This is a genomic window from Burkholderia sp. BCC1640, from assembly GCF_902833125.1.
In the GTDB taxonomy this organism is placed as follows: domain Bacteria; phylum Pseudomonadota; class Gammaproteobacteria; order Burkholderiales; family Burkholderiaceae; genus Burkholderia; species Burkholderia diffusa.
Window position 1 is genome coordinate 113,876 of record NZ_CADFEF010000008.1, and the last position, 113,758, is coordinate 227,633.

Below are 113,758 nucleotides of genomic sequence, written 5' to 3' on the forward strand. Positions count from 1 at the left end.
GTCGGCGATGTCGCGCGCGTGCATCCGCAGGTCGACGCCTTCCCAGCGCGGAATCACGTGGAAATGCACGTGCGGGACCGTCTGGCCCGCCGCCGCGCCGTTGAACTGACCGATGAACACGCCGTCCGGCCCGAGCGCCGCGCGCACGGCCGCCGCGACGCGCTGCGTCATGCGGATGCCGGCCGCGGCCGCGTCGCCGGACAGCTCGAAGATCTGCGCGGCCGGCTCCTTCGGGATCACGAGTACGTGACCGTCGGCCTGCGGCATGAGATCCATGATCGCGAGCGTGGCGTCGTCTTCGGCGACCTTCACGCACGGCAGTTCGCCGCGCAGGATCCGGGCGAACGGGTTGTTGTTGTCGTAGGACATGGCGTTTTCCGATTTGGCGATTGCGGTTTGACTGGGAACGATGCCGGACGATTATCGGCCGACGGCGGGTCGGATTTCAACTTGTCAGGCCGTGTGGCGATCGCGGTGAACAATGCGCGCCGGCTCGCGTGTCATGTCGTTCGCCGGATGGAATATCCGGCCGTCGCCATCCGTTTATTCCGAGTGCGGGTTCGCACGGCAAGACCGCGGATCCGCACCGGACACCCGCCAGCTGCGCAGGCCGGCAGCCGCGATGACTGCTCGCGATCACCAACCGGAGTCATGCCATGGACCCTCTCCCCTCCTGTCGTTCGCCCGCCCTTGCCATTCACCCGCCGCTCCTCGCCCACGCCCGTCGCACGATGGCGCGCACGCTGTGCCGCGCGGCTTGCGGCGCCGGGCTGGTCGCATTGTCGTCGGCTTTCGCGTGGGCCGGCGGCAACGACTCGATCCTGCCGGTCTCGTCGGTCACTGCGTCGACGGTGCCCGCCAACGGCGACGTCAATCCGTACGGCATCGCCTTCGTGCCGCGCGGCGTGCCGAGCTGGAGCACGCTCAAACCGGGCGACGTCGTCGTGTCCAACTTCAACGCGGCGTCGAACGCGCAAGGCACCGGCACGACGGTCGTGAAACTGTCGCCCGGCAATACGCCGACGACGTTCTTCCAGGGCAGCAATCTCGGCCTGACGACCGCGCTCGCGGTGCTGCGCAGCGGCTTCGTGCTGGTCGGCAACCTTCCCGCGCCGGACGGCAAGACCGTCGTGCCCCCGGGTTCGCTGCTCGTCATCGGTCCGCAAGGCAATCTGGTCACGCAACTGTCCAGCAGCACGCTGCTCGACGGGCCGTGGGACATGACCGTGATCGACCGTGGCCAGCGCGTGACCGCGTTCGTGTCGAACGTGCTGAACGGGACGGTCGCGCGGATCGAACTGGCGATCGACAACAACGGCGTCAGGATGCTGCCGAGTTCGCGGATCATCGCGTCGGGCTACGTGAACCGGACCGATCCCAACGCGCTGGTCGTCGGCCCGACCGGCCTCGCGTACGACCCGAACATCGACGTGCTGTACGTCGCGTCCACCGGCGACAACGCGGTGTTCGCGATCCAGAACGCCGCGTCGACGAATCGCAACGCCGGCGTCGGACGGATGATCTACTTCGACGCGGCGCACCTGCACGGCCCGCTCGCACTGGCGCTCGCGCCGAACGGCCATCTCGTGACCGCCAACGGCGACGCGGTCAACCCCGACCCGCTGCAACCGAGCGAGATCGTCGAATTCACGGTGACCGGACACTTCGTCGCGCAGATGCAGGTCGATACCGTGCCGGGAGCGGCCTTCGGCCTCGCGTTCGGGCACGGCAGCAAGGGCCAGCCGGAATTCGCGGCCGTCGACGACAACACGAATACCGCGACGATCTGGACGCTGCGTTCGGACAACGACAACGCGCAATGACGCACCGCGTGAACGGGCCGACTGCGGCCCGTTCGCCCCTGCGCGATCGACACATGCGATTCGCACACGCCGGGCACCATGCCGCCTGATCGATGCCGCCCGGCGTCGCCGCCCCCGCGATTGCCACCGCTTGCCCGAACCTGCGACACTGCCGGATCGTTGCCGGCCGGCACGCCACCGAGGACGCTCGCGCATGACGATCCCCTTCAAATCGCTGATCCTGCGCGGCATCGCCGTCGCGCTCGTCGCCGCGGCCGGCTACACCGGCTACATGCTGTCGCGGCTTGCACCGATCGCGACGGGTTATGCCGCGAAGGCGCTGTGTTCCGGCGTGTTCGTGTCGGGCCGTCCGGCCGCGTCGGTGATCGACGTCGACATCATGGCTGGCGTGCACCCGCTGCTGAAACTGGTGCGCCCGTCGATCGATCCCGAGCATCATCGGGCCGTCGCAACGTTCGCCGGGTTCGCGCAACGCGAGGCGGACTTCCGGCCCGGGCTCGGCTGCACGCTCGCGCTCGGGCCGTCGCCCGGCGTGCTGCCGGCCGCGCTGCCGCCCGTCCCCGATCCGCCGCCCGCGCAGGCGGCGGCGCCGGCCGCACCGCCCGCCGGCATCGACGCTCGCAAGCTGCAGACCGCGCTCGACCGCGCGTTCGATGAACCCGATCCGGCGCGACCGCGGCGCACCCGCGCGGTCGTCGTGATGTGGCGCGGCCAGATCATCGCCGAACGCTATGCGCCCGGCTTCACCGCCGATACGCCGCTACCCGGCTGGTCGATGACGAAGACCGTGACGGCCGCGCTGGCCGGCATGCTCGTCGCGCAGCACAAGCTGTCGCCGGACGCGTCGGCGCTGCTGCCCGAATGGCGCGACGTCGGCGACCCGCGCGCGGCGATCACGTTCGACGAGCTGCTGCGGATGACGAGCGGCCTGCAATTCAACGAGGACTACGACGACCCGCTGTCCGACGTCGCCGTGATGCTGTTCACGCAACCGGACACCGCGCGCTTCGCGTCGGCCAAGCCGCTCGCCGCGCAGCCCGGCACGCAGTGGTACTACTCGAGCGGCACGAGCGCGATCGTCGCGCGCGTGATGCGCGAGGCGATGGGCGGCACCGAGAGCGACTACCTCGCGTTTCCGCGCCGCGCGCTGTTCGCGCCGCTCGGGATGCGCAGCGCGGTGTTCGAGCCCGATGCGGCCGGCACGCTCGGCAGCGCGTCGTTCATGTATGCGAGCGCGCGCGACTGGGCGCGCTTCGGGCAACTTCTGCTGCAGGACGGGGTGTGGGACGGGCAGCGGCGGCTGCCGGAAGGCTGGGTGCGCTACCTGACGCGCGCGACGCCGCTGTCGACGCGCGGAGAATTCGGCGCGCATCTGTGGGTCAAGGTGCCGGAGCCGTTCAACGATCGCGATCCGCACGCGCGCCCGCTGCCCGCCGATGCGTTTCATGCGGTCGGCCATGAAGGCCAGTTCGTGAGCGTGGTGCCGAGCTGCGAGCTGGTGGTCGTGCGGCTCGGATTGTCGCGGCCGGAATCCGCGTGGAATCACGAGGCGTTTCTCGCGCGCGTGCTGGAGGCCGTACCGGCGTCCGGCACGTGACGTGCCGCGGAAAGGCAGCGATGAGGCGGCGGTCAAGCCGCCGCATCGCGCGCGACATGCAATGCGTTACGGGTTCGCGCTGCCCGCATACTGCTTGAAGCCCTCGCGCGTCGCCAGACGCTCGATGTAACGCTTCACCGCCGGGAAATCCGGGTGCTCGAACGGCGTGCCGAACCAGCGGTTCACCGACAGGCCGATCGGAATGTCGGCGAGCGTGAAATGGTCGCCGGCCACGAATGCGCCGGTCGCTTCGAGCTGCGCGTTCAGGATCTGCATGTGCTTCGTCCAGCCCGCGATCGACTGCGCGATCGCCGCCGGGTCCTGGTGATCGGGCGACTTGCGTACGAGGCCGAGGAACGCGCCGACCCACGAACGATTCAGGTCCGTGCCCTGCCAGTCGATCCACTGGTCGACCCGCGCGCGCGCCCGCGGCTCGGCCGGATAGAGCGCGTCGCCGCCATAGCGGTTCGCGAGATAGCGGATGATCGTGTTCGACTCCCACAGCACGAAGTCGTCGTCCTTGATCACCGGCACGAGGCCGTTCGGATTCAGCGCAAGGTAGGTCGGATCGTTGGTCGTGCGAAAGCCCGCGCCCCAGTCTTCCTGTTCGAACGGCAGGTTGAGTTCGGTGCACAGCCACAGCACCTTGCGGACGTTGATGGACGGGATCTTGCCGAGGATGTGCAGCATGCAGGCTCCTTGTGAGGTCGAATGCGAAGCGTTCGGAACGCGCGAAACGGCCCGAACGCGCTCCCGTCGAGTTTATACACGACCACCCGGCAAACGACATGCCGTGCGCGGAAAATCCGCGTGCGGCCGATTCGTCAGGTCACGCAGCGCATGCTCGGCCGTCGGGAACCGAAACACGAATCCGTCCTGATGCAGCCGCGCCGACATCACCCGCTGCCCGTCCAGCAGCAGCTCGGCCATCTCTCCCATCGCGATGCGCAGCGGCGCGGCCGGCACGTGCAGCCACGCCGGGCGGTGCAGCACCTTCGACACGACCTGCACGAACTCGCGCTGGGTCAACGGCGCGGGTGCGACCGCGTTGTAGACGCCGCGCATGCCCGAATTCCCCATCGCGCGCGCGATGATTCGCAGCACGTCGTCCCGGTGGATCCAGCTCATCACCTGCGTGCCGTCGCCGAATCGCCCGCCCACCCCGAAGTAATGCGGCAGCAGCATCGGGCGCAACGCGCCACCGGGGCCGAACACGAGGCCCAGCCGCAGCACCACCGAGCGAACGCCGTGATGCTCGAGCGCCTGCGCGGACTGCTCCCACTGCCGGCACAGCTCGGACATGAAGCCGGTGCCGGCGCTGCTGCTCTCGTCGAGCGGCTCGTCGGAAGGACGCACGCCGTAGTAGCCGATCGCCGACGCCTGGATCCACGTGCGCGGCTTGACCTCGGCGGTCTCGACCCAGCGCATCAGCGATTCCGTGACACCAACCCGGCTGGCGAGCAGCAATGCCTGCCGGCGTTTGCTCCAGCGCGCGCCGAGCACCGGCGCCCCCGCGAGATTGATGATCGTGTCGAAACGCTCATGCGGCTGCAACTGCTCGACGGACGTCACGCTGCGCACACGGCCGTGGAACTGGTAGGCCGCGCGCAGCGGATCACGTGCCAGCAACGTGACCGTATGCCCTGCATCGAGCAGCCCGTTCACGAGGGTTTCGCCGATGAAGCCGGTCCCGCCGGTGACGAGCACGTTCCCCGGCGGGTGCCCCGCGAACGGATTGGCGGCCGGCGCGCGTCGCGCGATCCGGCAGGCCGCGATCCCGTCGCGGATTCCCGATACCGTCACGCCGACGGCAAACAAGCTCAGCAACCCGCCGCGCCAGCCGAGATCGAGCGCCTGCAGCGCGGTCGGTTCGTGCGCCCAGGCGGCCAGCTGTATCGCGACCATCCCGAACAGCGCACCGCCGTTGACGGCCAGCAGCGTGTGCAGCACGCGCTCGGTCGCCGGCAGCTTGCGGCTCCGATCCTCGACGACGAAATCCCACAACGTCAGCACCACCTCGACCACCACCACCGCCGCGATGGCCGCGACCCAGGCACCGTGAAAGGCCACGTTCGCGATCGACGCGAACACGAGACCGTAAAGTACGGAGCGCACCGCGTGAATCGCCAGCTCGAGCCGCGCGCGCGGGCGGTGCGGCAGATCCTGAGTGAGCTCGTGGTGATAGAGCGTATCGAATGCGCCCATCGCGCCCTGCACGATCAACAGGATGAGCGCCCAATCGAAAGCGGGCAAGGTGTTCATACGCTATCCCTCCTCCAGAGCCAGACGAGTGGCGGCACCATCGCGACGAGTGCCGCCGCGTCGATCGCGACGTGGCCCCATACATGTGCCTGCAATGAAAACAGCATGTCCTGCGGCGCCCAGATCAACAGGCCGGCCAGCAACCACCCCCACACTTCCCGCCGGCGCAGCCGGTTGCCGAGGTGGACGAGCGCCAGCATCCAGACCGACGCGCATTGCACCGTCGCACCGATCAGCGCCATCCACCAGATCTGCTGCGCTCTCGCCGGTTCGGGCGCCATTCCCGCCCAGAAATGCCGCTCGATGACGCTGTGATACGCGTCGAACCATGGCGTGCCGGCTACCCACGGAACGGCAATGCCGACGAGCAGATGTGCGATCGCCGCGCCGTACATCCAGGCCAACACGATGCGGCGCACGTCATCACGTGCGGGACGATCCACTGCGGATTCGGCGGCTCGGTCGATACCGCACGCCACCCCGTCGCACGGTGCTTCGGCGCGATAGCCGAGCCAGCGCGAGACGGCAAGCCGGTTGCGCGCGACGCGGCGATACAGCAGCGACAGCGCACTGCGCACGACCGGCACGCGAAGCAGCCGGACGAGCCGGCTTCGCCCGGTCAGCGCATGGGCGGCCAGGATGCCGTCCACACCGGTCAGCATGCGTCCGTCCGGCAGGCGCACGTGCAGCTCCCGATTCAGCGCGGGCAGGTCGACGCCCAGCGGAGCGGGATCGAAGCCCGGCCCGGCGATATCGACGAAAGCCAGCTGTTGTCGCGCGTCGCGGGCCCGAAGACGCTGTATCGCCGCGACACATAACGGACATCGCCCGTCGAAGTACAGCACCAGTTCACTTGAGTCCATGATTCGCACTCCTTTTGTTTTAGCGTGCATCATGAATCGATCGACTGCTTTCCCGTACGCCATGCCGCCGCTCCCGTGCGCCGGCGGCGCGCTTACATCGGCTTGACCACCATCAGGAAATACACGCTCAACATCGCGAAGAACGCCGGATAGCCGAGCAACTCCCAGCGCTTCGCATAACGCCAGTAGCGTGCCGGCAGATCGGCATCGCCATTCGCATGCGCGAGCTTCGCCATCGCGGCCAGCTCGATCTGCAGCCACACGACCGGCAGCCAGCACGCGCCCGCGACCGCATACAGCACGATCGACGCCATGAGCCACGGCGTCGTCAACGGCCAGCCGGCCGTGTGCGCGAGCCACAGCCCGGACGCGGGCTGGAACAGTACGGCCGGCGTCGTGAACCACCAGTCGGCGCGCACCACGAGGCGCGACACGGCGGCGATCGCCGGCACCGAGCGCGTGCGGTTCGCGAAGAACAGGTAGAACGCGGTGCCGAAGCCCGTGCCGACCATCAGCACCGAGGACAGGATATGCAGCGTCTTGATCACGAGATAGATGTTCATGCGTGTTCTTCTTCTGAAAAAAGGATCAACAGGATCGCGAGAATCGGCACGTTCTTCAGCACGGGGCCGAACGGCTCGGCGAGCAGCCCGGGCATCGTGACCGCGATGACGGCCGAATACGCGACGATCAGCGCGCCTTGCGCGGCCCACAGACGGCGCGACGGCACGGCGACGGTCGCCACGCCGAACGCGAAGTCCAGCGCGCATGCGCCGTAGAGCGCGATCAGCGCGGGCAGTCCGCTCAGGTGGACGCGGGCGAGCATCGCGAGGCTGTCGTGCCGCGGATGAATGAACGCGCTGACGATGGCCGTCCAGATCCAGACGATCGCGAGCGCGCCGAGCAGCAGCGGCCGCCGCCACATCGCGAGCGCATCGCCGCGCAGCGCGGCCGCGTTCGCGTTCGCGCCGATGAAATCCCGCAGGCCGCGCGGCGGCCGGCCAAGCACGGCCGCGAGCGCGGCGGGATCGCCGGTGTTGCCGCCGCGCAGCATCGTCCACGTATCGCGGGTCAGCATCGCGCCCGGCATCGTGCCGAGCAGCGCGGCCGCCGCGCCGACCAGCGGGCCCGGCAGCGTCACGCGCGCCGCCGGCGGGAAGCCCAGCGCGGCGCGATAGACGCTCAGCATCTCGCGATACTCGACTTCGTCGCCGCCGACCGCGTCGATGACGGCGCGGTCGGCCGCCGGCGCATCGACGAGCCGCGCGACGAGTTCGGCGAGATCGTCGATGTGCACGGGGCGCAGCCGCTGATGGCCGCCCGCAGGTAACACGTGCACGGGCAGGCTCGCGAGCATCCGGAAGAACCGGGCGGACGTGCCGGCGGTGCCGTAGACGAGCGCCGGACGCACGATCCGGTAATCGAGCGGCAGCGTCTGCAGGAAGGTGTCGGCCGCGTACTTGCTGGCGAAATACGGCGTGTCGCCGCGCTCGACGCCCAGCGCCGAGATCTGGATCACGCGTCGCACGCGGGCACGGCAGCATGCGGTGAAGAGCGCGCAGGGCGCCGCGCGATGCACGGTGTCGAACGTCTCGTCACGCCGGTCGGCGAGGATCCCGACTGCATTGATCACCACGTCGACGCCATCCAGCCGGGCAAGCCACGCGTCGGCATCGACATCCTTCGCGAAGTCGATCGCGACGTCGTGCGGGCCGACCGCATGCCGCACGCCGCGCAGCACGCGATGACCGCCGGCCTCGAGCCGCGCGCCCAGCGCCCGCCCGATGAAGCCGTTCGCGCCGCAGACGAGGATGTTCATGTCGCGCTCCGCGATACGCAATGCCGGCGGATCGACAGCACGATTTCGTTCATTTTTTCATCCTCTATATACAGTTATTTCTGTAATGACAGAAATGAAGATTCCAAAAAAAGCGGGCTGCGTGCCCGCATGTCCGGTGCCGCCTACTTCGAAGACTTGCGCCTGACCGTCTGGCTGATCTTCGCGCCGATCCCCAGCGCCTTCATCAGCGTGTCGGGCTTGAGCCGCAGCATCTCGTCCGACCAGGTCGTGAGCGTCTCGACGAACTGCAGCGTGTCGCGAATGCGCTGTTCGGTTTCGCGGCTCTCGTTGGCGATCTCGGGGCTCGTCAGGCAATCGCGCAGCACCGTGAGCGTCGGTTCGATCTCGCGCTGCCGCCGCCCTTCGACGATCAGCTTGAACAGTTCCCAGATGTCGGTCGACGTCTCGAAGTGGTCGCGGCGATCGCCCAGCACGTGCACGACCTTCGCGAGCCGCCACGCCTGCAGCTCCTTCAGGCTCGTGCTGACGTTGGAGCGCGCGACGTTGAGCGTCTCGGCGATCTCGTCGGCCGCGACCGGCCTTCCGGCCAGGTACAGCAGCGCATGAATCTGCGAGACGGTGCGGTTGACGCCCCACCGCGAGCCCATTTCGCCCCAGTGGAGAATGAATCGTTCGGCAATCGGTGTGAGTTCCATGTCCGGAAATTTAGTTTTTTCAGTTATTTCTGTCAAGAGAGAAATAACTGGCGGCGACGTCAATCGCCGCCCTCGATGGTCCGACCCCGGGCAACCGCGAATGCCGCCGCCGCCCGCCTTTCCCGCCCTGACCGCCCGCTTCCATTACAATGCGCGGGATTTTTCCGATTTCAGGCCGTCCGCGCCTTTCTGACTAGAGGTTTTCATGATCATCAAACCGCGCGTGCGTGGCTTCATCTGCGTGACGACACATCCGGTCGGCTGCGAAGCCAACGTCAAGGAACAGATCGACTACGTGACTTCGCACGGCCCGATCGCCAACGGCCCGAAGAAGGTGCTCGTGATCGGCGCGTCGACGGGCTATGGCCTCGCCGCCCGGATCTCGGCCGCGTTCGGCTCGGGCGCGGACACGCTGGGCGTGTTCTTCGAGCGCGCCGGCAGCGAAACGAAGCCGGGCACCGCCGGCTGGTACAACAGCGCCGCGTTCGAGAAATTCGCCGCGGAAAAGGGGCTCTATGCGCGCAGCATCAACGGCGACGCATTCTCCGACAAGGTCAAGCAGATCACGATCGACACCATCAAGCAGGATCTCGGCAAGGTCGATCTGGTCGTCTACAGCCTCGCGGCACCGCGCCGCACGCATCCGAAGACGGGCGAAACGATCAGCTCGACGCTGAAGCCGGTCGGCAAGTCGGTCACGTTCCGCGGCCTCGACACCGACAAGGAAGTGATCCGCGAAGTCTCGCTCGAGCCGGCGACGCAGGAAGAGATCGACGGCACCGTCGCCGTGATGGGCGGCGAGGACTGGCAGATGTGGATCGACGCGCTCGCTGAAGCCGGCGTGCTGGCCGACGGCGCGAAGACGACCGCGTTCACGTATCTCGGCGAGCAGATCACGCACGACATCTACTGGAACGGCTCGATCGGCGAAGCGAAGAAGGATCTCGACAAGAAGGTGCTGTCGATCCGCGACAAGCTCGCCGCGCACGGCGGCGATGCCCGCGTGTCGGTGCTGAAGGCCGTCGTCACGCAGGCGAGCTCGGCGATCCCGATGATGCCGCTCTACCTGTCGCTGCTGTTCAAGGTGATGAAGGAAAAGGGCACGCACGAAGGCTGCATCGAGCAGGTGTACGGGCTCCTGAAGGACAGCATGTACGGCGCGACGCCGCACATCGACGACGAAGGCCGCCTGCGCGCGGACTACAAGGAGCTGGATCCGCAAGTGCAGGCCAAGGTCGTCGCCATGTGGGACAAGGTGACGAACGAGAATCTCTACGAGATGACCGACTTCGCCGGCTACAAGACCGAGTTCCTGCGCCTGTTCGGCTTCGAGATCGCCGGCGTCGACTACGACGCGGACGTGAACCCGGACGTGAAGATCCCGGGCATCATCGACACCACGGTCTGACGACCGGGCCCGCCGCGCACGACGCGTGGCGGCGGGCTGACTCTCCAGGGGCGAAGCACGAACGGCGTCGCCCCGTCTGCACACATCCGCCGACAACGCGGTTCGCGCTCGCCCGCCGTGCGAGCGCGTCCCGCGCTATTCCACCGCCCTTGCGGCATCCCACATCGGCTGTCCGCCCAGCGCCGCATGCCACGCGCCGAAACGCGCGCGCCACGACTCGAACGGCTCCGTCAGCGGATGACGCGGATCGTCGCTGAGCGCATACGCCATCCCCTCGATCAGCCAGCGCGGCTTGGTCGCGACCGCGAGGTTGCCGAGCACTTCGGCCTGACGGTGATGAATCAGTTCGTGCGCGAGAAAGTAGGTCTGCCAGCCGCGCGGCGCGATGACCACGCCGAAATCCCCCAGCGTCAGTGCCGCGCGTTCGCCGAGACCGAACTTGTCGGCACACTCGCGCGTCGAGCAGAACACGACGCGCGGGGCCTCGCGAAACGGGCCCACGGCCGCCGCCGCGCGCGCATAACCGTCGCGATAGAGCTGCTGCGCGGCGCCGAACGTCGCGGCATCGTCCGTGCAGATGTCCGCGCTGGGGCACGACACGCCGGGAAGCAGCGCGGGCGCGACGACGCGCAGCGGCTTGACGAGCGCGTAGGCGGCAATCGGCACCGCGACCAGCAGGCCCGTGAGGGCGAAGGCGACATGGGAGCGTTTCATCGAGGCAGTGATTCCTTCCGTTGGCATGGTCGTGGCGTGTTCGAGCACGAATATATCGGAGCGGCGCCGTCGCCGGCCGGCTTTTCGTGTCCGCCCGGCTTCCTGCCCGCGGCCCCGCTCCGCCGCAAGGCGGGCCGATCGCGAGCCGGCTTGCGCACGCATCCAGCCCGGTTACGCGAGCTGCTTGTGAAAATACGTCGTCGCGCACAATGCGCCGTCGGGCATCAGCGCGAAGTTCGGCACGACGCCGACGCGCTGCCAGCCGGCCCGCTCGTACAGACGCTCGGCATCGCCGCCCGTCACCGTGTCGAGCACGAGCACGGTCTTGCCGGCATCGCGCGCGGCTTCGTCGGCAGCCGTCATCAGCCGCGCCGCGATCCCCTGCCTCCGTGCATGACGGGACACGAGCATCTTCGCGATGTCCGCGCGATGCGGCTGGTTCTCCGGCTGCGCGGTCACGACCTGGACGGTGCCGACGATCCGGCCGGCGGCGTCCTCGGCCACCAGCAGGATGCGCTCGCCGCTCGCGACGCCGTCGGCGACGCGCGTCCAGAACGCCACGGCGGTCGAGCGCTCGATCGGCAACATGAAGCTGACGGACGCGCCCCCCTCGACGCAATCGATCAGCACATCGGCCAGCGCGTCGATGCGCGCATGCGCTTCGCTCGCATCGAGGCGGCGCACGGTCACGGGTTCGGTCATACCCTCTCCGGTATGTCAGGTGGGGCACGCGTTCGGCCGGCGTGCGCCCGGATCGAATGGAATGCCGGCGTGCGGTGGATGCATGCGCAACGGCGGCCGGTGTCGGGCAACACGGCGCCCAGCCCGATCGGCGCGTGTTCCCGCCCCATCATGCTACGCGACGAAAAATCCCGCTGCATCGCCTATGCTTAGCCACATGGCTAACTTTCAACCCGGTATCAGCGACGTATTCCACGCCCTCGCCGATCCGACACGCTGCGCGATCGTCGGCGCGCTCGGCAATGGCGGGCGAACCGTTTCGGAACTGGCCGCGCCGTTCGGCATGGCGCTGCCGTCGTTCATGAAGCATCTCGCGGTGCTCGAGCGCAGCGGCCTCGTCACGACCCGGAAAACCGGCCGCTCGCGCACCTGCGAGCTGGTCGGCAGCCGGCTGGCGGAAGCCGAGCAGTGGCTCGCCGCGCAGCGCGCGCAGTGGGAAGCGCGCTCCGATCGCCTCGTGGCATTCGTCGAACGCCGTCACCAGGAGGAGCAAGCGCATGTCAACCAGCCATGTCGACCCCGCCGAAACCCATGACCTCGTCATCACGCGCACGCTGCGCGCGCCGCGCCAGGCACTCTGGCGCGCATGGACCGACCCGGAATTGCTGAAGGAATGGTGGTGCCCGAAACCGTGGACCACCGAAGTGCGCGCGTTCGACCTGCGCCCGGGCGGCGCCTTCCACACGTTCATGCGCGGCCCCGACGGCGGCACGAGCGACAACCCCGGCTGCTTCCTCGAAATCGTGCCGGAAGCGCGAATCGCATTCACGTCGATGCTCACGGGCGGCTGGCGGCCGCAGGTGCCGTGGCTGGGCTTCACGGCCGTCATCACGATGGCCGACGACCCCGCCGGCTGCCGCTACGAGGCGCGCGTGATGCATCCTGATGCCGCGACGCGCGAGCGCCACGAGGCCCTCGGCTTTTTCGAGGGCTGGAACATCTGCATCACGCAGCTCGACGAATTCGCGGCCGCGTTGCGCTGAATGCGGCTGCATGCGCGGGCCATTGCATGCGGCCGCGCGCGCGCCTAGGATTCCTGAAGGAAGCATGACGACACGCCGGCATCCGGCGTGCACCGTCGTGCGCGTTCCGCGGGAGGCAACATGCTGCACATGCACACGCATTCGACCCGGGTCAGCCGGCACCTGAACGCGCCGCGCGGGCGCGTCTACCGCGCGCTGCTCGATCCGCACGCCGTCGAACAATGGAAGGTGCCCGACGGCATGACGTGCCGCGTGCACGCATACGACACGCGCGAAGGCGGCGCGCTGCGCGTGTCGCTGAGCTACGACGAACCGTCGGACGGCACCGGCAAGACCACCGCGCACACCGACACCTATCACGGCCGCTTCGTGACGCTCGTGCCGGACCAGCAGATCGTGGAAATCGACGTGTTCGAAACCGACGATCCGATGCTGCGCGGCGCGATGACGGTCACGATCACGCTGTCCGACGAAGCAGGCGGCACACGCGTCGATGCGGTGCACGACGGTGTGCCGCCCGGCGTGCCGGCCGCCGACAACGAGGCCGGCTGGCAAATGGCGCTCGCCCGGCTCGCCGCGTTGGTCGAGAAGGGCTAGCGCGAGGCAACGGACGCAGTACGCGTCAGCCGAGCCGGTACGCGCGCGTGACGGTTCCGCGGAACAGCGCGTCGCGCTCGCTCGGGCTCGCGTGCGCGGTCAGCCGCTTGAACGCGTTCCAGCCGTTCACGTACGAATACGAGCCCTTGTCGACCGGGAAATTGCTCTCGAACATGCAGCGCTCGGCGCCGAACGCCTCGATGCACGTGAGCATCCACGGCTTCCATGCGTCGGCCAGCTGTTCGGACGACGGCGGCCGCGCGCCCTTCTCGAACTCGAAGCCGTTGATCCGCATGCCGAGGCCGCCGACCTTCACGTATACGTTCGGCAGCCGCGCCAGTTCGCGCATCGACGCCGACCATTGCTTGAACACTTCCGGCCGCTTGTCCGCATAGCTCGCGATCCGCACGACGCCGCCGCAGTGATTGACGACGATCCGCGTGTCGGGGTTCGCCTTCGCCAGATCGAACAGCTCGGGCAATTGAGGAAAGAACAGCCACGCGTCGTACGACAGTCCGAGCGGCGCGAGCTGCGCGACGCCGGCGCGGTACGCGGGATCGAGCAACAGCCCGCGCGGCACCGCCGATAACGGATTGGCGAGCGACGGATCGGCATCCCAGGTGGTCAGGTGTCGAATGCCGCGAAAGCGTCCGCGACCGGCGTCGACATGCGCTTCGAGCACGTCGCGCACGCGCTCGCCGAGCCGCAGGTCGGCATGCCCGACGATGCCTTTCGCGACGGCCGGACGGCTCCGTTGCAGCGGCGCCGTCACGCCGGCGACGTAGGCCGTCTCGCCGACCGGCTTCAGTTCGGCCGGCCCCGCGTCGCGATAGCGCGTCAGCGCCTGCATGTAGACGGATGCCTGGACGTTGTGGCCGGATCGCGCATCCTGCAGATAGTCGTCGAGCATGTAGATCCAGCCCGGCCGCTCGTAGAAGTGATGGTGCGCATCGACGATCGGCAGATCCGGGTCGAGTGCGGGTTCGAGCGCGGATGCGAGCCAGTCGTTGCGCACCGCGAGATAGTTGCCTTGGGTCGTCATGCGGGAAGGTCCGTGTTGGGCCGGCGCGCGCGTATTGACGCACCCGGGCAGCGTGAGCGAGGCGGCGGCCGCACCGAGCAACCGGCGTCGTTTGATCGAAATGGTCATGTCATTCGCTCCGGTCGAATGCATACAGCGACAGCGTGAGCAGCGTCGTGATCGCCAGAACGATCGCAAGGCCGAGCATCCCGGCCGTGAAGGTGCCGAAGCTGTCCTTCAGGTAGCCGACGAGATACGGGCCCGCGAATCCGCCGAGCGCGCCGATCGAATTGATCAGCGCCAGCCCGCCGGCCGCGGCCTGGCCGGACAGGAAGCGGGAAGGCAGCGTATAGAAGATCGTGCGTCCGGCGATCGTGCCGATCAGCGCGAGCGTGATGCCGACGAGCGCGGGCCCGAGCGTCAGGAAATGGGTCGACACGCCGAGCGCCACCGCGCCGATGAACAGTCCGATCGCCAGGTTCGCGACCGGGCCGCCGCGCCGGTCCACCCGCTTCGCCCACCACAGCAACGCGATCGTCGCGAAGAAGTACGGCACCGCGGACAGCCAGCCGGTCTGCATCGTGGACATCCCGTGCGCCTTCAGCATTTGCGGCAGCCAGATGCCGATGCCGTACGAGCCCATCGTGAAGCCGAACGAGATCAGCGCGAGCACGTAGACGCGCACGTCACGCAGCGCGACGCCGAAGCGCTTCTTGCGGCCGGCGGCGGCGCCGTCGCGCTCGAACGCGCGCTGCAGCGCGGCACGCTCGTCGTCCGACAGCCAGGCGGCCGTGGCCGGGGAATCCGACAGCAGCTTCAGGACGAGAAAGCCGAGCGCGCACGCGGGCAGCCCTTCGACGATGAACATCCACTTCCAGCCCGCGAGGCCCAGCGCACCGTCGAGCTGCAGCAGCCAGGTCGAAAGCGGGCCGCCGATCAGCGACGAAAGCGGCGTCGACACGGTGAACCAGGCAAGCACGCGCGTGCGGTAACTCGCCGGAAACCACACCGCGAGGAAGAAGATCACGCCCGGAAAGAACCCGGCCTCGCCGATGCCGAGCAGCAGCCGGATCGCATAGAAACTCGTCGGCCCCGTCGCGAGCGCGGTCGCCGCCGCCATCAGCCCCCACGTGATCATGATGCGCGCGAGCCAGCGCCGCGCACCGAAGCGGTACAGCGCGAGATTGCTCGGCACTTCGAACGCGCAATAGCCCGCGAACATGATCCCCGCGCCCCAGCCGAACTGCGTCGCGGTCAGGCCGAGATCGCGGTTCATCGTCAGCGCGGCGAACCCGACGCTCGTGCGGTCCAGGTAGTTGAAGAAGTACGCGAGCGCGAGCAGCGGAATGAAGCGCCATGCGGCCTTGCGCACGGCCCGTTGCTCGATCGACGCGTCGGTTTCGCGATCGGCGGCCAGCGCCGGGGAAGCGGATGTCATGGTTGTCTCCGTGGATGCGGCACTCCGCGCCCGCGCGATCGCGGGCGGGATGCGTTGTTCGTTCGATGGGTCGCGGCGGCGCTACGCGCTCGCCACTTCGTTCGGCGAAGGCGTGTCGACCGGCACGCCCGGCGGTTGGCCGTCCGCGCCTTGCGCGTGCCGCCCGGCGACGACGCCGGCTTCGATCAGCGCTCGCGCCTCGTCCGGCGTATAGCCAAGTTCGCCGAGCAGCACGCAGGTGTCCTGACCAAGCGCGGGCGGCGCCGAGCGCAGCCGCAAGCGCTCGCCCGCGAGCGTGAGCGGCAGCAGCGCGGTATGCGTGTCGACCGGCCGGCCGGCGCTGCTCGCGTCGGCCGGCAGCGTCACGGCTTCGAGCCCGCCCGTCGCGAGCAGGTGAGGATCGTCGAACAGGTCCTGCGGCTTCGTGATCGGCGCATACGGCAGGCCGATCGACTCGAAGATCGTGCCGATCTCCTCAGCCGAATGCATGGCGAGCCGCGCACGCAGTTCGGGCAACAGCCACTCGCGCGCCTGCACGCGCAGGTTGTTGGTCGCGAGGCGCGCGTCGTCCTTCAGTGCGGCAAAACCGAACGCGTCGCAGAACAGCGCCCACTGCGTGTCGGACACCACCGCGAGAAAAATCTGTTCGCCATCCTTGACGGCAAACACGTCGTAGACGGCCCACGCGGAAATGCGGCTCGGCATCGGCGACGCGGCCTGCCCCGTCACCGCGAACTGCATCATGTGCTGCGCGACGAGAAACACGTTGTTCTCGAACAGCGCGCTCTGCACCTGCTGGCCGCGGCCGGTGCGTTCGCGCTGCGCGAGCGCGGCCATCGCGCCGATCGCGCCGAACATCCCGCCCATGATGTCGTTCACGCTCGAGCCCGCGCGCAACGGCCGGCCTTCGGGGCCCGTCATGTAGGCGAGACCGCCCATCATCTGCACCACTTCATCGAGCGCGGTGCGATGTTCGTACGGCCCCGGCAGGAAACCCTTGTGCGACACGTACACCAAGCTTGGATTCAGCGAGGACAGCGCCGGGTAACCGAGACCGAGCCGATCCATCGTGCCGCTCTTGAAGTTCTCGCTGAAGACGTCCGCCGTCGCGACGAGCCGCCGCACAATCTCCAGACCGCGCGGGTCCTTGACGTCGACCGCGAGACTCTTCTTGTTGCGGTTGAACATCCCGAAGAAGCCCGCGCCGGAACCGCGCAGCGCACGCGTGCTGTCGCCCGCGATCGGCTCGATCTTGATGACTTCCGCGCCGAGATCCGCGAGCAGCATGCCGCAGGTCGGGCCCATCACCATGTGCGTCATCTCGATCACGCGCACGCCTTCGTACGGCAGCGGCGAAGCCGGTTGGCGATCGTTCATTGCGCAACTCCCGTCACGCAGCCTTCCGGCTGGGCCGCCGCCGGCGCACGGCCGTCCGCGTATCGGAACCCCTTCGGCAGCCCCGCGTCCGGCACGTGGCCATACAGCGGCTCCCCGGGCAGCGCCGCGTGCAGGATCGCGCGCGCGGCGAGCAGCGCGTCGGCGTCGACGCCCGTGTCGACGCCCATCGACTCCAGCAGGAACACGAGATCCTCGGTGACGATGTTGCCGGTCGCGCCCGGCGCATACGGGCAGCCGCCAAGACCGCCCTGGCTCGCGTCGATCGTCGTCACGCCGGCGTCGAGCGCCGCGACGACGTTGGCGAGCCCCTGCCCGCGCGTGTTGTGGAAGTGCGCGCCGCCGGCCTTGTCGCCGACTTCGCGCTGCAAGCGCACGAACAGCCGGCGCACCTGCGCCGGATTCGCGTAGCCGCTCGTATCGGACAGACCGATCTCGTCGACCCCGCATTCGGCCATCGCGGCCGCCATCGCGATCGTCTCGTCGTCGGAGACCGCGCCGGCGATCGTGCAACCGAACGCGACCGACACGCCGGCCTCGATCTGCACCGACGGAAACCGCGCATCGCGCAGCGCGACGATCGCGCGCACCTCGTCGATCATCTGCGCCGGCGTCTTGCGGATGTTCGCCAGCGAGTGCGCCTCCGTCACCGATACCGGCAGCGTCAACTTGTGGATCCCCGCCTCGAACGCGCTTTCGGCGCCGCGCAGGTTCGGCGCGAGCGCGGCGACGTGCAGCCCGGGAATCGTCAGCGCATGCGCGACGACTTCGCCGACGTCGGCCATCTGCGGCAACAGCCGCGCGGGCACGAACGACCCGACCTCGATCTCGCGCAGACCGGCCGCGGCGAGCGCGGTGATCCAGCGCAACTTGTCGGCCGTCTGCATCACGGACTTGATGCTCTGCAGGCCGTCTCGCGGCCCGACCTCGCTGACCAGCACCTTCGAATACCCGGCAACGCTCATTCGACACCTCATAGTTCTATCTGAAAGAACATCGTTCTGTTTGACGGAACTTTAGAGGCGTGTCGAATCGGCTGTAAGCGGGGTATACCCGTGAAATCTCGATTTTTCGGAACTTGAGTTCTGTCAGGCAGAACGATATAGTCGATCGACCGTCACCCAAAGGAACCACGCGCCGTGCCCCCGACCTCGACTCCCGCAGATCACACCGACGAAATGCCCGACGCGTCGGCCGAAGCCTCCAGCGGCGTCGCCGTCCTGGATCGCGCGTTCGCGATCCTCCACGCTTTCGGGCAAACCGACGACCGGCTGTCGCTCGCGGAACTGTCGCGCCGCACCGGGCTGTACAAGAGCACGATCCTGCGCCTGCTCGCCGCGCTGGAGCACGGCGGCTTCGTGCGCAAGCTCGACGACGGCCAGTACGCGGTCGGACACGAGCCGTTGCGGCTTGCCGCGCTGTATCAGCGCTCGTTCCGGGTCGGCCCGGTCGTCGAACCGTTGCTCGAGACGCTGAGCCGCGAACTCGGCGAGACGGCATCGTTCTACGTGCGCCATGGCGACATGCGCTCGGTGCTCTATCGCGTCGAACCCACGCGCACGGTGCGCGTGTCGATCCGGGTCGGCGAGGAGTTTCCGGTTCAGCAAGGGGCGTCGGGGAAGGTGCTGCTCGCGTTCACCGAGCCGCACGATGCGCGCTGGAACGACGTGCGCGAACAGTTGTGGGCTGCGTCGTACGGCGAGCGCGACCCGGAAACCGCGTCGGCCTCCGTGCCGGTGTTCGGCGCGGCCGGCGACTGCGTCGGCGCGCTGACGGTGTCCGGTCCGATATCGCGGCTGGCCGCCGCGCCGGCGATGGCCGCGGCGCTCGCGATGTTGTTGCCGCTCGCGCAAAAGGCCACCGTCGCGCTCGGCGGCGCGGGCGCGCGCTACGATGCGCAAGCCGTGCGCGACAGTCTCGCCCGATTCGCGATACCGGACAGCCCCGCCCAGCCATAGCCGGCCGCGCGCATGCGGCGACGAGGCAGCGCAAAAGGCGGCCGCATGCGACACTGGCCGTCGACGCATGCGGCACGCCGCCTGTCGGCACCGCACATGCAACCGCCGTCCGGACACGCAAGGGAACCCCACAATGAACACCGCGCGCACCGCCACCTGGTATTTCGATTTCGTTTCGCCGTTCGCGTATCTGCAGCAGGAACGGTTCGACCAATTGCCGCCTGCCGTCGCATACGAGCCGAAACCGATCGTGCTCGGCGCGCTGCTCACGCACTGGGGCCAGAAAGCGCCGGCCGAGATCGCCGCGAAGCGCATCTTCACCTATCGCCACGCGCAATACCGCGCCAACAAGCTCGGCATCCCGTTCCGGATGCCGCCCGCGCATCCGTTCAACCCGATCCGGCCGCTGCGTCTCGCGATCGCGATGGGCAACACGCCCGATGCGATCCGGCGAATCTTCCGGCATATCTGGCGCGACGGCCAGGACGTGTCGACGCCGGACGGCTTCGCCGCGCTGTGCGAGGCGGTCGGCTTTCCGGAAGGCGTGACGGCCGTCGAGGCCCAACCGGTGAAGGACGCGTTGCGCGCGAACACCGATCAGGCGATCGCGCACGGCGTGTTCGGCGTGCCGACCTTCGAGCTCGACGGCGACCTGTTCTGGGGCGACGATGCGACCGACATGTTCGTCGACTGCGCGACGTCCCGCGCGTGGCTCGACTCGCCCGAAGTGCGCCGCATCAGCGCGCTGCCGGAAGGCATCCGGCGCGGCTGACGGCACGCACGACGACGCTTGCGTGCCGCGCCCTTCGACGCGCAGCGGCACGGCTTCGCGTCATCGCGACGAAGTCCGCGAGCAGCGCCCGGCGCAAGCGCTGTTGGCAAATGCGGAGCGGGCAGGCCCACACGGTCTGCACATCTTTTCTTTTTATTTTTTATTTTCGTTCGGTGCTGCGCGGCACGGCAGATCCGCGCGAGACGCGACGCGCATTCGATCATCCGATGCAAGATCCTCGGTGGCCCGCCGAATTGTCCAGTTCAACAGATTATTTTCGGCGATGCGCAGCGAACGCGCGCGCAACCGTCAGATGATTCGACATGACCGCGCCGCACGGTCACTTCCAATCCGGCCCCATCGGAAAATCGCGTTTTCTCAGGGGAATCCCGGTATTTTTTCCCATTTTCTTCGAAATTACCGGTGACATACTTGCCCCCCATTGCGCTCCGGTGCGAGCGCGCTTCCTGATCCCCGTCGGTCGCATGTCATGTGCTGCGTGTCCGCCGGGGTCGCAGAACATGAATAATTTCGACACCACGATCCAGGTCTTCCTCACCCACATCTCGTTCGGACCGCTGATGAACCACGCGATCCGCGTGATCGCCGGCCTCTATACGTTCAAGGGCTTCATCCTCATCCCCGTGCTGTGCTGGCTGTGGTTCCAGCCGGGACCGGAACGCGAACGGCAACGCGAACTGGTCATCGCGACCGTCGCGAGCGGGCTCGTCGCGCTCGCGTTCGGCCGGCTGCTCGCGAAAGTCCTGCCGTTCCGCGTGCGGCCGATCTACAACCCCGATCTGCATCTGCACTTCCCGTCCGAGGAACTGCGTGCGGCCACGCTGCAGGCCTGGAGTTCGTTTCCGAGCGATCACGCGATGCTGTGGATGGCGATCGCGACCGGCATCTTCATCATCGCGCGCCGCGCCGGCGTGCTCGCGCTGCTGTACGCGGTCGTGTTCATCTGCGTGCCGCGCGCGTATCTCGGCTATCACTATCCGACCGACCTGATCGCCGGCGCCGCGATCGGCATCGCGATCGCGTGGCTGCTGACGCGCGATGCGATCCGATCGCGCTTCGCGCCGCAGGTGCTGGAGGCGATCCGGCGCTTTCCCGCGCCAGCCTATACGCTCGCGTTCCTGCTGTGCTTCGAGCTGATCACGCAGTTCGACGAACTGCTGACGCTCGCGCAGTCGGTCAAGCACACGACGATGTAACGGGACGGCGCCGCGATGCATCCGCTGCTGTCGTCACGACGCCCCGGCACGCGCTGCCGGCCCTGCGCGGCGGCATCGCGCCCCGCGCGCGCCGCCGGTCAGGTCGTCGCCGCGCCGGCAACCGCGGCCGCGCTCGTCAGTCGCGATCGGGCGCGCCGAGCGGAAAGAACGCACGATACGGCCGCGCCTCGTCGACCGCACGCGCAAACGACGGCCGCGCAAGCAGCCGCTTGCGATACGCGATCACGTTCGCGAACGACGGGTCGATCCGGTGCGTCCAGTCCGCATAGAACAGGAACGGCGCCGCGCCGCAGTCGGCGAGGCTGAAGCGGTCGCCGGCCGCCCATTCGCGATCGGCCATCGTTCGATCCAGCCATGCGTACGACGTTTCGAGCATCGCGCGCGCATCGGCGACGCCCCGCGCATCGCGCTCGTGCGCCGGCCGCAGCGCATCGAACACGACCTTCTGCTGCGGCGTCGACACATAGTTGTCGAAGAAACGATCCATCGTCCGCACTTCCAGCGCCGCGCGCCGGTCCTCGGGCACCAGCCGCACGGGGCCCGGATGATAGAGATCGAGATACTCGACGATGATCGTCGCCTCGATCACGGTGCGGCCCGCGTCGACGAGCACCGGAAAGCGCTTCAGCGGCCACAGCGCGGCCAGTTCCTGCATCGGCTTCGGATCGTCGTGCGCGAGCACGCGATACGCGAACGGCGTGCCGTTCTCGTACAGCGCGGTCAGCGCCTTCTGGCAATAGGAGGAAAAAGGATGGGCGTATAGCGTCGGCATCATCGCGAGGTCTCTCAGGGTTTCGGCGCCGCGTCATGCGGCGCCACGTGATCGGATACCTTGACGACGAACGGCGCCAGGCCGATTCGACATCGGACCGATCGATTTTTTTTGCTCCGCGCGCACCGCGCCGCTACGACCGGCCGTCCATCACGACGCGGCCTTCGCCGCGCCAGCGCAGCATCCCGCCGCCGAGGTTCGCGACGGCGTCGAAACCGGCTTTCAGCAGAATCACGGTCGCCTGCGCGGAGCGGCCGCCCGCGCGGCATACGGTCACGATCGGCCGGTCATGCGCAAGCTCGCCGGTGCGCGCGGCCAGTTCGCCGAGCGGAATCGGCGTCGCGCCGGGCAGATGGCCGAGCGGGCCGGTGAATTCGTCCGGCTCGCGCACGTCGACCACCTGTACCGCCGACAGGTGATCCTCGAGCCACTGCGGATCGATTTCCCAGAACCCCGCGAACGTATAGACGAGCGGCGCCCAGTCGGGCGCCACCTGCACGTCGGGCGCGTTCGCGGCGACGCCGCATTGCAGGTTCGCGGGCACCGCGACGTCGATCTGGCGCGGATGCGCGAGCCCGAGGTTGCGCATGTAGCCTGCAAAATCGTCCTCGCTGAGATCGCCGCCGAGGCGCGGATTGAAGCGCCGCTCCTCGCCGACGCTCGTCACCGTCAACCCGCGATAGTCGTGCGCGGGGTACAGCAGGCATGCGGCCGGCAGCGTGAAGAGCCGACCGTGGACCGCGCGATACAGCGCGCGCGGGTCGCCCTGCTGGAAATCGGTGCGGCCGGTGCCGCGAATCAGCAGGCAGTCGCCGGTGAACGCCATCGATTCGTCGTCGAGCACGAGGCTGATGCAGCCGCTCGTATGGCCCGGCGTCGCGCGCACGGTCAGGTAGCGCGTGCCGAATGCGCAGCGATCGCCGTCGTTCAGGTAGCGGTCGGCGCCCTGCGCGCCGCTCGCGGCCGAAATCGCGATCGCGCTGCCGGTGCGCTGCTTCAGCAGCCACGCACCCGTCACGTGATCGGCGTGCACGTGCGTATCGATGGTGGCGACGAGCCGCAGCCCGAGCTCGTCGAGCAGCGCCACATCGCGGCGCACCTGCTCGAACACGGGATCGATCAGCAGCGCCTCGCCCGATGCGCGGTCGGCGAGCAGGTACGTGTAGGTCGACGATTGCGGGTCGAAGAGTTGCCGGAAGATCATGGCGAAGTCGCTCCGTCGGCTGGGCGTGTCGGTTGGATGGAGGGTGCGGGTCGGACAACCCGCCCCGCGTATATCGCCGGCGCGCGGGGCGCACGTTCATACAGCGTAGTTCAAAACACGCGCGCCGCCGGCGGCGAGACGTCATGCCGCGCCCGGAGCGTCGCGCGCGCTGCCTTACACTACCGCCTGTTCTCGTCTTACGTTCACAGGAATTGCGCCGACATGTCGATGACGATCGATCCGAAGCAGGCCGCCGCGCTGCTGGCCGTCGCCGACACCGGCAGCTTCGAGCAGGCCGCCGTGCGCCTGCACGTGACCGCGTCCGCCGTCACGCAGCGCGTGCGCGCACTGGAGGCGAGCCTCGGCACGCCGCTCGTGCTGCGCACGCGGCCGTGCCGGCCGACGGTGGCCGGACAGCGCGTGCTGCAGCACCTGCGCCGCGTCGCGCTGCTGCAGGCCGACCTGCAGAGCACGCTCGCGGCCGAGCGCGAATCGCCGATCTCGGTCACGATCGCGCTGAACTCCGACAGCCTCGGCACCTGGTTCCTGCCCGCCCTGACGTCGGTGCTCGCGGGCGAGCGCATCCTGTTCGAGCTGATCGTCGAAGACCAGGATCACACGTTCGCGTTGCTCGAAAGCGGGATGGCCGTCGGTTGCGTGACGACCGAGCCGAAACCGATGCGCGGCTGCGTCGCGACGCCGCTCGGCACGATGCGCTACCGCCTGCTCGCGGCCGCCGCGTTCGCGGTGCGCTGGTTTCCGCGCGGGCTGAACCGCACGAGCGCGCGCCATGCGCCCGTCGTCGCGTATTCGCGGCGCGACACGCTGCAGTCCACGTTCCTGAAGGAGAAATTCGGGTTGCCCGAAGGCGCGTATCCGTGCCATTACGTGCCGGGCACGCACGCGCATTTCGCGGCGGTGCGGCACGGGCTCGGCTACGCGATGGTGCCGGAGCCGCTGATCGGGGGCGCGCCGCTCGACGCGCAGGGGCTCGTCGATCTCGCGCCCATGCATCCGACCGATATCGCGCTGTACTGGCACGCATGGACCGTGCAGTCGCCGACGATGGCGTCGCTGTCCGCGCGGGTGGTCGAAGCGGCGCGCCGGCTGCTCGCGCCGCTGCCGTGACCAGCGGGTGACCGACGTCGCCAGCGCGGCACGCGGTGCGGCACACGTGGCAACGAACAACCCCGCCGCGCCGCCTATACTTTTTTCATCGGCCTCGCGAACGCGCCGCGCGGCCGATCAAGCATATTCGGCCGTTCCCTTTCCCGTGAGGAGAACATCATGTCCCGCCGCTATATCGATTGCCGCGAGTTCCCCAGCGCGATGCATTGCTCGATCGCGATTTCCGCCGACTCCGACAACGAACTACTGGAGGCCGCCGTGCAGCATGCGGTCTCGGTGCACCAGCACACCGACAGCGCCGAGCTTCGCACGCAATTGAAAGCACTGTTCCGCGACGGCACGCCGCCCGCCGACATGCCCCGGCAAGCCTAATCCGCCGGCACGCCAGATATCGACAGACGGGCTGCAGCACCGCCCCGTCGCCTCCCCACTCCTGCTTCGCGCCATGAGCGCCGGCGCCTCCGCCGGCCGGCGCATTCCGCCTCACGCGCGCCGCTGCGCGAAATACGCGCCGACCGCATCGATGAAGGTATCGATATCCGCCCGCGACACGTCGCAATGCGTGACGAAGCGCGACGCGTACAGCATCTGCGTGAGGATTCCGCGTTCCTTGAGCCACGCTTCGAGCGGCGCGCAATCGGCTTCGGGGAATTGCGCGAACACCATGTTCGTCGCATGCGACAGCACCTTCACCGGCTCGATGCGCGCGAGGCCCGCGGCGAGATGCGCGGCGTTCGCGTGATCGTCGGCCAGCCGTTCGACGTTGTGGTCGAGCGCATACAGACAGGCCGCCGCGAGAATGCCCGACTGGCGCATCCCGCCGCCCAGCACCTTGCGCCAGCGCTGCGCGCGCTCGACCAGCGCGCGATTGCCGACCAGCACCGAACCGACCGGCGCGCCGAGCCCTTTCGAGAAGCAGATCGACACGGTATCGAACGGCGCACACAGTTCCGCGATCGGACGGCCGGACGCGACGGCCGCATTGCACGCGCGCGCTCCGTCGAGGTGCGTGGACAGCCCACGGCTGCGGGCGAGCGCGACGGCTTCCTGCACATAGCCTTCCGGCAACACCTGGCCGCCGATCGTGTTTTCGAGCGCGAGCAGGCGCGTGCGGGCGAAGTGATTGTCGAGCGGCTTGATCGCCGCGGCGATCTTCGCGAGCGGCAGCGTGCCGTCGGGCGCGTTCTCGATCGGCTGCGGCTGGATGCTGCCAAGCACGGCCGCACCGCCGCCTTCGTACTTGTACGTGTGCGCGAGCTGACCGACGATGTATTCGTCGCCGCGTTCGCAATGGGCCATCAGCGCGGCCAGATTGCTCTGCGTGCCGCTCGGGAAAAACAGGCCGGCTTCCTTGCCGGCCCGCTCGGCCGTCACCGCCTGCAGGCGCAGCACGGTCGGGTCGTCGCCCCATACGTCGTCGCCGACTTCGGCGGCAGTCATCGCGGCCAGCATCGCCTGGCTCGGACGTGTCACGGTATCGCTGCGCAAATCGATCATCTTCGTGCCCTGAGTGAATGCGGACCGGAACCGATGCACCCGGCCCTGCCGAAACGAGACTCAGAGTGTACGCAATTCGCGCAGCGCTTGCCGATGCGTCGCACCGCCCAATCCGGGCACCACCGGCACGGCGCACACACTCCGCGTCGGCGTGTCGTTCCCGTGATGCGACGCGCCATATTGCCGCACATGCGGCAGACCGCCACGCCGCCGGCACCCGCGGCGCGCGTCGCGATCTTGATACGAATCAACGATTTATCCCGAAACCACCCGTGAAGGGCTGGACATCTGCGACGAGTTGGCGCATTCCGCGGCGCAACATCGCGGCACATACTCCAGCCAACCCCGATGCCCCGTCGGCCGGGGTCCGCCGGCACCCCGCCGGCGGGTATCGTCAGCTTCGGTCAACTGGTATGGACACCGCTTTTTCGGCCCTCGATCTGGCCCGCCTGCAATTCGCGTTCACCGTCTCCTTTCACATCGTCTTCCCGGCGCTGAGCATCGGCCTCGCCAGCTTCATCGCCGTGCTCGAATATCGCTGGCTGAAGACCGGCAAGCAGTATTACAAAACCCTCTGCCTGTTCTGGTCGAAGATCTTCGCGGTCGCGTTCGGGATGGGCGTCGTCTCCGGCGTGGTGATGAGCTATCAGTTCGGCACGAACTGGTCGGGCTTCTCGAGCTTCGCAGGCGCCGTCACCGGGCCGCTGCTGATGTACGAGGTGATGACCGCGTTCTTCCTCGAAGCCGGCTTCCTCGGCATCATGCTGTTCGGCTGGAATCGCGTCAGCCCGCGCGCGCACTTCGGCGCGACGCTGATGGTCGCGATCGGCACGCTGATCTCGACGTTCTGGATCCTCGCGTCGAACAGCTGGATGCAGACGCCGCAGGGTTTCGAGATCGTCGACGGCCGCGTCGTGCCGACCGACTGGTTCGCGATCATCTTCAACCCGTCGTTCCCGTACCGCCTGTTCCATATGGCGATCGCCGCGTTCATCGTCGCCGCGCTGGTCGTGGCCGCGACGGGTGCATGGCACCTGCTGAAGGGCCGCCGCGACAAGGGCGTGAAGAAGATGTTCTCGATGGCGCTGTGGCTGCTGCTGGTGCTCGCGCCGCTGCAGGCCGTGATCGGCGACCAGCACGGCATCAACACGCTGAAGCACCAGCCGGCGAAGATCGCCGCGATCGAAGGGCTGTGGGAAACCGAAAAGGGCGGCACGGCGCTCAACCTGTTCGGCATTCCGGACATGAAGGCCGAGACGACCCGCTACGCGGTGAAGGTGCCGCACCTCGGCAGCCTGATCCTCACGCACAGCTGGGACGGCGAGATCCGCGGGCTCAAGGACTTCGCGCCCGAAGACCGCCCGAATTCGACGGTCGTGTTCTGGAGCTTCCGGATCATGGTCGGCCTCGGCTTCGCGATGATCGGTCTCGCCGCGCTCGCCTGGCTGCTGCGCCGCCGCGGCGGCCTGTATGAATCGAAGTGGTTCCAGCGCTTCGCGCTCGTGATGGGCCCGACCGGCTTCGTGTCGCTGCTCGCGGGCTGGGTGACGACCGAAGCGGGCCGCCAGCCGTGGGTCGTCTATGGCGTGATGCGCACGGCGCAGGCCGTGTCGCCGCTGTCGGTGCAGCAGGTCAGCCTGTCGATGATGACGTTCGTGATCGTGTATTTCCTCGTGTTCGGCACCGGCGTGTACTACATGCTGAAGCTGATGAAGGCCGGCCCCGCGCTGCCCGACGTCGGGCACGACGCGCAACACGGCGAGCCCGACACGCGCCCCGACCACACCGCGCGCCGCCCGATGTCGGCCGTCGACGAGCTGATCGAGACCGTCTGAGCCCCTTCATATTCGCAAACGAGAAAACCTATGGACGTCACCGTAATCTGGGCCGCGATCATCGCATTGGGGCTCTTCATGTACGTCGTGCTCGACGGCTTCGACCTCGGCATCGGCATCGTCTTCCCGTTCTTCCCGGACGAGAAGGAACGCGACCTGATGATGAACACCGTCGCGCCCGTGTGGGACGGCAACGAGACGTGGCTCGTACTGGGCGGCGCCGGGCTGTTCGCGGTGTTCCCGATCGTCTATTCGACGGTGCTGTCGGCGCTGTACCTGCCGCTGATCTTCATGCTGGTGTGCCTGATCTTCCGCGGCGTGTCGTTCGAGATCCGCGCGAAGGCGCGGCGCACCAAGCAGCTGTGGGACCTCGCGTTCATCGGCGGCTCGGCCGGTGCGACGCTGTTCCAGGGGATCGCGCTCGGCGCGTTCCTGCAGGGCATCGACGTGAAGGACGGCGTGTTTGCGGGCGGCGCGTTCGACTGGCTCACGCCGTTCAGCCTGCTGACCGGCCTCGGCCTGCTCGTGACTTATGCGCTGCTCGGCTGCTGCTGGCTCGTCGCGAAGACGGAAGGCGACCTGCAGCGGCGCCTTCATCGCGTCGTGTGGCCGCTGACGGTCGTGCTGCTCGGCTTCATCGCGGTCGTCAGCCTGTGGACGCCGCTGCAGGACCCGGCCATCGCGCAGCGCTGGTTCGATTCGGGGCTGTTCTGGCGCCTGCTGCCGGTGCCGTTCCTGGTCGCCGGGTGCGCGGTGTGGATGCGTCGCGCGGTGCGCGACCGGCACGACATGACGCCGTTCGTGCTCGCGCTGGCGCTCGTGCTGCTCGGCTACGTCGGCCTGCTCGTCACGATGTTCCCGTATGCGATTCCGCAGACGATGACGATCTGGGAAGCCGCGGCACCGCGTTCGAGCCAGACCTTCACGCTGGTCGGCGCGGCGGTTATCCTCCCGATCATCATCGCCTACACGACGATGGGTTACTGGGTATTCCGAGGCAAGGTGCGCCATGAAGACCAGCATTACTACCACCACTGATTCCGCCGCTCGCCAGCCCGACGCACCGCAGCCGCGGATGCGCGGCTGGATGTGGTTCGTCGTGCTATGGGCGGGCGGCGTGCTCGGCGCCGTCACGCTCGGCTATGCGTTCAAGATCTTCATGAACCTGACGCTGTTCGCGGTGAAGTAACGTCCCGGCCGCCGGGCGGACGATCATGCCGCCGCGTACGTCATTGCGGCGCCCGCCGCACGACGCCGAGCTTCAGTCCGAGCATGCCGAATATGCGGTTCATCGTTTGTACCGTCCCGTCGCTGCGGCCCTGCTCGATATCCTGGATTGTCTTCGTCGACACGCCGGCGAGCTTCGCCATCTCTGCGCTCGTCAGCCGCATCGTCTGCTTCAGATGACGCACGGATTCGCGCAGCGACCACTCGGGATGCGCGAGAACGTCCTCGATCGCTTGCCGACGCAACGCGAGCTGATCGGGAAGCGACATCGCGTTATAGCGTTTGTCCATCGTGTCGCCTCCGTCTAGCGCAGTGCATCCAGTTCGCGGGCGAGCCGCTCGATGCCCGGTTTCAGGAAAGCATGCACATCGTGCTCCAGGCCGAGATCGACGCCCTGATCGGCGATCTCCGCCAAGCGCGGCGCCATTGCCTGCAGCCGTGCCCGCAATGCGTCGCGATCGAGCGCGGCATGCGCCTCCCCCGCCTGCGGCTCGCTCGCCCGAACGACCGCATCGAGTACCCGCGCCCAGTCCGGCCGCCCCCCGTCGTTGCCTTCCCAGCGGATGCGCCGTGCAATGCCATCGGGATGCAGATGCATCGGCGCGAAGTCGTAAAGCGGCGTCAACGCGACGCGTCCATCGAAGTCGCGTTGCAATGCGGTGTTCCGTGCATGATTGTCCTTGTTGCCCAACGCAAGATTCGCGACGTCGCGGCACAGATACTCGGCCACCTCGGTTTGAGGGTCGGTGCATCGGCGCACGAGATGCCCGCACACCTCGTCGTGACTCGGCACGACGCCGAAGCCGGCTTTGCCGGTCAGTGACGCAATGCTTTCCTGAGCGAACCTGACGACGCGGCCATCGACGCGCGCGCGGTCGAACCGCGGGATGAATAGCGACCGATCGCGCAGCGTCAGCGGCGCATGCACGCGCAACCCAAGCCGCTGAGCCAATGCCATGTAGGGCGCTTCGTGACGAAGGATCTGTGCCAGACGCTCGTTCGCGCCGCGTCCGAACTTGACGATATAGTGCTCGGCCGCGTGCGCGTCCGGCAGCGTGTGATCGAGATAGAGCAGGCCATCGTCGGCACGGGTCAGTAGGAGTTTCGGCCACTCGCCCTGCACCCCCGAGGAGCCCGCGACAAAGAATCCGTGTTCGGCGAGATATTCGCTGAATGCGTCTCCGCGCGCGGCAACGCCGTCGTCAGTAAAACCTTGTCGCGGCCCCTGGCGCTCGGCAAGCCACTGCGCGGCTTCCTTGACGCGCAGATTGCCGATCGAGTTGCCTGCCCCCGCGAGCAGCAACGGCCAGTCGGCACGTTCCTCCGCCGTTTCCGGCAGATCGAGGCGACGCAACAGTTCGTGACGGCCGAAGCCTTGCGGCAACAAATCGATCAGGAAAATCGGCCAGTGGGGCGTCATCAGGGGCTCGAGATCGACCGGAAAGCCGCACGCCATCGCGTGCGCATCGCGGGCGAATTGATGCCGGACGACCCATTCGACGTCGTAACCCGTATAGGCGCGAGTGCGCCAGCCCTGGTCAGGCTCGCCGAAAAGGGTGACGACGCCGATGTCGTGCCAAATACCGTCGGCGTGAAGCTGGATCGTGCAGGAGGCGCTCATTTCAGCAGAAATTTATATAAATCATGCCGTTCATCGTAGCTGAATTATATAAATTTCTACCGAAATAGGAAGCGAGCCCTTGAATGCCAGAAGCAGCGGTCGAAGGGAAACGCCCGTCGCCTACCGCCGCTCGCGCAGCGCCGCCTCGATCTTGCGATCGGTCTTGTACTGGCTCAGCGCATACACCGACCAGATCGCGGCCGGCAGCCAGCCGATGATCGTGAGCTGCAGGATCAGGCAGATGACGCCGGCGATCGGGCGGCCGATCGTGAAGAACTGGAACCACGGCAGCAAGAGGGCAAGCAGCAGACGCATCGGATTTCCTTTTTCGCATCATCGAGGAACAACGTACGCGGCCAATATGGCGCGTCATGCCCCCGATTTCAAGCCGATCTACGCCGAACCAGACAACCATCGCGCGACGCGCGCGACGAGCGGGTCTGCTTCGTCGAAACGCTCGACGCCCGCCACCTGCGGCGCGTCGCAGATCCCGAATACCGGCTTGCCCCATTGCAGCCCCAGCGCGATTTCCGACAGCGTGCCGAGCCCGCCGCCGACCGCGATCAGGCACACAGACGCGCGCGCGATCAGCGCATTGCGCGTGATGCCGAGCCCGGTCGGCAGCGCGACGCTCAGATACGGATTCGCGTCCCGCGCATCGTCCTCGGGCAGCAGCCCGATCGCGCATCCGCCCGCGGCCCGCGCGCCGCGCGCGGCAGCCTCCATCACGCCCTGCTTGCCGCCGCCGACGATCGCGAGGCCCGTCGCCGCGATCCCGTGCGCGATCCGCTCGGCGACGGCGAGCTGCGCTTGCGTCGCGTCGCGCGGCCCGATCACGCCGACCGGCATCCGGTGCCGTTGCGCGCCGCGCTGTCGCTGCGCGAGTTGCGCCAGCGCGGCGCGCGTGTCGTTCGACCATTCAATGACGTCGTTGCCGTGCAAGTCCTTCCCCCAGTGCAAGAACGCAGGTGCAAAGCGCCGTTAGCACGATCGACAGCACGGCGGCCTGCGAGAAATCGGTCTGTCCGTCGGACAGCTTCAGGTACATCAGCAGCGGCAGGATGTTGACCTGCGTGCCGGCCAGCGCGAGCGCCGTGCCGTACGTGCCGAGCGCGATCGCACCCACGAGGCACCACGCGGACGCGATCGACGGCCACAACTCGCGCCACGCGACGTCGAACCACGCGCGCCACGGCCGCGCGCCGAGCGTCAACGCCGCCTCGAGCGGCCGCCGGTCGAGATTCGCGAGCGCCGGGTAGAGAATCAGCGCGACGCGTGGAATCAGGTAATACGCATAGGCGAACGCGAGCCCCGGCATCGAGTAGATCGCGCCGCCGACCACGGTCGGGTCCGCGCCGAGCGACGCCAGCAGCATCGTGACGAAACCGGCGCGGCCGAACACGAGGATGAAGCCGTACGCGATCACGAGGCCGGAGAAGGCGAGCGGCACGCCGAGCAGCGCCAGCGACCAGCGGCGCCGCGCCGGAGACTGCCCGGCCAGCACGAACGCGACCGGCACGCCGACGGCGACGGACAGCGTGCCGGCGCCGATCGCGAGCGCCAGCGAACGCACGATCGCGTCGGCGACGAGCGGATCGCCGAACACCGCGGCGAACGCGCGGCCGCCGCCGTCGAACGCGGCGCCGACGAGCGCGGCGAGCGGCAGCACGAAGCACACCGCGAACAGCGCGGCCGCCGGCGCCGCGCCGTAGCGGCGCAGGACGCCATCCCGCATGGACGAAACCCGCATCGCGCGCCCCTTACTTGCCGAGCGTGGCCTGCGACCAGAGCTGGTCGACTTCGGCCTTGTGCGTCGCGGCCTTCGCGACGTCGAGCGGACGCACCTGCGGCGCGTTCGGCAGCTTCGCCGCGACGTCCTGCGCGACCGGCGTGCCGGGCACGGCCGGGCGCACGTAGCCCTGCGCGAACAGCCCCTGCCCGACGTCGCTCATCACGAGGTTGAGCCACAACTGCGCGGCGGCCGGATTCGGTCCGTTCTTCACGAGACTCATCGCATACGGCGCCGATACGCTGCCGTCCTGCGGGATCACGACTTCGGCCGCATCGCCCATGCCGTCCGCGTACTTGGCCTTGAGCCCGTCGTTCTCGTAGCCGATCAGGATCGGAATCTCGCCCTTGACGAATTTCGCGTACGGCGTCGTCCCCTCGACGCGCAGCACGTTGCCCGCCTGCTTCAGCTTGCCGAAGAACTCCGCGCCCGGCTTCGGGTTGTCGACGCTGCCGCCGTTCGCATAGGCGGCGGCGAACACGGCGACCTGCCCCTGCCCGGTCGAGCGCGGGTCGAGATAGACGACCGCATTGCGATATTCGGGTTTCAGCAGGTCGGACCAGCGCTGCGGCACGTTCTTCACGAGCTTCTTGTTGACGAGCAACGCGATGTTCAGCGAGTGCACCGCGAACCAGCGGCCGTCGGCCGCGCGGAACACCGTGGGCAGCTTGTCGAAATTGACCGGCTTGAACGGCGCGACGACGTCCTTGGCCGTCGCGTCGAGCGCCGACGCCGCGAAGTAGTAGGCCGTGTCGGCCTGCGGGCGACGTCGCGACTTGTCGAGCGCGACGACCGTGGCCGCCGATCCGATGTCGTTGTACGTGATCTCGACCTTCGGGTAACGCTTGCGGAATTCGGCGAACAGCGACTTCCAGTTCGCCCACTCGGGGCCCGTGTCGAACGACACGACGAGCCCTTCGTCGGCGGCCTTCTCGTACAGCGCATCCTCGCCGGGATACAGCGGCGCGGCATGGGCCAGCACCGGCGCGAGGGTCGCGAACGCGCAGAGCGCCAGCAGGCGGCGGCGCGTCGCATGAAGGAAGTGGCGGCGTGCGGACATCGTGATTCTCCGTTGAATGAATAGGTCGCCCGCGCTCACGCGGCAGGCAGCACGAGCAGATGGCGCGGCTCGATCGACACGCAGCGCGCGGGCAGTTCGCGCCCTTCGCCGAGCAGTGCGTCGGTCGCGCCGGCGGGCACGAAATCGAAGCGCTGTGTCGCGCCGAAGTAGCGCACCTCGCCGACCCGGCCATCGATGCGGTTCGCGACGTACGCGGGGGGATCGGGCTGCAGGTGTTCCGGACGGATCAGCACCTCGACGGCGTCGCCCGGCCGGTGCGCACCCGTATCCGCGCACAGCGTCGTGAACCGCACGTCGACCGCGCCATGTGCGAGCACACGGCCGCGCAGCAGCGTCGAATGGCCGACGAAACGCGCGACCTGCGCGGTCGCCGGACGCTCGTACAGGTCGCGCGGGGTGCCGGCCTGCAGCATGCGTCCGCCGTCGACGATCGCCACGCGATCGGCCATGCTGAGCGCTTCGTCCTGGTCGTGCGTGACGAGCAGCGTCGTCGCGCCGCATGCGCGCTGCAGCGCGCGGATCTCGTCGCGCAGCTGGTGGCGAATGCCGGCGTCGAGCGCCGCGAGCGGCTCGTCGAGCAGCAGCAGCTTCGGTTCGATCACGAGCGCGCGAGCGAGCGCGACGCGCTGCTGCTGCCCCCCGGACAGCAGCGCCGTGCTGCGCCCGGCCTGCGCGGCGAGGCCAACACGTTCGAGCATCTCGAGCGCGCGGCGGCGGCGCGGCGCCGCGGCCATGCCGCGCATCTTCAGGCCGTAGGCGACGTTGTCGACGACCGACAGGTTCGGAAACAGCGCGTAGTGCTGAAACACCATCCCGACCTCGCGCTGCCACACCGGCACGCCGGCCATGTCGCGGCCGCCGATCGCGATACGGCCGCGGTAGCCGTCGAGCAGGCCGGCGGCGAGGCGCAGCAGTGTCGATTTGCCGGAGCCGCTGCGGCCCATCACGGCGAGCAGTTCGCCCTGGGCCGCAGACAGCGTGACCGCGTCGACGCCGTGACGGGCGCCCGGATACTGGAAGCTGACGTTTTCGAAATCGAGACTCATGACGGTTTCACTTCAGGCGTTGCACGGTGAAGACGGAGGCGAGCGTCGCGAGCACGGCGAGGACGAGCAGCACGACGGTCGCCGCGCAGGCCATCCCGGACGCGCCGTAGAACGCCTGCAGCAGCACGATCGGATAGTTGCGGTAACGGAAGCCGGCGATGAGGTTCGAGATCTGGAATTCGCCGATCGACAGCGCGGCGACCATCACGAGGCCGGAGAAGAGGCTGTGCCGCAGGTTCGGCAGCACGATCGTGACGAACTGGCGCAGCGGCGTCGCGCCGAGCGTCGCCGCACATGCCTCGAGATGCGCGAGGCCCAGGTGCCGCAGGTCGCTCAGCAGCGTCTGCAACAGGTACGGCAGCGTCAGCACGGCGTGCGCGGCGATCATCAGCGGCAGCGTGCCGAGCCACGGCAGCGCATCGCCGCTGAAGATCGCGATGTAGCCGAACCCGAGCGTCAGCGCCGGCACCGCGATCGGCATCAGCATCACGATGCGCGCCGCGAAGCCGCGGCCGGCCAGTGCGCGGTGATGCAGCGCATACGCGAGCGGCAGCGCCAGCACGGCATTGATCGCGCAGCAGGCGAGCGCGACCACGAGGCTCGTGCCGAATGCGCGGGTGAAGCTGCGATTCGCGGCCAGATCGACGAACCAGTGCGACGTGATGCCGGTCGGCAGCAGCGTGTTCGTCCACGACTGGCCGACCGAGCCGATCAGCAGCAGCACGATCGGCAGCGCGAGATACAGCCCGAACGCCGCGACGAACGCCCGCAGCAGCAGGCGTCCCGCCATCGCGCGCGGCCGTTTGTTACGACGAATCGGAATAGCTTCGGCAAGGGCCGGAGCGGATGGCGAATGCATGGCGAATCTCGCTGACGGACACGGAACGGGTCACGCAACGCCCGCCGGGCCGGGCCGGCACGCGTTGTCATGACGGACGCAGTGTGCGGATCCGACATGGCATCGTCATGAAAAAAACGTACAACGCCCGCATCGTTCTGTGCGCGCAAGGAATAGTTCGCCGTGAAGCACCTGTTTCCCAACGTCGCGGAGCTGCACGCGTTCGCGAGTTCCGTGAAGTACCTGAACTTCTCGTATGCGGCGCGCGAGCTCGGCCTGACGCCGAGCGCGGTCAGCCGGCAGATCGCGAATCTCGAGGCACTGTTCGGCGTGAAGCTGTTCGTGCGCGAGGGGCGCAATCTCGCGCTCACGCGGGCCGGGCAGGTTTATCACGCGCGCGTGATCGGCCCGCTGCGCGAGATCGGCAACGCATCGATCGAATTGCTGAGCGCGCGCGAGGACAGCGACCTGCTGACGATCGCAAGCGTGCCGACCTTCACGACGAAGTGGCTGGTGCCGCGTCTCGCGCGCTTTCTGGCCGTCGCGCCAGCGGTCACGCTGAGTTTTCGCCGCCATCTCGCGCACGGCGACGTGTTTCCGTTCGGGCTCGACGCGGCGATCCGCTATGGCGACGGCGCATGGGAAGGCGTCCGGTGCGATTACCTGGACGGCCGCACGTTCGTGCCGGTCTGTTCCGGCGAATTCGCGGCACGGCATGCGCTGCGCACGCCCGCCGACACGGCCGCCGCGCCGCGGCTCGTGCACGAGCAGGCGGAAATCGCGTGGTCCCTCTGGGCGGAGCGCCATCGCGTCGCCCGGATGAACGCGCTCGCGGGGCCGCGCTTCGAACAATATTCGGTGCTGATCCAGGCCGCGCAAGCCGGGCTCGGGCTCGCGCTCGTACCGCGCTTCCTGATCGTCGACACGCTCGCGAGCGGCGCGCTCGTCGAACCGTTCGACGCGCCCGTCGACGTCGACGCGCAGGGGCACTACCTGTGCTACGCGCCGGAGCGCCTCGAGACGAGCGCCGCGTTGCGGCGTTTCAGGGAATGGATGCTCGACGAATGCGCGACGGCGTGAACGGGCCCTGGCCGGCATCGTCAAGCGGAAAAAAATGCGGCGCCGCCGGCCATCAGCCGAACGGCGCCGCGTGCACGGTACCGGACACCGCCCGAAGGCGGCGCCCGTCACGTTGCGTCAGTGGTCGATACCGAGCCCCGGCAGCACGTGCGTGTTCTCGGCCACGACCGCGTGCAGCAGCTTCGGTTCGGCGCCGAGCAGCCCGAGGATGGTCGGCGCGACCTGCTTCGTGCCGACGAGATCGCTCACGGTGCGCGCGCGGTGGAGGCCCGGATACGACACGAGCAGGCCGAGGTGGCTGTCGTCCGGCGCGTTGCCGCCGTGCTCCTCGTCCTTCTTCGTGCTCGACGTGTAGATCACGCCCGGATTCGGCTGGACGACGATGTCCGGCGTGCGGCCGTTGGCCGGATCACCGAACCGGTCGGCCAGCGCCGCGCCGTACAGGATGTATGCCTGCGAGCCGTCGGCGCAGATCCCCGGCGCGTTGCAGCCGAGGTTCGCCTTCAGCGTCTGCACCACGGCCGTGCGCTGGCTGCGGTCGCGCAGCCAGATCAGGCCGACGTCGTCGGTCTGCACGAAGCCCGTGCCGACCAGGCCCGAACCGTCGTTCAGGTTGCCCGTCGTCGTGTTGTTCTGGCCGAAGTTGCCGTTCGGGTCGAGATAGTTGTTCGCTTCGAGCAGTTTCGTCAGCGTGTCGCCGTTCTTCACGAGCTTCGTGTGATCGGTCGGCGACTGGCCGTGCTTCGCCGTGACGATCACCGCCGTCGACGTGTACAGGTTGCGCTGCTTCAACTCGTTGACGATGCGGCCGATCGAGTTGTCGACGTACGTGATCGCGTTCGCGACCTGGCCGTTCGGCGTGAAGTTCGCGTCGAGATAGCCGCCGCCCTTCGCGACCGGCGCCTTCTGCGCGACGCTGAGCGTCTGGAAGTTGGCGCCGAACAGCGTCGGCACCGGCGCGTTCTTCGTGCCGGTCGAATCGCGGCCGTCGATCTGGTTGACCAGCGCCTGCACGTGCAGGTTGTCGAAGCGCGCGGTGTGCGAATAGACGTCGGTGTAGGCGGTGTTCGTCGCCGGGTCGATCGAGTTGATCTCGGTGCGCATCAGATCGTCGACGCCGGTGCCCGACGGGCCGTTCAGCCAGTCGTAGCCCCATGCGTGCTTGTCGGCCCATGCGGTGTATGCGTTCGGCACGCCGGCCTTGACGGCCTCGAACACCGTGTTGGTCTTCACGTAGTTGTGCGGATAGACCGGCACGCACTGACCATTGACCTTCGCATGCGGGATCGCCTGCGGATTGAACGCGCCGCCACCGTCGAGGTGCACGAGCGCGCCGCCGTTGATGGCGTCGATGCCGGTCGTCTCGTCGAACACGACGTTCCAGCCCTGCTTGCCCGAGCAGGTCGTGTCGCTCGGCGCATACAGATTGCGGTCGTACGACACGTCGTAGAACAGGCCGGCCGTCTTCGGCGAGCCGCCCGTCACGAGCGCCGCGAGGCCCGGGAACGAATCCGACAGGCCCGGCGTATAGGCGTTCGTGTACGTGACGCCGGTTTGCGCGAGCACCGCGATGTTCGGACACGTGTTCGCGCCGATGCAGCGCGCGAGGTCCTGCTCGTGCAGGCCGTCGACGCTGATCAGCAGCACGTGCTTCACGACGCGCCGGCCGTGGCCGGCGTCGTCGCCCTGACTGTTGCCGTCCTGCTGCGCGGCGTAGACACCCGCGCTTGCGAGCGCCAGCGCGCCCGCCACCATCGCCGCCACCTTCCGCTGCTTACCAAGGAAAGACATCATCACCCCACCTCATCGATTGACGTTGAACTGCGTGACCTGCCAACAGGCGCGCAAAATATGGCCGGATCGTGCGGCGCTCCGATGAAGCGGGGCTTTCTGTTTTCTGTCAAACGTAACCAATCGCAAATGACACGACGCCGTCGCAATGCAGGGTGACCCGGCGCACGCCGCGACGTGCGCACCGGGCCGGTGCATGGTGCGCGCCATCGCCCGCCGCACGATTTTTTTTCGTGCTTGGCGCATGACTATTGGCGTGTGATAAAGGGTTTTCCCTGACCCGGAGCACGACTATGTCGACCCTGGAAGCTCTCCGGTTCGTGCTGGACGATGCACGTACCCCCGAAATCATTCGCCATCACGTCGTCGACGCGCTGCAGTACGCGCTGCGCAACTACGGACAGGTGTTCACCGCGAAGGAAGTCGAGTGGCTGACGCAGTGGGACGACGCCCGCCTGCCGCTGGCCGCGAGGAAGGAACTGGACAAGCGCGAACCGGCGATCGCCGAGCGCTGACAGGAAGGCGCGCCGCCGCGCCCGATTGCCGGTCGGGCGCGGCGGCGGCGGATGATGGCGTGACGCGGCTTACTGCAGGCCGAAGTCGACGCGCGTCGTCGCGCCCTTGTCCTCGATGCCCTTCGCATCGAGCTTCGGCGCCACGACGAACATGCGGCTCGAATCGATCTTGCCGTCGAGGTATTGGCGCACGGCCTGCGCGCGCTGCTGCGCGAGCGCGCGCAGCGCATTGTCGTCGGCCGGCGCGTGATCGGCCAGCGCCTGCTTCATGTCCGCATCGGGCAGCGTCTTCTGCAAGCCGATCAGGTTGCGCGGCTTCTTGAAGTCGGCGGCCTTGTACGCACGCGTCAGGTACTTGGTGTACTCGGCCGGTTCGACCTTCACCGACATCGGATCGATGCTCTCGCCCTGGCCGACCACGTCCTTCAGCTTCTGCTGACGCACCAGACGCTCGACGTACGCGTCGCGCAGCCCCGGCGTGTCCTTCGCCGGATCGACGCGGCCGATCAGGTCCAGCCGGATCGACGGCTTTTCGGTCAGCATCTTCACGACGGTGTCGAGCTTCTTCTGCTGCGCGTCGGTCAGCGCGTACGTGCCCGGCGCGAACTCGACGTAGCCGAGATCCTCGCCACCGCTGCCGCCGAACGCGTTCGCGAGCAGCGTGAACGGCGACGTGACGGCCTTCGCGATCAGGTTCAGCACCGCGCGCCAGATCAGCCCGCCGACGCTGAACTCCGGATTCGACAGCGAGCCCGACACCGGCAGGTTCACGTCGATCTCGCCGCGCGTGTTCTTCAGGAGCGAGATCGCGAGCTTAACGGGCAGCTTCGTCGCCGTGTCGTTCTCGACGTGATCGCCGAACGTGAGCTGGTCGATGAAGATGTGATTGTTCGCCTGCAGCTGATCGTTCGCGAGCTGGTAGTGCAGGTCGACGTTGAGCTTGCCCTTCGTGATCGGATAGCCGGCGTACTTCGCCGAATACGGCGTCAGGTTGGTCAGCTCGATGTCGTGCGCGGTCGCCGTGAGGTCCAGCGCCGGCTTGTCGATCAGCGGGTTCACCGAGCCCTTGATCGAGATCGGCCCGTTGCCCGCGAGGTTCGCGGCGACGTCGACCGGCGCGGACGTCGTCGAGTCCGTGCCGAACGCGCCGACCGTCCCCTTGATCGCGACCAGATTCGCCGTGTAGTTCGGCTTGATGAAGTTGTCGGTGTAGGTCACGCGGCCGTTCTGCAGCAGGAGCTGGCCGAAATGCATGCGCACCGGATTCTGCGGCGGCGGCGCGGCCTTCACGACGACCGTCGCCGATGCGGCGGCCGGCGCGGACGCCTGCTGCACGGCCGCGGCCGATGCGGCCTGCGCGGCGGCCGGCGGCGTCACGCCCGGCGACAGCGGCACGGGTTCGCCCTTGCTCGCGTCGCGCGTGAGCGATTGCGCGGGGCCCGTCTCCTTCGCGACGACGTCCTTCAGGTTCAGCCGCCCCTGCGCATCGAGCAGCACCCGGCCGTAGAAGTTCGAGAACGTCACGCGCGCGGCGTCGACGTCGGTGCCCTTCTCGTCGTAGTTCACCTTCAGGTTCGACAGCGCGAGCGAGCGCCAGCCCGCGAACGGGTCGGACGTCGCCTTGTCGAGCATCCGCACGTCGACCAGCGCGACATCGCCGCGATAGGTCGCGCGCGGCGTGTCCTTCACCTGCGCGAACGTCAGGTTGCCCTGCGCGTTGAGCAGCGCGCTCGCGATGGTCGCGTTCAGCGCGCTGCCGAAGTACGGCTCGAACGCGGCCGCGTCGAGGCGGTTGCCGTTGATCTTCAGGCCGAGCTTCAGCGGCTGCGCGGTCACGTCGCCCGACACGTTCACCGAGCCCTTGCGGTTCAGCGTCGCCTTCAGCTGCACCGGCAGCGGCTTCGTCATGTCGTCGCTGATCTTCTGCACCGACAGGTCGAGCGGCTTGATCGCGAGCTTCACCGGACGCGGCGTCGACAGGTCCGTGAAGTTCGCGGACGACTCCTTCACGTTCAGCGCGTCGATCCGGTAATGCCACGACGGCGCGGCTGCCTCGGCCTTGCGCGCGACCGTGCGCTTGGGCACCGCCGCCTGCGCGGGTTCGGCCAGCGCCGCCAGGTCGATCTTGCCGTCCTTCAGGCGCTTCACGTCGAGCGCGAGCCCGGTCGCATCGACGCTCGCGATTTCCGCGGTGCGCGCGGCGACGTCGACCTTCGCGATCTTCGCGCTCGCGTCGGGCAGCACGATCGCGGGCGCCTTCGCGTCCGGCGTCGCGAGCTTCAGCGATTTCAGGCTCACCGTGCTGTCGGCGACCTGCGCGTCGAGCGGCGTCTTGCCCCAGTCGGCCTTCGCGTTGACGCTCGCGCCGAGCGTGCCGTCGAGCACGCGCGCGCGGGTCGCCTCGCCGAGATACGGCTGCAGCGCCGGCAATGCGAGCGCGTCGACCGTCAGCTTCGTGTCGGCCTGCTTCGCCGCCAGGCTGAACGCGCCTTCGGCCTTCACGTCACCGCCGCGCGACAGCGACGTCGACAGCATGTATTTCGCGGGCGTCTTGCCCTGCAGCGTGAAGCCGTCGAGCGTCGCGGCGAGCTTCGTCAGCGACAGCGCGGTCGGCGTCGCGGGCACGCGGTCATCGACGTTGATCGTGCCGCCGTCGATCGCGAAATGACGGATCGTCAGGTCGAGCGGCGGCGCTTCCTTCGCGGCGGCTTCGGCCTTCGCGCCGCTCGCGGCGTTGGCGGCGTTGGCGGCGACGGTCGATGCGGCGGCGCCCGACGCAGCCGGCTTGCCCGCGTCGGCCTTCGGCGCGGCGGCCGGCGTGCCGGCGAGCTTCTCGACGTTCAGCACGCCCTGCTTGTCGCGCGCCAGGTCGACGACCGGCTGGTCGAGCCGGATCTCGTCGAAATGCAGCACGTTGCGCAGCGGCTCGAGGCCGGCGGCCGCGACGTGCACGCCGCGCGCGGCGAACAGCGGCGCGGACGCGCGGTCGGTCACCTTCGCGTCGTTGAGATCCACGGTGCCCGACACGCGCAGCGACGGCGTGGCGCCGCTCATCACGAAGTTCAGCGTGAGGTCGCTGCTCAGCAGGCCGCTGGTGACGATCACCGGCAGCTTCGCCGGCGCGTAGGAAATCAGCTTCGGCACGTCGAGCCGGTCGAACTTCAGCGCGACTTCCGATTCGCGCGACAGCGCGAACGGCTTCGTTTTGCCGTCGATCGCGATCGGGCTGCCGTCGAATCGCGCGCGCAGCTTCGGCTGCACGAAGATGTCGGTCTTCGACGGCAGCGTCGCGATGAACGGAATGCCGAGCGTCCAGTTGTCGACCACGTGCTTTTCGTTCAGCAGGCGGTCGTCGAAGTCGATCCGCCCGTCGTTGACCTGAATGTTCGACACCGAGAAATGGGTCGGCTTGCTTTCGGGTTTGGACGGCGTCGAGAACTTCTCGATCAGGTCGGTGAAGTTGAAGCGTTGCGCGTCGTAGCGAACGATATGGAAGCGCGGCGAGTCGACGCGCACTTCGTTGACGATCGGCGCGCCGCGGAACAGCGACGACCACGACGGCCGCACGACGAGCTTGCCAATGTCGATGAAGTCGCCCTGGCCGCCGCGCTCGCCGACGTGCACGCCGTCGGCTTCGAGGTTCAGCGTGTACGGGTTCAGCGCGATGCGCTGGACAGTGGACGGCCGGCCGAGCTGCTGGCTCAGTTGCTGTTCGGCGATGTGGCGGATCAGCGGCGGCGCCGCGAAGAATCCGAGCAGTCCAAATACAACGAGGAAGATCAGCACGCCGAGGCCGATACGTCGGGTCCGGCGCGAGCGTGCAACGCTGCCGAGGGCGTGGAAGGTCGAGGGTACGGTTTCTTTGTCTGCGCTTGACATGCTTGGATGCCTCGGGAATGGATGCCGGGCCGCGCCGGAAAACCGGCACGGCCGCGCACGCTATCCCGAAAGTATAGGCTCAGGTGGTGACGGAACGACGCTCGGGCGAGGCCGCCGCGCCCGCGGGTCGGACAGCGGCGGCGCCCGTCGGTTCACTTTCGGACGACGACGGGCGGCATCCACGAGCCGTCGCTCGCCTGCGGCTTCGGTGCGTAGAGTCGCAGCGCGAGCGCGAAGTCGGCGCGCGGCGCCGGCAGCCAGTTGGCCGCGTGCGTGCCGCCCGGCGACGCCGACACGACCACGTCGATCGAGCCGTCGTGGTTGCGGCGCAGCCGGTCGCGGTCGCCCAGCGACCGGCGCGCCGAGCCGACGTCGGGCAGCGCGCCGTTCGTCGTGTACGGCGTGAGCGTCCAGAACCCGCGCACCGGCGGCAGCGCGCCCGGCGCGAAGTGCAGCACGTAGCGGTTCGCGCCGTTCAGCGTGTGGCCGTCGCTATCGACGCGCACGAGCGCGAGCGTCTCGTCGTCGCGCGTCGCGGTGCCGAACTGCGTATAGGCCGCGTATGCGCGCAGCGCGTAGTCCTGGCCGTACTTGCCGGCCGTGTCGCCGATCCAGCTCCAGCCGTTCGCGTTCAGCAGGTTTGACGGCGGTGTCGCGAGCCGCGCGCGCGCCTCGGCGACGCCGGCCGTCGCGGCGTTCAGGCGATCACCCGTCCATAGCACCGGGTAGCCGGCCGTCACGCCGATGTCGCCGAGCAATTCGTTCGCGTGCGCGTCGTCGGCCGGTGCCGGATTGTCCTGCAGCGCCCGCGCGAAGCGCGTGAAGAACGCCTTCGGATCGAGCGCGGCCACCTGCTCGGCCGGCGTGCCGCCGCTCGCCGCTTCCAACGGCGCGCTGCCCGCATGGACCGCGACCGACGCGCCACGCGTGCTGCCCATATAGACGGACAGCGGCACCACGCGGATCGCCCGCTGCAGTTTCTTCACGTTCGTGAGGTCGCGCCCGCCGCTCGTCTGCAACCGCACCTCGAGCCACGCGTTGGCCGACGGCACGTCGATACGCAATGCGCCCTTCGGCAGCGTGCCCTGCCAGTCCTTCGCGGCGAAGGCAATCGTTTGCGATCGCGCGGCGCCGCGAGCGCCACGCGCCGCCACACTCGACGACGACCACAGCACGTTCGTCCACATGTCGAGCGCGCGGGCATCCCAGTAGCGGCCGCGGGTATCCGGCAGCGTGACGATCACCGGCTCGGCACCGACGTCGAGCCAGCCGGTCGAGTCGAGCGTGTCGACGCCCGGCAGCGGCGGGTTGAGCGCGCCGACGGGCGGCAGCGCCTGCGCGTGGCGCAGCGTGTTGAGCGGCGCCTGGCCCGGCTGCGCGCTGTCGCCGCCCGTCGCGGCTTCCTTCGCGACGTCCATCAGCACGAGCGGATACGCGTATACATAGGAGTCGGCCACTTCGGCACGCATCCAGCCGGTTTTCCGCTGGATCGCGTCCGGTTGCGACGCGCATCCCGCCAGCAGCGCCGCCAGAGCCAGCGACGCGCCTGCCGCGCGCCGCAGAGAAATTGATTCTCGTAGGTTTTCAATCATTGAGTACTGGCCGAATATCGTTCTTGTCAGTCAACGCCTTGTTCGACTCACGATCGGCGAAAGCAAGGCACCCCAGCGTGCCCGGTCGCCGCTTCGCTCGGCGGGCGCTGATGTCAGGCCGGTATCATAGCGCCTAAGGGCATCCCCCAATATGCCGAATATCGGGCGCAGCGGTAGCCGGGCTGTCGTCGGCCCGGAGTTCCATTGATCCGACCCTTGTCCGGAGCCGCCCGCCGCCTTCGCGGGGCGGCAGGTCGGGCGAGAATGGGCCGGCCGTCGGCACGATGCTGTATTGCATCGCCACCCCTTGACCTTCCCATCATGGGAATGTTGATACTGGAGTCATTCGCGGCACGAACCGCGCTTTTGGGGAATCCGACATGACTGAACCACTCGCCTCCGCCGACATGCAAACGATCGAACTGTCCATCGACGGCATGCATTGCGGCGGCTGCACGGGCCGCGTGCAGCGTGCGCTGGCCGCCGTGCCGGGCGTCGTCGAGGCGGCGGTCGATCTCGACGCGCATGCGGCGACGGTGACCGCGCAGGACACGGTCGAGCCCGCGCAGCTCGTCGCCGCGGTCGACGCCGCCGGCTATCGCGCGGCCGTGCGCGAAGCGGCGGTCGAAGCCGTTGCGTCCGCGCACGTCGAGCACGCGATGCACGCGACCGCCCGGCCGGAAACGGCGGCGAGCGCCCTGCCCGCGCCCGCCGCCAGCATCGAACTCGACATCGACGGCATGACCTGCGCGTCGTGCGTGTCGCGCGTCGAAAAGGCGCTGGCGAAGGTGCCCGGCGTCACGCGCGCGTCCGTCAATCTCGCCACCGAGCGCGCGACCGTCGACGCGGCACCGGACGTTTCCGCGTCGCAACTGGCCGAAGCCGTGCGGCAAGCCGGCTACGGCGCGACACCGGTCGCCGCGCCGCCGCCGGCCGCTTCCCATGATCTCGAATTCGACATCGGCGGCATGACGTGCGCATCCTGCGTCGGCCGCGTCGAAAAGGCGCTGGCCGCCGTGCCTGGCGTCACGCGCGCGTCGGTCAATCTCGCGACCGAACGCGCGTCGGTGCATGGCGCCGGCGCGCTCGACGCCGCCACGCTGATCGCGGCGGTCACGACGGCCGGTTATCGGGCATCGCTCGCCGTTGCGCCGGACGCGGACGCCTCGGCCGACGCCGAAGCCCGCGCCGCCGAACCCGCGCAAGCCCCCGACGCCCGCAAGCGCCGCGAAGCGATCCGCGAACGCAATCTCGTGATCGGCTCGGCCGTGCTGAGCGTGCCGCTCATCGTGCCGATGCTCGTCGCGCCGTTCGGCATCGACGCGATGCTGCCCGGCTGGCTGCAGCTCGTGCTCGCGTCGGTCGTCCAGTTCGGCTTCGGCGCACGCTTCTACCGCGCCGCCTGGCATGCGGTGAAGGCACGCACCGGCAACATGGACCTGCTCGTCGCGCTCGGCACGTCGGCCGCGTACGGCCTGAGCCTGTGGATGCTGCTGCGCGACCCCGCGCACCCCGGCCATCTGTATTTCGAGGCATCGGCCGTCATCATCACGCTGGTGCGCTTCGGCAAATGGCTCGAAGCGCGCGCGAAACGCCAGACGACCGAGGCGATCCGCGCGCTGAACGCGCTGCGTCCCGACCGCGCGCGCGTCGTCGAGCACGGCGTCGAGCGCGACGTGCCGCTTGCGCAAGTGCGCGTCGGCACGACCGTCAGCATCCGTCCCGGCGAGCGTGTGCCCGTCGACGGCCGGATCGCGTCGGGCCGCTCGCACGTCGACGAATCGCTGATCACCGGCGAAAGCCTGCCGGTGCCGAAGGAAGACGGCGATCCGGTCACGGCCGGCTCGATCAACGGCGAAGGCGCGCTCGTCGTCGAAACCACCGCGATCGGCGCGGAGACGACGCTCGCGCGCATCATCCGCCTCGTCGAATCCGCGCAGGCGGAAAAGGCGCCGATCCAGCGGCTCGTCGATCGCGTCAGCGAAGTGTTCGTGCCGGCGATCCTCGGCATCGCCGTGCTGACGCTGGGCGGCTGGCTGATCGCCGGCGCCGGCATCGAAACGGCGATCCTCAACGCGGTCGCGGTGCTCGTCATCGCGTGCCCGTGCGCGCTCGGCCTCGCGACGCCCGCCGCGATCATGGCGGGCACCGGCGTCGCGGCCCGCCATGGCGTGCTGATCAAGGACGCCCTGGCGCTCGAACTCGCGCAGCGCACCACGGTGATCGCGTTCGACAAGACCGGCACGCTGACCGAAGGCAAACCGTCCGTGACGGCATTCGACGCCGTCGGCATCCCACGTGAGCAAGCGCTCGCTCTCGCGGCCGCGGTCCAGCGGCAAAGCGACCACCCGCTCGCGCGCGCCGTGGTCGCCGCGCACGATGCGGACGTCGTGGCCCGCGGCGGCGCGGGTTCGGCCGAGATCGTCGCGGCCGACGCGCGCGCGGTGGCCGGACGCGGCGTCGAGGCGCGCGTCGGCGGGGAGATTCTCGCACTCGGCAGCACCCGCTGGCGCGACGAACTCGGCATCGTCGTGCCGCCGGAACTCGACGCGCGTGCCGCGGAACTCGAGCGCGCGGGCAACACGATTTCGTGGCTGATGCGTGCCGACGCGCCGCGCGCGCTGCTCGCGCTGATCGCGTTCGGCGACACCGTGAAGCCGGGCGCGCGCGACGCGATCGCGGCACTGTCGGCGCGTGGCGTCGCGAGCGTGCTCGTCACGGGCGACAACCGCGGCAGCGCGGCGGCCGTCGCGGCGACGCTCGGGATCGGCGAAGTGCATGCGCAGGTGCTGCCCGACGACAAGGCACGCGTGGTGGCCGAACTGAAACGCACGCACGGCGGAATCGTCGCGATGGTCGGCGACGGGATCAACGACGCGCCCGCGCTCGCCGCAGCCGACGTCGGCATCGCGATGGCGACCGGCACCGACGTCGCGATGCATACGGCCGGCATCACGCTGATGCGCGGCGACCCGGCGCTCGTCGCCGATGCGATCGACATCTCGAAGCGGACGTATCGGAAGATCCAGCAGAACCTGTTCTGGGCGTTCGTCTACAACCTGATCGGCGTGCCGCTCGCGGCGCTCGGCTGGCTGAATCCGGTGATCGCGGGCGCGGCGATGGCGTTCTCCAGCGTCAGCGTCGTGACGAACGCGCTGCTGCTGAGGAGATGGAAAGGCCGCGCACGCTGATGCGGGCCGCGACAAGCGCCGGGTCGTTCGATGGACGGCCCGGCGCTTGTCGTATCGGAAATGGCTTGCCGAGCGGCGTGGCGCAAATTGCATGCGCTGCGTCGGGACAGATCATTGGAAGGCGGCCGAACAACGACAACGCGCGTCACCGACGCGCGCGTGCTGGCTTCAGCTCTGGACGACCGGCTTGATCAGCGTCGTCGTGATCGGCACGAAGCCGCACGCCCGATACAACGCGCGGGCCGCCGTGTTGTGATTGAACACCGACAGCCCGATTTCGGTGACACCATGACGGCGCGCCTCGGCCTCGAGTGCATCGAGCGCGCGCGTGGCCCAGCCCTGGCGGCGCCGGGTCGGGACGATGTCGAGATCGTAGATGAACAGCGTGCGGTTCGGCCCTTCGGGCACGATCGCGTACCAGAGGTCGCCGACCGTGTCGCCGCTGTCGGCGTCGATCAGTTGGACGAGCGTCTGGCCGGAAGTGAGCAGGCCATCGGGCAGCAGCGTATCGAAGCAGGCGCGGGCGCGGGTCTGCGCGTCGTCGGTGGCGTTCTGCCCGGATGATACGAGATCGCGCGCGTAGCCGTCGATGGCGCGCGTGCGGTATGCGTGGAATTCACCGGCCGTCATCGGCCGCATCTGCAGCATGGCCCGGGTGTCGCGAGGGAAGTCGGACTTCCAGTGTAGCGGGACGGTCGCACCGGCGCGCGATGCGGCGGTGGAAAACGGGCAGGCAGAGGCGGCGAGCGCCGCGCCGAATCAGCGAATCAGCGAATCAGCGAATCAGCGAATCAGCGAATCAGCGAATCAGCGACGGTACAGGACGGTCGGAACGCGGTTCGCACGACGCACGCGCTCGGCTTCGGCGTGACGTGCAGCGTACGAATATTCCGCGTCGAGCGGCAGGTGCGGGGAGACGAACAGGTCGTCGATCTTTTGCAGCAGGGCAAGAATGAAGCTCATGTGAGACTCCTGACAGATGATTCTAGGGTTTTCCCTTAGATGGGTGCCATTCTAAGGGTTTTCCCTGAACTCTGCCAGCTCACCGCATCAGTTTGCCGCACCCGCGCCACCGCTGACCGACGGTCCGCACCGACGCGCCTTGTCACGCCGGTGTTTGCAGGTAGGGTCGGACGATTTAGTGCGTTCGACGCACACGCTTCGCGGCCGCCGCCTCGCGATTCGCATTGCGCTGCAGCCGGTCGACCTGCGACAGCATCGCTTCGTGGTGTTCCGCGAGCGTCATCAGCGTTGCCTGCTGCGTCGACAGGTCGGCAGCCAGCCGGTCGATCCGCTGCTGCCGGGCGTCGACTTCCTGCTTCAGGTGCGCGATTTGCCGCGTTTGCAGCACCAGCGCGACGAGCCCCGCGAACACGACGATCGCCAGCGCCAGCAGCAGCCGGTTGACGCGACGCATCTCGCGATCGGCCGCCTGCTTCATGCCGGCCGTCTCGGCCTGCAGCGCGGCGAGCCGGTCCGACAGCGGGCGCAGTTGCGTGTCGGGATCGAAGGCCGACGCGCTCGACGTGGCCGGTTGCGCACGTTCCGCCGACGGCTTCGTCACGAACGACGCCGCGGACGCAACAGGCTGCGCGAACGGCGCGGCCGGCGCTGCGGCTGCTTGCGCGGCGTCACGGGCACTCGCGGCAACTGCGGCAACCTCGGGCTCGGCCGGTTCTGCGGTCGCCGACCGTTCAGTGGATGGCGCAAGGTGCTGCGTCGGGGTCGCTTCCGCCTCCGCGTCGACGGCGGCCACTTCCGGCGCGCCACGCGCCGCTATCGCTTCGCGCGCGCCAGCGGCTGCACGGCGCTTGCCGCCGGAGGATGCGCGACGCCCCTTCGCGGTCTCGCCAGGTGTTCGCACTGCTTCGTCGCGTGTTGCCGGCACGGCGGCGCCTTCGGGCTCACCGCCCGCTTTCACGGGTCGGTCGCCGATGACAGCATCGACCGCACCTTCCGCCGCTCCGGCATTCGCCGTCGAACGATCGGCGTGCGTCCCGGCCGCGTCGCCTGCTTCCGCCACCCCGCCGGTCTTCACCTGGCTGCCGTCGGTTGCCGGCTCGTCGGCTGCAGTCGCGGCGACACCATTGGGCAGCCGCGTCTCGCCGGGCTTCGTTGCATCGGCATCGGCCACGTCGCCGCTTTCGCGCGTCGACGCAGACGCCGTCGTTTTCGCAACGGCCCCGCCGTCGGCGCCCGGCGTGCCGAATCCATCCAGCGTCGCCTGCCGACCGCCGTCATTGCTGTCGGCAACGGCGGCCACCGTGTCGGCATCCACCGCCCCGTCATCGCGCGAGCCCACCGGCCCACGCGCAGCCGGCTCGAGCACCGGATCGCCGAACAGGTCGAGCGTACGTTCGTCCCGCGGCGCATCGCCGCCCGTCGCGTTGCCGGACCGCGCGGTTGCCCTCGCGGCGGTGTCTGCCGCGGCCGCGACGGAACGCGGACGCGAACGGGCCGACGAGCGGTCGGAGCGGGAACGGGAGCGAGGCAGGGAAACGGATTCGGTCATGGAGTCGGATTACAGGTCCGCGAACGCGGAACCGGATGTCGAACGGAATCAGTGACCGGCCATTGTCGCATGACCGATCGCCGATCCGGCCGATCGGATGCCGTCTATTCGTCGCCCGACAACCCGCCGCCTTCCTCGAATCGCGTCACGCACGACAGCCCGCGCAGCTTGTCGCAGATCGCGCGGTATTCGAGATCCGACACGCGCCCGAGCGCGATGCGCACCTCGTCGTGCTCGCCCGTGTCGTCGGCGCGCTGCACGATGAATTGCTTCACGCGCGCGCTGTCGGGGCCGAGCGCCGCGTGCAGCGAATCGAACGTCAACGCGCCGCCCACCACCGTCAGCGCGAGCTGACGCCGCTGCCGCACCGTGAAGTAGCGGCGCTCGAGCGGCTTGATGCCGGCCAGGATGATCAGAATGATGATCGTCGCGGAAATCGACGCGACGTACAGTCCGCCGCCCACTGCGAGGCCGATCGCGGCGACCGACCAGAGGCTCGCGGCCGTCGTCAGCCCGCGCACGATCTCGCCGCGCAGCAGGATCGAGCCCGCGCCGAGGAAACCGATGCCCGAGACCACCTGCGCGGCGATCCGCGACGGATCGAGCACGATGTGGTCGCTGCTGCCCAGCACATCGGCGAAACCGAACGCCGACACGATCATGATGAGCGTCGAGCCGACACAGACCAGCATGTGCGTGCGCAGGCCGGCCGCCCACGACAGGCGCTCCCGTTCGAAGCCGATGACACTGCCGAGCGCCGCCGCGAGGACCAGGCGCATCACGAGTTCCAGGTTGCCGAGCATTCGATTTCTCTCCCGTTTTGAAGACTGCCGCGCGGAATGGTTTATCCTTGGCCCCGGCCGCGCCGCTCCGCGCCGACTCAATTCGATCCAAGCGCTCAACCCCGCCATGTCCGTTCCCGATTCCGCTTCCGCCCAGGCCGCCCGATTGCGCGACCATTTTGCGCACGTCATTCTGCCGATCTGGCAGGGTTCAGGGTTCGACCAGACGCTGCGGCTGCCGTTCGAGGCCGTCGATCCGGCCACCTATGCACCGCTGCCCGTCACCCGTTATCGCGCAATGGCATGCGCGCGACAACTGTTCGTGTTCGCGCAGGCCGGCCACACCGCGCACGCGGCCACGCTGTTCGACTCGCTGTGCAGCCGCTTCCGCGACCCGCGCCACGGCGGCTGGTTCTACAGCGTCGATGCGCAAGGCGCGCCGCTCGACACGACCAAGGACCTTTATACGCACGCGTTCGTCGTGTTCGCGTGTGCCGCATGGCATGCGGCGTCGGGCGACGCCGCGGCGCGCACGGTCGCCGAGGACACCGCCGCGCTGATCCAGGACCGCTTCGCGCCGCAGCCGGGCGACGCGCTGCTCGACGCCGCGCGTCACGCCGACTTCTCGTCGTCGGGCAGCGGCGCGCTGCAGAACCCGCTGATGCACCTGACCGAAGCATGGCTCGCGGCCGCCGATGCGTTCGGCGACGCGGCGTTCGACGATGCGCTCGTGCGCACCGCGCAGGCCGTCGAGCGCACGTTCGTCGATACGGCGACCGGCTGCGTCGCCGAACTGCCGCTCGGGGCGGCCGACAACCGCTTCGAGCCCGGCCATCAGTTCGAATGGTTCTATCTGGTCGATGCGGCCGGCGTGCGCCTCGCGCAAACCGGGCTCCCCGACGCGCTCGCGCGCGCGTTCGCGTTCGCCGAGCAGCACGGGATCGATCCGCAAACGGGCGCGGTGTGCGCGGCGGTCGACGCGCAAGGCGCATGCATCGACGGCACGCAACGGATCTGGGCTCAGACCGAATACCTGCGCGCGCTCGCCACGCACGGCGGCACGCCGGCCTCCGCACCGCTCGCGCAGCAGATCGAGCGCTTCGCCGCGCGCTTCCTGCATCCGCGCGGCTGGTTCGAGTGCAAGACGGCCGACGGGCAGGTGTCGCGCGCCGACATGCCGTCGACGACGCCCTACCACCTCGCGACCGCTTACGCGGCGCTGCCCGCCGTTTCGTAACCGGCGCCGGCAAACGACGACGACGCGCGCTCGTCGCGGACACCGCGAGCCGCGCGCGCGTCGCCCAGTTCGAACACCGACACCGCCTGCATCAGGTGCGCGGTCTGGTCGTTCAGCGACGCGGCCGCCGCCGCGACCTCCTCCACCAGCGCCGCGTTCTGCTGCGTCAGCTGGTCCATCTGCGTGACCGCCTGATTGACCTGCTCGATGCCGACGCTCTGCTCGACCGACGCGGCCGTGATCTCCGACATCGTCTGCACGACCCGCGTGATCGACGCCGAAACCGTCCGCATCGCGTCGCCGGCCCGTTCGACGAGTTCCGAGCCGCCGTCGATCTGCGTGACCGACTCCTCGATCAGCGCCTTGATTTCCTTCGCCGATTGCGCGCTGCGCTGCGCGAGCGAGCGCACTTCGCCCGCGACCACCGCGAAGCCGCGGCCCTGCTCGCCGGCCCGCGCGGCCTCGACCGCCGCGTTCAGCGCGAGGATGTTGGTCTGGAAGGCGATGCCGTCGATCACCGAGATGATCTCCGCGATGCGCCCGGAGCTTTGGGCGATGCCGCGCATCCGGTCGATCACGCTGTCGACCACGCCGCCGCCGTGGCGCGTCGCGTCGAGCGCCGCGTCGGCCAGCGCGCTGGCCGCACGCGCGCTGTCGGTGTTCTGGCGCACGGTTGCGGTCAGTTCCTCCATGCTCGCGGCGGTTTCCTCGAGCGACGCGGCCTGCGTGCCCGTGCGCGCGGACAGGTCCGCGTTGCCGCCGGCGATCTCGCCCGCGCCGAGGTGGATCGCGTCGGACGCGTGACGCACGGTGCGCACGGTGTCCGCGATGCTCGCCTGCATCGTGGCAAGGCCGCGCAACATCCGGTCGATCTCGAACACACCGCCTGCCCGCACGACTTCGTCGAGCCGGCCCTGCGCGATGCGCTCGAAATGGCGGCCGGCCTCGTCCAGCGGCGCGACCACCGCGCGCCGCGCGGCGGCGTAAATCGCCGCGCTCGCGGCGAGCATCGCCACCAGCAGCACGATGCCGACCCACTTGAACCACTGAATCCCGCTATCGATCGTGGCGAGCGCGTCGCGGCTCGACGCGGCGCCGTAGTCGGCGAAGCGGTGCAGTTCGGCGAGGTATGCGTCCTGGAAGCCCTGCGTCGGCTGGTCAAGGAACGCCTGGATGTTGTCGGCGTCAAGGAACTGCACGAGTTCGCCCAGCGCGCCGCGCAGCGCGCGATAGCGCTCGGCGAGCGCCGCCACGCGCGCGCGGTTCGTCGCGTCGACGGCCTGCGCGGCCGTCAGCGCGGCGAACGCCTTGTCCGCTTCGGCGAGCGAAGCGCTGGCATGGCGGATGATCTCGTCGGGCTTCGGGCCGCCGCGCACCATCCGCGTGCCCGCGCGCGACAGGTTCACGCGTGCGTCGAGCAGGCGCTCGGTCGCCTGGCTGGCCGCGTCGACCTGCGCGATCGCGACGTTCGACAGATCGTCGACGCCGCTGCGCGTCGATGCGAGCGCCCAGAAGCCGAGCGCCTCGATCGCGAACAGAAAGAGGCAAAACACGGTCAACACGCCGAGCAGACCCGACGCGAGCTTGATTTTTCCGAACATGGGGGAGATTCCTGGAGAGGCGACGATGGAGCAATGCCCCGGCATTAGCGGCATTTCTTCGTCGGACTTTAGGAACATCCGGCGAGTGGCGCCCGGCCAGTCCCCGCCATCCCCGTCGAATCGCCGGCAAACGAGGACAACGCGCGCGTTCGGCGCAGTAATCGCGTCGCATCGCGCCGGCCGTCACGCGAAATGCGGACGAATTTCCTTGCTTATCCGCAGCCCCCTTCCTAGAGTTCAGCGCAAGCGGACACGCATTGCGAGGGCAGTCGATGACGGACATCACGGACCACGCGCGCGGCGCATTGCGCGCGCAACCGTTCAGCATGCTGCTGGGCACGGAGCTGATGCATATCGGCGACAACGAAGTGTCGCTGTGCCTGCCCGTGCGGGAAGAGCTGCGGCAGCAGCACGGCTTCGTGCACGGCGGCGTGATCGGCTATCTCGCCGACAACGCGCTGACCTTCGCCGGCGCGCTCGTGCTCGGCCCGCGCGTCATCACCGCCGAATACAAGATCAACTACCTGCGGCCGGCCGTGAACGGCACGCTCGTCGCGCGCGCGAAGGTCGTCTACGCGGGCCGGCACCAGGCGACCTGCCAGTGTCATGTGTTCGTCATCGACGGCGATCACGAGCGGCTCGTCGCGATCGCGCAAGGCACGATCAATCGCGTCGGCGACGGCAAGATGCCGGATGCGCCGGAGGAAACGGCGTAAGCGGCCGATATCGCTCGACACGGCGGAGCACACGCGGCGGCAAGCCCCGCGCACCCTGCTCCGTCAACCCGCGTCATCATCCTGCAACGATAGAAACCGCGGCGCCACGCGCGCCCGCACGTTCCCGTTCTCGTCAGTTCGATAGATCCCGCGCGCTGCATTGTGCGGATGCTCGACCGCAGCGGCCACGCTCAGCACGGGCGCAAAGCACGCGTCGGTCCCTTCGAGCAACGCGCGCCAGTGTGCGGACGGCTGCTGCGCGAATACCTCGGCAAAACGCGCCTTCAGCGCCGGCCAGCGCGCGCGATCGTACTGCGACGCCGGATCGACATCGCTCAACCCGAGCCGCTCGACCAGCAACGCGTAGAACGGCGGCTCGAGCGCGCCGATCGTCACGCATTCGCCGTCCGCGCAGCGATATACGTCGTAGAACGGCGCATCGTGGAAGAGGCTCGGCTGCGCGCCATCGAGCTGCCCGTTCGCGCGTGCCCACAACGCGAGCGAGCCGAGCATCGACACGATGTCGACGATCGCCCCGTCGACCACGCGCCCCGGCCCGCCGCCGCGCACGTCGAACAGCGCGCAGACGATCCCGAATGCGAGCCCGAGCGCGCCGCCCGCATCGCCGACGACGGTCGGCGGCACGCCGGGCCGGCCGTCGCGCGGCGCGGACAGCGACAGCAGCCCGGTCAGCGCGACGTAGTTCAGGTCGTGCCCGGCGGCCGCCGCGAGCGGTCCGTCCTGGCCCCAGCCCGTCATCCGTCCGTACACGAGCTTCGGATTGCCGCGTGCGCAATCGTCCGGGCCGAGACCGAGGCGCTCCATCACGCCGGGCCGCAGCCCCTCGATCAGCGCGTCGGCCTGCGCGATCAGCGCGAGCGCCGCGTCGCGGCCGGCCGGCGTCTTCAGATCGAGTTCGACGATCGTCTTGCCTTCGCGCAGCAGGTCGCCGTCGCGGCCCTGCAGCGCGTCCGGCGCGCTGGTGCGGCCTGCCGGACGCGCGATCAACGTGATGCGCGCGCCCATCCCGGCGAGCATCCAGCCCGCGAGCGGGCCGGGGCCGAGGCCTTCGAATTCGACGATGTGGACGCCGGAAAGCGGCGCGTTCAATGACATGGCGACCTCGCGGAAATGCAACCGGACAGGGGCGAAACGAAACGACGCTCCGATTCTATGCGAACGCGCGCGGCGCCGACGGCAAGACGGCCGATACGCAAGGTTCGCGTCGACATCGGATGATCACCCGCCGCCGTCCGCCCGATGCCGGCGGAGGCCGCCGCAGGCGGACGCGTCGCCGCACGAGCGGCCGCGCGACTCGCCGACCGCTTCGTCCACGCGCTCGGCCAGCGCGTCGCGCATCGCGAGCACGATCGCGCCGCGATGTTCTTCGATCCGCTCGACCGGCCCGGCGACGCCGATCGCGAGCGGCATGCCGTTCCAGCCGTCGGCGATCACCATCGAGATCATCGCCGCGCCTTGCGTCACCGTATGCGCCGAATACGAATAGCCGAGCCGGCGCGTCTCTTCGACCTTGTCCAGCACGACGTCCTCGTCGATCGTCCTGCCCGACCTTCCGATGCGCCGGATGCTGCGCGCCACGAGCCGGCGAATCGTGCTGTCCGGCTGCAGGCTCAGCAACGCCCAGCCGAGCCCCGACATGCAGATCTCGCGACGCGTGCCGATCGGCGCATAGAACTGGACCGGAATCCGGTGCGCGCCCGCGACGGCGTCGATGTACTGCACGTACAGGTCGCTCTGCACCGCAATCACGACGGCCTCCCGCGTGCCGGCCGCCAGCCGTTTCGCCACGGCGTGCCAGTATCGCCGGCTGCCCGCCGCCGAATCGACGAGCGCTTCGCCGAGATTGACGAGCCGCGCCGTCGGCGCATACGCGTGCGTCCGTTCGTCGTACGACAGGTAGCCGAGCACCTTCATGCTGGTCAGCAACGCCGCCGCGCTCGACCCGGGATAGCGGCAACGCGTGGCGATCTCGCGCACGCTCAGCGGCCGCTGCAGTTCGCTGAACAGCTCCAGTACCTCGAACACGCGCGCCGCGCTCTTGACCACGTTTCCGCTCATCCCGCCCCTCCGCGCCCGTCACGGCGGCCCCTTCCACGTATGTGGAACAGAATTTCCCGCCGCCAACCGTCGTGACGATACTAGGCTTCGGCCCGCGGCGTGAAGCCCCGCGGTACAGAACATACGGAGACACCATGTCAGCCTTTCTGATCCGTGAACGACAGGGACCGATCCTGACCGTCACGATGAACCGCCCCGAAACCCGCAACGCCATTTCGGACACCGATGCGATCGACGAACTGGTCGCGTGCTGCGACGAAGCGAACCGCGATGAGTCGATTCGCGTGCTGGTCCTGACCGGCGCCGGCGCCGTGTTTTCGTCGGGCGGCAACGTGAAGGCGATGCGTGCGCTCGCCGAGTCGGACCTGCACGACCTCGCGGCAATCCGCACCCGCTATCGCCGCGGCATCCAGCGCCTCGCGCACGCGTTCCAGCAACTCGAAGTGCCCGCAATCGCGGCGATCAACGGCCCGGCCATCGGCGCCGGTACCGACCTTGCTTGCATGTGTGACATCCGCATTGCCGCCGACAGCGCGCGCTTCGCGGAGAGCTTCATCGCGCTCGGCCTCGTGCCGGGCGACGGCGGCGCGTGGTTCCTGCCGCAGATCGTCGGCGCGGCCGTCGCCGCCGAGATGTCGTTCACGGGCGACGCGGTGGACGCGCAAACGGCGCTGCGCCACGGGCTGGTGTCGCGCGTCGTCTCCGACGGCGAACTGCTGGCCCACGCGCACGCGCTCGCCGCGCGCATCGCGCGCCATCCGGGCACCGCACTGCGCCTGACCAAGCGGCTGCTGCGCGAAGGCCGGCACGCGAGCCTCGACACGCTGCTCGACCTGTCCGCGTCGTACCAGGCATTCGCCCACACAACGCCCGAACACCGCGCGGCCGTCGAAGCGCTGTTCGCCGCGCGCGACTGAACCCGCGGCGCTTCGCCCTGCACCCAGCCGGCGAACGCCAGCATCGCCGACCATCGAAGGAAACATCGTCATGATCATCAGCAACGAGGGCGCGCTCGCGGGCGTGCGCGTGGTGGACCTGAGCCGCGTCTATGCGGGCCCGTTCTGCACGCAGACGCTCGCCGACCACGGCGCGGACGTCATCAAGATCGAACCGCCGCAAGGCGACGAAACACGCGACTGGGGACCCGCGATGCCGAGCGGCCTCTCCAGCTACTACTGGGGGCTCAACCGCAACAAGCGCAACCTCGCGCTCGACCTGTCGCATCCCGACGGCCGCGACGTGCTGTTCCGCCTGCTCGAGACGGCCGACGTGCTGGTCGACAACTTCAAGCAGGGCACGCTCGAACGCTGGGGCATCGGTTACGACGATTGCCTGCGCGAACGCTTTCCGCGCCTCGTCCATTGCTCGATCTCCGGCTACGGCACCGATGGCCCGCTCGCGCGGTTTCCGGGCTACGACGCCGTCGCGCAGGGGCTCGCCGGCTTCATGTCGATCAACGGCGAGCCGGGCGGCATGCCGCTGAAGGTACCGTTTCCGGTCGTCGACTACGCGGCCGGGCTGAGCGCCATGTCGAGCATCCTGCTCGCGCTGGTGGAACGCACGCGCTCCGGGCTCGGGCAGCACGTCGACATCGACCTGTTCAGCACCGCGCTGTCGATGCTGCATCCGCTCAGCACGACCTGGATGGCGACCGGCGACGTGCCCGTCGCGACGGGGAACGTCTACGCCGCGATCGCGCCGTACGGCGTCTATTCTTGCAAAGACAAGCCGGTAGCGACGGGCGCGGGCAACAACCGCACGTTCGCGAAGCTGGTCGAAGCGCTCGGCGTGCCCGAGCTCGCGCGCGATCCGCGCTTCGCAACCAATGCGCAGCGCGTCGCGCACCGCGACGCGCTCGACTCGCTGATCGGGCAGCTGACCGCCGAGCTGCCCGCCGACGAGGTCGTCGACCGGCTGATGCGCGCCGGCGTCGCGACGGGACCGGTCAACACCATCGCCGACGGGTTCGGCCATCCGCAAGCGGCCCGCAACGCGATGTTCGTCAAGAACGACACCTACACCGGCGCGGGCATCCCGGCCAGGCTGTCGCGCACGCCCGGCTCGATCCGCCGGCCGCCGCGGCCGTTCGCGGCCGACACCGACGCGGTGCTCGACGCGCTCGGCCTCGACGCGGCCCGCCGCGACGCGCTGCGCAAGGCCGGCGTCGTTCACGACGAGCGCGCCGCCACCTCCGGGAGCACGTCATGACCACGCCGCGCACGTTCTCCTCCCTGACCGGCGACGACGCCCCATCGATCCTGCGCAGCGACGACGACGGCATCGCGTGGCTGACGATTCATCGCCCGCATGTCGCCAATGCGCTGTCCGCCGACGCGATCCGGCGCCTGTGCGACGAACTCGTCACGCTCGACGACAACCCCGCGGTGCGCGCGATCGTGATCCGCGGCGCGGGCGAGCGGGCCTTCAGCGCGGGCATCGATCTCGGCGATCCCGAGATGCGCGGCATGCGGCCGATGCGCGGACTTGCACGCAACGTGCACGAGCTGATCCTCGAACTGCGCAAGCCGACCATCGCGGCCATCAACGGCTACGCGGTCGGCGGCGGCTTCGAAATCGCGCTCGCATGCGACCTGCGGATCGCCGCCGATCACGCCTATTTCGCGCTGCCCGAAGCGCGAGTCGGCATGGGTGCGAACTTCGCGAGCGTGCTGCTGCCGCGCATCCTGCCGCGCGCGGTCGCGATGGAGCTGCTGTTCACGGGCCGCCGCTTCGACGCTGACGAAGCGCTGCACGTCGGGTTGCTGAGCCGGGTCGTCCCCGGCGCCGCGCTCGACGATACCGTGCGCGAACTGGCGCAGGCGATCGCCGCGAACGCGCCGCTCACGATCCGGCGCATCAAGGAAACGGCGACCCGCAGCTGGGGCCTGCCGGTTGCCGCGGCGCTGCGGCTCGACGTCGGCCCCGACGTCTATGCGAGCGAGGACCGGGTCGAAGGTGCCCGCGCGTTTCTCGAGAAGCGCAAGCCGGTGTTCAAGGGACGCTGAGCCCGACGGCGCGCGGCCCCGTCCGCCGCGCGCCGTCGATCGCCGCCCCGCACGCGGGCGCGGCGCATAACAAACATGGAACGGAGACACATTCATGCAACGCAAAGCACTCCTGATCGGCGCCTGCGTGCTGTGCACGCCGCACGCGCACGCGTCGTCGGTGACGCTGTACGGAATCGTCGACAGCTACGTCGAATTCGATCGCATCGGCAGCCTGTCGAGCTTCCGGCAGAGCGGCGGTGGCGGGTCGACGAGCCGCGTCGGTCTGACGGGCGTCGAGGATCTCGGCGGCGGCACCTCGACGAAATTCGTGCTGGAAAGCGGCTTCTCGCCGGCCGACGGTTCGCTCCAGGGCGGCACGCTGTTCTACCGGCAGGCGTACGTGGCGCTGCAGGACACGCGCTACGGCGACCTGCGGCTCGGCCGGCAATACACGCCGTCGTTCTACATCGTGTACGAGGGCGACCCGTTCGGCCTGAACGAACGCATGTCGCCGCTCGCGCTGCTCGCGACGTCGACGGACTCGATCACGACCGCCACGACGCCGCCGATTCCGCGCTTCAACCAGGCGGCGTCGTATCTCGGCCCGAACTGGAACGGCCTGCGCGTGATGGCCACCTACGGCTTTCCGACGCCGAACGCGCTGTCCACGCAGGCCGGCCGCAACTACGGCGCGGGGCTCCAGTACCGGATCGGCGGCCTCTACGTCGGCGCGGGCTTCCAGGACGACATGTCGGCCGGCAACCTCGCACCCGTCGTCCAGCCGACGACCACCCGCCACTACGTATTCGCCGCCAACTACGCGTTCGCGCGAGTCAAGCTGTACGGCGCGTTCCTCCACGGCGCCAGCACCGCGCCCGGCTCGCCCGCGTTCTCGACGATGAGCGTCGGCGCGACGGTCGACGTCGGCGCGCTCGACCGCGTGCTGGTGTCGGCCGTGCGCCGCGACGTGAAGGGCTCGGCAAACGACGCGACCGCGTTCGGCCTCGGCTACGACCGTCCGCTGTCGAAGCGGACCTCGCTCTATGCCCGCTACCTGTACATGAAGAACGGCGGCCGCGCGCGCAACACCGTCGTCGCCGGCGTGCAACCGCAACCGGGCGGCACCGAGCAGGTGCTGGCGCTCGGCATCACTCACCGCTTCTGACGGAGTGCCCATGACCTCGACCCTGTCCACCCCGGCCGGCGTGCGCGAAGACGCGATGCCGGCCCTCTACCGCCGCATCTCGCGGCGCCTGCTGCCGTTCCTGATCCTCTGCTACACGCTGTCGTTCATCGACCGCATCAACATCGGCTTCGCGCACGCGCAGATGGCCGCCGAGCTGCGCTTCTCCGACGCCGTCTACGGGCTCGGCGCGGGCATCTTCTTCATCGGCTACATGGCGTTCGAGATTCCGAGCAACGCGCTGCTCGCGCGGATCGGCGCGCGCCGGACCATCGCGCGGATCATGGTGCTGTGGGGGCTCGGCTCGGCCGCGACGATGTTCGTCGCGACGCCCGCGCAGTTCTACGTGTGCCGGTTCCTGCTCGGCGTATTCGAGGCCGGCTTCTTCCCCGGCATCCTGTTCCATCTCGGCGCGTGGTATCCGCCGAAGCAGCGTGCGAAGGCGTTCGCGCTCTTCATGAGCGCGCTGTATCTGGCGGGGCTGATCGCCGGCCCCGTGTCGGGCGTGATTCTCACGGTCTTCGACGGCGTCGCCGGCCTGAGCGGCTGGCAATGGCTGTTCGTCGTCGAAGGGTTGCCGAGCAGCGCGCTCGGTCTCGTCGCGCTGCGCTTCCTCGACGACCGGCCGGACGACGCGCGCTGGCTGTCTGACGCCGAGAAGGCCGCGCTGCGCGATGCGCACGCGCAGGCCGATGCCGATGTCGGCAACGGCGTGGCGTCGACACGACCGTTGCTCGCGCATCGCGACTTCTGGCTGCTGTGCGCGGCCAATTTCTCGATCGCGGCGGCCGGCTACGCGCTCGTGTTCTGGATGCCGGTGATCCTGCACCGCGGTGGCCTGCACGGCGCGATGCAGATCGGCGCGCTGTCCGCGCTGCCCTACCTGTGCGGCGTCATCGGCTTGCTCGGCATGGGCTGGCGCACCGAACACCGGCAGGCGTGGCGCGAACACGGCGCGGCCGCGATGCTCGCGTGCGCGGCGGCGCTCGTCGTGCTGGCGCGCGTCGACGGCACCGCGAACCTGACGATCGCGCTTTGCGTCGCAGTCGCCGCGCATGCCGCGGCACTGCCCGCGTTTTGGGTGCTGCCCGGGCTCGCGCTGCCGAAGCGCTCGATGGCCATCGCGATCGCGGCGATCACGATGTCCGGCGCGATCGGCGGATTCGCGAGCCCGTTCCTGATGGGCGTGCTGAACACCGCCACCGGCTCGATGCGCGGCGGCCTCTATTTCAACGCCGCGTTGCTCGCGGCCGGCTGCGTGGCGCTCTTCCGCACGCTGCGCGCCCGGGCGGCGTCCCCTGCGCGCGCGGTCTGAGCGCGCCCCCTTCCCTTCACTCCTTCATCGACACATCCATGAATTTCGAACTCGATCTCGACCACCAGATGATCAAGGATCTCGTCGCACGCTTCGTGAAAGACGAGCTGATGCCGCTCGAAGCGGCCGTGATGGCGCGCGAGGCCGACGGCCAGCGCTTCGCGCTGCTCGCCGACGAGCGCGCGCGGCTCGACGAGCGCTCGCGGCAACTCGGTCTGTGGGGTCTCGACGCGCCCGCCGATGCCGGCGGCTCGGACCTGCCGGCCGTCGCGATGGTCGGCGTGAACGAAGCGATCGGCACGACCGTGACGCCATACGTCCTCCCGCCCGACTCGCCGAACCTGCGGATGCTGTGCGACGCGGCCGACGACGCACAGCGCGCGCGCTACCTCGAACCGTACGCGCGCGGCGTCACGCGTTCCGCAATGGCGATTTCCGAGCCGGGTGCCGGCTCGGACCCGGGCGCGCTGTCGACGACGGCCGAGCGCGACGGCGACACGTGGGTGCTGAACGGCCGGAAGATCTGGATCAGCCACGCGCGCGAAGCCGACTGGACGATCGTGATGGCGCTGACCGACCGAAGCAAGGGCAAGCGCGGCGGCATGTCGGCATTCATCGTCGAGCGCGACACGCCGGGCTTCGTCATCGAACGCCGCATTCCGATGATCGGCGGGCTGTCGACCTATGAAATCGTGCTGGAGGATTGCCGCGTTCCCGCCACGCAGCTGCTGGGCCGCGAAGGCGCCGGTTTCGCGCCGATGCAGGCGCGCCTGTCGAACCGTCGCCTGGAGATGGCCGCTTGGTGCATCGGCCGCGCCGAGCGCGCGGTCGCGCTGCTGTGCGACCATGCGAAACAGCGCAAGACCTTCGGCGTGCCGCTGGCCGAGCGCCAGGCGGTCCAGTGGTGGGTCGCCGACGCGCTGACGCAGATCCACGCGTGCCGCCTGATGACCTATGAAGCGGCCGCGCGAGTGGATGCCGGACAGGATGCGCGCACGCAGATCTCGATGGTCAAGGTGTTCGCGACGGAGATGGCGTCGGGCGTCATCGATCATGCGATGCAGACGCTCGGCGCGATGGGCATGACGAAGGAGCTGCCGCTGCATCAGATGGCGAACGAAGCGCGGCTGATGCGCATCTTCGAAGGCCCGACCGAAGTGCATCGCTGGGTCGTCGCACGCAGCGTGCTGTGACGCCGCCATCACCGGTTCCCCGGTCGCGCGCGTCGCGCCGTTTTCCTCACGGAGTCGCACCTTGGATACACGTCATCTCGTCGATCCCGACATCCGCCCCTGGCTGGACGCCTGGCCGACCGTCACGCTCACCGCCGACAACCTCGCCCGGCATCGCGACCGCGCCCTGCCGCTGCCGCCGATCGACACGGTCGGCAACACGCTCCAGCATCGGCGCGTGCCGGGCTCCGGCGGCGCGCCGGACGTGCCGGTGCGCGTATACCTGCCCGACGACGCGACGCGCCCGCTGCCGGCGATCGTGCACATGCACGGCGGCGGCTATGTGCGCGGGGCCGCGAAGGATCTCGAAGCCGTGCATCGCCCGCTGGTGAAGACGCTGGGGTGCGCGCTGGTGTCGATCGACTACCGCCTCGCGCCCGAGACGCCGTTTCCCGGCGCGATCGACGACTGCTACGCGGCACTCGCCTGGACCTTCCACCATGCGGACGCGCTCGGCATCGATCCGGCGCGCATCGGCGTGATGGGCGAAAGCGCGGGCGGCGGGCTCGCGGCCGCGCTGGCGTTGCTGGCGCGCGATCGCGGCGAATACCCGCTGGCGTTCCAGCACCTGATGTATCCGATGCTCGACGACCGCACCTGCGTGCGCGCACCGCATCCGCATGCCGGCGAATTCGTCTGGCACGCGGCCAACAACCGGTTCGCGTGGACGTCACTGCTCGGCCACGCGCCGGGCCTCGACGGCGTGTCGCCCTACGCGGCGGCCGCCCGCGCGGAACGGCTCGACGGGCTGCCGCCGGCGTTCATCGCCGTCGGCACGGTCGACCTGTTCGTCGACGAGAACATCGGCTACGCGCAGCGCCTCATCCGGGCCGGCGTGCCCACCGAGCTGCACGTCTTCCCGGGTGGCGTGCACGGCTTCGACATCGTGCCCGACGCGCGCGTATCGACGGCCGCGCGGCGCATCGGCCACGACGCGCTGCGCCGCTTCCTGCACGGCTGACCGCCATCGACGCAGAAACGAAAAAGGGCGGCCGAAGCCGCCCTTGCCGTTCGTCGATACGACGCCCGACACGCTCAGAACGCATCCCCCGGCACCCGCACCCAGCCTTCCATCAGCACGCGCGCGCTGCGGCTCATGATCGCCTTCGTGACCGTCCATTCGCCATTTTCGAGCCGGGCTTCCGCGCCGACGCGCAGCGTGCCCGACGGATGGCCGAAGCGCACCGCGTTGCGTTCACCGCCGCCCGCCGCCAGGTTGACGAGCGTGCCGGGAATCGCCGCGGCCGTGCCGATCGCGACCGCCGCCGTGCCCATCATCGCGTGATGCAGCTTGCCCATCGACATCGCCCGCACCAGCAGGTCGATGTCGCCCACGTTCACGCGCTTGCCGCTCGACGCAACATAGTCGGCCGGCTTCGCGACGAACGCGACCTTCGGCGTATGCTGACGCGTCGCGATCTCGTCGAGCGTGTCGATCAGGCCCATGCGCAGCGCGCCGTGCGCCCGGATCGTCTCGAACTTCTCGAGCGCCTTCGGGTCGCCGTTGATCGCGTCCTGCAGCTCGGTGCCCGTATAGCCGATCGCCTCGGCCTCGACGAAGATGGTCGGAATCCCCGCGTTGATCATCGTCGCCTTCAGCGTGCCGATGCCCGGCACGGCGAGGTCGTCGACGAGGTTGCCGGTCGGGAACATCGAGCCGCCCGAGCCTTCTTCTTCCGCGGCCGGATCCATGAATTCGAGCTGCACTTCGGCGGCCGGAAACGTGACGCCGTCCAGCTCGAAATCGCCCGTCTCCTGCACCGCGCCGTTCGTGATCGGCACGTGCGCGACGATCGTCTTGCCGATGTTCGCCTGCCAGATGCGCACGGTCGCGATGCCGTCGCGCGGCACGCGCGACGCATCGACGAGCCCGCCGCTGATCGCGAACGGGCCGACCGCCGCCGACAGGTTGCCGCAGTTGCCCGTCCAGTCGACGAATGCCTTGTCGATCGCGACCTGCCCGAACAGGTAGTCGACGTCGTGGCCGGGGCGCGTGCTCTTCGACACGATCACCGTCTTGCTGGTCGACGACGTCGCGCCGCCCATCCCGTCGATCTGCTTGCCGTACGGATCGGGGCTGCCGATCACGCGCAGCAGCAGCGCGTCGCGTGCGGCGCCCGGCGCCTGCGCGGCGTCCGGCAGATCCTGCAGCCGGAAGAACACGCCCTTGCTGGTGCCGCCGCGGATATACGTCGCCGGAATCCTGATTTGAGGAATGTGAGCCATGTTTGCGTTGTCCCTGTGTGGCCCGGTCAGGCGGCCTGCGACGATTCGAGGAAGTCCTGCGCGAAACGCTGCAGCACGCCGCCCGCCTCGTAGATCGACACTTCCTCGGCCGTATCGAGCCGGCACGTCACGGGCACCGCGACGCGCTCGCCGTTCTTGCGGTGAATCACGAGCGTGAGGTCGGCGCGCGGCGTACGCTCGCCGATCACGTCGAAGGTCTCGGTGCCGTCGATGCCGAGCGTCGCGCGGTTCGTGCCCGGCTTGAACTCGAGCGGCAGCACGCCCATCCCGATCAGGTTCGTGCGGTGGATCCGCTCGAACCCTTCGGCGACGATCGCCTCGACGCCCGCGAGCCGCACGCCCTTCGCGGCCCAGTCGCGCGACGAGCCCTGGCCGTAGTCGGCACCGGCGACGACGATCAGCGGCTGCTTGCGATTCATGTAGGTCTCGATCGCTTCCCACATCCGCATGACCTTGCCTTCGGGCTCGACGCGCGCGAGCGAGCCCTTCTTCACCGCGCCGTCGACCACCGCCATCTCGTTGATCAGCGTCGGGTTCGCGAAGGTCGCGCGCTGCGCGGTCAGGTGGTCTCCCCGGTGCGTCGCGTACGAATTGAAGTCCTCTTCCGGCAGGCCCATCTTCGTGAGGTACTCGCCGGCCGCGCTGTTCGCGAGGATCGCGTTCGACGGCGACAGGTGGTCGGTCGTGATGTTGTCGCCGAGCACCGCGAGCGGGCGCATGCCCTTGAGCGTGCGCTCGCCGGCCAGCGCGCCTTCCCAGTACGGCGGACGGCGAATGTACGTGCTTTGCGGACGCCAGTCGTACAGCGGCGCCGCGCGCTCGCCCGCATCGGCGGTGCGCGCGAACATCGGTTCGTAGACCTTGCGGAACTGCTCGGGCTTCACGCTCGATGCGACGATCGCGTCGATCTCCTCGTCGGTCGGCCAGATGTCCTTCAGCGTGACGGGCTTGCCGTCGTGGTCGTGGCCGAGCGCGTCCTTCTCGATGTCGAAGCGGATCGTGCCGGCGATCGCATACGCGACGACGAGCGGCGGCGATGCGAGAAACGCCTGCTTCGCATACGGGTGAATGCGGCCGTCGAAGTTGCGGTTGCCGGACAGCACGGCGGTCGCGTACAGGTCGCGATCGACGATCTCCTGCTGGATCTTCGGATCGAGCGCGCCCGACATCCCGTTGCAGGTCGTGCACGCGAACGCGACGATGCCGAAGCCGAGCTTCTCGAGTTCCGGCAGCAGGTTCGCTTCTTCCAGATACAGCTCGACCGCCTTCGAGCCCGGCGCGAGCGAGCTCTTCACCCACGGCTTGCGCGTGAGGCCCTTCGCGTTCGCGTTGCGCGCGAGCAGGGCCGCGGCGATCACGTTGCGCGGGTTGCTGGTGTTCGTGCAGCTCGTGATCGCGGCGATGATCACCGCGCCGTCGGGCATCTCGCCCGCCTTCTCTTCCCACTGGCCGGCGATGCCGCGCGCGGCGAGGTCGGACGTCGGCAGCCGCTTGTGCGGGTTCGACGGGCCGGCCATGTTGCGCACCACGCTCGACAGGTCGAACGTCAGCGTGCGCTCGTACTGCGCGCCGTTCAGCGCGTCGGCCCACAGGCCCGCCGCCTTCGCGTAGGTCTCGACGAGCTTCACCTGCTCGTCGCTGCGGCCGGTGAGGCGCAGGTAGTCGGTCGTCTGGCCGTCGATGAAGAACATCGCGGCCGTCGCGCCATATTCGGGCGCCATGTTCGAGATCGTCGCGCGGTCGCCGAGCGTGAGGCTCGCCGCGCCCGCGCCGCGGAATTCCAGGTACGCGCCGACCACCTTTTCCTTGCGCAGGAATTCGGTCAGCGCGAGCACGATGTCGGTCGCGGTGATGCCGGGCTGGCGCTTGCCGGTCAGTTCGACGCCGACGATGTCGGGCAGGCGCATCCACGATGCGCGGCCGAGCATCACGTTCTCCGCCTCCAGCCCGCCCACGCCGATCGCGATCACGCCGAGCGCGTCGACGTGCGGCGTGTGGCTGTCGGTGCCAACGCAGGTGTCCGGATACGCGACGCCGTCCTGCGCCTGGATCACCGGCGACATCTTCTCCAGGTTGATCTGGTGCATGATGCCGTTGCCCGGCGGGATCACGTCGACGTTCTCGAACGACTGCTTGGTCCATTCGATGAAGTGGAAGCGATCCTCGTTGCGGCGATCCTCGATCGCGCGGTTCTTCGCGAACGCGTCCGGATCGAAGCCGCCGCACTCGACGGCGAGCGAGTGGTCGACGATCAGCTGCACGGGCACGACCGGGTTCACCTTCGCCGGGTCGCCGCCGCGCTCGGCGATCGCGTCGCGCAGGCCCGCGAGGTCGACGAGCGCCGTCTGGCCGAGGATGTCGTGGCACACCACGCGCGCCGGGAACCACGGGAAGTCGCGTTCGCGCTTGCGCTCGACGATCTGCTTCAGCGAATCGGCGAGGATCGCCGGATCGCAGCGGCGCACGAGGTTTTCGGCGAGCACGCGCGACGTGTACGGCAGCGTGTCGTACGCGCCGGGAGCGATCGCTTCGACCGCGGCACGCGCGTCGAAGAAGTCCAGCGACGTGCCGGGCAGGGGTTTGCGGTTGGCGGTATTCATGATGTGGGGCGGAAATCGGGGTAAGACGTTCCGCGCGCGCCGGCAGCCCGCATCATGGGCGCCGATGCGCGCGGCGGGCGTGTCAGCGCTTCTCGATCGGCACGAACTGCAGATCTTCCGGGCCGGTGTAGTTCGCGCTCGGGCGGATGATCTTGTTGTCGACGCGCTGCTCGATGATGTGCGCGCTCCAGCCGGACGTACGCGAGATCACGAACAGCGGCGTGAACATCGCGGTCGGCACGCCCATCATGTGATACGACACGGCGCTGAACCAGTCGAGGTTCGGGAACATCTTCTTCGCGTCCCACATCACCGATTCGAGGCGCTCGGCGATGCTGTACAGCTTCAGGTCGCCCGCTTCCTTCGACAGCTTGTGCGCGACGCCCTTGATCACCTTGTTGCGCGGATCGGAGATCGTGTAGACGGGATGGCCGAAGCCGATCACGACTTCCTTGTTCTCGACGCGGCGGCGGATATCGGCTTCGGCGTCGTCCGGCGAGCTGTAGCGGCTCTGGATTTCATACGCGACTTCGTTCGCGCCGCCGTGCTTCGGCCCGCGCAGCGCGCCGATCGCGCCGGTGATCGCCGAGTAGATGTCCGATCCCGTGCCGGCGATCACGCGGCCGGTGAACGTCGATGCGTTGAACTCGTGCTCCGCGTACAGGATCAGCGACGTGTGCATCGCGTCGACCCACGACTTCGACGGCGTCTTGCCGTGCAGCAGGTGCAGGAAGTGGCCGCCGATCGAGTCGTCGTCGGTTTCCGTCTCGATGCGCTTGCCGTTGTGCGAGAAGTGATACCAGTACAGCAGCATCGAGCCGAGCGACGCCATCAGGCGGTCGGCGATGTCGCGCGCGCCCGGCAGGTTGTGATCGTCCTTCTCCGGCAGCACGGTGCCGAGCACCGACACGCCGGTGCGCATCACGTCCATCGGGTGGGCGGAGGCCGGGATCTGCTCGAGCGCGGCCTTCAGTGCGTTCGGCAGGCCGCGCAGCGCGCGCAGCTTGGTCTTGTACGCGGCCAGTTCGGTCAGGTTCGGCAGCGTGCCGTGCACGAGCAGGTGCGCGATTTCCTCGAACTCGCACGATTCGGCGACGTCGAGAATGTCGTAGCCGCGGTAGTGCAGGTCGTTGCCGGTCTTGCCGACCGTGCACAGCGCCGTGTTGCCGGCCGTCACGCCCGACAGCGCCACCGACTTCTTCGGCTTGAATGCGCCTGCGGCGGCCGGTGCTGCTGCGTCTTTCGTCTCGCTCATGTTTCCGTTCTCCAATGGGTATCGGGGGTGTCATGTCGGCCGGGCGCGGCGCGGGTGCGCGCGCTCCGGCTTCATGCAAAGCATTCCGGGAACCGTGTCCCGGCGCGCGGGCCGCGTTACTTCTTGCCCTGCGCGAACAGTTCGTCGAGCTTCTGCTCGTAGGCGTGATAGCCGAGGAAGTCGTACAACTCGGCGCGGGTCTGCATGGTCGGCACGGCAGCCTTCTGCGTGCCGTCGCGGCGCAGCGTCTCGTAGAAATTCAGCGCGGCCTTGTTCATCGCGCGATACGCGCCGCAGCAGTACAGCGCGATGTCGACGTTCGCCTCGCGCAGTTCGTCGAGCGTGAACAGCGGCGTCGAGCCGAACTCGGTCAGGTTCGCGAGGATCGGCACCTTCACGGCGGCCTTGAAGCGGCGGTAGTCGTCGAGCGTCTTCATCGCTTCCGGGAAGATCATGTCGGCGCCGGCTTCCACGTATGCGATCGCGCGCTCGATCGCGGCGTCGATCCCTTCGGCGGCGGCCGCGTCGGTGCGGGCCATGATCACGAACTGGTCGTCGGTGCGCGCATCGACCGCGGCCTTCACGCGATCGACCATTTCGTCGGTCGGCACGACTTCCTTGCCCGGACGGTGGCCGCAACGCTTCTGGCCGACCTGGTCCTCGAGGTGGACGGCCGCGACGCCGGCCTTGATGAACGAGCGCACCGTGCGCGCGATGTTGAACGCGCCGCCCCAGCCCGTGTCGATGTCGACCAGCAGCGGCAGGTCGGTCGCGTTGGTGATCCGGTTCGCGTCGATCAGCACGTCTTCCATCGTGCTGATGCCGAGATCGGGGATCCCGAGCGAATTCGCGGCGACGCCGCCGCCCGACAGGTAGACGGCCTTGAAGCCGACGGCCTGCGCCATCTTGGCTGCATACGCGGTGATCGCGCCGACCACCTGCAGCGGCTGCTCGGCCGCGACTGCCGCGCGGAATTTCGCGCCGGCGCTCTGAAGATGCGTGTTGCTCATGAACGGCCTCCTGAAGGAATGCCCATCAACAGCAAGGACCGGGCCAGCTCGCGAAACGCCGCTAACCCACTGATTCTTAAGCAACCGGTAGGTGCATTGAATCGTCCGGTGATTTCAATTCGGCAATTCCATGTTTCAAAAATGAAATCGCGCGCGCATAATCGATCGCCATGGACCTCTCCTCGACCAAGCCCGTCGGCCCGGCCGACCGCACCGTTCGCCCGCGCATCTGGGCGATGGGCATCAGCCGCCTGCGCGACCTGTTTCGCGAGATCGCCGGCGAATTCGACGAACGTGCCGACGTGCGCATCGTCACGCGCGCGTACGAAGATGCGCTGAGCGCGATCGCGGAGGCCGGCACCGCGCGGCCCGACGTGATCGTCGCGGCCGGCTCCAACGGCGGCTTCCTGAAAACGCGTGCGCAAGTGCCGGTCGTGGTGGTGTCGCCGACCGGCTTCGACGTGATGCAGGCGCTCGCGCGCGCACGGCGCGACGCCTCGCGGATCGCGCTCGTCAGCGCCGGCGAGACGCCGCCCGAAGTGCGCCGCTTCGTCGCCGCCTACGGCCTCGACGTGCAGTTTGCGTCATATCAGTCCGCGCAGGAAGCGGAAGCCTGCGTGCACGACCTGCACGACCGCGGCATCGAGACGATCGTCGGCCCCGGCCTCGTCACCGATCTCGCGGCGAGCGCCGGCATGGGCGCCGTATTCCTGTATTCGCACGCGTCGGTGCGCAAGGCGGTCGAGACGGCGCTCGAAGTCGCGTACGCGACGCACGCCGAGGCGTTTCGCCGCCAGCGGCTCGACAACCTGTTGCAGCACCTGCGCGACGGCGTGGTCGCGCTCGATGCGCGCGGTCGCGTCGAAGCCATCAACGAGCGGCTCGCGTCGGCGCTCGGGGTCGAACCCGCGGCGGCCGTCGGCCGCGCGCTCGTCGACCTGCGTCCGGAGCTGCGCACGCTGCGCGGCGAGGACGGCGACGCGCTCGCGACCGTGCGCGGCGTGCGCTACGTCGTGCATCGCGGGCCGCTGGTCGATCGCGGCGTCACGTCGGGCAGCGTGCTGACGTTCCAGGAATCGCGCGCGGTCGAACGGCTCGACCGTGCGCTGCGCTCGCAACCGAACACGCAGCAGTTCGCGGCGCGCTTCACGCTCGACGACGTGGTCGGCGCGTCCGCACCGATGGCGCGCGTGCGCGACCTCGTGCGCCGCTACGCGAAATCCGACGCGACCGTCCTCGTGCTCGGCGAAAGCGGCACCGGCAAGGAAATGATCGCGCAGAGCCTGCACGCGCTGTCCGTGCGGCGCAACTATCCGTTCGTCGCGATCAACTGCGGCGCGTTTCCGGAGGCGCTGCTCGAGAGCGAGCTGTTCGGTTACGAGGAAGGCGCGTTCACCGGCGCGCGACGCGGCGGCAAGACCGGGCTGTTCGAGGCCGCGCACCGCGGCACGCTGTTTCTCGACGAAATCGGCGAGATGCCGCCATCGCTGCAAAGCCGGCTGCTGCGCGTGCTGCAGGAGCGCGAAGTGATCCGCCTCGGCTCGACCGAGCCGATCCGAATCGACGTGCGCGTGATCGCCGCGACGCACCGCCCGCTGCTCGCGGCCGTCGAGGACGGCACGTTCCGCGCGGACCTGTATTACCGGCTCAACATCCTGAACATTGGCCTGCCGCCGCTGCGCGAGCGCGCCGCCGACATTCCGGCGCTCGCGGCCACGCTGCTCGTGCAGACCGCGCGGCGCGAATCGCGGCTGGCCGAACGCCTGCGCGAAGTCGACGATGCGATGCGCGTGCTCGACGCGACGCAGGCGACGCTCGCGCGCTACCGATGGCCCGGCAACGTGCGGGAACTGCAGAACGTGGTCGAGCGAATCGCGGTGGAACTGGCCGAGGAAGTCGACGATCAGGATCCGGGCGCCGCGTGCGCGGCGCTCACGCCCGATGCGCTGCAGGCGATCGCGCCCGAGTTGTTCGCGGCGCCGCCCGAGGCGGTCGACGCCGACGACGCGCAGACGCTCCACGCACGCCGTCGCCGCGCCGAAGCCGACGAGATCCGCGCGGTGCTCGATGCATGCGGCGGCGATCGCGATCGCGCATGCGCGATGCTCGGCATCAGCAAGACCACGCTGTGGCGGAAGCTGTCGGCGAAATAGGTTCGGGCGGAATGGGCGCGGCAGCATGACATGCTGCCGCGCGCGCTGCCGTCAATCGGCTTTGTGATAGTGGCGGTAAGCCTTCGCGCGATTGCCGCACGACGACATCGAGCACCAGCGGCGGCTGCCGTTCTTGCTGTCGTCGATGAACAGCCACTGGCATGCATCGTTCGCGCAGCGCTTGACCTTCGCGAGCCGCGTGCCGCCCAGCAGGTCCGTCGCCGACCACAGCACCGGGCTCAGCAGCCCCGCGAGCGTCGCGTCTGCTGCCCCGAGCCGCCACGCGTAACCGCCGTCGATCCGCGCGAGCGCGACGCGCGGCGCCGCTTCCGCCAGAAAACCGCCCAGCAGCGCGAGATCGTCGGCTTGCGGCTCGCGCCGCTCGGCTTGCGCGTGAAAGAGCCGATACAGCGCCTCGCGCAACGCGAGCGCGCGCGCCAGCATCGCAGGCGCCCCCCCCTTCTCCGTCACCTGTGCGCGACACACGTCGGCCAGGCCGGCCGGCACGCCCGCCTGCTCGCGACACCATGTGAGCAGGTCGTCCAGCGTGCCGAAGGTTTCGGTCGGCGCGTCGGCACCGCGCCAGTACAGCGTGTTCGCGAAATCGATGCTCAGCGTTTCGGACGGTGCCGGGACCAGGCAGTCCGTCGTGACGGAAGGTTGCGTATTGCTCATGACGCGATCGTATCTAACCACCATGCCGGTTGACAAGCGTCCGGACACTTTCTAACATAACCAGCAAGGTGGTTAAAAAAGGTTTGCTGCACTGACGTCCCCACTTCAGTTCAAGGAGCCACAGATGATCGATCGTTTTTCCTGCGACGTTGTCCACACCGGCCGCAGCTGTGCCTTTCACGACAGCACGCTCGGCGCGCTTCGCTACAAGCGGCTGGCCTGGTGGCTGTAAACGGGTTTGCCGCACTGACGTCCCCCTTCAGTTCAAGGAGCCACAGATGATCGATCACCTTTCGTTCGGCGTTGCCCACATCGACCGCAGCCGCGCGTTCTACGACAGCACGCTCGGCGCGCTCGGCTACAAACGGCTATACAGCGACGACGGATCCCTCGGCTACGGCACCAGCGAACCGGTGCTGTGGTTGCAGCACGCGGCGCGTCCGGTCGTCGCCGATCCCGATTCCGGGTTGCACTTGTCGTTTCGCGCATCGTCGCCCGTGGAAGTCGACGCGTTTTATCGCGCCGCGCTGCAGCACGGCGGACAGGACAACGGCGGGCCAGGCAAACGCGAGCACTACGGTCCCGGCTACTACGCGGCGTTCGTCGTCGATCCCGACGGATATCGGCTCGAAGCCCATTGCGAACTGGACAACGTCGTCTGATCCGGTTCGCACCGACACGGGTGAATGACGAGGGCCCGATTCCGCATCGCGCGGAATCGGGCCCTCGTCTTTGCTGCATCGATGTCCGGTTCGCGGCGGCCACCGCGAACAATCACCCCAGTGGCCAAGCGGACGGTCGGACAGCGCGGCCGGTCTACTGCGCGTTGCGCGTGCGCTGCAGTTGCTCGCCCAGCCCCTCGACGCCGAGGCGCACCGTCTGGCCGGCCTTCAGGAACACAGGCGACGGCTTGATGCCCATCCCGACGCCCGGCGGCGTACCGGTCGTGATCACGTCGCCCGGTTGCAGCGTCATGCAGGTCGACAGGTAGGCGATCAGTTGCGCGACGGTGAACACCATCGTGCGCGTGTTGCCGTTCTGGTAGCGGTGGCCGTCGATTTCGAGCCACAGGTCGAGGCGCTGCGGATCGGGCACCTCGTCACGCGTCACGAGCCACGGGCCGATCGGGCCGAACGTATCGAAGCCCTTGCCCTTGTCCCACTGGCCGCCGCGTTCGATCTGCCACTCGCGCTCGGAGACGTCGTTGACGACGCAATAGCCGGCAACGTAATCCAGCGCGCGCGCCTCGTCGACGTCCTTGCACGTCGCGCCGATCACGACGCCCAGCTCGACTTCCCAGTCCGTCTTCGCCGAGCCCTTCGGGATGTCGATGCCGTCGTTCGGGCCGCAGATCGAACTCGTCCATTTGCCGAACACCACCGGCTCCTTCGGTACCGGCATACCGGCTTCGGCCGCGTGATCGGCATAGTTCAGACCAATGCCGATGAACTTGCCGACGCGCCCGACGCACGCGCCAATGCGTGGCTCGCCCGGGACCAGCGGCAGCGTGGCCGGGTCGATCGCGCGCAGGCGCGCGAGAGCGGCGTCGGACAGCGCGTCGCCGGCAAGATCCGGCACATGCGCGGAAAGGTCGCGAATCCGGCCGTCCGCGTCGAGAATACCGGGCTTTTCCTGGCCGGACGGGCCATAGCGAAGCAGTTTCATCGTGCTCAACCTCTATTGTCGAATGTGACAGGATACCGGCCGACGCAGCCGCCTATGGCCACGCGCCGGACTGAATGCCGATCGTCGATGACGCGCGTCGGCGCCGCATCCGGCAGACCAATCGACACGCGAGGCTCGCGCTGGCGCAGCGATCGCGGCGCCGCACCGGAGTGCGACGCGCATCGAACGGGCGGCCGCCGGTCTGCGCATCGGCGACGACGGCCCGGCATCCGCGACACGTGCCGGCCTGTGCAGTGCCGGCCGGCTTCACGCGCGGCCGCGCCGTCGCTGGCCCGCCGCTCTTTGTACCATCGGCGGCCCGCCGTGAAATGGCCCGCGACGGATAACGACTATTGGTGCGCCCGCGGCGGTTGCACCGCAGCATCGGGCCCGCCGAACCATTCGGCTTTACGCCAAAAACTCACCGTCCGTCGACTCCGAAAGATGAATTGCGAATATTTCTTATGACACTGTCATCGGGAACGATATCTAATCCGTTCTTGCTGGGTAACGATCGGTAAAAAGACGCTGCATTGCACACTGGATGTTTGTTGTTGAGCTCGCCCGGATGGCAGTCACATCCGCATGCGGCTTCACGAATCCGCGTGCAAAACCGGTCAGCGTGCGTCGCCCACCGATCGGCAATCCCCCGGACTTCCTACCCCATGACGCAAACGACCACTAACCCGCTCCCCGGCAGCGACGCACGGGAGACGATGGGCGCAGCCGACCGATATCGCGCGCCCGCGCTCGACAAGGGTCTCGACATTCTCGAACTCCTGTCGGAACAGAAGGAAGGACTCACCCGCACCGAAATCACGAAGGAGCTCGGCCGCAACGCGAGCGAGATCTACCGGATGCTCGAGCGTCTCGTCGCACGCCGCTACGTGATGCGCTCGAGCGGCGGCGACCGTTACACGCTCAGCCTGAAACTGTTCGCGCTCGCACATCGGCATCCGCCGATGAACCGGCTGATCGCCGAGGCGCTGCCGCTGATGCAGCGCTTTGCCGATGCGGCCGAACAGTCGTGCCATCTGACCGTCTACGATCGCGGCAACCTGCTCGTGATCGCGCAGGTGGACGGCCCCGGCCCCTGGGGCGTGTCGGTGCGGCTCGGCTCGCGCGTCGGGCTCGCCGATACGGCGTCGGGGCGCGTGATGCTGTCGTTCCAGGGTGCCGAGCAGCGTGCGCACATGCTGGCCGAGCATCGCAAGGTCAAAGGCGAAGCCGCGATGAACGAGCAGGAACTCGCGCACGCGTGCCAGTCCATTCGCCAATCCGGCTACGTGCGCCAGGACAGCCGCCAGGCATACGGCGTGACAGACCTGAGCGCGCCGATTCTCGGCCCGGCCGGCCATGCGATCGCGGTGCTGACCTGCCCGTACATGCGCCGGATCGACGCGCATATGGCGCCGTCGGTCGAGGTGGTCGTCGCAGGACTGCGCGATACGGCAGGCCAGTTGTCGATGTGCCGCGCGGAGACTTGCTGAACGTTGCAGAACGGTCGACCGCGCTGAAGGCGGCCGACCGTTCGGGCGCGGTGGTCGTTCGGTCACGCGGCCAGCGGATCGGGCAGGCGTGCGGGCTCGACATCGCGCACGCGGTGTGCGACGCGCGCCGGCCGCGCGGGCTCTCGTCCCGGCATCCCGCAGACCGTTTCCGGATGCGCGGACGCCGCGCTACGCTAGAATAGCGGCCCTCTCAAAAACTACGTCGGCCGGCTGTCGCGGCCGTCGTATCCGATGGATGTCATGGCCAAACTTCTGAACGATCAAGAATTCCAGCGTTTCTCCGAACTTCAGCAGAAGCAGGCAAGCTTCACGATCACGCCCGAGGAAGCGGACGAGCTGCGCGACATCGTCGCGCGCGCGCAGAAGAAGCGCGACGACCGTGCCGAAGCGATGCGCGCGATCGAGAACTACATCGAGCAGTTCGACATCACGCCCGACGAACTCTTCTCGCCCGAGCAGATCGGCGACGCCGCGCGCACCTATGGCCTCATCACGGCCACCAAGAAGGAACGCACGCTGCCGCCGTCGATCACGTTCAACGGCAAGCCGTACCAATGGACCAAGACGCTTCCGGACGACGTGCGCGGCGCGCTGTTCGATGCATTTACGTCCGGCGAATCGGTCAAGCGCTTCATCGCGATGCCGAAAGACACCGCGCGTTGCGCCCTGACGATCGCCCGGCTCGAGCGCGAAACCGGCGGCGTATATGCCGACGCGCACCTCGAAGAACTCGCGATTTCGCGTGACCAGGTGAACGACGCAGCGTCGAAACTCGCTGCGTAAATGCCATCGCGGGCACGGTTCATGCGTGCCCGCACCGGTGCGGACGCCGGCACAAGCCCGCGCCGCGCCAGCCGGAGCACTGCGTCCGCAGGCTCCCGAAAAATCTCACCGAAGCGTCCCGTAAACGCTCACCAGAGCATCCTGTAAAAGCTCACCTGAGGTTCCCGGAGACGCTCACCGGCCCCTCCCGAACGTCCTCACCAACGCATCCCGCAGACGCTCACCGCCCCTTCCCGGAAAGGCTCACCGAGGCTTCCCGGAAAGGCTCACCGAGGCTTCCCGCAAGGGCTCACCGGCAGCTCCCGCGAAGGCTCACCGGGTGCTCCCGTATCGACTCACCCAATTGCTCCCGGAAAGGCTCACCGTCGGCTCCTGAAAATTCTCACCTTTGTTCTGTTTCCGATGCTGCGGGTGCGCAATGCGGGCGTCAGTGCGCTCAAATATGGCGCCGGGATCGGTGGTACGCGGAGGTCATCGGCGCACGCAACCGCCCGCCGCGGACGCCATGACCCGATGTACTCGCCCTTCCCCGCCGGTCGCGAAGCCAGCGCTTTACCGATCCGCATATTGGAGCGAAAGAGTTGAACGCTCTGCACCCCGAACTACAACCAATTCGCTCCGTCGCGCCTGTGAATCCCGGCATCGCGCGTTCCGCAGCGGCGGCACACGACACCGCCGGACCTTCGGACACGCTCGCCGACGCGATTACGGTTGCAGCTTCATCCTGAACCCCACCACGCCCGGTTCCTCCGTCGTCGACACCTCGAAACCGCAGGATTTCGCCAGCGAGATCATCGCGGTGTTCTCGCGCAGCGCCTCGCCCACCATCCACGCGGTGCCGCGCGATCGCGCGTAGTCGATGATGCGTGCCATCATCAGCCGCCCGAGACCCTTGCCCTTCTGATCGGGCCGGACAGCGATCGCGAACTCGGCCGTCTCGTTGTCGGGATCGGTAACCGCACGCGCCACCGCGAGTGTGTGCGACCGGCCCGACACGTCGGTGAACGACACGATGAAGGCCATCTCGCGGTCGTAGTCGATCTGCGTCATGCGCGCGACTTGCGAATGATCGAAGCTGCGCACCGCACCGAAGAAACGCATCCGCAGATCGTCCGGCGTCATCGCGCCAAGCAGCTCGTTGTGCGCTTCCTCGTCTTCCGGACGGATCGGACGGATCGTCACGGTCTCGCCACGCCATTCGAGCGTCTGCTCGAGATGGCGCGGATACGGCATGATCGCGAGCCGGCTGCGCCCGGCCGCCAGCGTGACGCGCGGCGCGACCACGTATGCCCGGTCGGAGAGCACGCGCAGCGTGACCGACATCGCGACGACCTCGCGCACGTCGCAAACGACCTGCGATAGCGCCGTCAGCGCGTCGAGCGTGGGTTCGACGGGCGTGCGGCGTGCATATGGCGAACGCTCCATCACCACGCGGGCGAGCACCGTATTCAGCGGCGGCAGCCCATACACGACGAACGGCGCCGATACGCCGTCGGCCGATGGCACGGCATAACGAAACACCGGGCCGAAGTTCGAATCGTCGTACATCTCGACCGTGACGTCGACGACTCTGGCGCCGGCCGACGCATCGGCCGGCTCGCCGTGCACGCCGAAGTGGGACAGCCAGCGCAACGCCGCTTCGCCAGCCAGTTCATGCTCGCCGGCCTCGACCATCCGCCGGGCCTCGGCCTGCGCGGACGCAACGCACTCGGCCGGCTGCAGCGGCGTGCCTTCGGGCGTCTGCATCAGCAACTGCCGACCGAGGTTGTAGTCGACGAGCCGTGCGTATGCACGCGCAAGCCGCTGCGGTGTGGTGTGCACCGGAATGCCGTTCGCGTGCAATGCGTCGCGCGTCGCCGCATCGACCGCACCGAAGAAACACGCGAGGATGCCGCGGTACGCGTACTGCCGCGATTCGATCAGCGTGCGCGCGACCGCATCGGCCGGCGCGCTGTGGGACGTCGAATGCACGACGAACAGCGTGCCCGTTTGCGGGAACGGCGCGAGCGCCTTGATGGCGGCGCCGAAATGCTCGGGGCGCGCATCGTCTCCGAGCATCAGCGGATTGCCGGGCCCGGCGAGATGCGGCAGCGCGGCGGCGACCGCCGACGCTGCCTCGGCCGGCCAATCGACCAGCACATCGCGCACCTCCGCGACCGCATCGACCGCGAGTTTGGCGACGCCTGCGTCGCTCGTCACGAGTGTCGCCGCGCCGCGCGCGGTGACGCGCCCGACGCCGAGCGTCTCGATCTCGTCGAGCAGATCGTCGAGCGCATCGACACGCACCATCCCCGCACGCTGGAAGGCCGCGGTGTAAAGCGCATCACCGGGATCGGCGCGCCCGGTGCGCAACGCGAGCACCGGCTTGTTGCGCGCCGCCGCACGCGCTGCCGACATGAACTTGCGCGCGGCACACACGGTGTCGAGCTCGAGCAGGATCGCGCGCGTGCCGGGGTCGCTCGCGAGGTAGTCGAGCACGTCGCCCGCATCGACGTCAGCCTCGCTACCGAGCGCGACGACATGTGAAAAGCCGAGGCCTCGTGCATTGGCCCAGCCGAGCACCGCATTCGTCAGCGCGTTGGATTGCGACACCCAGGCGACGCCGCCCGATCGCGCCGTATAGGCCGGTGCGCCGAAATGCGCATGCCGTGCGGGCGACAGCACGCCGAGGCTGCCGGGTCCGACGATACGGAGCACGAACGGCTTCGCGGCCTTGAGCGTGCGATCGAGCGCGGCACGGTCGGCGTCGGTGCGCGCCTCGCCGACGATCACCGCGACACGCGTGCCGATCTCGCCGAGCTTGCGCACGATGCCGGCCCATGTGGCGGGCGGCGTGCAGATCACGGCGACCGATGGCGGTGCGGGCAGCCGGTCGACATCGGCCACGACCGCGTACCCGTTCAGCTCGCGGTACTTCGGATTGACGGGCCACACGGGCCCCTCGAACGCGCCATCGAGCACGCGCGCCCACACCATCGCTCCAATACTGCCCACGCGCGACGATGCACCGACGACCGCAACGGACCTGGGCTGGAACAACGCATCGAGATGACGGACGGTCACATCGGCTCCATACGGTAACGAAAGACGACCCGACCGGCGCACGAGCCGGATGGCCGTGCGCCGGTCGACGCGAACTCCAAGCATAGGCGAACCCGATGCCGCTGCCTATATGCCGAACGGCCGACTGTGCGACGCGCATCAATGCCCGCAACATGGGCAGGTCATCGACGTCTTCGCACACGCAACGGGCGAGGGCGACACGATGCGGTCTTCCGGTCGCCGCTTCAAAGGTGAGGATTTACAGGAGGCATGGTGAGCAAGTTCGGGAATTGCAGGGCGCGCAGCGTAAATGCGCGAGAGGTGATCGCAATCGGCGGTTCGTCTGCACCGCGCAGATCGGGAATGCCAATGCGCGCATGCCGCGTAATTGCAGTGTTGTTTACGGGAATTCGCGGTGATATCCGGTCGAATCGCGGCGAATTCGCAAAACGATATCCGTCAATCGCGCGGCATCGGTGTTCAATTCGCGGTTTCGAGTCGTGCCGCGGCTGCCCAAAAACAAAACGGTGCGACGGCCGCATGGCCGTTCGCACCGTCAGTCAGCGCACGAAAGGTGAGGATTTTCGGGAGTCAGTCCTTGATCAGGAAACGCGCGCGATTCTTGCCGAGCCATGCCGGCGCCCGCCCGCGGCCACTCCACGTTTCACCCGTCTTCGGGTTCAGGTACTTCGGCGGCAACGGACGCTTCGGTTTCGCGGCAGCAGCGGCGCCGATCGGTCGAAAACCGAGCTCTTCCGCGGTAATGTCGAATTCCTCGATTTTCGCCCGAATGGCGGCAATCGCATCGGCAATTGCCTTTTCGCGTTCCTTGTCGATCTTTTGCTGAAGTCTTTCGAGCTGCGCTGTCAGTTGCCTGTAGGTCGCCATATGGATGGGACTCCGTGAGTGTTATTCATGAAAAATAGCCAACTCCAAGCGAATAGAAAAGCGCTTCTCCCGATTACGGTCTCCTTATCCGGCCATGTCGGGATCAATAACCGCTTTTCTTCTTGCATGCGAAGAGAAGATTTCGCGTTGCGTCATCGGTTGATTGCTGGAGGACGTCGAATTCACCATTGCAGATGGCTCGGGCATTGTCCGTGCAATTGCTCCAGTCGCTGCCGGTGCACTGCACCTGCGAAGTCGGGCGCCCGTCAGAAGTGAACAGTGGCGCCCCGCCGCCGCACCCGCCGAGCCCCGCAATCAGGGCCAACAATCCGGCCCGACGCCAATGCGTTCGAGGCCACCGACAGACCGACGCAAGCATGTGTTTCATTGTTCTTTCCGTCAACCGATTTTTTAATGCCGCGAGTATGCCATGCACCGCCGGCAGGCGTTCAGTCGGGCGTCCGGTCCGGCCGTCCACGCGTCTTGTACGGCACGGCCCTGTGCGGATCGTCGGTGATGCGAACGAATACCCGCTCGACGTCGGGAAGCGCGCCGAGTTCGCGCTCCAGCGCCTGCCGATCGAATGCCGGATCGGCACACCCTTCGACATAAATGAAGCGCCGCTGCACGGTGATCCACAGGCTCGTGCCCTGCAGACGATCGGTGCCCGCGAAATGCGCTTTCGCCGCCTCGGCGATCGGCGCGTCATACATATACGAATTCGGTTTCGTGCAGCGGTGGGCGAGCCAGCAGGTGGTCCCGCGCTCGACGCGGTAATGCGCGTCGTCTTCCATCTCGGCGCGCGTCATCCACGGCCCGAGCGGCAACGGGCATTCGGCGAAGCCTCGCGACAGCGCGACGAAGGGATCGTTGTACCAGTTGCGCCGTACCACGGGCGCGTCCGCGTCACCCGCCTGCGCGAGCGAGGACGTCGCCACCAGTGCGGCCAGCCATCCGGCAATTGCGAGTCGCTTCATCGTCGTCTCCTGTCGGGCACTTCACCGGCGCCGTTCGTCATGTCCCAGCGCATCCACCGCTGCTTGCTACCGGTCGATCCCGAGCGCCGTCAGTTTCTTGTACAGCGTCGCCCGGCCGATTCCGATGCGTGCGGCCGCTTCGACCACCTTCCCGTCGCAGGCCGCAAGCGCGTCGATCAGGAACTGGCGCTCCCACGCGGCCAATGCATCGGTATACGAAACGACCGGCGCATCAGGCGCCCCCGCTGCATCGCCCGCGTCCCGGCCGACCGGCGACGGAGCAGCCCGCATGCCTGCCGGCACGGCATCCGCCACCACGCGCACCGGCCCGAGGAACGGCGCGAGCGCACCCGCATCGATCACCGAGCGATCCGACAGCATCAGCGCACGCTCGAGCGTGTTGCGCAGTTCGCGTACGTTGCCCGGCCACGGGTACGCGCACAGCATCCGCAGCGCATCGTCGGTCAGTTCGCAGTGCGCAGCGCGACCGTGCTGCGCGGCCAGCTCCTCGAGCGTCGCGTAGACGAGCGCCGCGATGTCGGACGCCCGCTCGCGCAACGGCGGCGCGTGGATCGTCAGCACATTGAGCCGGTAATAGAGATCCGCGCGAAAGCGGCCGGCCTCGACCAGCGCGGGCAGGTCGGCCGACGTCGCGGCGATGATCCGCACGTCGGCGCGCACGATCCGGTTCGAGCCAACCGGTTCGAACTCCTTGTCCTGCAATACGCGCAGCAGCTTGCCCTGCAACGGCAGCGGCATGTCGCCTATTTCGTCGAGAAACAGCGTGCCGCGATCGGCCAGCTCGAACTTGCCGACGCGTCCCTTGCGATCGGCGCCGGTATATGCGCCCGGCGCCGCGCCGAAGAATTCGGTTTCGAGCAGCGTGTCGGGAATCGCGGCCACGTTGACGGTCACGAGCGGCTGAAGCGCGCGCGCCGACGCCGCGTGAATCGCATGCGCGAGCAGTTCCTTGCCGGTGCCCGTCTCGCCGAGCAGCAGCACCGGCGAATCGACCTGTGCGGCGCGCCGCGCCTGCCGCTTGGTTTCGAGGCTTGCGGCGCTCGTGCCGACGAAACTCGCGAACGTGTATTTCGCACGGCGTGCCTGCGCGAGCGAACGCTGCGTGGCGATCAACTGCTGCTGAAGCTGCACGTAACGGGAAAAGATCGGCGTGAGCGTCTTCAACTGGTCGAACAGTGCGAAGCCGATCGCGCCGACCGTCTCGCCCGTCTCGTTCTTCAACGGCAGGCGCGTGACGACGAGCGGCTCGCGGCCCGTCTCCATGATGTCGAGCAGGATCGGCTGTCCGGTCGACACGACCTCGCGCATCAGGCTGTTCGGAATCACCGCCTCGCAGTCGAGGCCGACCGCCTGCTGCGGATCGGCGAACCCGAAGCGCGCCGCATAACGCTCGTTCATCCACACGACGCGCGCGTCGCGATCGACGACCACCGTGCCCGCGCTCGAATCCTCGAAAGTCTGAAACAGCGACTCGGCGGCGCGCCGCAGCACGTCGCCGTAATTGACGGGCAGGCGGGCCCAGTCGTTCATCATCGTGTCGTTGTCTCCGCGTATGCTTGGCCGGACGTCTCCGGAACGAGACGCAGTATCTCATTTTGGAGACGCCCCGGAATGCCTTGTCCGGGAAAGCCCTGCCCGATTCAGCGGGCGGTCCTGCCGGCCGAATCGTCTCCCGGTGGAGACGATTTATGTAGAATCTTCAGACATTGGCCGGCGCGGGCCCGCCGGCCTGCGCCGGATCCACGTCCGGCGGCGCAATCCGGCCGATGGCACGAAACCTGCACGAACCTGAGCCGGTTCGCGGCGCGTCCCGCGATCGAACAACAACCAAAGCCATTCCAAGCTATTAGGAGACTCCCCTTGTCTTTCGTGATCGTCCTCGCCGCGCTGGCGTTCCTGATGTTCGCCGCGTATCGCGGCTACAGCGTGATCCTGTTCGCGCCGATCGCCGCGCTCGGCGCGGTCCTGCTGATCGAACCCGCCGCCGTCGCACCGGTCTTCTCCGGCATCTTCATGGAGAAAATGGTCGGCTTCGTCAAACTGTATTTCCCGGTCTTCATGCTCGGTGCCGTGTTCGGCAAGGTGATCGAGCTGTCCGGGTTCTCCGAGTCGATCGTCCATGCCGCGATCCGCTACATCGGCCGCTCGCGTGCGAATGCGGTGATCGTCGCGGTGTGTGCGCTGCTCACCTATGGCGGCGTGTCGCTGTTCGTCGTGGTGTTCGCCGTGTATCCGTTCGCGGCCGAACTCTATCGCCAGAGCAATATTCCGAAGCGGCTGATGCCCGGCGCGATCGCGCTCGGCGCGTTCTCGTTCACGATGGATTCGCTGCCCGGCACGCCGCAGATCCAGAACATCATCCCGACCACGTTCTTCAAGACGACCGCCTGGGCCGCACCCGCGCTCGGCACGATTGGCTCGCTGTTCATCATCGTCGTCGGCCTCTCGTATCTGGAATGGCGCCGCCGTTCGGCGATGGCAAAGGGCGAAGGCTACGGCACGTCGCTCGTCAACGAGCCGGAGCGCGTCGAAGCGACGGCATTGCCGAACCCGGCGCTGGCGATCCTGCCGCTGATCCTCGTCGGCGCATCGAACTTCACGTTCACGAAACTGATCCCGCAGTGGTACGGCGCCGCGTCGTACACGGTCGCGCCGGACGTGCTGCCGGGTGTGCATACGCCGGTCACGACGTCGATCAAGACCGTCGTCGCGATCTGGTCGGTCGAGGCCGCGCTGCTGCTCGGCATCGTGCTGGTCGTCCTGACCGCGTTCAAGCGCGTCAGCGACCGCTTCGCGGCCGGTTCGAAGGCCGCCGTCGGCGGCGCGCTGCTCGCCGCGATGAACACGGCGTCGGAATATGGTTTCGGCGGCGTGATCGCCGCGCTGCCGGGCTTCCTCGTCGTCAGCGACGCACTGAAGAGCATTCCGAACCCGCTCGTGAACGCGGCCGTATCGGTCAGCTCGCTCGCCGGCATCACCGGTTCGGCGTCGGGCGGCATGAGCATCGCGCTCGCCGCGATGTCGGACCTGTTCATCAAGGGCGCGCAGGCAGCCAACATTCCGATGGACGTGCTGCACCGGGTCGTCGCGATGGCCAGCGGCGGCATGGACACGCTGCCGCACAACGGCGCGGTCATCACGCTGCTCGCGGTCACGGGCCTCACGCACCGCGAGTCGTATCGCGACATCTTCGCGGTGACCGTGATCAAGACGCTCGCGGTGTTCTTCGTGATCGCCGTGTACTACACGACGGGTCTCGTGTAAGTCTCCGCATGCGGCGGCGTTCCGAACGCCGCCGCGACGCGTCAGGCCGCATCGCCGCGGCCGGCGCACCTTCCCTCCTCTGCACGCCAAGGCTGGGCAACCGGCCCAGCATCGTCGAAGCAGGCGGCGCAACGCCGGTCGCGACGCGACGCACCTTCCCGATACCTCAGCATGCAAGCCGGGACGGATCACCGAGGTTCTCATCCACCGGTTCGTCCCCCCGCCCGACCGGAGCCGCACGGCCCGACGCCCGTCACGCACCGCCATCCGGCACGGTCCGTTCCCGCCATCCATTGTTACCGGCAGCAGAACACTGCGTTGGGCGCGATCGCATTTTTCGCGCGCGCGGCCGGTCCTACACTGCTTTCAACCGCCGCCGCTTCGTCGAACGAAGGCCGGACGCCCAGTTGGAAACATGGAGGTCACGATCATGAAGCGCCTGATTCACGCAGTTGCCGTTGCCCTCGCCGTATCCGCGTCGTTCGCCGCGCAAGCGCAGTCGAACCCGCCGCTCACGCGCGCGCAGGTTCATGCCGAAGTGAAGGCACTCAAGCAGGCCGGCTTCCAGCCGAGCGACTGGTTCTACCCGGCCAGCATCGTTTCCGCCGAAGCGAAGATCGCCCGTCAGCAGAGTGCCGGGTATGGCAGCGATCAAGGTGCATCGTCGGAGTCGAGCCACTAATCGACGTCACGACGCGGCCGTTCCATCCGGCCGCTTTCTCGCAGGCCATCACGCCTTCACCGGCTCGATCAGCTTCGCGCATGCCGCTGCCTGCGGATCGCCCGCAGGCAACTTCGCGCACACCCCGTCGAACTGCTTCACGACCGACCTGACCGACGCGTCGTGCGCGCCGCCACCGCGCCAGCGATTCAGTTGCGTGACGACCTTGGTCAACGCGCGCAGGTTCGCCCCATAAAACGCATCCTTGGTCTTGCCGGCCTGCGCGAGCACGCTCGCGGCGATCGCCTCGATCCGCGCCGAATCGTCCGGCGCCAGCGCGACCGCGTTCGCGAAATAGGTCGCGCCCCAGCGCAGTTTCGTCGCCGGGCCGCTCGCTGAGTCGTACGCCTTCCGGTACCAGTCGAGCGCCGCGGCCTTGTCGCCGCGCGCCTTCGCATTCGCGGCCAGTCCCGACATGAAGTAGTACGGCGTCGACGAACGCGGCAATTCGGCCTTCAGCAAGACGTCGGATTCGTCGAACAGCCCGGCGTCGGTCAGCGTGTCCGCCGCTTCGCTGACGAGCGCCTGCCGCTCGTACGCGTTCGCGGCGCCCTGCACCGATGCCGCGATCTGCTTGCGTGCGGTATCGACCAGCGCCGGCGCGGCGAGCGGCGCGCCGGCGTGCGCATCGTCGCGCGCGAGCAGCACGCGGCCGTGCAGCGCCATCAGACGGTCGATGGACGACAGCGTCGTATCGGTCGACAGGCGCGCGAGCGCCGTGTCGTACGCGCCGCGCAACTTCGTGCGCTGGGCGGCGTCGCCGCCGAGGTATGCGACCACGCGCGCGGGCGCCGCGACGAGCACGTCCGAATCGGCACGCGCCAACGCCGGCTCGCGCAGCACCGCGCGCAGCGCGTCGGCGAGCGCCGCCTTGTCGAGCGCGCCGGCCTGTGCGGGATCGTCCGATGCCGCCACCACCGCCGACTTCAGCGCGAACCGCGCGGCGTCCGCCTTCGCGCCGGCCGCACGCGCGCGTTGCGACAGCGTCTGCAGCGTCACCGCGACACGGTCGGCCGGCACCGGCAGCGCGCCGTCGGTGTCCCAGGAATAGTCGGCCAGCAGATGCCATTCGGCCGGCGTCAGTGCCGCGCCGTCGTTCAGCGCGGTCGCGAGCGTCTGCCGCACCGGATGCGCGGCCGTCATCCCGAGCGACAGCGCCTGCATGTAGCGGTCGAGATCGGCCTCGCCCGGCAGCCGCGTCACCTCGGTGCCGTCCGGGCGGAACAGGATCATCGTCGGATAGCCGTGCACCTTGAAGCGCTCGCCGAGTTTCTGCGCGCTTTCGGTATCGCCGTCGAGATACACGGGCACGAAGAACGACGAGCGGGTCTTGAATGCCTGCTGGCTGAAGATCGTCGACTTCACCTGGTTGCACGACGGGCACCACACGGCGCCCCAGTACAGCAGCAGCGGCTTGCCGGTGCGCTTCGCGAGCGCGAACGCGGCATCGACGTCGCCCTGCTGCCACGCGATGCCGGGCGGCAGATGCGCGCCGTCACCCGACGGGCTCGATACGGCGGCGCCCTGCGGCGCGGTGGTGGCGAACGCCGCACCCGCGGCGGCGAACAAGCAGGCTGCAGTCACGTTACGGAGAACGGTTTTCATCGAGACGGGTTCCGTTGAAAGAGACGGTTGCGGGAAGCGGCGAAACGAAAACACGATGAAGCGACGAAACGACGAAACGACGAAGGGCATCGACAAGGTAAGCCACGACCGGCCGCTGCATGCTCACATCGCGCAGCCGTGTCGACCGCGACAATCGCGACGACCGGCAAATCGCTCGACGATACGATTCACGCGGCCGGTTGAAAACAAACGAATTCTCGAATGGATATGACGTGCGCTTCGTCGACATCGTCCCGTCATGCCGCCCGATCCCATGCACGAATGCCCTGTTCGCGCAGGCGTTCGAGCCGCTGCCGCCATTTCTCGCGCGACGGAAACGGATGCTGGAGCGCGTTCATGTACACCGCGGGGTGCGACGATGATCTGCCGGATCGCATCGACGTCGTGCGTCTCGCCGCGCCGGATCGTGATATCGGTCATGACTGGGTGGAGTCGCAGTATCGTGCCGGGGCTTGTCGCCGCGCGAACGCAACAACGCACCGAGCTTATCCGATTTCATGCGAATGAAACATGGTCGACGCACAAGTCTATAACGTTGCACGCGCAACTACATGGCGTCACGTCGCCCTCACGAAATCGGCAATTTCTTACCGACATCACGCGCACAAATCGGTAATTTCAGACCGTTCCAACATCCGCACCGCGCGTCGCTTGTTCGTTGCGCACGCAACGTCAAGAACGCGACACGCCATGTCATTTCCGCATCACGAACGCGCGGCGTGCCGGATCCCGGCAACGGCTGTCGCGCGCGTTGCCATACGAGCTGCATGCGAGCGCGCAGATCGACGCCCGCAAGGGCACCGTCACGCTGACGTTCGCGAACACGGGCCGCGCGGCAGCGGTGTTCGACATCACGACGAGACACCTCGACCGCGCGCCACGCCGCTACGTCGTCGAACCGGGCAAGGCGCTGCGCGGCGACTGGGCGGCGCTGGCCGACGACGGCGGCAAATATGACCTGTGGATGCACGGCCCGCACGGCTATCGCCGCCGCTTCACCGGCGACCTCGCCCACTGGTACGACTTCGTCGTCACCGCCGACAGCGGCGCGAGCTTCTCGCGCCGCGTGGCCGGCCGCGTCGAAACGGGTCGCCACTCGGTCAGCGGCCCGGCGATGGGGCTCACCGGGTCGCTTCTGACGGCACTGCGCCCGCCCGACCCGAGCGCCGGCCGGGCGCCGGGCGCGGCGCGGTCCGATCCGGCTGAAACGCCCGCCCGGCGCGGCTCAAACATCAGAGGGATCGGTGGTGCAGCCCTCATTTCGGGTCCACGAAAATGCTCCGTATTGCGGCCCGTTCGCGTTAAACTTCGTCAAGCTGCATTCAACAACGAGATCTTCGCCAATCTGGCACACACGACACGAGGATAGGTTCGATGCGCACTACCGGCTCATCCGGGGCAATGACCCTGCTCACCGAACACGACCCGGCCGACGGCCGCGAACTGCGCTCGCTCAGGCTCGAATCGACCGGCGACGGCAAGAGCGTGCTGCTGATCGAGATCGACGAACGCAAGCCCGGCATTCACCGCGAGGTCCGCTACGAGATCACGCCGGCCGAACTGATCGCGGCGATCCGCTCGCACGGCGCCGAGCTGCCCGGCGAAAACCACGGCGCCGCGTCGCTCGCCCGCACCCCTTCCTGATGTCGAACGGTGAGCCGCGTGCAATGCACTGGCTCACCGTTCTGTCCGCATTTCCCTGCCGCCGTCAGGCGCTTTCCGTCATTCCCCTCCGCCCGCTTGAAAATGGCCGATAATCGGCCCATTCGCGTACCTTCCTCACGCGCTCCCTTTTCGGCCAGCCGTCATGCTCCGTGACCTCGTCGCCCAATACGGGCCGCTTCTCGTCTTCGCCAACGTCCTGGCGGCGGCCATCGGCCTGCCCGTGCCGGCGATGCCGACGCTCGTGCTGTTCGGCGCGATGGCCGCGATGCATCCGGCGATGATCGGCTCGCAGCTCCTGACGGTGCTGGCGCTGTCGGTCCTCGGCGCGCTGATCGGCGACACCGTGTGGTATGTCGCCGGGCGGCGCTACGGCGGCACGACGCTGAAGACGATCTGCCGGCTGTCGCTGTCGCGCGATACCTGCGTGAGGAAAACCGAACGCTTCTTCGGCCGCTACGGCGTGCGCGTGCTCGCGGTCGCCCGCTTCATTCCGGGGCTGTCGCTCGTGTCGGTGCCGATGGCCGGCGCGCTCGGCACGCGCTATCGCACGTTCGCCGGCTACGATGCGCTCGGCGCCGCGCTGTGGACAACCGTCGGGCTCGTCGCGGGGCTCGTGTTCTACCGGCAGATCGACTGGCTGTTCGCCGGCGCGAGCCGGCTCGGCCGCGCGGTGCTGCTGGTGATCGTCGCGCTGCTGGCCGTCTATGCGGCCGTGCGCTGGATGCGCCGCCGCGCGCTGATCCGCCAGCTCGCGAGCGCGCGAATCGGCGTCGACGAACTCGATCTGCTGCTGCGCGACTCGACCGCGCCGGTGGTGCTCGACGTGCGTTCGCCCGAGCACCGCAAGCTCGACCCGTTCACGATTCCGGGCGCGCAGTTCGCGGACGAGCGGCACATCGAGGACATCGTCGCGCGCTACCCGTTCTCGCAGAAGTTCGTCGTGTATTGCTCGTGCCCGAACGAAGTGACGGCTGCGCTGATGGCCAAGCGCCTGCTCGACGCGGGCTTCACCGATGCGCTGCCGCTGCGCGGCGGCCTCGACGCCTGGCGCGACACGGGCCGCCAGCTCACGTCGCTGGTGGAAGACATCCCCGCCGCGAACGATCCGGTGGCGGGGTTGCACAAGCCGGCCTGATCGAACTCACCGCAGGCCGGCCGCGCGAGACGAGAAATGCTGAAGGGGGCGTTGCGCCCCCCTTCGATCAGAACGCGTGCAGCGGCACGTTCACGACCAGGCGGTATTCCTTGTTGGTCGCGTCCGAGTAGTGCGCGGAACCGTTGTGCCACATCGCGATGAACGTGACCTTCGTGTCCTTCAGCTTGCCGCTCTGGAACGTGTACGACGGGATGAAGCCGAACTCGTGGTGACGGCCCTGCACCGGTGCGCCGTTGCTCCAGTAGATGCTCGACTTGCTCGGATCCGCCGCCGCGCCCGCGCTCGCATCCGCGCCCCAGCCCGTCACGCCCCACACCATCGCCTTGAAGCCCGGCAGGCCCGCTTCCTTGCCGTAGAACGTGTAACGCAGCTGCAGCGACTTTTCGTGCGGCGCGTTGTAGTCGACGTCCATCGAGTTGGTCAGGAAGATGCCGTTGGTTTCGTTCAGGTAGTCGAAGAACTGGTCGCCGAGCACCTGCTGATAACCGAGCAGCAGTTCGTGCGGGCCGTGTTGCGCGGCCAGCGACAGGCTGTACGCGTTGTTGTTGATCTTGCCCTGCAGCGCGTCGCCCGTATCGTGCGTCGAGTAAACGTTACCAAAGCCGGTCCACTTGATCGACTTCGTATCGCCGATGCTGTGCTTCACCGACGCGTAGTACTGGTGCCACACGTCATCGGCCTGGTTTGCGTACAGCGCGACTTCGCCGTCCGGCGAGTAGTCCCACGTGCCGCCGACGTAGGTCAGGCGATTGATGCGCGTGCCGCCGTACTGGGTCGTGAGGTTGGTGAGCGTCGTGTGGCCACGCGCGTCGGTCTTCGTGAAGCTGCCGGCCTCGAGCATCACGTTCTTGAACTCATTGCTGACGATCGTCGCGCCGAGGAACGTCGGCGGCAGCGCGCGGTTGTCGTGCTGCTCCATGAATGGGTTGTCGACGGCCTGCAGACCGTACTTGACCACCGTGTTCGAGATGCGTGCCTTCACGTCGTAGATGCCCGGATAGGCCCACGCAAGCTGGTTCGAACCGCCGCCGCCCTTCGCGATGTGCACCATGCTGCCGGCGCCGGCGCCGCCGTCGAGCTTCAACGCCGCATACAGCGACGCGTCGAAGCCGATGCCGATCAGGCCGGTCGTGTAGCCGGACTCGAAGTTCGCCATCGCACCCTGGACCCACGCGTGACGATGCGGTCCGCCCTTGTTGTCGAGCGTGTCCGCATAGTTGCGGAACAGGAAGTTCAGGTGGCTGTCGGCGATGAAGCCGTTCGATTTCGACTGCGCCGAAGGCTCATCGGGCGGCGTGACGGCCTGGTTCGCCTCGGCGTTGATAATGGCGTTCGGGGTCGTTGCCTGCGCAACCGTCGCGCCGGCGCCGGCGGACGGCGCGGCCTGCGCGACCGTCAGCGGTGCGGGGGCCGCGTCGTCGGCGTGCGCGACGCCGCTCAGCGATACGCCGGCAAGCGCAGGCAAGCCCCATGCAAGCAGCATCTTCGATGCCGTCCCGATCGTCTTTTGCTTTTTCATCGTCATTCTCGTCTTGTGTTGATGTCGTCCACGCCGGTTGCGATCCGCTTCCAGCCCCCCGGCGAGCCCGGTTAAGGACGCGCCTTTACCCGCGACGCGAAGATCATTCGCGCCGCACCCTACCCCTGTTGACCTGCCTGGTTATGTTTGCTGCGTCACTTCACGCCGCCACGCCCGCCCGGATGCACGCGACACGCGCCGCCGAGCCGTGCCGCACTTCCGGCAGCGGCACGTCCTGCGCGCACGCGTCGATCGCGACCGGGCAGCGCGTGCGAAACGCACAGCCGGACGGCGGGTTGAGCGGCGACGGCATCTCGCCCGCCAGCAGCATCGGACGGCGAGCACGCTCGCGCGCCGGCTCCGGCGTGGGCGCCGCATCGAGCAGCGCCTTCGTGTACGGGTGCTGCGGCACGCCGTACACGTCATGCCGCGTGCCGAACTCCATCACGCGGCCGAGATACATCACGAGCACGCGCTGGCTGATGGCCTTCACCACCGCCAGGTCGTGCGCGACGAACAGATAGGACAACGACAGTTCGCGTTGCAGATCGCGCAGCAGGTTCACGATCTGCGCCTGAATCGACACGTCGAGTGCCGAGACGGGCTCGTCGCAGATCACGAGCTTCGGCTCGCCGATCAGCGCACGCGCGATGCCGACACGCTGACACTGTCCGCCCGAAAATTCGTGCGGGTAGCGCAGCAGGTGATGCGCGTTCAGGCCGACCCGCTCGAGCATCGTGACCACGCGGCGCCGCACTTCGGCGCGGCCGAGGCCGGCGTGGTGCGTGACGAGCGGCTCCGCGACGATCTGTTCGATCGTCATGCGCGGATCGAGCGACGCGAGCGGATCCTGGAAGATCATCTGCACTTCGCGGCGCATCGCGGTGCCGCGAAGGTGATCGGGCGCGACGGCTTCGCCGCGCCAGCGCACCGTACCTGCCGTCATCGGCACGAGGCCGATCAGCGCACGCGCGAGCGTCGACTTCCCGCAGCCCGACTCGCCGACGAGCCCGACCGTCTCGCCGCGCTTCACGTCGAACGACACGCCGTCGACCGCGCGCAGCGTGCCCTTCGGCGACCACGGATAGCCGCCGAGCGGCACGCGGAAATGCACCTTCAGATCCTCGACGGACAGCAGCGTGTCGCCCGTCGCGCCGGCATTGCGGCGTTCATCGACGCTCATCGCAGACCTCCCGTCAGATCGGCCAGCGGCCGGTGGCACGCGCGCACCGCGCCCGCGGCGCCATAGGTTTCGAGCGCGGGGCGCGCGGCACCGCAGCGCTCCTCCGCATACGTGCAGCGTTTCGCGAACGCGCAGCCGGCCGGCGCGGTGCCGGGCATCGGCGGATTGCCGGGAATCGCGACGAGCGGCGCATCGTCGGCGTCGGTCAGGCGCGGCAGCGCGTTGAGCAGACCGATCGTGTACGGATGCGACGGCGCCGCGAAGATCGATTCGGCCGGCGCATATTCGACGGTGCGGCCCGCATACATGACCATCACGTCGTCCGCGAGGCCTGCCACCACACCCATGTCGTGCGTGATCAGCACGATCGCGGTGCCGCGCTCGCGGTTCAGCTCGCGCAGCAGATCGATGATCTGCGCCTGCACGGTCACGTCGAGCGCGGTGGTCGGCTCGTCTGCGATCAGGATTTCCGGCTCGGACAGAAGCGCCATCGCGATCATCACGCGCTGGCGCATGCCGCCGGAAAATTCGTGCGGATACATGCGGATGCGGCGCGCCGCGTCGGGAATGCGCACCGACTCGAGCGCCTCGATCGCGCGCCTGGTCGCTTCCTTGCGCGACAGCTTGCGATGCAGTTGCAGCGTCTCGGTCATCTGCCGCTCGATCGTCAGGAACGGATTGAGCGACGTCATCGGATCCTGAAAGATCATCGCGATCCGGTCGCCGCGCACCGCGTTCAGCGCACGCGTATCCATCTCGAGCAGGTTGTCGCCGCGATAGCGCGCGACACCCGTCGTCGTGCCGTTGCCGGCCAGCAGGCCGAGCAGCGCCATCACGGTCTGACTCTTGCCCGAGCCCGATTCGCCGACGATGCCGAGCGTCTTGCCGGCTTCGAGCGAGAACGACACGCCGCTCACGGCGTCGATCGGCGGCGCGTCCTTGCGCGAGAAGCGCACGCCGAGGTTTTCAACTTCCAGCAGTGCAGCCATTTCAGCGATCCTTCGGGTCGAGCGCGTCACGCAGGCCGTCGCCAACGAAGTTCACGCAATAGAGCGTCACGCACAGCATGACGGCCGGCGCCAGCAGCAGCCACGGCATCGATTCCAGTTTCTGCGCGCCGTCCTGGATCAGCACGCCCCAGCTCGTCATCGGCTCCTGCACGCCGAGGCCGAGGAACGACAGCACCGATTCGGTCAGCACGATGTTCGGCACCGACACCGTCGCGTACACGACGACCACGCCGAGCAGGTTCGGCACGACGTGGCGCACCACGATCGATGCCGGCGACACGCCGATCGCGCGCGCCGCGTCGACGAACTCGCGATTGCGCAGCGACAGCGTCTGGCCGCGCACGACGCGCGCCATGTCGATCCACGAGAACGCGCTGATCGTCAGCACGACCAGCATGAACGAGCGGCCGAACAGGGTCATCATCAGGATTGCGATCAACAGATACGGGATCGCGTACATCATGTCGACGACGCGCATCATCGCGGAGTCGACACGGCCGCCCGCGAAGCCGGCAGTCGCGCCCCACGCGACGCCGAACAGGCCGGACACCAGCGTGCCGAGCAGGCCGACCTCAATCGACACGCGGCCGCCGATCAGCGTGCGCACGAGCAGGTCGCGGCCGAGTTCGTCGGTGCCGAACCAGTGTTGGTTCGCGAGCGTCGGCGGCAGGCTGATCGCGCCCCAGTCGCTCGCAGCGGGATCGGCCGCGAGCAGCCACGGGCCGACGAAACACGCGAGCGTGATGAGCGCGAGCAGCACGAGGCTGAACACGGCCGCGCGGTTGTGAAGGAAGCGCGCGAACGCGAGCGCGAGCGGCGAGCGCGAACGCGGCGGCGAGTCGGTCTGCACGGGCAGACTGACGACGGGAGTAGTCGGAGTCATCGCAGTGCCTCGCTCAATAACGGATGCGCGGATCGAGCCATGCGTACGCGAGGTCGACCAGCAGGTTGAACAGCACCGCACAGACGGTCGTCAGCACGACGAGGCCGAGCACCAGCGTGTAGTCGCGGTTGATCGCGCCGTTCACGACGAGCTGCCCGAGCCCCGGCAGCGCGAACACCGATTCGGTGACGACGGCCGCCGTGATCGACGTGATGCAGACCGTGCCGAACAGCGACACGACCGGCATCAGCGCGGGCTTGAGCGCGTGGCGCAGCACGATCGTCGAGCCCGGCAGGCCCTTCGCGCGCGCGGTGCGGATGTAGTTGCTCGACAGCGTCTCGATCATCGAGCCGCGCATCACGCGTGCGAGGAGCGACACGTTGATGAAGGTCAGCAGCACGATCGGCAGCAGCCGATACTGCCAGCCGCCGTCACCCCATCCGCCGGCCGGCAGCCAGCCGTTGCCGGCCGACGTCTTGAGCAGGATCGCGAAGATCCACACCAGCACCGGGCCGAGCACGAACGGCGGCACGACGTTGCCGAAGTTGCCGATCAGCATCACGAAGCGATCGATCAGGCTGTCGCGGCGCACGGCCGCGACGGTACCCAGCAGCACGCCGAACACGATCGAGATCGGGATCGACACACCGCCCACGCCGAGACTCACGGGCAGCGCCTTCTTCACGAGATCGTTCACCGACCAGTCGACGTAACGGAACGACGGGCCGAGATCGCCTTGCAGCAGCGAACCGAGATACAGCAGGTACTGCTTCCACAGCGGCTCGTCGAGGTGGTACTTCGCGTTCAGGTTCGCGAGCGTCGCCGCGGACAGCTGCTTCTCCGTATCGAACGGTCCGCCCGGCGTGAAGTGCAGCAGCAGGTAGCAGACGGTGATGACGGCGAGAATCGTCGGCACCGCCCACAACGTGCGTCTCAATGCGTAGGCCAGCATGATCGCTCCGCTCAGTGCTTGATCAGGTACATGTCCTGCGAAGCACGCATGTCGATCACGTTCTTCAGCGAGTAGCCGCCCACGTAGGGCTTCACGAGACGGTCCGCCGAGTACTGGAACAGCGGCACCATCGGCGTGTCGTTCATCGCCGTGTCGTGCGCCTGCGTGAGCAGCGCGGCGCGCGCCTTGTCGTCGAGCTTCTGGTTGCCGTCGTCGACGAACGTGTCGACCTGCTTGTTGCAGTAGCCGACGGTGTTCTGCGAGCTGCCGCAGCGGATCAGGTCGAAGAAGGTCATCGCGTCGTTGTAGTCGGCGAACCAGCCGTCGCGCGCGATCTGCACCTTGCCGTCATGCCGTTCCTTCATCAGCACCTTGAACTCGACGTTCTCGAGCTTCGTGTTGATGCCGAGCTTCGTGCGCCATTCCGATGCGGTGAACAGCGCGACCTTCTTGTGCAGGTCGTTGGTGTTGTACGTGAGCGTGAACGACAGCGGCTTCGCGTCCGAGTAACCGGCCTGCTTCAGCAGGTCCTTCGCGGTCGAGATACGCTTGGCCATCGGCCACGACGCCCATTCCGGCGTGAACGGCTGCACGCCCTTCGTGCCGTTCGGCATCAGGCCGTACATCGGCTTCTCGCCGGCCTGCGTGAGCTTCGACGTCAGCACGTCGCGATCGATCACCATCGACAGCGCCTGGCGCACGCGCTTGTCCTTGAGCGCCGCGTCGCTGTTGTTCAGGTAGTAGTAATAGGTCGCGAGCTGCAGGCCCGGGCGCAGTTCGCCACCGAACTGCTTGCTGACCTGCTGGAAGATGCCCGACGGGATCGAGTAGCTGTAGTCGATCTGGCCGGCCTGGTACATGCGCATCGCCGTTTCGTCGCTTTCGATCGGCAGGTACGTGACCTTGTTGATCACGACCTTCGGCGCGTTCCAGTACTTCGCGTCCTTCGAGATCACGATGCGGTTGTTCGGCTGCCAGTCGACGAGCTGGTACGCACCGTTGCTGACGATGTTGCCCGGTCGCGTCCATGCGTCGCCGAACTTCGCGACGGTGTCCTTGTTCACCGGCGCGAGCGGCACCATCGCGGTCAGTTCGGGGAAGAACGCGACGGGCACGTCGGTCGTCACTTCCAGCGTGTACGGGTCGACCGCGCGCACGCCGAGCGTCGTCGGCGCGGCCTTGCCGGCGATGATGTCCTTCGAGTTCTTCACGAACTCGACGAGGATCGTGTACTTCGAGCCCGTCTTCGGGTCGACGAGGCGCTGCCACGAATAGACGAAATCGGCGGCCGTCACCGGCTGGCCGTTGCTCCACTTCGCATCGTGGCGCAGCTTGAAGATCCACGTCTGCGGCGACTTGCGCTCCCACGACTGCGCGACGCCCGGCACGACCTGGCCGGCTGCATCGATGCGGGCGAGCCCTTCGAACAGGTCGAGGCCGATCGTGTTGCCGGTCCACGACTCGATGTGCGCCGGGTCGAGCGATTCGACTTCGGCGGGCACCTGGCGCGTCAGGTCCTGTTGAGGAGCGAGCGCGACGTTCGACGGAACGGTCACGGCGTGAGCGGCGGGCGTCGTCAGGGCGAGCGCGGCCAGCACGGCCGACATGGCATGCAAGGATTTCATCGTGGCGGTCTTGAGAAGGTTGTTCGGTGAGCGATGCGCGGCGAATGCCGCGGTTACGCGTGAGACGCTGACGGGTTCAGCGATTGAGGAGGCCCGTGATTCTCGTATTGCATCTTAGTATTCCTTACGTTTCTTTCGACAGGCATTCCGTCTCGGAAACGAAGGAATACCTGTGCGTTAGAACAGCCGCGGTGTACCGACCCAGACCACCACCGACTCGATCTTCGCGGTGTTGACCCAGCTGTGCGGGACCGTCGACTGATAGTGCGAACTGTCGCCGGCCTGCAGGACGAACGTCTTGCCTTCCAGCGTCAGCGACACTTCCCCTTCAATCACATACAGGAACTCCTCTCCTGCATGTGTCGTCACTTCAGACCGCTTCTGCCCCGGCGGCATCCGCACGAGGATCGCCTCGAGCTGACGCCCTTCGGTCACGTTGGTCAGCCTCGCGAACAGGTTCGCCGAATCGGCGAATCCGAAGAAGCGCAACTGATCGCCTCTGCAGACCGAGCGTTCCTCGCTCGGCGTATCCACGAAGTACTGCACCGTCACGCCGAGCGCCTGTGCGATACCGGCCAGCGACGTCAGCGACGGCGACGCGAGCCCGCGTTCGACTTGAGACAGAAACGGCTTCGAAATCCCCGCGGCGGTAGCGGTGTCGTCGAGCGTGCGCTTGAGTCGTTGGCGCAACGCGCGGATCTTGCTGCCCAGTGCTGCGGCAGCGTCTGCCGACTGCGAGTTTTCAGTGGGGGGAACCATAGCAGGCCGAAATGTGGTCGTCAAAAAATGTTTGATGGAAAGTAACTAAGTTAGATCGATTTGGCTTAGTCTTCGGTTTCGCACACGTCTTCGGTGTTGAGCCCGGTGCACTAAACAGGGCACGAAGCGAGCGAAACGACGCGCTATCTTGCCAGACTCGCCCGCTTCACAGGCAAGCTGCAAGCGGCTCTCCGGGAATTTGCGGAGAACGGGCGCGAAGCTTACAAATAGATGATGAGACAAATGTTCCTGAAAGCTGCTGCCATATCGGGAGTTTCCCTGAGTGGCGCGGACCTGACGCACCGGACCGGCAAACGTTACCATTCGCGCGCCGGTCGGGGCCTTGCACCGCCTTGCCTGGCGGCGTCCGACCCCGGCCCGGGCTAACCGCCCGACTGCTCCATCGCCGACGCAAAGCCTACCCGGCCACAGTGCTCCGGCGCCAGTTCGACCCCCAAGGCGACGCGCGATCCGCGCCGTCCGTTTCAAACGAGATTGATGATGCACGCACCTGTTTCACAGACCCGATCGTTTACGACGGTCTTCCTTATCGAAATGTGGGAGCGCTTCGGCTACTACGGCATGGCCGCGCTCCTGGTCCTCTTCATGGTCGACCGGCTCGGTTTCACCGACAGCCATGCGAACCTGACCTGGGGCGCGTTCACCGCGCTCGTCTACGCGTCGCCGTCGATCGGCGGCTGGATCGGCGACAAGGTGCTCGGCGCCCGTCGCACGATGATCATCGGCGCGGCCGTGCTGTGCGCCGGCTACCTGATGCTGGCGGTGCCGAACGACGCGCTGGCATACATGTATGCGTCGCTCGGCGTGATCGTCGTCGGCAACGGCCTGTTCAAGGCCAACGCGGCGAACCTCGTGCGCCGCATCTACGAAGGCGACGATGCGCGCATCGACAGCGCGTTCACGATCTACTACATGGCGGTCAACATCGGCTCGACCGTGTCGATGCTCGCGACGCCGTGGATCAAGGATCACTGGGGCTGGCACACCGCGTTCGCGGTCTGCTGCGCCGGTATGCTGCTCGCGATCCTGAACTTCATGCTGATGCACCGCACGCTCGCGCACATCGGCTCGCAGCCCGACGACGAACCGATCCGCTGGAAGCGCCTCGGCGGCGTGGCGGCAGGCGGCGTCGCGCTCGCGCTGATCACGCTGTACGTGCTGCAGCACAAGCAGCTCGCGGTCGCGAGCGTGTGGACGGCCGCATTCGCGATCCTCGCGATCTTCGCGTACATGATTGCGAAGTCGGAGCGCTCGGAGCGCGCGGGGCTGATCGCGGCGCTCGTGCTGATCGGCCAGGTGATCCTGTTCTTCATCTTCTACGTGCAGATGTCGACGTCGCTGACGCTGTTCGCGCTGCGCAACGTCGATCCGCGCTTCATCCTGTTCGGCACGACGCTGTTCACGTGGAGCGCCGCGCAGTTCCAGGCGCTGAACCCGATCTGGATCATGATGCTGAGCCCGGTGCTTGTGTGGGTCTACAACGCGGTCGCGAAGAGCGGCCGTGACCTGCCGGTCGCGGCGAAGTATGCACTCGGCTTCGGCGCGGTGGCGGCCGGCTACCTGGTGTTCACGATCAGCGGCCGCTACGCGGTGGACGGTCGCGTGTCGTCGTGGTTCATGGTGTGGGGCTACGGCCTCTACTCGCTCGGCGAACTGCTGGTGAGCGGTCTCGGCCTCGCGATGATCGCCCGCTACGTGCCGGCGCGCATGAGCGGCTTCATGATGGGCGCGTATTTCGTCGCGACGGGTGTGTCGCAGTATCTGGGCAGCGTCGTCGCGAACTTCGCGCAGATGCCGTCGCACGACCTGCCGGCCACCGAATCGCTGCCGCTCTACCTGTCGCTGTTCGAGAAGCTCGGCTGGCTCGCCGCGATCGGCATGCTGCTCGCACTTCTGCTGCTGCCGATGATGAACCGCCTGTCGCGTCAGCATCAGCGCTGCGCGGAAGAACGCCGCGAGGAAGAAGCGGTTCAGGCGCAGGCGATGGCCTCGGCGCAGTAAGTACTATCCCTCGGCGTGCGGCCTGCACGCCACATTCTCCCGCCAGCGCGGCCAGCACGTCCTACACTGGTTGCAACGGCGCATCCGCTCCGTCGCGATGCGCACTGGCGGGAGAAGATCATGAAAAGCAAAACGACTCGGCTCTTGAGGATACTGTCGGATATCCGGCACGCGCAGCGCTGCACCGCGTTGCGCGCCGCCCGGGCCGCGGCCGAAGCCGACGCGGTGCTCGCGGAGCAGGACGATCCGAAGTCCGACGAACGCGACGACGCCGAATCCGACGACGCGACCGCCGTCCCCCGCTCCCGCATCGGCTCACCTCACTGACCGCACCGACGCCGCGCGGCACCCCGCGTGCCGCCTCCGTGCTTCCGCGTTATCGATGCTTCCGTGCCGCTCATGCGGCCGCGCCGCGCCAGCGCGCGAACCACGTTCCCGAACCCGCCACGGCCATCATCAGCCCGACCGCGCATGCGTCGGCCGCGAAGCCCACGCCGATGTGCCGCAGCTCGGCGCCGTTCGCGACCGGATGCAGCAGCGAATCGATGACGAGCGAGATCGCCGCGCCCGCGACGAAGCAGATCAGGCCGCGCCGGCCGACCGCGACGACGGGCTGAACGGCCTGCGCGATGCGCGCGATCCAGCCGCGGCGCACGCAATCGGCCATCAGCCACGCGATCGCCGCGAAGCTCACGATGCGCGGCAGCGCGAGATCGCGCTTGAGCACGCCTTCCGGCACCGGCAGCCCCGAGAACAGCTTGTAGCTCGCGCAACCGAGCACGATCGCACACGCGACACCGGTCGCCGCGGCGCTCCAGCGCCCGAGCGCGACGTGCCTGTAGAACGGCTGGCAGCGCGCGAGCACGCCGGCGACGAACATCAGTTGCCATGCAAACGGGTTGAAGCTCCAGCGAAACCCGTCGGTGTCCAGCAGTTCGGGGCCGAGCCAGCCGGCCGCGAGCCACGACGCCGCGCTCGACGCGACGAGCAGCCACGGATGGCGGCGCGCGAACGGCACGATCACCGGCGACGCGAGCGCGAACAGCACGTACATCGGCAGCACCGACGCGAGATACGGCTGGCGCTGGAACGTGAGCAACTCGGCCGCGCCCGTGAGCGGCGACGCGAGCATCACGCTGACGTCGTCGAGCGCGAGGTTCGGCGCGTCGATCCCGTAATGGTCGAGCACGGCGGACACGACGAGCATCAGCGTCGACGTCGCGAGAAACGCGCGATAGATCTGCATCGCGCGATGCACGAACCGCCGCTGCGCGGCGCGCGCGCCGTGCCGGTCGGCGATCGCGCCATACGCGCTCGCGGTCGCGAAGCCGCCGAGGAACACGAACACCTCGGCCGCGTCGCACAGCGCGAATGCGTGGAGCGTCACGCGCGACAGCATGCTCGCGCCGATGTGATCGACGACGATCATCAGCAGCACGATGCCGCGAAAGAAATCGACTTCGATCAGGCGGCCGCCGCGCGCCGGCGGCACCGAGACGGCGGGCGGCATGCTCAACGACATGGCCGCACCTGCGCGACGACGGCGCGGCACGCACCGGTGGAAGAATCGGAAGAGAGAAGGCGAACGCGATCAGCGGCGATGCGCGTATGCTCGCATCGCGCCAACCCGGCCGGCCCGGCACGGAAATGACCGTTCATGGAAAAGCCGCATACGAAGAGAAGACGGTCAGGTCAGTCTAGCGGCCGGTCGGGGGATACCCTAAGTAACAAAGTGCAACGGAATCTTCTGTTCGATTACAGGCGTGACGTCGACGATACGAAGCTGGCAAGGCCGCCAGCCGGGCGTCAGCGCGCTGCCAGTTCGACGCCGGCATCGCGAGATTCGACGCAACGCACACGCGATGCGCGGCACGTTCGCAGCCGCCGTCGCGCCGCCGGGCGATGACGCTCAGCCGCGCATCGGCAAGCGCCGCATCAGCATCGCGCTGTGCCACGCGGTCAGCGCGACGGCGGCCCAGATCGGCCCGTACGTCGCGAGCTGCGCGACGCTCAGCGTCTCGCCGAGCAGCAGCAGCGACACCGCGACGAGCAGCACCGGCTCGACGTAGCCGAGGATCCCGAACAGCGCCATCGGCAGCATCCGGCTCGCCTTCAGGTAGCTCGCGAGCGCGAGCGTGCTGAGCACGCCGAGCCCCGGCAGCAGCACGGCCCACAGCAGCGGATGGCTGGCGACCGGCGTCGCGCTTGCCGACACCATCGCGAGCGCGACCGGACACAGCAGCGCGATCTCGAGCGCGAACGCGGCGAGCGAATCGGCGTTGATCCGGCGACGCAGCACGAAATACGGCGGATAGCCGAGCGCGACGACGAGCGTCGGCCACGCGAACGCGCGCGTCGCCCACACCTCGTGCGCGACGCCGAGCGCCGCGCACGCGACCGCCGCCCATTGCAGCGGATCGAGGCGTTCGTGATAGTAGAAGCGGCCGACGAGCACCATCGTCAGCGGCAGCAGGAAATAGCCGAGCGACACTTCGAGCATGCGCCCGTGCAGCGGCGCCCACAGGAACAGCCACAGCTGCAGGCCGAGCAGCGCCGCGCTCGCCGGCAGCGCGATCAGCAGGCGCCAGTCGCGCACGCCGCGCCGCACGAGTTCGACGAGCGCCGGCCAGCGGCCGCGCAGCGCGATCAGCGCGAGCGCGCCCGGCGCGGTCCACAGGATGCGCCACGCGAAGATGTCGAGCCCGGTGAGCGGCGCGAGCAGTTTCGCGTAGGCAGACATCAGCGCGAACAGCGTCGACGCCATCACCGACAGCGCGATGCCGCGACCGGCCTCCGGATACCCCGTCATGTTGTTTTCGCCTTACTGCTGCTGGAAGCGCTCGAAGCGCTTTTCGACCTGACGCTCCTCGAACGTCACCTCGGTCACGTGCGCGGACGGCGGCCCGTGCCGCAGCCAGGCGAGCATCCGGTCGATCTGCGCGCCGGGGCCCTGGATCATCGCCTCGACACTGCCGTCCTCGAGATTCGCGACCCAGCCGCGCAGCTTCAGCGCATGCGCCTCGCGCACCGTTGCGTGACGGAAGCCGACGCCCTGCACGACGCCGCGCACCCGCACGTAGTAGGTCTCGATCCGTTCGTCCAGTTCATTGCGGCTCATCGCGTCGCCCTCCCGTAGCATTCAAGCCCGGCATTGTAGTCGCGTCGGCGGCTTCGCACACGCGCCCGGCAAGCGGGCCGCACGCGGCCGCCGACGCCCGCTGCGGCCGCCGCGCGGCGCTCGCGTCGCCGGGCGCGCCGACCACGTACAATCTCGCCGACGCACAACCGCCGCGCCGCCCGCGCGCGGCCCTGAAGGAAACGCATGACTGATACCTCCCGCGATCTCGTTCTCGTCACCGGCGCGTCCGGTTTCGTCGGCTCGGCCGTCGCACGCATCGCGCAGCAGAAAGGCTATGCGGTGCGCGTGCTGGTGCGCCCGACCAGCCCGCGCACGAACGTCGCGGATCTCGACGCCGAAATCGTCACCGGCGACATGCGCGACGAGACGTCGATGCGCGCCGCGCTGCGCGGCGTGCGCTATCTGCTGCACGTGGCGGCCGACTACCGGCTGTGGGCGCCGGATCCGGACGAGATCGAGCGCGCGAACCTCGAAGGCGCGGTCGCGACGATGCGCGCCGCGCGTGCCGAAGGCGTCGAGCGGATCGTCTACACGAGCAGCGTCGCGACGCTGAAGGTCACGAGCGCCGGCGATCCGTCCGACGAGAACCGGCCGCTGACCGCCGAGCAGGCGATCGGCGTGTACAAGCGCAGCAAGGTGCTGGCCGAGCGCGCGGTCGAGCGGATGATCGCAGACGAAGGGCTGCCGGCCGTGATCGTCAACCCGTCGACGCCGATCGGCCCGCGCGACGTGAAGCCGACGCCGACCGGCCGCATCATCGTCGAGGCCGCGCTCGGCAAGATTCCCGCGTTCGTCGATACCGGTCTGAACCTCGTGCACGTCGACGACGTCGCGCACGGCCACTTCCTCGCGCTCGAGCGCGGCCGCATCGGCGAGCGCTACATCCTCGGCGGCGAGAACCTGCCGCTGCAGCAGATGCTGGCCGACATCGCGCAGATGACGAACCGCAAGGCGCCGACGATCGCGCTGCCGCGCTGGCCGCTCTACCCGCTCGCGGTCGGTGCGGAGGCCGTCGCGAAGTTCACGAAGAAGGAGCCGTTCGTGACCGTCGATGGCTTGCGGATGTCGAAGAACAAGATGTATTTCACGTCCGCGAAGGCCGAGCGCGAGCTCGGCTACCGCGCGCGTCCGTACCGGGAAGGACTGCGCGACGCGCTCGACTGGTTCGGCTCGGCGGGCTATCTGAAGTAACACAAAGCGGCGTGCTTCACGCCGCTTTGCGCACTTTGTTACACGTCGCTGACGGACCGGCACCGGCGCAGCGGTTAAAATCGCGGGTCTTACGCAGAGAAGACACGCATGAACCTGAACGAACAGATCGATTCGCTCAACGCGGGCGTCGATCGGCTCCTCCACGATCACCACGCCGCGCAGCAGGCGGCACGCAGCGCGGAAGCGTTCGCGCGCGCCGCCGCGGCTGAAGCCCAAGCCGCCGCCGCCCGTCACGCCGCCGCCGAGACCGAAGCACAGGCCGCCGCGCAGCGCCACACGGCCGCAGCCGCCGACGCCGAAGCCGCGCAGCAGCGCCATGCGGACGCCACCGCCGCGGCCGAAGCCGCCGCCCAACGCCACATCGAAGCCACCGCCCAGGCCGAGGCCGCCGTCCAGCGGCACGCCGAGGCGACCGCGCTGACCGAAGCGCTCGCCCAGCGTCACGCGGATGCCGAAGCCGCGTCGCAGCGTCATGCGGCCGCGATCGCCGAAGCCGAGGCCGCCGCGCAGCGTCATCACGCCGCCGCGACCGAAGCGGATGCAGCCGCGCAGCGTCATGCAGCGGCCGCCACGGAAGCCGAAGCCGCCGCGAAGCGCCATGCCGAAGCAACCGCCGAGGCCGAGGCCGCGACGCAGCGTCACGCGGCTGCGATCGCCGAGGCGGAGGCACTCGCGCAGCGTCACACGCAGGCGATCGCCGAAGCGGAAGCCGCCGCGCAGCGCCATGTCGAGGCAACCGCCGAAGCCCAAGCCGTCACGCAGCGTCACACCGAAGCGATCGCGCAAGCCGACGCGGCCGCGCAACGCCACGCGGCGGCGACTGCCGAGGCCGAGGCCGTCGCGCAGCGCCACACCGAAGCGATCGCGCAGGCCGAAGCGGCCGCCGAGCGTCACGCGAAGGCGATCGCCGACGCGGAAGCGCTGGTCGAAGCCGTCGTGAAGGACGCCGCGACGAACGCGGCGGCTGTGGCAGCCGCGCCGGCCGTCGCGGCCGAAGTCGTCGAACCGGTTGTCGAATCCATGGTCGAGCCGGTGGCGCACGCAGCCGTGGCGGTGACCGCCGACGAAGCCGCGGCAGCGCCCGCCGATGCCGGCACCGCCGTCGTCGCGCCGGCCGCCGACACCGCAATCGAAGTCGCCCCCGCTGCCGAAACAGCGAACGCCGTCGCGGACAAGCCGACGCTGCACGTCGCCCGCCCGTCGCAGAACGAACTGACGCTGACCGTCAACGGCCAGTCGATCACGCTGCACCCGGAACAGCTCGGCCAGTTGATCGAGGAACTCGCGCATGCGCGCGCGTCGATGCAGCCGGAACCGCCGCCGGGCATCCCGGCCGGCTGGCGCTTCGTGACGACGAAGAACCCGATGATGGCCGTGCAGAAGCAGTCCAACGGCGACCGCCTGCTGGTCGCGCGCCACACCGGCTACGGCTGGGTGCCGTTCACGTTCTCGCCGGACGTCGTGATCCAGATGTACATGATGCTGACGCAGCGGTAAGCACGTGCGGCGCCGCCGCATATGACAAAGCCCGATCGATTCACAATCGATCGGGCTTTTTGCTTTCCGGAACCCGGAGCAACGACCGGCATTCGCCGGCGTCTGTCAGCGCTCCACTGGCGCCTGCACGCGCGCCTTCCACTGGCCGCCCTTGCCGCGCCAGTAGCGCCACGCGGACGCGAACGTCGCACCGACGTAGAACAGCGCGACGAGCGGCAGCGCCGGCGCCCACAGCGGCGAGCGGCGGTAGTAGCTCAGCATCGGCGCATATGCGGTGCACATCGACGCCCATGCGAGCCACGCCGGCCACGCGCGCGCGCCGTACGCGAGCGCGGCCACGGGCGGCACGAGGTAGATGATCGTCATTCCGAGCAGCGTGCCGGCGAGCAGCAGCGGCGAATAGTGGAGCTGCGTGAACGCGGTGCGCGCGATCATGTTCCAGATGTCGCGCCAGCTGTCGTACGGACGCAGCGACACGCTGCGGTCGGCCAGATCGAGCCGGATCGGATGCCGGCCGCTGCCGCGATGCTTGATCTGCGCGGCGAGACTGCAGTCGTCGATCAGCGCGCCGCGGATCGATTCGATGCCGCCCGCCTCCTCGAGCGCGCTGCGCTTGACCAGCATGCAGCCGCCCGCGGCGCCGGCCGTCCGGTTGCGCGGATTGTTGATCCAAGAGAACGGATAGAGCTTCGCGAAGAAGAACACGAACGCCGGGATCAGCGCCTTTTCCCAGAACGAATCGCAACGCAGCCGCACCATCAGCGACACCAGATCGCGTTGTTCGGCCTGCGCGCGTGTGACGAGCTGGGCGACGGCGTCCGGCGGATGGCCGATGTCGGCATCGGTCAGCAGCAGATAGTCGGCCGGCAGCCCGAGCGTGCGCACCGCGGCGATGCCCTGCGACTGCGCCCATACCTTGCCCGACCACCCCGCCGGCAGCGGTTTCGCGGCCAGCACCGTCAGGCGGTCGGCGCGGTTGATCGCGAGCGCGGCGGCGCGGGCCGCATCGGCGGTGCCGTCGTCGCTGTGGTCGTCGACGATGATCAGATGAAAGTCGCCCGGATAATCCTGCTCGAGCAGCGACGTCGCCGCCCGGGCGATCACGTCGACCTCGTTGCGCGCCGGCACGACCGCGACCACGGCCGGCCAGCCGGCCTCGGCTGCGGCGCCGCGTGCCTCGGGCGGCAGCGCCCGCGCGGGGCGTGCGCGCCAGAAGCCGCCGCGCGCGACGAGCAGCACGATCCAGATCAGCAGCGACAGGCCAGATACCAGGAAGGTAATCGCCAGCATCATCGGCACGCCTCCTGCCGGATGCCGGCGTGAGCAGCATCGGATCGTCCGGTCATAATCGGGGTCTGAGTAAAAACACCCATGACCGCATCGGCGGCAGGGCAATACGCGTAAGAATCGACGGTCATCGAATGGCCTTGAAATGAGCGCGACGCCGGGCAGCCGGACAGGTTGCCCGCGAAACCGCGCAGTTTACCGGGTTCCGCGCGCGCGAGCGCCGACGCGGCTCTGCGGCGGATGCAACACGGCCGATACGGCACCAGAGCAAGGACGGCGCGATAGGGTTAAAATGCGCGATTAATTCGGGGTTCCGGGGCCTGGCCTGGCCGGTTCGTTTCCTGCCTTCATAACATCAAGCCGGGGCGAGCGAGCAGTGCCAGCTCCTCGAACCCCGGCGTCTGTCGTCGGAGTTCGCTCACTTATGCGAGTCATCCTTGCCCAGCCCCGCGGCTTTTGTGCGGGGGTTGTCCGTGCGATCGAGATCGTCGATCGCGCGCTGCAACAGCACGGCGCGCCGGTCTATGTGCGTCATGAGATCGTGCATAACCGGCATGTCGTCGAAAATCTGCGTAATAAAGGGGCACGATTCGTTGAGGAGCTCGACGAGGTGCCGCATGGCGCCGTGGCGATCTTCAGCGCGCACGGTGTCGCCCAGACGGTCGAACGCGACGCCGAAACGCGCGGGCTCGACGTGCTGGACGCAACCTGCCCGCTCGTCACGAAAGTGCACGTGCAGGGCCGCCAGTACGTCACGGCGGGCCGCCGGCTGATCCTGATCGGCCATGCGGGCCATCCGGAAGTCGAGGGCACGATCGGCCAGATTCCGGCCGAGGTGATCCTCGTGCAGAGCGAGGCAGAAGTCGATACGCTGACGCTGCCGGTCGACACGCCGGTCGCGTACGTCACGCAGACGACGCTGTCGGTCGACGACACGCGCGGCATCATCGAGGCGCTGCAGCGTCGGTTCACCGACATCGTCGGCCCGGACACGCGCGACATCTGCTACGCGACGCAGAACCGCCAGGCCGCCGTGCGCGAGCTGAGCGGCCAGGTCGACGTGCTGCTGGTCGTCGGTGCGACGAACAGCTCGAACTCGAACCGCCTGCGCGAGATCGGCACCGAAAGCGGTGTGCCGAGCTATCTCGTCGCCGACGGCTCGGAAGTGAAGCCCGAATGGTTCGCGGGCGTGCAGACGGTCGGCCTGACCGCCGGCGCGTCGGCACCCGAGGAAATGGTTGAGGATGTAATCGGCGCGCTGCGCGCGCTGGGGCCCGTCGATGTCACGACGATGGCGGGCCGTGAGGAAAAAGTCGAATTCAAGTTGCCGGCGAAGCTTACGCAAGCTGTCGCCCGCGAAGTTTAAGGAGGACAACTCTTGTCTATTCCGCTGCTCCAGCAAGTCCGCGTCGGCGCATACATCATGCGCCAACACCTGTCCGGCAACAAACGCTATCCGCTCGCGCTGATGCTCGAGCCGCTGTTCCGCTGCAACCTCGCCTGTAACGGCTGCGGCAAGATCGACTATCCGGACCCGATCCTGAACCAGCGCCTGTCCGTCGAGGAATGCCTGGAAGCCGTCGACGAGTGCGGCGCGCCCATCGTGTCGATCGCCGGCGGCGAGCCGCTGCTCCACAAGGAGATGCCGGAGATCGTCAAGGGCATCATGAAGCGCAAGAAATTCGTGTACCTGTGCACGAACGCGCTCCTGATGGAAAAGAAGATGGACGACTACCAGCCGAATCCGTACTTCGTCTGGTCGGTCCACCTCGACGGCGACAAGGACATGCACGACCATTCCGTGTCGCAGGAAGGCGTGTACGACAAGGCGGTCGCGGCCATCAAGGAAGCGAAGCGCCGCGGCTTCCGCGTGAACATCAACTGCACGCTGTTCAACGATGCGATCCCTGAGCGCGTCGCGAAGTTCTTCGACACGCTGGGGCCGATCGGCGTCGACGGCATCACCGTGTCGCCGGGCTATGCGTACGAGCGCGCGCCGGATCAGCAGCACTTCCTGAACCGCGACAAGACGAAGAACCTGTTCCGCGAGATCCTGAAGCGCGGCGAAGGCGGCAAGCGCTGGTCGTTCAGCCAGTCGTCGCTGTTCCTCGACTTCCTGGCCGGCAACCAGACGTACAAGTGCACGCCGTGGGGCAACCCGGCGCGTACCGTGTTCGGCTGGCAGAAGCCGTGCTATCTGGTCGGCGAAGGTTACGTGAAGACCTTCAAGGAACTGATGGAAGACACGAACTGGGACAACTACGGCGTCGGCAACTACGAGAAGTGCGCGGACTGCATGGTCCACTGCGGCTTCGAAGCCACCGCCGTGATGGACACGATCGCGCATCCGCTGAAGGCGTTTGCCGTGAGCCGGAAGGGTATCAAGACGGAAGGCGCATTCGCGCCGGACATCTCGATCGCGAAGCAGCGCCCGGCCGAGTATGTGTTCTCGCGCCACGTCGAGATCAAGCTCGAGGAAATCCAGCGCGCCGGCAAGGGCAAGCTGCAGAAGCCGGCGAAGCCGGCAACGGCGGCTTAAGCACGTATCGCCACGCGGAGGTTCGCGCCTCCGCGTCGGCCCGCATCGAAGAAGCGCCACGGAGTTCGCTCCGTGGCGCTTTTGTTTTGATGGGCGTCGTCGTAACGCCGCGTGCAGTCGCGCATGCATGAGCATGCAAATGCCCGCACGCTAGTGTCTCGACTCCGCCGCCGCGATCAGTTGCCATGCGGTCGGCCCGCGATCGAGCAGCGGATCGGACGGCGGATCGAAATCGTGACGATGCGCGTCGTCGGACGGCAGCGCCTGCGACTTCGCGATGCCGATCTCGTCGCCGCATACGGTGCATCGATAGATGCCCGCAACCGGCGTCTCGCTGCCCGGCGGCAGGTTCTCGTTGAATGCGCGGCCGCTTCCGCACGTGAAGTAGCCACCGATCCTGTATAGCGCCATCGCGCCTCCTGACTGAAACGAATGCATTCGCGGCGACACGCACGATCGCCGCGAACGCGAGGATGGATGGTCATCGACCGAACCCGTTCGGCTCCTGTCGTGACATTGGGCGGCGAGCGTCGCCCCCGGGGAACGGAACGCGCATGAAATGCAGCCAGGGCTCGGTCGCGTTGCCACCGCTCAATGCAGAACGGCCGCTTCTCGCATCCGGGCCGCCGCCTGCGCGACCAGCCCCGGTTGCTCGCTGGACGCGAACGCGCACACGTGGCGCCACAGCTCGGCGAGCCGGTGCCGCGTGAGCGCCGCGACGCACGCGTCGTTCGCCGCGAGCACACGCTCGAGCGCCGCGCACTCGTCGTCGTGCAGCGTCCATGCGCCGCTTTGCTCGGCGCGCGCCATGCTCGCGTCGAGCACGCGCTCCGCGTCGACGCACAGGTCGACGTTCGCATCCGGGGATACCGCATCGTCGAGCGCGAGGAACACCAGATAGACGCTCGTGCGCAGCCGCATCAGCAACGTTTCGCTGCCGTGCTCGCCGCGCAGCGCGACGAGCGCCATGTGGCATTTCAGCGAGATATCGCGCACATGCGCGGGCGGCAGCGGCAGCAGCCACTCGCGCGTCAACGGCGGGTGGCGACGGCCTTTTCGGGCGGCCTTCATGATCCGCCCTCGCCTGCCGCGACATCGTCCACGTCGAATGCCGGCCACGCGGTGCGGCACGCGCGGGCACCGCGCCGAGCATCGCGACCGCCGTTCGCGCGGCGCCGCGCGCCGCCGTACACGTCGTCCCGTCGCCGCGTCGCGCACGTCTGGGGTAACCGGCGGATCGCGGATGCGCGCAACACGTCGGGGAGTCGGTCAAGGCATGCCATGCTCTGCTCCCGCATCAGAACGTGTTCTCGCCCTTCAGGTAGTACGCGGTCTTCACGAAGAACGCCCTCACCGGATGGCCGCTCTGCGCCGCGCTGGCCGCGCGCGCTTCCATCGCGGCCTTCTCCTCGCGCGAGCGGTCAGGCACCGGGTACCTCACGCGTTCGAGCGCACGCTGCATCGCGAGCGGATAGTTCTGGTTGCCGGCTGTCGTCGCACGATAGCCGGCGCGCGTCATCTGCCTCAATTGCACATCGGTTTCGGCACGCGCCGCCGACCAGCTCAACGGCGCGACGTTCGACTGCCACTCGGTATCGACGGACTGCGCGAAGCTCGCGGCGGGCAGCACGGCAAGCGCGCCGGACAGGACAGCAAGGGAAACAACGGATCGCATCATGGCCTCCAGATGGTTGTTTCCGCATCGATCGTCGTCGTCGATGCGGTGCAATCATCGTATGTCGCGTGACCACGCGCTTGAATAGCCGATTCCGCAATTGATACTTTCGGCACCGACGGACGGGGTGCGATCCACGCGATTCGCCAATGCTGCCTGAGCGGAATTTCTTTATTTCATTCAACTACCTGATCGCGTTTTTGCAGACGAATCGACGTGCCGTGTGAATCGCTTTTGCAGTTTTTGAAATGACGTATTGCCGATGCGATTTCGGCCAAAGCCCTGCCCGGCGTGGCTTTCGGCGCGATGACGCACACGCCGGCACAAGCGGGAAACGATTCGACAAATGCGCTCGTTTCCCTGACATACGACAAAACCTCCGCGCCGATTTACCGCGCCGCGAGAAGACGTGTGCGACACGGACGCGCGATAATTGCGCATCGCGCCGTCAGTCACGGCGCTTATCCGTTCCCTATTCTTCTCTCGAGTTCCGCCATGGCTGCCATCGACACCACCGCCATCGACAATTGGCACGCACACGTCTACTTCGACGCCGCGAGCCGCGACGCAGCCTGGGCGTTCCGCCTCGTCGTCGAAGAACGATTCGGCGCGATCATCGAGCTCGGCCGCTTTCACGAGCGCCTCGTCGGCCCGCATCCGGCCTGGTCGTACCAGATCGCGTTCGACGCCGCGCGCTTCGACACCCTCGTGCCGTGGCTCATCCTGAATCACGGCGCGCTCGACATCTTCCTGCATCCGAATACCGGCGACGATCTGCGCGACCATCGCGACAGCGCGGTGTGGATCGGCAAGTCGCATGAACTGAATCTCGGCGCGCTGGCGGGCTGACGAGCCGCACACGGTCGCGTTCGACATACGCGACATCCACGTTTCGGCCCGAACTGAAACGTCCGGCGGCGCGGCGTCGATACAGTGGTTCCGTTATCCACGCTTGCCGGAACCCGCCATGACACAAGCCGACACCGATGCGCAACGCATCCATCAAGACTGGCACGCCGCCGTCGTCGCGCGCGACCTCGACGCACTGATGTCGCTGTACGCGGACGACGCGATACTCGAAACGCCGCTGATCGTCGTCGCACTGCCCGATCACGGCTCGGGCGTGCTGCACGGCAAGACCGCGATCGGTGCGTTCTTCGCGGCGGGCCTGCGCAATCCGGGAAACAAGCTCGGACGCTGGTATCGAACCGGGCTGTTCTTCTCGAACGGCCGGCAACTCACATGGGAATATCCGCGCGAAACGCCGGAAGGCGATCAGGTCGATCTCGTCGAGATGATGGATCTGCGCGACGGGCTGATCGCGCATCACCGCGTCTACTGGGGATGGGTCGGGTTCATGGCGCTGCGCGGCGCGGCACAGGCGGCCGGGCACGCATGACGCGCGCCGTGCCGCCCGCGTTCACGCTCACGCGACATACATCGCGACGCTGACGAACTGGCACAGGCTGCCGGCCAGCACGAAAAGATGCCAGATACCGTGCCCGTGGCGGATGCGCTCGTCGTTGATGAAGAAGTAGATCCCCGCGCTGTAGATGACGCCGCCGGCCACGAGCCATGCGGCACCCACCGGCGGCAGCGCATGAATCAGCGGGCGGATCGCGACGAGCGCGAGCCAGCCCATCAGCACGTACAGCACCATCGACACGATGCGCGTGCGTCGACCGAGCGTGAGTTCCTGCGCGATCCCGAACGCGGCGAGCCCCCAGCTCACGCCGAACAGCGACCAGCCCCACGGGCCGCGCAGCGTGACGAGCGTAAACGGCGTGTAGCTGCCCGCGATCAGCAGATAGATGGCCGAATGGTCGCACTTCTGCAGGATCGCCTTCAGGCGCGGGTTGCGCACGCTGTGATACGCCGTCGAGATTCCGTAGAGCAGGATCAGCATCGCACCGTACACGCTGAAGCTCACGATCTTGTAGGGATCGCGGTCGAGCGCGCCCATCGTCACCAGCGCGACCAACCCTGCCACCGACAGCACCGCGCCGACGAGATGGGAAATGCTGTTGAAACGCTCACCGACATGCACGACGGGTTCTCCTGCGCGGATTCTTCGGGGAAAGAGGATGCCTCATATGATACCGACGCCCGGACTTTGCCGCGCTGGACGAAGTCAAACGCCGCAGTGACGGGCGCCTCGCGC

Annotated in this window: 103 protein-coding genes and 2 pseudogenes (1 of these 105 only partly in view); 43 read left to right on the top strand and 62 right to left on the bottom strand. The window is 68.1% G+C overall.

All coding sequences use genetic code 11. The annotated features are described in order from the left end of the window. Positions 1–369, bottom strand: the 5' portion of a protein-coding gene (locus HWX25_RS11360; RefSeq protein ID WP_059689320.1) for an HIT domain-containing protein. 51 nt of this gene lie to the left of the window's left edge; 369 of the gene's 420 nt are visible here — the first part of the coding sequence; the start codon lies at positions 367–369; the stop codon falls past the left edge of the window. 287 nt (positions 370–656) lie between these two features. Between HWX25_RS11360 and HWX25_RS11365 the strand changes: the two genes are divergently transcribed. Beyond that, positions 657–1,823: a hypothetical protein gene (locus HWX25_RS11365; RefSeq protein ID WP_175908543.1), complete on the top strand. Its 1,167-nt coding sequence runs from the start codon at positions 657–659 to the stop codon at positions 1,821–1,823. Positions 1,824–2,016: 193 nt separating this feature from the next. Next, positions 2,017–3,420 carry a serine hydrolase gene (locus HWX25_RS11370; protein ID WP_175908544.1) on the top strand — a complete coding sequence of 468 codons (1,404 nt, stop codon included), beginning with the start codon at positions 2,017–2,019 and terminating at the stop codon, positions 3,418–3,420. A gap of 66 nt (positions 3,421–3,486) precedes the next feature. Here the strand turns inward: HWX25_RS11370 and HWX25_RS11375 are convergent, their stop codons facing one another. From HWX25_RS11375 to HWX25_RS11400, 6 genes are all read right to left on the bottom strand, one after another. Further along, positions 3,487–4,110, bottom strand: coding sequence for a glutathione S-transferase (locus HWX25_RS11375; RefSeq protein WP_059528655.1), 624 nt, complete (start codon positions 4,108–4,110; stop codon positions 3,487–3,489). A gap of 72 nt (positions 4,111–4,182) precedes the next feature. After that, the gene (locus HWX25_RS11380) at positions 4,183–5,682 is read right to left on the bottom strand and encodes a TIGR01777 family oxidoreductase (protein WP_175908545.1); all 1,500 of its coding nucleotides are present in this window, start codon (positions 5,680–5,682) and stop codon (positions 4,183–4,185) included. Continuing rightward, positions 5,679–6,545 (bottom strand): DUF393 domain-containing protein, encoded by an 867-nt coding sequence (locus tag HWX25_RS11385; protein WP_175908601.1) that lies wholly within the window; start codon positions 6,543–6,545, stop codon positions 5,679–5,681. The genes HWX25_RS11380 and HWX25_RS11385 overlap by 4 nt, the downstream gene beginning before the upstream one ends. A 92-nt stretch (positions 6,546–6,637) precedes the next feature. Further along, positions 6,638–7,108, bottom strand: coding sequence for a DUF2269 domain-containing protein (locus HWX25_RS11390; RefSeq protein WP_059815062.1), 471 nt, complete (start codon positions 7,106–7,108; stop codon positions 6,638–6,640). After that, the gene (locus HWX25_RS11395) at positions 7,105–8,364 is read right to left on the bottom strand and encodes an SDR family oxidoreductase (protein WP_175908546.1); all 1,260 of its coding nucleotides are present in this window, start codon (positions 8,362–8,364) and stop codon (positions 7,105–7,107) included. Before HWX25_RS11395 ends, HWX25_RS11390 begins: the two co-directional genes overlap by 4 nt. A gap of 143 nt (positions 8,365–8,507) precedes the next feature. Beyond that, positions 8,508–9,041 (bottom strand): MarR family transcriptional regulator, encoded by a 534-nt coding sequence (locus tag HWX25_RS11400; protein WP_047902276.1) that lies wholly within the window; start codon positions 9,039–9,041, stop codon positions 8,508–8,510. 205 nt (positions 9,042–9,246) lie between these two features. On the opposite strand from HWX25_RS11400, the gene fabV reads away from it, so the two are divergent. Continuing rightward, positions 9,247–10,449, top strand: a complete 1,203-nt coding sequence (fabV, locus tag HWX25_RS11405) for an enoyl-ACP reductase FabV (protein WP_059467255.1) — start codon at positions 9,247–9,249, stop codon at positions 10,447–10,449. Positions 10,450–10,584: 135 nt separating this feature from the next. Here fabV and HWX25_RS11410 read toward each other — a convergent pair whose 3' ends face one another. Both HWX25_RS11410 and HWX25_RS11415 read right to left on the bottom strand, forming a co-directional pair. After that, entirely contained in the window at positions 10,585–11,163 is a 579-nt protein-coding gene (locus tag HWX25_RS11410; protein ID WP_059698037.1) for a hypothetical protein, read from the bottom strand. Between the two features lie 171 nt (positions 11,164–11,334). Further along, the gene (locus HWX25_RS11415; protein WP_175908547.1) at positions 11,335–11,865 is read right to left on the bottom strand and encodes a GNAT family N-acetyltransferase; all 531 of its coding nucleotides are present in this window, start codon (positions 11,863–11,865) and stop codon (positions 11,335–11,337) included. Between the two features lie 196 nt (positions 11,866–12,061). Between HWX25_RS11415 and HWX25_RS11420 the strand changes: the two genes are divergently transcribed. From HWX25_RS11420 to HWX25_RS11430, 3 genes are all read left to right on the top strand, one after another. Then, positions 12,062–12,439 carry a metalloregulator ArsR/SmtB family transcription factor gene (locus HWX25_RS11420; RefSeq protein ID WP_175908548.1) on the top strand — a complete coding sequence of 126 codons (378 nt, stop codon included), beginning with the start codon at positions 12,062–12,064 and terminating at the stop codon, positions 12,437–12,439. Next, on the top strand, positions 12,402–12,887 hold the full coding sequence (locus tag HWX25_RS11425) for an SRPBCC family protein (protein WP_059689313.1): 486 nt from the start codon (positions 12,402–12,404) through the stop codon (positions 12,885–12,887). The genes HWX25_RS11420 and HWX25_RS11425 overlap by 38 nt, the downstream gene beginning before the upstream one ends. 120 nt (positions 12,888–13,007) lie before the next feature. Further along, a complete protein-coding gene (locus HWX25_RS11430) occupies positions 13,008–13,484 on the top strand; it encodes an SRPBCC family protein (RefSeq protein ID WP_059689312.1) in 477 nt (158 codons plus the stop codon). Between the two features lie 25 nt (positions 13,485–13,509). Here HWX25_RS11430 and HWX25_RS11435 read toward each other — a convergent pair whose 3' ends face one another. The 4 genes from HWX25_RS11435 to HWX25_RS11450 form a co-directional block, all read right to left on the bottom strand. Continuing rightward, positions 13,510–14,634 carry an amidohydrolase family protein gene (locus HWX25_RS11435; protein WP_175908549.1) on the bottom strand — a complete coding sequence of 375 codons (1,125 nt, stop codon included), beginning with the start codon at positions 14,632–14,634 and terminating at the stop codon, positions 13,510–13,512. Position 14,635: 1 nt separating this feature from the next. Then, complete coding sequence (locus HWX25_RS11440; RefSeq protein WP_059815087.1) at positions 14,636–15,943, bottom strand: MFS transporter; 1,308 nt, start codon at positions 15,941–15,943, stop codon at positions 14,636–14,638. An 81-nt stretch (positions 15,944–16,024) separates the two neighbouring features. Beyond that, the gene (locus HWX25_RS11445; RefSeq protein WP_175908550.1) at positions 16,025–17,320 is read right to left on the bottom strand and encodes a CaiB/BaiF CoA-transferase family protein; all 1,296 of its coding nucleotides are present in this window, start codon (positions 17,318–17,320) and stop codon (positions 16,025–16,027) included. Then, a complete protein-coding gene (locus HWX25_RS11450; protein ID WP_175908551.1) occupies positions 17,317–18,303 on the bottom strand; it encodes a hydroxymethylglutaryl-CoA lyase in 987 nt (328 codons plus the stop codon). The genes HWX25_RS11445 and HWX25_RS11450 overlap by 4 nt, the downstream gene beginning before the upstream one ends. Positions 18,304–18,516: 213 nt before the next feature. On the opposite strand from HWX25_RS11450, the gene HWX25_RS11455 reads away from it, so the two are divergent. From HWX25_RS11455 to HWX25_RS11465, 3 genes are all read left to right on the top strand, one after another. Further along, positions 18,517–19,296, top strand: coding sequence for an IclR family transcriptional regulator (locus HWX25_RS11455; protein WP_175908602.1), 780 nt, complete (start codon positions 18,517–18,519; stop codon positions 19,294–19,296). A 133-nt stretch (positions 19,297–19,429) separates the two neighbouring features. Next, positions 19,430–20,068, top strand: coding sequence for a 2-hydroxychromene-2-carboxylate isomerase (locus HWX25_RS11460; protein WP_175908552.1), 639 nt, complete (start codon positions 19,430–19,432; stop codon positions 20,066–20,068). Positions 20,069–20,589: 521 nt separating this feature from the next. Beyond that, positions 20,590–21,285 (top strand): phosphatase PAP2 family protein, encoded by a 696-nt coding sequence (locus tag HWX25_RS11465; RefSeq protein ID WP_059689305.1) that lies wholly within the window; start codon positions 20,590–20,592, stop codon positions 21,283–21,285. Positions 21,286–21,421: 136 nt separating this feature from the next. On the opposite strand, the gene HWX25_RS11470 is transcribed toward HWX25_RS11465, so the two are convergent. Further along, positions 21,422–22,081 carry a glutathione S-transferase family protein gene (locus tag HWX25_RS11470; RefSeq protein WP_059689304.1) on the bottom strand — a complete coding sequence of 220 codons (660 nt, stop codon included), beginning with the start codon at positions 22,079–22,081 and terminating at the stop codon, positions 21,422–21,424. A 130-nt stretch (positions 22,082–22,211) separates the two neighbouring features. Further along, complete coding sequence (locus HWX25_RS11475; RefSeq protein ID WP_175908553.1) at positions 22,212–23,282, bottom strand: MBL fold metallo-hydrolase; 1,071 nt, start codon at positions 23,280–23,282, stop codon at positions 22,212–22,214. A 222-nt stretch (positions 23,283–23,504) separates the two neighbouring features. On the opposite strand from HWX25_RS11475, the gene HWX25_RS11480 reads away from it, so the two are divergent. Both HWX25_RS11480 and HWX25_RS11485 read left to right on the top strand, forming a co-directional pair. Then, the gene (locus HWX25_RS11480) at positions 23,505–24,410 is read left to right on the top strand and encodes an HTH-type transcriptional regulator ArgP (protein ID WP_059815107.1); all 906 of its coding nucleotides are present in this window, start codon (positions 23,505–23,507) and stop codon (positions 24,408–24,410) included. Between the two features lie 159 nt (positions 24,411–24,569). Continuing rightward, a complete protein-coding gene (locus HWX25_RS11485; RefSeq protein WP_059528699.1) occupies positions 24,570–24,782 on the top strand; it encodes a DUF1059 domain-containing protein in 213 nt (70 codons plus the stop codon). A gap of 111 nt (positions 24,783–24,893) precedes the next feature. Here the strand turns inward: HWX25_RS11485 and ltaE are convergent, their stop codons facing one another. After that, positions 24,894–25,907: a low-specificity L-threonine aldolase gene (gene ltaE, locus HWX25_RS11490; protein ID WP_175908554.1), complete on the bottom strand. Its 1,014-nt coding sequence runs from the start codon at positions 25,905–25,907 to the stop codon at positions 24,894–24,896. Between the two features lie 413 nt (positions 25,908–26,320). On the opposite strand from ltaE, the gene HWX25_RS11495 reads away from it, so the two are divergent. From HWX25_RS11495 to HWX25_RS11505, 3 genes are read left to right on the top strand one after another with little or no spacing between them, the layout of a single operon-like run. Beyond that, positions 26,321–27,742: a cytochrome ubiquinol oxidase subunit I gene (locus tag HWX25_RS11495; RefSeq protein ID WP_175908555.1), complete on the top strand. Its 1,422-nt coding sequence runs from the start codon at positions 26,321–26,323 to the stop codon at positions 27,740–27,742. A gap of 30 nt (positions 27,743–27,772) precedes the next feature. Further along, complete coding sequence (gene cydB, locus HWX25_RS11500) at positions 27,773–28,780, top strand: cytochrome d ubiquinol oxidase subunit II (protein WP_059528706.1); 1,008 nt, start codon at positions 27,773–27,775, stop codon at positions 28,778–28,780. Beyond that, a complete protein-coding gene (locus HWX25_RS11505) occupies positions 28,752–28,931 on the top strand; it encodes a hypothetical protein (protein ID WP_059815115.1) in 180 nt (59 codons plus the stop codon). Before cydB ends, HWX25_RS11505 begins: the two co-directional genes overlap by 29 nt. 40 nt (positions 28,932–28,971) lie before the next feature. Here HWX25_RS11505 and HWX25_RS11510 read toward each other — a convergent pair whose 3' ends face one another. The 8 genes from HWX25_RS11510 to HWX25_RS11545 form a co-directional block, all read right to left on the bottom strand. Next, positions 28,972–29,259, bottom strand: coding sequence for a helix-turn-helix domain-containing protein (locus HWX25_RS11510; protein ID WP_044848495.1), 288 nt, complete (start codon positions 29,257–29,259; stop codon positions 28,972–28,974). 14 nt (positions 29,260–29,273) lie between these two features. Further along, positions 29,274–30,590: a HipA domain-containing protein gene (locus tag HWX25_RS11515; protein WP_175908556.1), complete on the bottom strand. Its 1,317-nt coding sequence runs from the start codon at positions 30,588–30,590 to the stop codon at positions 29,274–29,276. 120 nt (positions 30,591–30,710) lie between these two features. After that, positions 30,711–30,905, bottom strand: coding sequence for a YqaE/Pmp3 family membrane protein (locus HWX25_RS11520; RefSeq protein WP_044848494.1), 195 nt, complete (start codon positions 30,903–30,905; stop codon positions 30,711–30,713). A gap of 78 nt (positions 30,906–30,983) precedes the next feature. Next, the gene (locus tag HWX25_RS11525; protein ID WP_175908557.1) at positions 30,984–31,532 is read right to left on the bottom strand and encodes a TIGR00725 family protein; all 549 of its coding nucleotides are present in this window, start codon (positions 31,530–31,532) and stop codon (positions 30,984–30,986) included. Next, complete coding sequence (locus tag HWX25_RS11530; RefSeq protein WP_175908558.1) at positions 31,510–32,340, bottom strand: ABC transporter permease subunit; 831 nt, start codon at positions 32,338–32,340, stop codon at positions 31,510–31,512. The genes HWX25_RS11525 and HWX25_RS11530 overlap by 23 nt, the downstream gene beginning before the upstream one ends. A 10-nt stretch (positions 32,341–32,350) precedes the next feature. Next, complete coding sequence (locus HWX25_RS11535; protein ID WP_175908559.1) at positions 32,351–33,439, bottom strand: extracellular solute-binding protein; 1,089 nt, start codon at positions 33,437–33,439, stop codon at positions 32,351–32,353. Positions 33,440–33,474: 35 nt separating this feature from the next. Beyond that, the gene (locus tag HWX25_RS11540) at positions 33,475–34,506 is read right to left on the bottom strand and encodes an ABC transporter ATP-binding protein (RefSeq protein ID WP_175908560.1); all 1,032 of its coding nucleotides are present in this window, start codon (positions 34,504–34,506) and stop codon (positions 33,475–33,477) included. Between the two features lie 7 nt (positions 34,507–34,513). After that, on the bottom strand, positions 34,514–35,365 hold the full coding sequence (locus HWX25_RS11545) for an ABC transporter permease subunit (RefSeq protein ID WP_175908561.1): 852 nt from the start codon (positions 35,363–35,365) through the stop codon (positions 34,514–34,516). 162 nt (positions 35,366–35,527) lie between these two features. On the opposite strand from HWX25_RS11545, the gene HWX25_RS11550 reads away from it, so the two are divergent. Then, positions 35,528–36,424, top strand: a complete 897-nt coding sequence (locus HWX25_RS11550) for a LysR substrate-binding domain-containing protein (protein WP_059815126.1) — start codon at positions 35,528–35,530, stop codon at positions 36,422–36,424. A 117-nt stretch (positions 36,425–36,541) separates the two neighbouring features. Here HWX25_RS11550 and HWX25_RS11555 read toward each other — a convergent pair whose 3' ends face one another. Further along, positions 36,542–38,218 (bottom strand): alkaline phosphatase family protein, encoded by a 1,677-nt coding sequence (locus HWX25_RS11555; RefSeq protein ID WP_175908562.1) that lies wholly within the window; start codon positions 38,216–38,218, stop codon positions 36,542–36,544. Between the two features lie 290 nt (positions 38,219–38,508). Between HWX25_RS11555 and HWX25_RS11560 the strand changes: the two genes are divergently transcribed. Continuing rightward, entirely contained in the window at positions 38,509–38,730 is a 222-nt protein-coding gene (locus HWX25_RS11560; RefSeq protein WP_059448952.1) for a hypothetical protein, read from the top strand. A gap of 69 nt (positions 38,731–38,799) precedes the next feature. Here HWX25_RS11560 and HWX25_RS11565 read toward each other — a convergent pair whose 3' ends face one another. Both HWX25_RS11565 and HWX25_RS11570 read right to left on the bottom strand, forming a co-directional pair. Next, a complete protein-coding gene (locus HWX25_RS11565; protein WP_175908563.1) occupies positions 38,800–42,609 on the bottom strand; it encodes a DUF748 domain-containing protein in 3,810 nt (1,269 codons plus the stop codon). A 152-nt stretch (positions 42,610–42,761) separates the two neighbouring features. After that, positions 42,762–44,201: a DUF1254 domain-containing protein gene (locus tag HWX25_RS11570; RefSeq protein ID WP_175908564.1), complete on the bottom strand. Its 1,440-nt coding sequence runs from the start codon at positions 44,199–44,201 to the stop codon at positions 42,762–42,764. A 380-nt stretch (positions 44,202–44,581) separates the two neighbouring features. On the opposite strand from HWX25_RS11570, the gene HWX25_RS11575 reads away from it, so the two are divergent. Then, on the top strand, positions 44,582–47,392 hold the full coding sequence (locus HWX25_RS11575; RefSeq protein WP_175908565.1) for a heavy metal translocating P-type ATPase: 2,811 nt from the start codon (positions 44,582–44,584) through the stop codon (positions 47,390–47,392). A gap of 168 nt (positions 47,393–47,560) precedes the next feature. Here the strand turns inward: HWX25_RS11575 and HWX25_RS11580 are convergent, their stop codons facing one another. The 4 genes from HWX25_RS11580 to HWX25_RS11595 all read right to left on the bottom strand — a co-directional run bounded on the left by HWX25_RS11580 (position 47,561) and on the right by HWX25_RS11595 (position 50,707). Continuing rightward, on the bottom strand, positions 47,561–48,040 hold the full coding sequence (locus HWX25_RS11580) for a GNAT family N-acetyltransferase (RefSeq protein WP_175908566.1): 480 nt from the start codon (positions 48,038–48,040) through the stop codon (positions 47,561–47,563). 159 nt (positions 48,041–48,199) lie between these two features. Beyond that, positions 48,200–48,355, bottom strand: coding sequence for a hypothetical protein (locus HWX25_RS11585; protein ID WP_175908567.1), 156 nt, complete (start codon positions 48,353–48,355; stop codon positions 48,200–48,202). A gap of 175 nt (positions 48,356–48,530) precedes the next feature. Then, positions 48,531–49,904 carry a flagellar hook-length control protein FliK gene (locus HWX25_RS11590; RefSeq protein ID WP_175908568.1) on the bottom strand — a complete coding sequence of 458 codons (1,374 nt, stop codon included), beginning with the start codon at positions 49,902–49,904 and terminating at the stop codon, positions 48,531–48,533. 104 nt (positions 49,905–50,008) lie between these two features. Continuing rightward, on the bottom strand, positions 50,009–50,707 hold the full coding sequence (locus HWX25_RS11595; RefSeq protein WP_059528748.1) for an MgtC/SapB family protein: 699 nt from the start codon (positions 50,705–50,707) through the stop codon (positions 50,009–50,011). A 106-nt stretch (positions 50,708–50,813) separates the two neighbouring features. Here HWX25_RS11595 and HWX25_RS11600 point away from each other — a divergent pair, with 106 nt between their 5' ends. Beyond that, positions 50,814–51,923: an AGE family epimerase/isomerase gene (locus HWX25_RS11600; RefSeq protein WP_175908569.1), complete on the top strand. Its 1,110-nt coding sequence runs from the start codon at positions 50,814–50,816 to the stop codon at positions 51,921–51,923. Here the strand turns inward: HWX25_RS11600 and HWX25_RS11605 are convergent. Further along, positions 51,896–53,524: a methyl-accepting chemotaxis protein gene (locus HWX25_RS11605; protein ID WP_175908570.1), complete on the bottom strand. Its 1,629-nt coding sequence runs from the start codon at positions 53,522–53,524 to the stop codon at positions 51,896–51,898. The two genes, HWX25_RS11600 and HWX25_RS11605, sit on opposite strands and share 28 nt — an antisense overlap. 272 nt (positions 53,525–53,796) lie before the next feature. Between HWX25_RS11605 and HWX25_RS11610 the strand changes: the two genes are divergently transcribed. Further along, a complete protein-coding gene (locus HWX25_RS11610; protein WP_059467287.1) occupies positions 53,797–54,240 on the top strand; it encodes a PaaI family thioesterase in 444 nt (147 codons plus the stop codon). Between the two features lie 63 nt (positions 54,241–54,303). Here HWX25_RS11610 and HWX25_RS11615 read toward each other — a convergent pair whose 3' ends face one another. Continuing rightward, positions 54,304–55,356, bottom strand: a complete 1,053-nt coding sequence (locus tag HWX25_RS11615) for a CaiB/BaiF CoA-transferase family protein (RefSeq protein ID WP_175908571.1) — start codon at positions 55,354–55,356, stop codon at positions 54,304–54,306. A 123-nt stretch (positions 55,357–55,479) separates the two neighbouring features. Beyond that, complete coding sequence (locus HWX25_RS11620) at positions 55,480–56,319, bottom strand: helix-turn-helix domain-containing protein (protein WP_244135190.1); 840 nt, start codon at positions 56,317–56,319, stop codon at positions 55,480–55,482. A gap of 134 nt (positions 56,320–56,453) precedes the next feature. Here HWX25_RS11620 and HWX25_RS11625 point away from each other — a divergent pair, with 134 nt between their 5' ends. The 7 genes from HWX25_RS11625 to HWX25_RS11655 all read left to right on the top strand — a co-directional run bounded on the left by HWX25_RS11625 (position 56,454) and on the right by HWX25_RS11655 (position 63,997). Next, positions 56,454–57,236 (top strand): crotonase/enoyl-CoA hydratase family protein, encoded by a 783-nt coding sequence (locus HWX25_RS11625; RefSeq protein ID WP_175908572.1) that lies wholly within the window; start codon positions 56,454–56,456, stop codon positions 57,234–57,236. A gap of 70 nt (positions 57,237–57,306) precedes the next feature. Further along, positions 57,307–58,527, top strand: a complete 1,221-nt coding sequence (locus HWX25_RS11630; protein ID WP_175908573.1) for a CoA transferase — start codon at positions 57,307–57,309, stop codon at positions 58,525–58,527. Beyond that, complete coding sequence (locus tag HWX25_RS11635) at positions 58,524–59,324, top strand: enoyl-CoA hydratase-related protein (RefSeq protein WP_244135189.1); 801 nt, start codon at positions 58,524–58,526, stop codon at positions 59,322–59,324. Before HWX25_RS11630 ends, HWX25_RS11635 begins: the two co-directional genes overlap by 4 nt. A gap of 94 nt (positions 59,325–59,418) precedes the next feature. Further along, positions 59,419–60,471, top strand: a complete 1,053-nt coding sequence (locus HWX25_RS11640) for a porin (RefSeq protein ID WP_059815144.1) — start codon at positions 59,419–59,421, stop codon at positions 60,469–60,471. 10 nt (positions 60,472–60,481) lie between these two features. Continuing rightward, complete coding sequence (locus HWX25_RS11645; protein ID WP_175908574.1) at positions 60,482–61,804, top strand: MFS transporter; 1,323 nt, start codon at positions 60,482–60,484, stop codon at positions 61,802–61,804. A gap of 38 nt (positions 61,805–61,842) precedes the next feature. Further along, on the top strand, positions 61,843–62,997 hold the full coding sequence (locus HWX25_RS11650; RefSeq protein WP_059815148.1) for an acyl-CoA dehydrogenase: 1,155 nt from the start codon (positions 61,843–61,845) through the stop codon (positions 62,995–62,997). 61 nt (positions 62,998–63,058) lie between these two features. Further along, positions 63,059–63,997 carry an alpha/beta hydrolase gene (locus tag HWX25_RS11655; protein WP_175908575.1) on the top strand — a complete coding sequence of 313 codons (939 nt, stop codon included), beginning with the start codon at positions 63,059–63,061 and terminating at the stop codon, positions 63,995–63,997. 74 nt (positions 63,998–64,071) lie between these two features. Here HWX25_RS11655 and prpF read toward each other — a convergent pair whose 3' ends face one another. From prpF to prpB, 4 genes are all read right to left on the bottom strand, one after another. Further along, positions 64,072–65,262: a 2-methylaconitate cis-trans isomerase PrpF gene (gene prpF, locus HWX25_RS11660; protein ID WP_175908576.1), complete on the bottom strand. Its 1,191-nt coding sequence runs from the start codon at positions 65,260–65,262 to the stop codon at positions 64,072–64,074. A 26-nt stretch (positions 65,263–65,288) separates the two neighbouring features. Then, entirely contained in the window at positions 65,289–67,883 is a 2,595-nt protein-coding gene (gene acnD / locus HWX25_RS11665) for a Fe/S-dependent 2-methylisocitrate dehydratase AcnD (protein ID WP_175908577.1), read from the bottom strand. A gap of 82 nt (positions 67,884–67,965) precedes the next feature. Then, on the bottom strand, positions 67,966–69,138 hold the full coding sequence (prpC, locus tag HWX25_RS11670) for a 2-methylcitrate synthase (RefSeq protein WP_059448941.1): 1,173 nt from the start codon (positions 69,136–69,138) through the stop codon (positions 67,966–67,968). 116 nt (positions 69,139–69,254) lie between these two features. Then, positions 69,255–70,148, bottom strand: a complete 894-nt coding sequence (gene prpB, locus HWX25_RS11675) for a methylisocitrate lyase (RefSeq protein WP_044845010.1) — start codon at positions 70,146–70,148, stop codon at positions 69,255–69,257. A gap of 170 nt (positions 70,149–70,318) precedes the next feature. Here prpB and prpR point away from each other — a divergent pair, with 170 nt between their 5' ends. Then, complete coding sequence (gene prpR, locus HWX25_RS11680; RefSeq protein ID WP_175908578.1) at positions 70,319–72,301, top strand: propionate catabolism operon regulatory protein PrpR; 1,983 nt, start codon at positions 70,319–70,321, stop codon at positions 72,299–72,301. Between the two features lie 51 nt (positions 72,302–72,352). Here prpR and HWX25_RS11685 read toward each other — a convergent pair whose 3' ends face one another. Further along, a complete protein-coding gene (locus tag HWX25_RS11685; RefSeq protein WP_175908579.1) occupies positions 72,353–73,000 on the bottom strand; it encodes an ABATE domain-containing protein in 648 nt (215 codons plus the stop codon). Between the two features lie 254 nt (positions 73,001–73,254). Here HWX25_RS11685 and HWX25_RS11690 point away from each other — a divergent pair, with 254 nt between their 5' ends. Continuing rightward, positions 73,255–73,638, top strand: coding sequence for a VOC family protein (locus HWX25_RS11690; protein ID WP_059689285.1), 384 nt, complete (start codon positions 73,255–73,257; stop codon positions 73,636–73,638). 154 nt (positions 73,639–73,792) lie between these two features. On the opposite strand, the gene HWX25_RS11695 is transcribed toward HWX25_RS11690, so the two are convergent. Next, a complete protein-coding gene (locus HWX25_RS11695; protein ID WP_175908580.1) occupies positions 73,793–74,641 on the bottom strand; it encodes an ureidoglycolate lyase in 849 nt (282 codons plus the stop codon). Between the two features lie 665 nt (positions 74,642–75,306). Here HWX25_RS11695 and HWX25_RS11700 point away from each other — a divergent pair. Together HWX25_RS11700 and HWX25_RS11705 are read left to right on the top strand one after the other, a co-directional pair. Beyond that, a complete protein-coding gene (locus tag HWX25_RS11700) occupies positions 75,307–76,131 on the top strand; it encodes an IclR family transcriptional regulator (RefSeq protein ID WP_175908581.1) in 825 nt (274 codons plus the stop codon). Between the two features lie 252 nt (positions 76,132–76,383). Then, complete coding sequence (locus HWX25_RS11705; RefSeq protein WP_059598926.1) at positions 76,384–76,935, top strand: hypothetical protein; 552 nt, start codon at positions 76,384–76,386, stop codon at positions 76,933–76,935. A gap of 705 nt (positions 76,936–77,640) precedes the next feature. Here HWX25_RS11705 and HWX25_RS11710 read toward each other — a convergent pair. The 5 genes from HWX25_RS11710 to HWX25_RS11725 form a co-directional block, all read right to left on the bottom strand. Beyond that, entirely contained in the window at positions 77,641–79,998 is a 2,358-nt protein-coding gene (locus HWX25_RS11710; RefSeq protein WP_175908582.1) for a GNAT family N-acetyltransferase, read from the bottom strand. Positions 79,999–80,568: 570 nt separating this feature from the next. Further along, positions 80,569–80,865, bottom strand: a complete 297-nt coding sequence (locus HWX25_RS11715) for an H-NS histone family protein (RefSeq protein ID WP_059467298.1) — start codon at positions 80,863–80,865, stop codon at positions 80,569–80,571. 103 nt (positions 80,866–80,968) lie between these two features. Then, on the bottom strand, positions 80,969–81,253 hold the full coding sequence (locus tag HWX25_RS33430) for a hypothetical protein (protein ID WP_236873246.1): 285 nt from the start codon (positions 81,251–81,253) through the stop codon (positions 80,969–80,971). Positions 81,254–81,314: 61 nt separating this feature from the next. Further along, positions 81,315–81,842, bottom strand: coding sequence for a BON domain-containing protein (locus HWX25_RS11720; protein WP_059689282.1), 528 nt, complete (start codon positions 81,840–81,842; stop codon positions 81,315–81,317). Positions 81,843–81,908: 66 nt separating this feature from the next. After that, the gene (locus HWX25_RS11725) at positions 81,909–83,396 is read right to left on the bottom strand and encodes a sigma 54-interacting transcriptional regulator (protein ID WP_175908583.1); all 1,488 of its coding nucleotides are present in this window, start codon (positions 83,394–83,396) and stop codon (positions 81,909–81,911) included. 327 nt (positions 83,397–83,723) lie between these two features. Here HWX25_RS11725 and HWX25_RS11730 point away from each other — a divergent pair, with 327 nt between their 5' ends. Together HWX25_RS11730 and HWX25_RS11735 are read left to right on the top strand one after the other, a co-directional pair. Further along, positions 83,724–85,127 (top strand): GntP family permease, encoded by a 1,404-nt coding sequence (locus tag HWX25_RS11730; protein WP_059815171.1) that lies wholly within the window; start codon positions 83,724–83,726, stop codon positions 85,125–85,127. Between the two features lie 430 nt (positions 85,128–85,557). Then, entirely contained in the window at positions 85,558–85,809 is a 252-nt protein-coding gene (locus tag HWX25_RS11735; protein ID WP_175908584.1) for a DUF4148 domain-containing protein, read from the top strand. A gap of 48 nt (positions 85,810–85,857) precedes the next feature. Here the strand turns inward: HWX25_RS11735 and HWX25_RS11740 are convergent, their stop codons facing one another. Continuing rightward, positions 85,858–87,453: a thioredoxin family protein gene (locus HWX25_RS11740; protein WP_175908585.1), complete on the bottom strand. Its 1,596-nt coding sequence runs from the start codon at positions 87,451–87,453 to the stop codon at positions 85,858–85,860. 281 nt (positions 87,454–87,734) lie between these two features. After that, a pseudogene (locus HWX25_RS11745) lies at positions 87,735–87,894 on the bottom strand (GNAT family N-acetyltransferase); the annotation flags it as partial. Positions 87,895–88,216: 322 nt separating this feature from the next. Here HWX25_RS11745 and HWX25_RS11750 point away from each other — a divergent pair. From HWX25_RS11750 to HWX25_RS11760, 3 genes and pseudogenes are all read left to right on the top strand, one after another. Then, positions 88,217–88,597: pseudogene (locus HWX25_RS11750) on the top strand (phospholipase domain-containing protein); the annotation flags it as partial. A gap of 251 nt (positions 88,598–88,848) precedes the next feature. Beyond that, entirely contained in the window at positions 88,849–89,118 is a 270-nt protein-coding gene (locus tag HWX25_RS11755) for a hypothetical protein (protein ID WP_040138862.1), read from the top strand. A 163-nt stretch (positions 89,119–89,281) separates the two neighbouring features. After that, positions 89,282–90,274 carry a DedA family protein/thiosulfate sulfurtransferase GlpE gene (locus HWX25_RS11760; RefSeq protein WP_175908586.1) on the top strand — a complete coding sequence of 331 codons (993 nt, stop codon included), beginning with the start codon at positions 89,282–89,284 and terminating at the stop codon, positions 90,272–90,274. A 67-nt stretch (positions 90,275–90,341) separates the two neighbouring features. Here HWX25_RS11760 and HWX25_RS11765 read toward each other — a convergent pair whose 3' ends face one another. The 7 genes from HWX25_RS11765 to HWX25_RS11795 form a co-directional block, all read right to left on the bottom strand. Further along, complete coding sequence (locus HWX25_RS11765; RefSeq protein ID WP_175908587.1) at positions 90,342–91,814, bottom strand: OprD family porin; 1,473 nt, start codon at positions 91,812–91,814, stop codon at positions 90,342–90,344. Between the two features lie 160 nt (positions 91,815–91,974). Next, a complete protein-coding gene (locus HWX25_RS11770) occupies positions 91,975–92,997 on the bottom strand; it encodes an oligopeptide/dipeptide ABC transporter ATP-binding protein (RefSeq protein ID WP_059528798.1) in 1,023 nt (340 codons plus the stop codon). Continuing rightward, positions 92,994–93,986 carry an ABC transporter ATP-binding protein gene (locus HWX25_RS11775; RefSeq protein WP_175908588.1) on the bottom strand — a complete coding sequence of 331 codons (993 nt, stop codon included), beginning with the start codon at positions 93,984–93,986 and terminating at the stop codon, positions 92,994–92,996. Before HWX25_RS11775 ends, HWX25_RS11770 begins: the two co-directional genes overlap by 4 nt. Position 93,987: 1 nt before the next feature. Beyond that, positions 93,988–94,890 (bottom strand): ABC transporter permease subunit, encoded by a 903-nt coding sequence (locus HWX25_RS11780; protein ID WP_059528804.1) that lies wholly within the window; start codon positions 94,888–94,890, stop codon positions 93,988–93,990. A gap of 13 nt (positions 94,891–94,903) precedes the next feature. Then, on the bottom strand, positions 94,904–95,842 hold the full coding sequence (locus HWX25_RS11785) for an ABC transporter permease subunit (RefSeq protein WP_059528807.1): 939 nt from the start codon (positions 95,840–95,842) through the stop codon (positions 94,904–94,906). Between the two features lie 11 nt (positions 95,843–95,853). Continuing rightward, entirely contained in the window at positions 95,854–97,467 is a 1,614-nt protein-coding gene (locus HWX25_RS11790; protein ID WP_059815190.1) for a peptide ABC transporter substrate-binding protein, read from the bottom strand. A 177-nt stretch (positions 97,468–97,644) separates the two neighbouring features. Beyond that, positions 97,645–98,226 carry a cupin domain-containing protein gene (locus HWX25_RS11795; RefSeq protein WP_059448921.1) on the bottom strand — a complete coding sequence of 194 codons (582 nt, stop codon included), beginning with the start codon at positions 98,224–98,226 and terminating at the stop codon, positions 97,645–97,647. 498 nt (positions 98,227–98,724) lie between these two features. Between HWX25_RS11795 and HWX25_RS11800 the strand changes: the two genes are divergently transcribed. Then, positions 98,725–100,248 carry an oligopeptide:H+ symporter gene (locus HWX25_RS11800; RefSeq protein ID WP_059815193.1) on the top strand — a complete coding sequence of 508 codons (1,524 nt, stop codon included), beginning with the start codon at positions 98,725–98,727 and terminating at the stop codon, positions 100,246–100,248. A gap of 120 nt (positions 100,249–100,368) precedes the next feature. Next, a complete protein-coding gene (locus HWX25_RS11805; protein WP_059528816.1) occupies positions 100,369–100,575 on the top strand; it encodes a hypothetical protein in 207 nt (68 codons plus the stop codon). Between the two features lie 70 nt (positions 100,576–100,645). Here HWX25_RS11805 and HWX25_RS11810 read toward each other — a convergent pair whose 3' ends face one another. The 3 genes from HWX25_RS11810 to HWX25_RS11820 all read right to left on the bottom strand — a co-directional run bounded on the left by HWX25_RS11810 (position 100,646) and on the right by HWX25_RS11820 (position 103,366). Further along, positions 100,646–101,770 (bottom strand): OpgC domain-containing protein, encoded by a 1,125-nt coding sequence (locus HWX25_RS11810; RefSeq protein ID WP_175908589.1) that lies wholly within the window; start codon positions 101,768–101,770, stop codon positions 100,646–100,648. Between the two features lie 387 nt (positions 101,771–102,157). Continuing rightward, positions 102,158–103,057: an EamA family transporter RarD gene (rarD, locus tag HWX25_RS11815; protein ID WP_175908590.1), complete on the bottom strand. Its 900-nt coding sequence runs from the start codon at positions 103,055–103,057 to the stop codon at positions 102,158–102,160. Positions 103,058–103,069: 12 nt separating this feature from the next. Further along, on the bottom strand, positions 103,070–103,366 hold the full coding sequence (locus HWX25_RS11820; protein ID WP_059528826.1) for an acylphosphatase: 297 nt from the start codon (positions 103,364–103,366) through the stop codon (positions 103,070–103,072). 204 nt (positions 103,367–103,570) lie between these two features. On the opposite strand from HWX25_RS11820, the gene hpnA reads away from it, so the two are divergent. Together hpnA and HWX25_RS11830 are read left to right on the top strand one after the other, a co-directional pair. Continuing rightward, positions 103,571–104,578, top strand: a complete 1,008-nt coding sequence (gene hpnA, locus HWX25_RS11825) for a hopanoid-associated sugar epimerase (RefSeq protein ID WP_059528829.1) — start codon at positions 103,571–103,573, stop codon at positions 104,576–104,578. A 108-nt stretch (positions 104,579–104,686) separates the two neighbouring features. After that, entirely contained in the window at positions 104,687–106,096 is a 1,410-nt protein-coding gene (locus HWX25_RS11830; RefSeq protein WP_175908591.1) for a phage tail protein, read from the top strand. 105 nt (positions 106,097–106,201) lie between these two features. Here HWX25_RS11830 and HWX25_RS11835 read toward each other — a convergent pair whose 3' ends face one another. Continuing rightward, positions 106,202–107,389 (bottom strand): glycosyltransferase, encoded by a 1,188-nt coding sequence (locus HWX25_RS11835; protein WP_175908592.1) that lies wholly within the window; start codon positions 107,387–107,389, stop codon positions 106,202–106,204. A gap of 418 nt (positions 107,390–107,807) precedes the next feature. Between HWX25_RS11835 and ispH the strand changes: the two genes are divergently transcribed. Both ispH and hpnH read left to right on the top strand, forming a co-directional pair. Beyond that, positions 107,808–108,749, top strand: coding sequence for a 4-hydroxy-3-methylbut-2-enyl diphosphate reductase (ispH, locus tag HWX25_RS11840; RefSeq protein ID WP_175908593.1), 942 nt, complete (start codon positions 107,808–107,810; stop codon positions 108,747–108,749). Between the two features lie 12 nt (positions 108,750–108,761). Then, positions 108,762–109,922 (top strand): adenosyl-hopene transferase HpnH, encoded by a 1,161-nt coding sequence (hpnH, locus tag HWX25_RS11845; protein ID WP_059528840.1) that lies wholly within the window; start codon positions 108,762–108,764, stop codon positions 109,920–109,922. A 150-nt stretch (positions 109,923–110,072) separates the two neighbouring features. Here the strand turns inward: hpnH and HWX25_RS11850 are convergent, their stop codons facing one another. The 3 genes from HWX25_RS11850 to HWX25_RS11860 all read right to left on the bottom strand — a co-directional run bounded on the left by HWX25_RS11850 (position 110,073) and on the right by HWX25_RS11860 (position 111,597). Further along, positions 110,073–110,333 carry a hypothetical protein gene (locus HWX25_RS11850; RefSeq protein WP_059815212.1) on the bottom strand — a complete coding sequence of 87 codons (261 nt, stop codon included), beginning with the start codon at positions 110,331–110,333 and terminating at the stop codon, positions 110,073–110,075. A gap of 180 nt (positions 110,334–110,513) precedes the next feature. Continuing rightward, positions 110,514–110,993, bottom strand: coding sequence for a hypothetical protein (locus HWX25_RS11855; protein WP_175908594.1), 480 nt, complete (start codon positions 110,991–110,993; stop codon positions 110,514–110,516). Between the two features lie 226 nt (positions 110,994–111,219). Next, positions 111,220–111,597 (bottom strand): hypothetical protein, encoded by a 378-nt coding sequence (locus tag HWX25_RS11860; protein ID WP_175908604.1) that lies wholly within the window; start codon positions 111,595–111,597, stop codon positions 111,220–111,222. Positions 111,598–112,092: 495 nt separating this feature from the next. Between HWX25_RS11860 and HWX25_RS11865 the strand changes: the two genes are divergently transcribed. Next, positions 112,093–112,446: a DOPA 4,5-dioxygenase family protein gene (locus tag HWX25_RS11865; RefSeq protein WP_175908595.1), complete on the top strand. Its 354-nt coding sequence runs from the start codon at positions 112,093–112,095 to the stop codon at positions 112,444–112,446. Positions 112,447–112,564: 118 nt separating this feature from the next. Beyond that, positions 112,565–112,996 carry a nuclear transport factor 2 family protein gene (locus tag HWX25_RS11870; protein ID WP_175908596.1) on the top strand — a complete coding sequence of 144 codons (432 nt, stop codon included), beginning with the start codon at positions 112,565–112,567 and terminating at the stop codon, positions 112,994–112,996. Between the two features lie 27 nt (positions 112,997–113,023). Here HWX25_RS11870 and HWX25_RS11875 read toward each other — a convergent pair whose 3' ends face one another. Further along, positions 113,024–113,644 (bottom strand): hemolysin III family protein, encoded by a 621-nt coding sequence (locus HWX25_RS11875; protein ID WP_059448906.1) that lies wholly within the window; start codon positions 113,642–113,644, stop codon positions 113,024–113,026. Positions 113,645–113,758 lie beyond the last annotated feature (114 nt).

Bases quoted from the DNA above. Each gene is read 5' to 3' on its own strand.
- HWX25_RS11365 (WP_175908543.1), top strand. From the start codon at position 657: ATGGACCCTCTCCCCTCCTGTCGTTCGCCCGCCCTTGCCATTCACCCG.
- HWX25_RS11370 (WP_175908544.1), top strand. From the start codon at position 2,017: ATGACGATCCCCTTCAAATCGCTGATCCTGCGCGGCATCGCCGTCGCG.
- HWX25_RS11375 (WP_059528655.1), bottom strand. From the start codon at position 4,110: ATGCTGCACATCCTCGGCAAGATCCCGTCCATCAACGTCCGCAAGGTG.
- HWX25_RS11380 (WP_175908545.1), bottom strand. From the start codon at position 5,682: ATGAACACCTTGCCCGCTTTCGATTGGGCGCTCATCCTGTTGATCGTG.
- HWX25_RS11385 (WP_175908601.1), bottom strand. From the start codon at position 6,545: ATGGACTCAAGTGAACTGGTGCTGTACTTCGACGGGCGATGTCCGTTA.
- HWX25_RS11390 (WP_059815062.1), bottom strand. From the start codon at position 7,108: ATGAACATCTATCTCGTGATCAAGACGCTGCATATCCTGTCCTCGGTG.
- HWX25_RS11395 (WP_175908546.1), bottom strand. From the start codon at position 8,364: ATGAACATCCTCGTCTGCGGCGCGAACGGCTTCATCGGGCGGGCGCTG.
- HWX25_RS11400 (WP_047902276.1), bottom strand. From the start codon at position 9,041: ATGGAACTCACACCGATTGCCGAACGATTCATTCTCCACTGGGGCGAA.
- fabV (WP_059467255.1), top strand. From the start codon at position 9,247: ATGATCATCAAACCGCGCGTGCGTGGCTTCATCTGCGTGACGACACAT.
- HWX25_RS11410 (WP_059698037.1), bottom strand. From the start codon at position 11,163: ATGAAACGCTCCCATGTCGCCTTCGCCCTCACGGGCCTGCTGGTCGCG.
- HWX25_RS11415 (WP_175908547.1), bottom strand. From the start codon at position 11,865: ATGACCGAACCCGTGACCGTGCGCCGCCTCGATGCGAGCGAAGCGCAT.
- HWX25_RS11420 (WP_175908548.1), top strand. From the start codon at position 12,062: ATGGCTAACTTTCAACCCGGTATCAGCGACGTATTCCACGCCCTCGCC.
- HWX25_RS11425 (WP_059689313.1), top strand. From the start codon at position 12,402: ATGTCAACCAGCCATGTCGACCCCGCCGAAACCCATGACCTCGTCATC.
- HWX25_RS11430 (WP_059689312.1), top strand. From the start codon at position 13,008: ATGCTGCACATGCACACGCATTCGACCCGGGTCAGCCGGCACCTGAAC.
- HWX25_RS11435 (WP_175908549.1), bottom strand. From the start codon at position 14,634: ATGACCATTTCGATCAAACGACGCCGGTTGCTCGGTGCGGCCGCCGCC.
- HWX25_RS11440 (WP_059815087.1), bottom strand. From the start codon at position 15,943: ATGACATCCGCTTCCCCGGCGCTGGCCGCCGATCGCGAAACCGACGCG.
- HWX25_RS11445 (WP_175908550.1), bottom strand. From the start codon at position 17,320: ATGAACGATCGCCAACCGGCTTCGCCGCTGCCGTACGAAGGCGTGCGC.
- HWX25_RS11450 (WP_175908551.1), bottom strand. From the start codon at position 18,303: ATGAGCGTTGCCGGGTATTCGAAGGTGCTGGTCAGCGAGGTCGGGCCG.
- HWX25_RS11455 (WP_175908602.1), top strand. From the start codon at position 18,517: ATGCCCGACGCGTCGGCCGAAGCCTCCAGCGGCGTCGCCGTCCTGGAT.
- HWX25_RS11460 (WP_175908552.1), top strand. From the start codon at position 19,430: ATGAACACCGCGCGCACCGCCACCTGGTATTTCGATTTCGTTTCGCCG.
- HWX25_RS11465 (WP_059689305.1), top strand. From the start codon at position 20,590: ATGAATAATTTCGACACCACGATCCAGGTCTTCCTCACCCACATCTCG.
- HWX25_RS11470 (WP_059689304.1), bottom strand. From the start codon at position 22,081: ATGATGCCGACGCTATACGCCCATCCTTTTTCCTCCTATTGCCAGAAG.
- HWX25_RS11475 (WP_175908553.1), bottom strand. From the start codon at position 23,282: ATGATCTTCCGGCAACTCTTCGACCCGCAATCGTCGACCTACACGTAC.
- HWX25_RS11480 (WP_059815107.1), top strand. From the start codon at position 23,505: ATGTCGATGACGATCGATCCGAAGCAGGCCGCCGCGCTGCTGGCCGTC.
- HWX25_RS11485 (WP_059528699.1), top strand. From the start codon at position 24,570: ATGTCCCGCCGCTATATCGATTGCCGCGAGTTCCCCAGCGCGATGCAT.
- ltaE (WP_175908554.1), bottom strand. From the start codon at position 25,907: ATGATCGATTTGCGCAGCGATACCGTGACACGTCCGAGCCAGGCGATG.
- HWX25_RS11495 (WP_175908555.1), top strand. From the start codon at position 26,321: ATGGACACCGCTTTTTCGGCCCTCGATCTGGCCCGCCTGCAATTCGCG.
- cydB (WP_059528706.1), top strand. From the start codon at position 27,773: ATGGACGTCACCGTAATCTGGGCCGCGATCATCGCATTGGGGCTCTTC.
- HWX25_RS11505 (WP_059815115.1), top strand. From the start codon at position 28,752: ATGAAGACCAGCATTACTACCACCACTGATTCCGCCGCTCGCCAGCCC.
- HWX25_RS11510 (WP_044848495.1), bottom strand. From the start codon at position 29,259: ATGGACAAACGCTATAACGCGATGTCGCTTCCCGATCAGCTCGCGTTG.
- HWX25_RS11515 (WP_175908556.1), bottom strand. From the start codon at position 30,590: ATGAGCGCCTCCTGCACGATCCAGCTTCACGCCGACGGTATTTGGCAC.
- HWX25_RS11520 (WP_044848494.1), bottom strand. From the start codon at position 30,905: ATGCGTCTGCTGCTTGCCCTCTTGCTGCCGTGGTTCCAGTTCTTCACG.
- HWX25_RS11530 (WP_175908558.1), bottom strand. From the start codon at position 32,340: ATGCGGGTTTCGTCCATGCGGGATGGCGTCCTGCGCCGCTACGGCGCG.
- HWX25_RS11535 (WP_175908559.1), bottom strand. From the start codon at position 33,439: ATGTCCGCACGCCGCCACTTCCTTCATGCGACGCGCCGCCGCCTGCTG.
- HWX25_RS11540 (WP_175908560.1), bottom strand. From the start codon at position 34,506: ATGAGTCTCGATTTCGAAAACGTCAGCTTCCAGTATCCGGGCGCCCGT.
- HWX25_RS11545 (WP_175908561.1), bottom strand. From the start codon at position 35,365: ATGCATTCGCCATCCGCTCCGGCCCTTGCCGAAGCTATTCCGATTCGT.
- HWX25_RS11555 (WP_175908562.1), bottom strand. From the start codon at position 38,218: ATGATGTCTTTCCTTGGTAAGCAGCGGAAGGTGGCGGCGATGGTGGCG.
- HWX25_RS11560 (WP_059448952.1), top strand. From the start codon at position 38,509: ATGTCGACCCTGGAAGCTCTCCGGTTCGTGCTGGACGATGCACGTACC.
- HWX25_RS11565 (WP_175908563.1), bottom strand. From the start codon at position 42,609: ATGTCAAGCGCAGACAAAGAAACCGTACCCTCGACCTTCCACGCCCTC.
- HWX25_RS11570 (WP_175908564.1), bottom strand. From the start codon at position 44,201: ATGATTGAAAACCTACGAGAATCAATTTCTCTGCGGCGCGCGGCAGGC.
- HWX25_RS11575 (WP_175908565.1), top strand. From the start codon at position 44,582: ATGACTGAACCACTCGCCTCCGCCGACATGCAAACGATCGAACTGTCC.
- HWX25_RS11580 (WP_175908566.1), bottom strand. From the start codon at position 48,040: ATGCTGCAGATGCGGCCGATGACGGCCGGTGAATTCCACGCATACCGC.
- HWX25_RS11585 (WP_175908567.1), bottom strand. From the start codon at position 48,355: ATGAGCTTCATTCTTGCCCTGCTGCAAAAGATCGACGACCTGTTCGTC.
- HWX25_RS11590 (WP_175908568.1), bottom strand. From the start codon at position 49,904: ATGACCGAATCCGTTTCCCTGCCTCGCTCCCGTTCCCGCTCCGACCGC.
- HWX25_RS11595 (WP_059528748.1), bottom strand. From the start codon at position 50,707: ATGCTCGGCAACCTGGAACTCGTGATGCGCCTGGTCCTCGCGGCGGCG.
- HWX25_RS11600 (WP_175908569.1), top strand. From the start codon at position 50,814: ATGTCCGTTCCCGATTCCGCTTCCGCCCAGGCCGCCCGATTGCGCGAC.
- HWX25_RS11605 (WP_175908570.1), bottom strand. From the start codon at position 53,524: ATGTTCGGAAAAATCAAGCTCGCGTCGGGTCTGCTCGGCGTGTTGACC.
- HWX25_RS11610 (WP_059467287.1), top strand. From the start codon at position 53,797: ATGACGGACATCACGGACCACGCGCGCGGCGCATTGCGCGCGCAACCG.
- HWX25_RS11615 (WP_175908571.1), bottom strand. From the start codon at position 55,356: ATGTCATTGAACGCGCCGCTTTCCGGCGTCCACATCGTCGAATTCGAA.
- HWX25_RS11620 (WP_244135190.1), bottom strand. From the start codon at position 56,319: ATGAGCGGAAACGTGGTCAAGAGCGCGGCGCGCGTGTTCGAGGTACTG.
- HWX25_RS11625 (WP_175908572.1), top strand. From the start codon at position 56,454: ATGTCAGCCTTTCTGATCCGTGAACGACAGGGACCGATCCTGACCGTC.
- HWX25_RS11630 (WP_175908573.1), top strand. From the start codon at position 57,307: ATGATCATCAGCAACGAGGGCGCGCTCGCGGGCGTGCGCGTGGTGGAC.
- HWX25_RS11635 (WP_244135189.1), top strand. From the start codon at position 58,524: ATGACCACGCCGCGCACGTTCTCCTCCCTGACCGGCGACGACGCCCCA.
- HWX25_RS11640 (WP_059815144.1), top strand. From the start codon at position 59,419: ATGCAACGCAAAGCACTCCTGATCGGCGCCTGCGTGCTGTGCACGCCG.
- HWX25_RS11645 (WP_175908574.1), top strand. From the start codon at position 60,482: ATGACCTCGACCCTGTCCACCCCGGCCGGCGTGCGCGAAGACGCGATG.
- HWX25_RS11650 (WP_059815148.1), top strand. From the start codon at position 61,843: ATGAATTTCGAACTCGATCTCGACCACCAGATGATCAAGGATCTCGTC.
- prpF (WP_175908576.1), bottom strand. From the start codon at position 65,262: ATGGCTCACATTCCTCAAATCAGGATTCCGGCGACGTATATCCGCGGC.
- acnD (WP_175908577.1), bottom strand. From the start codon at position 67,883: ATGAATACCGCCAACCGCAAACCCCTGCCCGGCACGTCGCTGGACTTC.
- prpC (WP_059448941.1), bottom strand. From the start codon at position 69,138: ATGAGCGAGACGAAAGACGCAGCAGCACCGGCCGCCGCAGGCGCATTC.
- prpB (WP_044845010.1), bottom strand. From the start codon at position 70,148: ATGAGCAACACGCATCTTCAGAGCGCCGGCGCGAAATTCCGCGCGGCA.
- prpR (WP_175908578.1), top strand. From the start codon at position 70,319: ATGGACCTCTCCTCGACCAAGCCCGTCGGCCCGGCCGACCGCACCGTT.
- HWX25_RS11685 (WP_175908579.1), bottom strand. From the start codon at position 73,000: ATGGTGGTTAGATACGATCGCGTCATGAGCAATACGCAACCTTCCGTC.
- HWX25_RS11690 (WP_059689285.1), top strand. From the start codon at position 73,255: ATGATCGATCACCTTTCGTTCGGCGTTGCCCACATCGACCGCAGCCGC.
- HWX25_RS11695 (WP_175908580.1), bottom strand. From the start codon at position 74,641: ATGAAACTGCTTCGCTATGGCCCGTCCGGCCAGGAAAAGCCCGGTATT.
- HWX25_RS11700 (WP_175908581.1), top strand. From the start codon at position 75,307: ATGACGCAAACGACCACTAACCCGCTCCCCGGCAGCGACGCACGGGAG.
- HWX25_RS11705 (WP_059598926.1), top strand. From the start codon at position 76,384: ATGGATGTCATGGCCAAACTTCTGAACGATCAAGAATTCCAGCGTTTC.
- HWX25_RS11715 (WP_059467298.1), bottom strand. From the start codon at position 80,865: ATGGCGACCTACAGGCAACTGACAGCGCAGCTCGAAAGACTTCAGCAA.
- HWX25_RS33430 (WP_236873246.1), bottom strand. From the start codon at position 81,253: ATGAAACACATGCTTGCGTCGGTCTGTCGGTGGCCTCGAACGCATTGG.
- HWX25_RS11720 (WP_059689282.1), bottom strand. From the start codon at position 81,842: ATGAAGCGACTCGCAATTGCCGGATGGCTGGCCGCACTGGTGGCGACG.
- HWX25_RS11725 (WP_175908583.1), bottom strand. From the start codon at position 83,396: ATGATGAACGACTGGGCCCGCCTGCCCGTCAATTACGGCGACGTGCTG.
- HWX25_RS11735 (WP_175908584.1), top strand. From the start codon at position 85,558: ATGAAGCGCCTGATTCACGCAGTTGCCGTTGCCCTCGCCGTATCCGCG.
- HWX25_RS11740 (WP_175908585.1), bottom strand. From the start codon at position 87,453: ATGAAAACCGTTCTCCGTAACGTGACTGCAGCCTGCTTGTTCGCCGCC.
- HWX25_RS11755 (WP_040138862.1), top strand. From the start codon at position 88,849: ATGCGCACTACCGGCTCATCCGGGGCAATGACCCTGCTCACCGAACAC.
- HWX25_RS11760 (WP_175908586.1), top strand. From the start codon at position 89,282: ATGCTCCGTGACCTCGTCGCCCAATACGGGCCGCTTCTCGTCTTCGCC.
- HWX25_RS11765 (WP_175908587.1), bottom strand. From the start codon at position 91,814: ATGAAAAAGCAAAAGACGATCGGGACGGCATCGAAGATGCTGCTTGCA.
- HWX25_RS11770 (WP_059528798.1), bottom strand. From the start codon at position 92,997: ATGAGCGTCGATGAACGCCGCAATGCCGGCGCGACGGGCGACACGCTG.
- HWX25_RS11775 (WP_175908588.1), bottom strand. From the start codon at position 93,986: ATGGCTGCACTGCTGGAAGTTGAAAACCTCGGCGTGCGCTTCTCGCGC.
- HWX25_RS11780 (WP_059528804.1), bottom strand. From the start codon at position 94,890: ATGACTCCGACTACTCCCGTCGTCAGTCTGCCCGTGCAGACCGACTCG.
- HWX25_RS11785 (WP_059528807.1), bottom strand. From the start codon at position 95,842: ATGCTGGCCTACGCATTGAGACGCACGTTGTGGGCGGTGCCGACGATT.
- HWX25_RS11790 (WP_059815190.1), bottom strand. From the start codon at position 97,467: ATGAAATCCTTGCATGCCATGTCGGCCGTGCTGGCCGCGCTCGCCCTG.
- HWX25_RS11795 (WP_059448921.1), bottom strand. From the start codon at position 98,226: ATGGTTCCCCCCACTGAAAACTCGCAGTCGGCAGACGCTGCCGCAGCA.
- HWX25_RS11800 (WP_059815193.1), top strand. From the start codon at position 98,725: ATGATGCACGCACCTGTTTCACAGACCCGATCGTTTACGACGGTCTTC.
- HWX25_RS11805 (WP_059528816.1), top strand. From the start codon at position 100,369: ATGAAAAGCAAAACGACTCGGCTCTTGAGGATACTGTCGGATATCCGG.
- HWX25_RS11810 (WP_175908589.1), bottom strand. From the start codon at position 101,770: ATGTCGTTGAGCATGCCGCCCGCCGTCTCGGTGCCGCCGGCGCGCGGC.
- rarD (WP_175908590.1), bottom strand. From the start codon at position 103,057: ATGACGGGGTATCCGGAGGCCGGTCGCGGCATCGCGCTGTCGGTGATG.
- HWX25_RS11820 (WP_059528826.1), bottom strand. From the start codon at position 103,366: ATGAGCCGCAATGAACTGGACGAACGGATCGAGACCTACTACGTGCGG.
- hpnA (WP_059528829.1), top strand. From the start codon at position 103,571: ATGACTGATACCTCCCGCGATCTCGTTCTCGTCACCGGCGCGTCCGGT.
- HWX25_RS11830 (WP_175908591.1), top strand. From the start codon at position 104,687: ATGAACCTGAACGAACAGATCGATTCGCTCAACGCGGGCGTCGATCGG.
- HWX25_RS11835 (WP_175908592.1), bottom strand. From the start codon at position 107,389: ATGATGCTGGCGATTACCTTCCTGGTATCTGGCCTGTCGCTGCTGATC.
- ispH (WP_175908593.1), top strand. From the start codon at position 107,808: ATGCGAGTCATCCTTGCCCAGCCCCGCGGCTTTTGTGCGGGGGTTGTC.
- HWX25_RS11850 (WP_059815212.1), bottom strand. From the start codon at position 110,333: ATGGCGCTATACAGGATCGGTGGCTACTTCACGTGCGGAAGCGGCCGC.
- HWX25_RS11855 (WP_175908594.1), bottom strand. From the start codon at position 110,993: ATGAAGGCCGCCCGAAAAGGCCGTCGCCACCCGCCGTTGACGCGCGAG.
- HWX25_RS11860 (WP_175908604.1), bottom strand. From the start codon at position 111,597: ATGCGATCCGTTGTTTCCCTTGCTGTCCTGTCCGGCGCGCTTGCCGTG.
- HWX25_RS11865 (WP_175908595.1), top strand. From the start codon at position 112,093: ATGGCTGCCATCGACACCACCGCCATCGACAATTGGCACGCACACGTC.
- HWX25_RS11870 (WP_175908596.1), top strand. From the start codon at position 112,565: ATGACACAAGCCGACACCGATGCGCAACGCATCCATCAAGACTGGCAC.